The sequence below is a fragment of the Rhizobium terrae genome (assembly GCF_003425685.1).
Lineage (GTDB): Bacteria > Pseudomonadota > Alphaproteobacteria > Rhizobiales > Rhizobiaceae > Neorhizobium > Neorhizobium terrae.
On the sequence record NZ_QJKM01000012.1, the window covers coordinates 115,164 to 230,506 of the forward strand.

Genomic DNA, 115,343 nt, shown 5'->3' on the forward strand with positions numbered 1-115,343 from the left:
TGCTGAACGGCCGCTCGATCATCGGCCTCTATCCGGCGACCAGGGAAGAGACGAAGGCGGATTTCGCCAAATGGCGGCAGGCGAAGGGCCGGTAATCCGACCCTCTCAATGGCTTCGCCAATAAGCCGGGCCGGACTGCCCGCTCAAGCGGGCAGTAGCGTTATCGTCCGGACGGATGCGCCAGCGTCGATGCCGAAGTCGCTCATCCGATAGCCGGCCCCTGTTTAACCGACAGACCTTGATTTTACTCGATGTCATCCTGAGCTTTGTATGAGGATCCAAGCCATCGCAATTAAATCAATCCGTTGCAGATCCTCGACACAGCCTAAGTCCAAACCCGTCGTCCATTCTCGCTCAGAAATGAACGAGCTTCTTCGCCATCATCATATGCACACCCTTGCAGCCATTCACCGTCTGGGTGATGCGCAGGTCGCCGGCGAGGCTGCAGAGCGTATAGGCATCCTCGCGTGACAAACCGCCCTGTTCGCCGAGAAGCACGATCATGTCGCGCAGCGCCATCTCCGCGCACCGGTCGAGGTCCGGATCCATACCCATGGTGATGTAATGCGCCGGCGTTTCGGCGCGCGGATAGATGAAGCCGAGGTCATCGCGCACGATCATCTGGAACGTGCCGCGCAAAGCCGTCTCGATCGCCGTGATGCAGACCTCACCGTCTCCCTGGACGCCGTGGCCGTCGCCGCAGGAAAACAGCGCGCCCTCGTTGAAGATCGGCAGATAGAGTGTCGTGCCGGCGATGAGTTCCTTATTGTCGATGTTACCGGCATGCGCCCGCGGCATGATCGAGGTGATGCGGCCCCAGTTCGGCGGCGGCGCCAGACCCATGACGCCGAAAAACGGCGCGAGCGGCAATTCTAGACCCCACGGAAGGCGGGCAACGTTCTTTTGCTTGTCGAGCGGGATGTTCAGGAGCCGCGAGTTCTCGAAATCGTAAGGCAGCGTGCCGGCAAGCGGGCGAATGACATTATAGCCCCAGTCCTGGCGAAGCTCGACATCGAGGATCTTCACCTCCAGAACCTGGCCGGGCTTGGCACCGCGCACCGCCACGGGACCGGTGAGAATATGACCCTGCATGATCGGCCGGCATTTTTCGTGGATTTCGAGGTGCTCCGGCAGGATAGTGAAACCTTCCTTGGGAAGCACTTCCGGCGGGCCGGAGACGCTGTCGATCACCACCGTGTCGCCGCTATCGATTGTGATGACCGGCTCCCGGGCGGGATCGAAATAGCCCCAGGCGCAGTTTTCCGGGGATGCCGGCACAGTGTGTAACATCGCGTTTGCTCCATTCCTGCCCAACTGCCATAGGCAGACCAGTACGCTGAGAACCTAAAATCTTCCCCACGGGGCTAGGCCTTCCGTCACAAGAAATCAGCGAGTACGGCGCTTGGATTCGATCTGGCCTGTCAAACCAAAACGACTATCGTTCGCACCGTGCGAAGGTCAAGCAAGTATGCGTGGCCTTTGCGAGCAATCGAGCTCGGATCTAAAGAGCACTCTGAACGATAAGAACAGTTGGGCCGCCAGCCATGAGGGGGCGCACCGAGGAACCCGGTACCGTTTCAGGAGATGCAAGACGCATAATGGAAAGGCCATCGGAGGAAACATCTGGCAGCGACCGAATCCTACGACCACGCCAAAGGGGCGCTCCGGCCGGACGGAGAGAAGCTTTCCGGCCGGCCCTGGCCTTTTCACAAACGCAGCGTCAAGCGGTCTTGGTGGCGCGATGGAATCGCCAGCGAGCATAACCGCTCTTGACCGGATACCCCATGTTGACGCGCTTGTTGCGCGCGACGGTGAACGACAGCGTGGACAATCCGATCAGCGGCAGATCCCGCAGGACCTGAAGCTCGATCTTCTTGCAGAGATCGACATAGACCTTGTAGTCGGTGGCTCGCAACGCCTGGTCCAGCAGTTCGTCTATGCCCGGCATGGCGACGCCGTAGTGACTGTAGGCCCCGCCGCCCTTGCCGTCCGGCTTGACTTCCGACTTCGACGAAAGCTGCTGGAAATAGAGCTGGGTCGGGATCGGCGGATAGCTCGACGAATGCATGGCGAGCGTGTTCTTGTCGCTGCGGTTGTCCGCGTGATAGGCGGTATGATCGCCGATCTTCAGGTTCATGCGGAGCCCGACGGCGCGAAGCTGCTCCTGAACGATCAGCATGGTCGAGGAATAGTCCTCGCGCTGGCTGCAATTGCTGTCGAAATCGAAGCCGTTCGGGAAGCCCGCTTCCGCAAGCAGTGCCTTGGCCTTGGCCGGATCGTATTTGTACTGCAGTTCCGGCGGCAGTTCCTCGGTCTTGAAACCGGCCGGGAAAAAGGCCGGCTGCAGGCCGGCCATGAAACCACCCATCGGTTTCAGCGCTTCGGCGACCGCATGGCGATCGATCGCGTACATGACGGCCTGGCGGACCTTGAGTTTGTCGAAGGGCTTGCGCTTGAGGTTGATGTGCAGCGTGTTGAACGAACCCGGCTGCGTCATGTCGAATTGCAGGGTCGGGTCGCGCTGCAGCATGGAATCCACCCAGCCCGGCGCGCGCACGGCTTCAATCATGTCGACATTGCCGGAGAGAAGCGCCAGAGTGCGCGCGGTCGTGTCGGCGATGAAGACGCATTCGACATTGGCGATCTTGGCTTTGGCGCCCCAATAGCCCTCGTGGCGCTTCATCGCCTCGCCCCACTCGGGATCGAAACGGGTGAGTTCGTAAGGGCCGGTGCCGACGGCGTCGGTCATGAACTTTTCCGCGCCGATCTTGTCGAACGCCTTTTTCGAGACGATAGCCGTGTTGTTCGAAAAGATCGTCGTGCCGAGCAGGTTGACGTCCGGCGTCTTCAGCGTGATCTCCACCTCGTAAGGCCCCTTGGCGACGACATCCGCAACGTTGGACATGATCGTCTTGTTGGTGCCGTCGGCGATCGCGCGCTTGTACGAAAACACGACATCCTCGGACGTCATCTCGCCGTAACCCTTGTGGAACTGCACGCCCTGGCGGAGCTTAAAGTTCCAGGTCCTGGCGTCCGGCGAGGCCTTCCATTCGGTGGCGAGCGTCGGCACGTATTTGTCCGGCGTCGTCGCAAAGTCGCCGTCTTCCGGACGAACGAGCTGTTCGTACATCTGTTCTGTCGCCCAGTTGTCGGAGCCCTGGGTGGTGAAATTGGGATCGCTGGTGCGCGGTCCGCCGGCGGCGATGCCGATGCGAATGACATCGGTGCTCTGGGCAGCAGCAGTGCGGATGCCGACAGCGCTCATCGCCGTGGCAACGGCGGTCAACTCAAGGAATTCTCTTCTGTTCAAGCTCATCGTCTCCTCCCAAAGACAAGTTGGCTTCTCTAGCTTCGCCGTTTGTCCAATTCGGCGTCATGCACCGTCAGGCCGAGACCAGGACCGCTCGGCATCGTGAATTTTCCATTGGCTGGTTTCGGCGGGTTGCCGAAAGCGATATGCATGCGGGTCGAGGGATCGGCGAATTCGGCCGGTTTCGTCAGATGCATGATGGTGGCCAGCACATGCAGGTTCGCGGTATGCGCAATCGTCGGCTGCGTCTGGTGCGGCACGAGTTCGACCCCGTGCGCGTAACAGATCGCCGCGCATTGCATGAGACCTGTAATGCCTCCCATCTTGACGATATCAGGCTGAACCATGCGCACGCCCGCATTGATCATGTCGACGAGGGCTTGCGTCGTATAGGACTGTTCGGCGGCCGAGACCGTGATGTCGAGACGTTGCGCGACCTCTCCCATCGCGCGCACGTTGTAGTGCTGCACCGGCTCCTCGAACCAGACGAAGCCCAGATCTTCGAGCGCCCGGCCGACGCGGATGGCGCCGCCGACGGAATACTGGTTGTTGGCGTCGAAGGCGAGCGGAAAATCGTCGCCCACCAGCTTGCGCACGGCCTTGGCCTTGGCGATGTCGCCGGGAATGTCATAATCCTGCCGCGTACGATCGTCGTCCCAGCGGATCTTGATCGCCGCTGGCGTCTCCGATTTCCAGCGCGCCTCCACCACGCGCAGAACCTCATCGACATTGCGGCCCGCATTGCCGCCGATCGAGGAGTAGAACGGAATTTCGGTCCGCCATGCCCCGCCGAGTAGTTTGTAGATCGGCTGGTTGAAATATTTGCCCTTGATGTCCCAGAGGGCGATGTCGAGGGCGGCAAGCGCACCGGTGACGGCGCCTTCCGGTCCGAGTTTCACGTATTTGTGCAATAACTTATCATAAAGTACCGAATGATCGAGCGCATCGGCTCCGACAAGGGAGGCCGCAAAGTCGCGTACCACGCCGAGTGAATGCTCCCCACCCATCATCGGGGACGCCTCGCCATGGCCGACGATGCCGTCCTCCGTCGTGACGCGCACGAATGCCGTGCGCCGCCCCGGCGGCTCATTCGGCTCCCAGCTGACTTGAAAGGCTTCTACGGACTTGATGGTTGTCGGGCCTGCCACTGCCTATCCTCAATGAAAACGAAACAACACGGGCCGAGCGCCGGTTATTGTACGGGTGAAACCTCCCGCCGAGACGAGTTGCGATCCCCACGAATGCGGAATGTTTTATACCGAAGTCTCGTGCAGCCCTCCCAGACCGCATCGAGCAATATGACGGCCTTCACTGCCGCTCTCCCTTGCCTTCAGCATCGCGCAGTTTGCATCCGTATGCAAGCATGATCTTCCAATTGAACCTTATCTCCCGGAGGTTTTCGCTTCATAGGCGTAGATCTGCGTTCTCACGAAACGGGCGACGAGTTGGCCGTCCGCGAGCAGGAATTCCTCGCTCTCGACATAATATTTGCCCTTGCGCAGATAAGCGTCCGCGACGGCGCCGACAATGGACAGCCGCTGACCGGGCTTTACCTGCGCGAAATGCTGCGCATCGACAGCCGTCAGCACGACAGGAGAGGGAAATTGGAAGCTTCGATGCGTATCGCCCATGGCAAGCCGCATGAGGCAGCCTGAGTGAACAACGCCTTCTTCCCGATAGAACGGATCGCTTTCGCCAAACGCGCTCAAGGATGCCTGAAAATCCGCTTCCGTCAGAATCTGATCGGCGGTGGTCAGGGGCATTCCGCGACGAAGGCCTCCAGCTTCAACTGCCGGAGGCGTGTCAGGTCTCGGGATCACGCACCATGCCGTGACATCGGGCATGCTCGGCACTCCGTCCGGCATACCGATCCAGCCGATGGCGACCTCTTCTCCGTCTTCGTTGACTGCAGAGATCTTCGCCCGGCGCATGCGCGCGTCGCCTTCCAGCGCTCCGGCACGTATGACCAGACGATCGCCGTTATAGACCGGCTTACGGAACTGGGCACCCATGCCACCGTGAACCGTCCAGCCCGCACCCCAGGCATGAAGCGCTACGCGGCTGATATGCCCATAGATGAAGGCGCCGGGAATAAGCGCCGCCTTGTAGCCGCGCGCGCGGGCCACACTATCTTCATGGATCGAACCCTTGTAGCGCGGGTCGTCGTCGAGCCTGATATCGACTGCAAGTTCGCGTGGGAAAAGCGGTGAGGAGAAGGTTGCCGTCATCGTTCAGCCGTCCGGGAAAGGCATTGTGGTCATCGCATCGCCGGTCATCACGCGCTCGACCTCTTCGGCGGGCAATGCCAGAATATCCTGCAGCACGAAGCGATTATGACCGCCGAATTGAGGAGCTGGTCCTCGCTGACTTCCCGGTGTCCGGCTCAAATGAATCGGAAGACCCGGGTGCCTGTGACGGCCCGCATCCGGGTGTTCGAGTTCGGTGAAGAAGCCGCGGTGGGCGAGATAGGCGCTGGCGGCGACATCCGCCGCATTGGCGACCGGTGCCGCCGCCACGCCAGCTTCCTGAAGGAGATTCGCGACCTCGTGCTTGTCGCGCGCCCCGGTCCACTTGGAGAGAATTTCCGTCAGTTCCGCCTCGTTCCGCTTGCGGACATCGAGACTTGCAAAGCGGGGATCGGCTGCAAGCTCCGGCCTGCCGATCAGGCTGCAGAGCCTCGCCCACTGCGCATCGTTTTCCGCTGCGATCACCACCCATTGGTCTTCCCCGCGCGCCGGGAAAGCGTCGTGCGGCGACATGTGCGGCACGCGATTGCCGTGGGGGACCGGATCGGTCCCGGTCTCTGCCGCCAGAAGCAGTTCGGCACCGATGAACTGCATGGCCGCTTCCACCTGCGGCACCTCGACATATTGCCCCTCTCCGGTGCGGTCGCGGTGATGGAGCGCCGTCAGGATCGCAGCGGCGGCATTGAACCCGCCGATCGGATCGAGATAGGAAGGCCCGCTGTTTTCCGGCTGCCCATCCGGATAGGCCATCATGGTAGACATGCCTGTCGCCATTTCCATGGTCGGACCGAGAGCAGCATAACCCGACATCGGTCCATGACCGCCGAAGGCCGGCAATTCCGCGACGATGATATCAGGCTTGATCGCTGTCAGGCTTTCGTAGTCGAGGCCGAGTTTTGCGAGTGTACCGGGCCGGAAATTGCAGATCAACACGTCGGCCACCGCCACCAGCCGGCGCAGTGTCTTGCGCCCCTCCTCCGTCTTGAGATTGAGGATGCAGGAAAGCTTGTTGACGTTCTGCGAGTTGAACAGGAACGACCGGTCGAAGGGCCGCGAGCCCGGCTCTCCCTCCGGAAAATTGATCGGATTGGGCCTTTCCTTGTTCAGCCGCCAGGAGTTCACCCGATTGGGAGATTCCACATGGATCGACTGGGCACCGAAATAGGCGAGCACCCGCCCGGCCATGGGGCCGGCCCAGGCAGTGGTGATCTCGATCACCCGCAGCCCCTGGAGCGGCAAGCCATTCGACGAGCGCTCCGAAACGGGCCGCTCGGAAGCCTGCCATCGAATACTGCCGTTCGCCTCTGCGAGCGCCGGCGCGCCGGACCGCATGCTACGTGGCGTCCGGCTCATCCGGTAGGGCGGGCCTAGGATCAACCTGCCATCGGCGCTTTCCCAATAATTCCGTTCATTCAGATGTCCGTTCTTCCGCTGCTCGGATGGGCTATAGGCCTTGGCCGCAATCACCTGCGCCTCCTGCAGGCGATGGACGAGATCCTCGGCGGATTGCCCGGCCACCTTTTCCTGAATGATCGCGTAGAGTGCATCCCAATTCGCCCGGCGAACGACCGGTTCTGCAAACCGCGGATCTGCCTCGATGTGCAGCAGATCAAGGGCGGCACAAACCGCATGCCAGCGGTGATTGTAAATCCAGATGCAGACCCAGCCGTCGCGGCACCTCACCTGGCCTGCCGGGATCGTCTGATCCCGCCGGGTATGGATCGAGCCGTTATAGACATGCCGCATGACATAAGGAAAACACATCGCCGCAGCCGTTTCCGCCGCATCCACGGAGACGATCTGCCCAAGATGGGTCGAATGGCGCTCGTGCAGCGCAGCGAGGATGCCGATATAGGCGGCAAGCCCGGCCGCGAAAGAGGCACGGTCGCCGACGCCATAGAGCGGCTCGCGACCATAGACACCGTTATTGTTCATCATGCCGGACAAGGCCTGCAGCACGATTTCCGGCCCTCTCCAGCCCTTCAGTGGTCCATCCCGGCCGAACGCTGTAGTGGAGGCGACGATGCATCCCGGGTTGAGTTCCTCGACCGATTGTGGATCCAAGCTTTCCGGCAGGATAGCTATATCGGACATGGCCAGCAGCCGGTCGAGCTCCGCCTGTCCTTCCGGCTTTGTGCGATCGAGCACGACCGACCGCTTGCCGGTGTTGAGATGCCAGAAGCACAGCGAGAGGCTGGGATCGGAAACGGAAAACGGCGACATCCTTCGAATCGGCGAACCTTGAGGCGGCTCGACAAGTGCGACATCCGCACCGAAATCCGCGAGCAGGCGCGCGCAATATTGCCCCGCAAGGCTGTCGGAAAAATCAACGACCCTGAGGTCGTTCAATGCTGCGGGCATAGTGCCTCCACCCATTTTCCCAGCGGGTCTCCTCGCCCGGCAAATTAGCCTAACGTGCATTGCATACGGATGCAACATTGGTTTCCGCGCCAATTCGCAGTATTGAAGAAAGACCGACAACGCGCTAGGGAAGAGCCCGCGACGGTTGCGCGCCGACAGGGGACACGGATTGACCAGGAACGGTACGATCGACGAAAAGAGCAAGCGCAAACCGATGACGGCCCGCGAACTTGCCCGCATGATCGGCGTCAGTCAATCGGCTGTATCGCGCGCCTTCACAGCCGGAGCGAGCATTGCGCCCGATCTTCGGGAAAGGATCCTGCGCTTTGCCGAGGAAGTGGACTACCATCCCAACGCCATCGCCAGCATGCTGTCGAAGAGCCGGACGAATATCGTCGGCATCGTCATCTCCGACATGCAGAACCCTTTCTATCCGGCTCTCATCGAGAAGCTCTCCCGCGCGTTGCAACGCGTCGGCCTTCAGAGCCTTATGTTCAACATTGCCAAGGGCGCCAACCTGGAAGAGCAGCTTTCGGCACTGCGGCGCTACAACGTCGATGCCGTCATCGTCATTTCCGCGACGATCCTGTCAGGACCGATCCTGCGTTGGGCGACCGAGGATCGGGCCGCGATCCTCATCAATCGCGTGGCGGAGGATGCCGAACTCAATTGCGTGATTTGCGACAATGCCGAAGGCGCCCGGGCGATCGCCGATCATTTTCACGACATCGGCCGGCATCGGATAGCCTATGTTGCAGGCCTCGCCCATACGACGACCAATCGCGAACGGCAGAATGCCTTCATCACCCGCATCGCCGAACATGGCATGACGCTGTCCGCATTGATCGACGGGGGCGAATACAGCTATTACGCCGGCAGAAAAGCCGCTACCGAGATCCTTGCTCGCGGCGGCACCGATGCGATCTTCTTTGCGAACGACATCCTGGCCGTCGGCGGGATCGACGCTTTGCACGAGAACGGCATCAACGTGCCGGAGGATATCGCGGTCGCCGGTTTCGATGACATCGCCATCGCCGGTTGGCCACACTACGACCTGACGACATTCCGCCAGCCGGTCGAAACAATCGTCGATGTCGCGGTCGGTATGCTGGAGGATGGCTCCTGCGCACCGGGCAAGCCCCCGCATGTCCGCCGGCTTTCCGGGGAATTGATCATCCGAAGGTCGACACTGGTCCCCTCCTCAGCCACCTGACGACCGACGATCTCGATTTCCAATAAAATCTTGCGAGAGTCAGGCGCTACATAAAACTGTCACCGGTCCTTGTTATACGTAAAGTCATCCGAATGAATTTAAGATTCGTCCGAATGACTAACGATCCAGACCTTGCTACCCTTAAATCGCGTTCCGGCCAGTGGCAGGTCGTCGAGCGGGAAATCAGCCGCGCCATCACCTCCGGCTCGCTCGCCCCCGGAAACAAGCTGCCGACGGAAACGGAGCTGATGGACCGCTTCAATGTCGGCCGCCACAGCGTTCGTCGCGCCATTTCCGAGCTCGCGGCGGCCGGCAAGATCCGTGTCGAACAGGGCCGCGGCACGTTCGTCGAAGAACATTCGGTCATCACCTACAACATCGCCCGGCGCACCCGCTTCCGCAAAAATCTGCTCGAACAGGGACGCACGCCTTCAGGGCAGCCGATTTCCGAAGCCGAGATCGTCGCGCCGCCAACGGTTGCCGCGGCACTTAAACTGGAAGCCGGCGCCAAGGTTTATATGATCGCCCGCCGCAGTTTTGCCGACGACGTGCCGATCAGCCTCAGCCATTCCTATCATCCGGCCGAACGGTTTCCGAACATGCATCTGCGCCGGCGGGCGGGCGAGTCCGTGACGGTGATCTACGCTGCCTTCGGCATTCCCGATTATCTGCGCCAGAGCACGACGATCCTGACGCGGCGTCCCATCGGCGACGAAGCTCAGCTCCTGGCACAATCGCCGCACCAGCCGGTACTCGTCGTGCAAAAGACCGACGTCGACATGGAGGGTCGTCCGATCGCCTATTCCGAGACGGTCTGGGCCGGCGAACGCATACAGTTCACGATCGAGAACGAACTTGCCGAACCGCCTCCGGCATCGCCGGTGAAAGGACAGAACAATGAATGACATATCCCCGCCGGACGCGGCGGCCAGTCGCTTCGGTCATGCCCAGACGCTCGATATTCTTGCCGCATCCGAGCCCGGTGCTGCCAAGGCATTCGCCGAGACACTCATAGACGAACTCGGAGCGATCGAGGTTCTTGCGAGCCGCACCGGGATCGTTATGCTGCCTTATGTCGATACCGTGCAGAATACTGCTTTCCATCTTGGCGAAGTTCTGGTGTCGGAGGCTCATATCCGCCTGACCGGTAGGAACATCGAAGGTTATGGGGCGGTGGTCGGCCGCGACCTCGAACATTCGATGGCAATGGCCATCGTCGATGCCTGCATCACAGCCGGTATCGGTATCAAGGCCATCGAGGCTTTCTTGGCGAGCGAGCATCACCGCCAGCGAAAAATCGATGAAACACGGCTTCGCAAGGTCGAATCCACCCGCGTCCGCATGGAGACCTTCTGATGACGCATGCCTTGCTTCTTCCCACAGCAGAAGACACCCGTTCCAATGCGACGTTCGACGCTCTCATGTGGGCACTCGCCCGTCCCGGAGTTATCCAGCCTCTTCCCGATGCCTGCCTGCTGCTGCTCGCCGAAAGCTTGCTCGACCGCGAGTGCACATTCTTCTCTTCCGATGACGGTCTAGGCCGGCAGATTGCCGCGACAGGAGCGTATCCGGCTATGCTCGACGAGGCCGAATACGTCTTCACCTCGCTGGCGGATGGTCGCAATGTCGCCGCGCTGTCCACGCTGCTCGCCGGCAATCTCCTCTATCCCGATGCGTCCGCGACGATCTTCTCGCCTGCGATGATCGACGGCGCCGGCGGTACACGGCTCAGGCTTTCCGGCCCCGGCGTCAACGGCTCGATCGACCTTGTCATCGGCGACGTCGATCGTTCGTTCTGGTCACTCCGAGCCGAGGCAATCCGTTATCCGCTCGGCTGGGACGTTTATCTCTTGGATTGCGACCGGCTGGTCGGCATCCCCCGTTCGACGTTCATCGAGGTGCTCTGATGGCCTATGTGGCTACACGCGGCGGCGAACGCGCCATCGAACAATCCGAACGACTGTATCGCGAAGATCTCGGCCGGATCGACAAAACCCGTGTTGATGCTATCGCCAAGAGCATGCCCTATCTCCTCGACCGGGTAATGGGCGAGGCGTCGTTATACGCGCCGGAGCTTGCGGCTCTGGCGCTCGCCCAATCGGGCGGTGATCTCTACGAAGCAGTCCTGCTTCTTCGCGCCTACCGCACTACCCAGCCGCGCCTGGCCATTGCCGAGCCGGTGCGCCAGAAGGACCTGTTCACGGTGCGGCGCATTTCTGCCGCTTTCAAGGACATTCCGGGAGGCCAGATCCTCGGCCCGACGCTCGATTATTCGCACCGGCTGCTGAATATCGATGTGTTGAATGGAGCCGACTTCGTGCCCGAACCTGTCGAACAGGCTGCGGAACCGGCGCCGGCCACGCAGCCGTCGCTGGCGGACTGGCAGAAGGCACAAGGGTTGATCGCCGATTTCCAGTCCGAGCCCGTTCCGCTCGAGGAGATCCCCGACGTCACGCGCGAGCCGTTGCTCTTTCCGGCGAGCCGTGCCCATAAACTGCAGAGCCTTGCCCGTGCCGACACCGGCGGCACGCTGGCGCTCGGGTATTCGACCATGCGCGGCTACGGCAACGTTCACCCGACGGTCAACGAATTGCGGCTCGCCGAGGCGCCGGTCCGCATCCGCCATCCGCGCGGGACGATCTTCAGCGCCGGACGCGTTCGCATCAGCCAGGCAGAGATCATCTCCAAGGCCAAAGGCTTGCAACTCGGATTTTCCGCGACCTTCGGCTGGAATGAGGTGAAGGTCATCGCCGCCGCGTCCCTCGATCTCGCCTCGACCCAGGAAAAGCCGCATCCGGCTTCGAACGAGGAATTCGTGCTCTATCACACGGAACCGGTGGAGGCCTCGGGTTTCTGCATCCACTTCAAGCTGCCGCATTACGTGACCTTCCAGTCAAGCCTCGATGCGATCCGGAAGGTCAAGACGGACAAGCCCGCCAACAAGGCCGCGGTGCCGCAGGCCGATGCAGCCAGGCAGGCCGAACTCGAAAAGGCAATGTCGTGAAACTCGATCAACTGACAAAACCCTGGGCAGCCTTCAGCTACGGCTTCCTAGATGAATCCGCCAAGCGCGAAATGCGCCGCCGCATCCTCAAGGCGATCGCTATCCCCGGCTATCAGGTGCCCTATGCCAGCCGCGAAGTGCCGATCGCCCGCGGCTGGGGAACCGGTGGTCTGCAGGTGACGCTGACACTGCTGAAGCCCGCATCCGTGGTGAAGGTGATCGACCAGGGCGCCGACGATTCCGTCAATGCCAGCAGCATCCGCAAATTCCTACGCCGGGTGAGTTCGGCGAAGGAGACGCTGGACACGCTGAAGGCCGATATCATCCAGTCGCGCCATCGCATTCCGGAAGAGAAGCTTCGCGAGGACCAGATTCTGGTGCTTCAGGTTCCCAATCCGGAGCCGCTGCGCCCCGTCCAGCCGGACATGTCCGAGGCGCGCGTGATGCACGGCGACGCGGATTACGGCCAGCTCTGGCTGACGCTCTATGAACAGCTCGTCCGCTCCGGCCGCATTATGCAAGGCTCGTCCTATCCGAGCATGGTCAACGGCCGGCATGTCATGACGCCTTCACCGATCCCGCGCTGGGACGTACCGAAGATGCATATGGCAGCCAACCTGACGATCCTCTCGGCCGGCCGCGAAAAGCGTATCCATGCGGTGCCGCCCTATACGCGCGTCGAGCCGCTGGTGTTCGACGACGTGCCCTATCGCGTCGAGGATCATGCCGACAAGACCTGCTACCGCTCTGGTGCCATGGGCTTCTTCATGAACGAACTACCGCAGGACGACGGTTCGTCCAGTTTCGAGATTTCCGACAGCCAGTATGGCGTCAAGCATATCCAACGACGGGAAGGCGAAGCCGTGACGCTGGGCGAAACCTACTACCGCGAAGGCAGGCTTGAACGATGAATTCCTCTGTTTCCATGACTTCCGGACTGGAACGCCAGCCGCCGTGCCTGATGCTCGCAAGTCCGATCCTGACCATCAGGGGCGCCGAAAAGAGCTTTGGTGACGTCCGGGCACTGCGCGGCGTCGATGTGACCGTTTATCCGGGCGAAGTTCTCGGCATCGTCGGCGAATCCGGCTCCGGCAAGTCGACCCTGCTGCGGATGATGAATCTCGAGGAGATGTCGGATCGCGGCACCTACCACCTCGATCTGCCCGGTCGCGAAGACCTCGACCTTTTCACACTCGACCGCTTCTCGCGCCGCATGCTGCGCGCACATCACATCGGCATCGTCTACCAAAACCCGCATCTCGGGCTCCGAATGAACAATACCAGCAGCGGCAATGTCGCCGAACGGCTGCTGATGGCGGGCGAGCGGAACTTTGCGGTGCTGCGCGCCAAGGCGAAGGAATCCCTCGACGCGTCGGAATTTCCGACCGCCCGCATGGATGCCCGTCCTTCAGAGCTCTCCGGCGGTATGCAACAGCGCGTGCAGCTCGCCAAGGCGATTGCACTGGAACCCGCGCTGCTTCTCCTCGACGAGCCGACGACCGGTCTCGACGTCAGCGTTCAGGCGCTGGTGCTCGATACGCTGAAGCGGCTGCAGCGGGAACGACAAATCACCATGGTTATCGTGTCACACGATCTGGGTGTCATTCGCACGATGGCTGACCGTGTCATGGTGATGCGCAACGGGGAAGTCGTCGAGCAAGGTCTTGCCGATCAGATCTTCCAGGATCCGCAGCATGAATATACGCAACAGCTCGTCCACGCGAAACTCTGAGGAGAGACAGGCATCATGAACATGCACACGCCGTCCACCTCTGCCCCCCTGTCTCCAGTCGTGCTTTCGGTCGAGGGGCTCGCCAAGCACTTCGAGATGCACCATTTGAGGCGTACGCTGTTTGCCTTCGAAAACGTCGGTTTCGATCTGCACGAAGGCGAATTCATCTTGCTGAAGGGTGAAAACGGCGCTGGCAAATCCACCCTGCTGCGGACGCTCTATCGCTCGTACCTGCCGCGCGCCGGCCACGCTTTCTATCACACGAAGGAAGGCATCATCGATCTGGCGGTCGCCGCCGACGTCGATATCTCCCTTCTGCGGCGCCGGGAGATCGGCTTCGTCACGCAATTCCTGCAGGCCCGTCCACGCGTTGCCGCCGAGGAGCTGGTTGCCGAACCCCTGCGGCTTGCCGGAACGCCCTATGCCCGGGCGATCGAGGAAGCCCGGCGCTGGCTGGCCGCTTTCGACGTCAAGGCCGAGCTCTGGGCCGCCTATCCCTCGACCTTTTCCGGTGGAGAACAACAGAAGGTCAACCTGGCGCGCGCCCTCATCCTGCCTCAGCGGCTTCTCTTTCTCGACGAGCCGACCGCTTCGCTCGACAGACAAGCCCGGCATGCGCTCGTCGCCCGGCTTGCGGAGCTGAAGGCGGCAGGCGTAGCGATGATCGGCGTCTTCCACCATCCGGATGACGTCGCCGAACTCATCGATCGCGAAATAAGCCTTGGAATCAAGGCAATTGCCGACGGAGCATATAATGTGGCTGAGTGATTTTGAAATTGTCCTGCGCGACCGGGTCATCTCGAACGGCGCGCTCAGGATCGAGGACGGGCTGATCGCCGAAATCCGTGAGGGATCGGTGGCGTCGCCCGACATTTCCGGCGGCGGGCGGCTGCTCCTGCCGGGCTTCATCGACATGCATGGCGATATGGTCGAGCGCGAGGTGGAGCCCCGCCCCAACGTACGTTTTCCGTTGGAACTCGGCATTTTCGAACTGGACAAGAAGCTTGCGAGCAGCGGCATCACCACGGCTTATGCGGCCCTCTCTTTCCATGCCGCAAGCACCTATGGCCATCTGCGATCGGAGGAACATTCGCGCGCGATCATCGACACGATTACGACGCTGAGAAAAGGCGAGCTTCTGGTAGACCACCGGGTTCACGCGCGCTTCGAGGTCACCTTCACCAAGGCTCGTCTGGTCATCGAGGATCTTCTGCGGGCCGGCTCGCTCGATCTCATTTCACTGATGGACCATACGCCGGGGCAGGGTCAGTACCGTGACGTCGAGCGCCACATCGAGACGGTTGCCCGCAATCACAAGCTGACACCGGAACAGGCTGCAGAAGCCGTTCGTCAGCGCATCGAGAACCGGGCACAGAACATGGACGCGATGGACAATATCGCGGCGGTTTCCGCCGCCGCACATGCCCACGGCGTCACGCTCGCCTCACACGACGACGACACGATCGAAAAGGTCGCGGTGGTGCATGGGCTGCAGACCCGCATCAGCGAATTCCCGGTGACGATGGATGCGGCCAGGGAAGCGCAAAGGCTCGGCATCGCGACCGCGATGGGTGCGCCGAACGCACTGCGCGGCCTTTCCTATTCCGGCAATCTCTCCGCCCGCGAAGCCTACGAAAACGGCGTTCTCGATATGCTGGCCAGCGACTATCACCCCTCCGCCATGCTTCCCGCGATCCTGGCGCTCGCCGAAGTCGGCACCGGTGGCCTGCCTGCAGCCGCAGCGCTTGCGACTTCCAATCCCGCCGCCGCACTTGGCCTCACCGACCGCGGTGCGATCGAGACCGGTCTGCGGGCCGACCTCGTTATCGCCGAAAGGGGACGCATGCCTCGCGTGCGGGCGACATTCAGCAATGGGCGCCAGGTCTATTCGGATGGCGCGCTCTACCACCTCCGTCAGGCTGCATAGACAGAACAACCAGAGACCGGTCTCGCGCTGGTCTTTTTTTCCGATCCGAATGACCGCGGGACGCAGACATTCGGATATTTCGAATGTATTCGATGATAAAATTCCTATAAGTCTCTGCATTTGTTGACGAATTTCATAATAAAAATGTCATGAGGAATTGCTATACATAATTTGTAAGGTCGATCTTTAAGTATAACTTGGCTTCGTCTTGGACGTTGCCCGGCAGGCGGAGACTTTTCCCGTGCTCGAGCTTTACTCTCTGAAGAAGACTTTCGGCCAGACACGCGCCGTCGACGACGTAACGCTGTCGATCGAAACCGGGCAGATGGTCGGCATCATCGGCCGCAGCGGAGCCGGCAAATCCACCCTGCTGCGCCTGATCAACCGGCTCACCGATCCGACCTCCGGCAAGATCCTTTTCGATGGAAGGGACATCACCTCGCTCAAAGGCCGCGACCTGCGCCTCTGGCGAGCCTCCTGTGCCATGGTGTTCCAGCAGTTCAATCTGGTCGAGCGCATGGACGTGCTGACCAATGTGCTGATCGGCCGTATCGCGCATCACGGTTTTCTCTCCTCCATGGCGCGCCACTTCACCGATGAGGAAAAAGCGATGGCGATCCGCGCCCTGGACCGGCTCGACCTTGTGCCGCAGGCGCTGCAGCGTGCCGGCACCCTGTCCGGTGGTCAGCAGCAGCGCGTGGCGATCGCCAAGGCGCTCGTTCAGAATCCCAAGGTCATGCTCGCCGACGAACCGATCGCCTCGCTCGATCCGGCCAATGCGGCCCGCGTGATGGACGCGCTTCGCAAGATCAACCGCGAGGACGGGATTACCATTCTCGTCAATCTGCATACGCTCGATACTGCCCGCGCCTATTGCCAACGCATCATCGCCATGCGCGATGGACAGGTGCGCTTCGATGGGCTGCCTCAGGATCTCACCCAGGAACGCATCCACCAGATCTACGGCACCGCCGGGCTGGATGAAGACATCGACGAAACCGTGACGTCCACATCGGTCAGCCCCCGAAGATCAACGTCATCGAGGATCTACGAGCCGGTTTGAATTCCCGCCGGCGGCCGATCACAGCCGGCGGCTTTTATCAAAACAGGAGAGCTGAAATGAAAAACGTCCTCATGCTTGCGGCCGTAACGGCCTCGCTTTTCCTTTCAAACCAGGCTTTTGCCGAGGGCTGGAAAGACAAGTACAAGACCATCCGCGTTGGCATTACCTCCGCCGAAAACGAGAAGGACCGCCTCGCACGGCGTGTCGGCTTCACCGCCTATCTGGAAAAGGAACTGGGCGTGAAGATCGAAATCTTCACCGCTGGCAACTATGACGGCGTCATCCAGGCGCTCGCCGCCGATCAGATCGAATTCGCGTTCCTCGGCTCCTCGGCTTACGCCGCTGCCTATACCGAAACGAACGGTGGTGTCATGCCGCTGCTCGCCAGCCAGGAACAGGACGGCTCTACCGGTTATTATTCCGTCATCACGGTGCGTTGCGATTCCGGCTACAAGTCGGTCGACGACCTGAAGGGCAAGGTTCTGGCCTTTGCCGATCCGGACTCCACGTCCGGTTATGCCGTGCCCTATTTCAATCTGGTCAAGCAGGGTTACGATCCAAAGACCTTCTTCTCCGCCATTCCATTCTCCGGCTCGCATGAGACGGGCGTCATGGCCGTCCTCAATAAGCAGTTCGATGCAGCTGCAACCTATGTCAACAACGAAGTCAGCGGCATTCCGCAGCGCATGGAAGTCAAGGGCATGATCCCGAAGGGTGAGATCTGCCGCATCTGGAAATCGCCGGAAATCACCAACGGCCCGCTGACGATCCGCAAGAACCTTCCGGCCGACCTGATCAACGACGTCAAGACGGTCATCAAGGCGATGCCGGAAAAGGCGCCCGACGCCTTCAAAGAAATGAGCGGCGGCGCCAACTCGACCTCCAAAGGCTATGTCGAGGTCGACCACCAGCGTTACCAATGGATCATCGACATGCGCGAGTGGCTGAGCAAGCAGCGCCGTCAGGGCTGATTGCCTCCCGCCTTAACGACACGGAGCGCGGCAGACCGCGGCGCTCCAGTTGCCAAATCAGGGTCCGCCATGGTTTCTCTCTCGCCGTCAACGATGATCCAGCAGTTCGAGATCGACTATCGCCGGCGCCGCAACAAAGCGCTGCGGGTTCAGTTGATCTCCTTGGTGCTGTTTGCCGCCGCCGTCTTCATTTCGGCCTGGATCAACGGCTTTTTCGATACGACGGAAGTGAACCTGCCTTCCGGCGAGCGGATCACCACCTGGAAACTCTGGGCCTCGCTGCCGCGGCTGGGCGACTACATCTACAAAACCTTTCCCGTGCTCCGTCTCAATAACCTCGGCGCCGATCTAGCGGAATGGTTCTGGCGCTGGCGGGTCTGGCTCCAACTGCTCGGCGAAACGATCCTGATCGCCTATCTTGCGACATTCCTCGCCGTGATCGGCGCCTTCGCCTTGAGCTTTCCGGCCGCCCGCAATCTCAGCCCCAACGCTGTTCTGCTGGTCGTCAGCCGGCGTTATCTGGAAATTATCCGCACGGTTCCCGACATCGTCTGGGCGCTGATCTTCGTCTTCTGCTTCGGCGTCGGGCCGCTTGCCGGGGTGCTGGCAATCGCCATGCACGCCACCGGTTCGCTCGGCAAGCTCTATTCCGAAGTCAACGAGAACATCGACATGCGGCCGCTCGAAAGCGTCAAGGCGGCCGGAGGTTCCTGGTTCCAGCAGATGCGCTATGGCGTCGTGCCGCAGGTCATTCCGAACGTGATCAGCTACACGCTGTTGCGCTTCGAGATCAACGTCCGCTCGTCGTCAATCATCGGTTATGTCGGCGCCGGCGGGCTCGGCCAGGAAATCCGCACCGCCATGTCGCTGCAGGAATACAGGGATCTGTCGGCGCTATTCGTGATCATCCTCGTAACCGTGATCATCATCGATTTTCTGAGCGAGAAACTTCGCCACCGTATTATCGGCTTCGAAAGTCTGAGGGCCTAAAATGGATGCCTCCCCTTATGCAGATCTTCGGCAGCGCGTTCCGGGCGCCTTTTCGGCGCCGATCCACGTGCGGCTGGTTCGCTGGACCACCGTCCTCGCATTGTTGGCACCGGTAGTCGCGGGCCTCTATCTGTTCGGCTTCTCGCCGATGCGGCTGATCCAGGGCGCGACGCGGCTGGGCACCATCGTTTCCTTCATGTTTCCGCCCTACATCTGGACAACCTGGGCAGAATGGCGAGATATCCTTGAAGCGATGGGCGAGACGGTCGCCATGGCTTTCCTCGGAACCTTGCTCGGTGCCCTCGTCGCTTTCCCGCTGGCCTTTCTCGGCGCCAAGAACATCATGCCGTTCGGCTGGCTTCGGCTTTCGGCACGCCGCGGCTTCGATGCGCTACGCGCCGTCGAACAGATCGTGCTGGCACTCATCTTCATCCGCGCCTTCGGCCTCGGGCCACTTCCAGGCGTCTTCGCCATCGCGGTTTCGGAGATCGGCACATTCGCCAAGCTGTTTTCCGAGGCGATCGAGAATACATCGCGCAAGCCGGCCGATGGCGTGCTGGCGTCCGGCGGAAGCCGCACTCAGACGATCCGCTTCGCGATCATGCCGCAGGCCATGCCCGTCATCCTGTCGATCGTGCTCTACAATTTCGAGTCCAATACGCGTTCGGGTACGATCCTCGGCATCGTCGGTGCGGGCGGCATCGGCTTTTTCCTGGCAGACCGCATCGCCGCCTATCGCTGGCCGGAGGCCTGGACGATCATCTTCCTGATCGTCTTGGTCGTCTATTGCATCGATCTCTCGTCCGCATGGCTGCGCGGCAGGATCATCGGCAATTCGAGGTCTTAATGCCGGTCAGTTCGGGATGCCATGCATCAAGGTCACCGAAATACCGTTTGCCACAATCCGGGCCTTCAGCATCTCGACGTCCGGTGCTGCAGGCCGTTGCGTGAGAACATGGCGCGCAGCCAAGCCTTCCGCCTGGGCGAAGACGGCGATCGAAAGTACGGTCACTCCTAGTGGTATCTCTCCCGTCAATTGCGGCACGATGGTCTTTGCCGAAACCAGATTGGTGTTCGGAGCTGCGAAATGGCAGCGGCCCTGCCGCCTGACAGATGGGGAAAGATCGTAGACAGCCGAGATATCGTCATCCGTCACCGCAACCGCCGAGCCTTCGGCCTCCGTCATCACGCCATCGCCACGCGAGATGGCAAAGCCGCCCTCGATGGTAAAAAGCGGTCGCGGCGTTTCGATGCGGTGCAGACGAACATGATAGCCGCCATCCCAATAGAGGAAGGTATCGACGGACACGTCCGCGAACGGTTTCCAAAAACCGTAGAGCAGACCGCCGTCGGTCACCATCGCCTGTTCGTTATCCTCGCGCACGCGAAAATGCACGCCGTCGTCGCTGAAACCGATCATATTGTCGAGCACGGCATTCTTGAACCGCCATGGGTCGTTTTCGATGCTGAAGCCGTAGCGAGCGGAATAGGCAAATTTCGCATATTTTTCCGGCCCGAAGCGCACGAAAGTGTTGCTTGAACTCGTCTGCTGCCCGGAGGAAAGCGCGATTGCGTCGCCCAGCGGATTGGCGATCACGAAACCTGCATGGCGCTGGATCGCAGCTTCCGGACGCGGCGGGCAGGCCTCCTCCTCACTTGCCCAGAAGGGATGGTCTTCCGGCAGCATCAGTGGGAGGAAGGCTTTGAAAGCCCAGTAAGGCGATTGGGCAGAATTATATGGCTCCGACATGATGAGGTTGGGATAGCAGTAGCCCACCGGCAGGATGCCGTCGCGCGCCGCGAAGGGCTGCTTCGCCCACCAGCGCAGGTTCCGGAGATAGAACCCCTTCTGCTGTCCCCAGGCAATCGTCTTGTCGCCGGCCAGCGCCGTCGCGCCGAAGAAGCCGGCGATTGCGAAACGATAGGTCATCGAACGGCCGAAGCAGAGAGCCGCTCCGTCATCTGCGAACCATCGGCTCATGTCCCTGGCGATCAGGCTGGCCCGTTCGCGATAACCTTTGGTCCAGTCGCCGCCATCCAAGGCCGCCAGCACCAGACCGTAGAAATGCAGCGCGAATGGCACATAATGATCGGCGCGACGCGTATTGCCGTCGTGATACCAGCCATCGCCAAGATAGAAAGCATCGAGGTCGCGGATATAGGTATCGTCCAGGCTGCGATCGTAATCGACCCCCACATGGCGAAGCCCCATTCCGACCATCAGGCGGAAGAACTTCCAGTTATTGTCCGCGTGCTTGCGGCCATGTCCGGCGATCAGGTAGGTCGCGACATTGGCGCGCTGCTTGTCGCTGAGTGGCTCCCAGATCTTCTCCGGCACCAACCGCAGCGCAAAACCGATCGCCGCAAGCTCGACGAGCCGCTGGCTGACATCGAAGGTATCGCCCCAATATTCCGGGTGATCCGGATCGCAGCCATTGGCGAGGCCGCGAGCGACCGGCCCCCAGTCGATCCAGTTGGCGCCACCGACCTCAGCCGGCGCCAGCCCCCAGAGAAGCCGCGAATAACCTTCGAAATCGGCCGACGCCTGGTCGAAATGCGCCGCAGCAGAATCGAGCCGGATGCGTGCGCCACCCTTCGAGCGATACGTTTCGACCGGCAGGACAAGGTCCTTCAGGGCCTGTTCGACATCGGTGCGGGTCTTCAGGGGATTGCGGGCCCAGGGGCGAAAAAGGCTGTCGTCAAAGATTTCGTCGCTCATCGGCCAAGATTCCTCCTGAAAAAGATGCGGCGCGGGAGCCGCGTTCCCGCGCCGCCGTTTGCAAGTCGGGTCAGCCCTTCAGTATCCGCTTGGCATCGGAAACCAGCTGCTCGCCGGCCTCCTTCGGTGTGATCTGGCCAAAGGCCACCTTGTCGGCCAGCGGGCGGAACGAGCGCTCCTCGAATTCCGAAGCGCCGAGCGGCACCGGTGGCGGATATTTGCCGACCCGGCCTGCAATGGACTTGATATAGTCGACCGTCAGCTTGGAAACGTCGTCCAGCGACGGCTGCACCTGCGCCTGGATATCGATGTTGACCGGCACGCCACGCTCGACCTGCAATGTCTTGCCGGCTTCCGGTTCGTTGATGAAGTAGTCGATGAACTTGGCGGCCAGTTCCGGGTTCTTTGATGTGCTGGCGATCGCCCAGTGCAGGCCTGGACGATAGAACAGGCCAGACGGCGCCGAGGCGCTGAGGACCGGCAGCGAGGTGATCGCAAGCGGCGTCTTGCTGATTCCCTGGAAGGCGGTCAACTGATTGGAGAAGGCGATTGCCATCAACGCATTGCCGGTCGCCATCGCGTTGGAATCGACGAGAATCTTGTCCATCGCCTGGACTTCCGCGCTGCTGCAGCCGCCGGCCTTCGCAAGGTCATTCCAGTAGGCATACCAGGCGGTGGCATCGTCGGCCGTGAAGCCGGCGGCGCCGTCTGCCGTATAGAGCATCTTGCCACGCTGGGTGAGCCAGGACTGGAAGGTGAAAAGATATCGGCCGCAATTGCCGATCGCCCAGACGTTCTTCTTGCCGACCGACTTGGTGAGATCGACGCAGATCTTTGCGAAGTCCTCCCAGGTGGTCTTGTCCGATGGCGGCGTGATGCCGGCCTTCTTGAAAGCATCGGTGTCGTAGAACAGCGCAAACGCATTCAGCGACAATGGCATGCCGGCGACCTTGCCGTCCACCGTGCCGAGATCGAGTACACCCGGCGCCAGCTTGTTGGTGCGGATCGACTTGCCGAGATAGTCGTTCAGCGGCAGTGCGGTGCCACGGCGAGCGAAGTCGGCAAAGCGGCCGGGCTCGAGTTGAAAAATGTCCGGCGCATTGCCGCCGGCGATCATCGTCGTCAGCTTCGTCCAATAGTCGCTGCCGCCGACTTCGCCGTTGATCTTGACGCCGGCATTGGCGGTCTCGAACAGCTTGGCGACGCCGAGCGTACGCTCCGCCCGGTTCGGCGTACCCCACCAGTAGAGGCGCATCGTCTTCTCTTGCGCCATTGCCTGGAACGCCGGCGTCATCGAAAATGCAGCGCCTGCCCCAAGCAGCGCGCTGTTGGTCATGAATTTCCGTCTGTTGAGCATTGTCTCCTCCTCATCTGCTCATCATCGTCCGATTCAACCGCCGATCCGTCTCTCCTTGTCATCGAACAGATGACATCTGTCGGCGGAAATGCTGACTGCCATCCGGTCGCCGGCCGCGAGGCCGCGTTGGCCGTCGAGGGCAATCGTCAGGGATTGTCTGTCGTCGAGATGACCATAGGCGATCGTCTGACCGCCCAGCCGCTCGACATGCACGATGGTAAGACTGCCGAGCGATACGCCGGCCGTCTCGTCGGCGACGATATGTTCGGGCCTCAGACCCAAGGTGAGTTCGCTCTCCTGTTCCACGCGCTCCGACAGCGGCACCGTCACCTGCTTGCCGGCAAGATTGAGCACGACCTTGCCCGGGTGCGATGCCGCGGCCTCCACCTTCAGAAAATTCATCTTAGGCGAGCCGATAAAGCCGGCGACGAACCGGTTGAGCGGCTTGTTGTAGATGTCGAGCGGCGTCCCCTGCTGCTCGATCACGCCGGCGCGCAGCACCACGATCCGGTCGGCAAGCGTCATCGCTTCCACCTGGTCGTGGGTAACGTAGATCATCGTCGCGCCGATATCGGCATGCAGCTTGGCGATCTCGACACGCGTCTGCACGCGAAGCTCGGCATCGAGATTGGACAGCGGTTCGTCGAAGAGAAAGATCTTTGGGTTGCGAACGATGGCGCGGCCGATCGCAACGCGCTGGCGCTGGCCGCCGGAAAGCTGCTTCGGCTTGCGGTCGAGAAGATGGGAAATCTGCAGGATGTCAGCCGCCTTGCGGACGCGGGTATCGATCTCCGGCTTCGGCATCTTGACCGTCTCCAGCCCGAACGACATGTTCTTGTAGACGTTCATGTGCGGGTAGAGCGCATAGGACTGGAAGACCATGGCGATGCCGCGCTTGGCGGCGGCCACCTCGTTCATGCGCATGCCGCCGACCGCCAGTTCGCCGCTCGAAATCGGCTCCAGTCCCGCGATCATCCGAAGCAGCGTCGATTTCCCGCAGCCCGAGGGACCGACGAAGACGACGAATTCGCCTGCCGTGATGTCGAGATCGACCCCGCGGATAACATCGACTGCCCCAAAACTCTTGGTCACCTGTTTCAACGCCAGTGATGTCACATCCTAGGTCCTTTTGAACATCGTATGCTGTCAGCGCTTCATGCCGGTGGTCGCGATCCCTTCGATCAGAAGTCGCTGGAACAGGATGAAGAGAATGAAGACAGGCAGAACGGTGAGTGTCGACATCGCGAAAAGAGCCCCCCAATCGGACTGAGCCGTGGCGTCGACGAAGGTCCGCAAACCCAGCTGCGCGGTGTATTTCTGGATGTCGTTCAGATAGATGAGCGGTGCGAAAAAATCGTCCCAGGTCCAAATGAAGGAGAAGACCGCGGCCGTCGCCAGCACAGGCGTCGAAAGCGGCAGGATGACCTTCAGGAAGATCCGCAAAGGTCCGCAGCCGTCCATGACCGCCGCCTCGTCCAGCTCGCGCGGAATGCCGCGGAAGAACTGTACCATCAGGAAGATGAAGAAGGCGTCGATCGCCAGGAATTTGGGCACCACCAGCGGCAGGATGGTGTTCACCCAGCCGAGCTTCAGGAACAGCACATATTGCGGGACCAGCACTGCATGCTGCGGCATCATCAACGTGCCGAGCATCAGCGCGAACCAGAAATTCCGCCCCTTGAAGCGCAGCCGCGTAAAGGCATAGGCCGCCATGGAACAGGACAGCAGGTTGCCGATCACGACCAGCACCGAGACGACGAGCGAATTGAAGAACATCTGCCCGAAGCCGACGCTCAGTCCGTTCCAGCCACGGCGATAGGTGTCGAAATTCGGCGCCGACGGTATGAGCGAGGTCGAGGTGAAGATCTCGTCGTCCGGCTTGAACGAACTCGCGATCATCCACAAGAGCGGATAGAGCATCACGAAACTGATCGCGACCAGCAGGGCATAAAGGAAGGCACGCGCCAGCGGCGACCGATCGACGGTATCCCTTTCGCTGCGCGCCATCGCCGTGGTGAGAGCCGCGTCAGTCATCGTAGTGGACCCAATACCGCGCCGAAACGAAGGACATCGCGGTGAAGAAGGCGATGATCACCACCAGCACCCAGGCGAGCGCCGAGGCATAACCGAAGCGGAAGTTCGCGAACGCCTCCTGATAGAGGTAGAGCGTGTAGAACAGGGTGGAATCGATCGGACCGCCCGTCCCGTCGCTGATGATGAAAGCCGAGGTGAAAGCCTTGAACGCGTCGATGGTGATGATGACGGCGTTGAAAAAGATGACTGGGGTCAGAAGCGGCAAGGTGATCTTGAAGAACTGGCGCATTGGACCTGCGCCATCGAGGCTCGCCGCTTCATACATGTCCTTCGGGATCTGCCGGAGGCCGGCCAAAAAGATGATCATCGATGAGCCGAACTGCCACACCGCGAGCAGCACGAGCGTATAGATCGAGGTCGAGGGGTTGGAGATCCAGCTCGGGCCTTCATAGCCGAACAGAGCGTTGAGCGCCTGGTTGATCAGTCCGTCACCGCTGAAAAGCTGGCGCCAGAGCACGGCGATCGCAACGCTGCCGCCAACCAGCGACGGAAGATAGAAGATCGCCCGGAACAGAGAAAGGCCAGCAAGGCCCTTGTTGAGGGCGACGGCGACGGCAAGCGCGAAAAGAAGTTTGAGAGGTACCGACAATAGGACGAAGGTGAAGGTGACGTTCATCGCCGTCCGGAAACGCTCGTCGTCCGTTGCGATCCGCACGTAATTTTCCACGCCGATCCAGTTCGCTCCGCCGAGGCCCGAAAAATCCGTGAGCGACAGATAGAAGGAGGCAACCGCCGGCCCGAGCGTCAACACGAAGAAACCGATGAGCCACGGGGCAAGAAATCCGTAACCGGCCAGTTGATCGGCCGCACGTGACAAGGCCGGGCGTAAGGCTCGTGCATCAGGGCTCGTCATGGCCGTTGTCGACATATGCTCGCGCCTCCCGCAAAGCCTCCCGCCTCGAACCAGAGCGCAGCATGAACGTCGCGCGGGACTCCCACGGCTCCTCCGATGGCCCGAAACTAGATCGCGAAAAAACTAGCGTCAACAGAAATTTTCGTAGTTGACGAAATTATCTTCTCAATGCGAAAAAGACTTACCGTTCGATGGGATTGTCCATGTTGGCCGAAAGAAACACCTATTTCCGTACCGTCGCATCCGCGGGGTCGGATTTCACCCAGAAACGTCACCAGCAGGCGCTGGAGCGCTGCCTGGATCGTCTGCGCAGGACGATGCCGGTGATCGGCCTGCGCAATCCCAAGATCGGGCTTGCCGACAATACCTGGTCCTATTGTGGGCCTTACGACTGGGTCGTGAGCTTTCTGGCGGGACAATACTGGCTTGCCCTCGGCTTGACCGGCGATCCGGTTTTCCTCAATGCCGCAAGAGCGCGGCGCAACGTCTTCAGGGGCATATTACGCAATCGCGATGCGCAGGATCACGACCTCGGTTTCCAGTATTCGCTCGCCTGCGTCAGCGACTGGCTTTTGACCGGCGACCGCGAGCCGCGCGACATGGCGCTGGAGGCAGCCAATGTGCTGCTCAATCGCTATCACCCGGAGGGCCGCTATATCCAGGCGTGGAATCCGCGCTCCGTTCATGGCGCCTTCCGGCCGGAATTTGCCAACGGCCGGGTGATCGCCGATACGATGCAGAATCTCGCGCTGCTCTACTGGGCCTACAACGAGACCGCGCGCTGCGATTTCAAGGAAGCCGCCGATGGCCACGCGGAGACGACGATCGCCAATCTGGTCCGTCCCGATGGCACGAGCTTCCACACCTTCCTGTTCGACCCCGCAAGCGGCAAGCCGGTGCGGGGTGAAACCCATCAGGGTCATGCGGACAATTCCTGCTGGTCGCGCGGTCAGGCCTGGATGATCCACGGCTTTGCCCAATGCGCGGCGACGACCGGCAATAGGACACATCTCGACACGGCCCGGCGGCTTGCCGCAAAGGCTGAGGAACTGATGGGAGACGACCGGGTGCCGGTCTGGGATTATTCGGTTCCCGAACCGAAGACCGACCATCGGGACAGCTCTGCCGCCGCGATCATGGCGGCAGGTCTCTTCATTCTCGCCGACATCGACGAGGCAGAGGAAGCCGCTCGCTGGCACGACTTCGGCAACCGCCTGCTTGACGGCCTGCTCGATACCTGCGACCTGACCGGCGATCCAGATGCGCTCGGGCTGCTGGCGCACGGCGCGGCGCATGTGAAGGCCGGCTTTGCCGACACCATGCTGCCCTATGGCGACTACTATTTCATGGAAGCTCTCATGCGCTCCCTTGGGCATCGGCAGTTCTTCTGGTAGAGGCTGAGGCGTATTGATGGGGGCAGGATAGATCGCCTAAAGGACGGATCGCAAAGTGATTTCAGGCGGAAAAAGCCAGGACGTCTTTCATGGATGAGGGTCCGGACGACACGATCGCCCCCACGCTGAAGCATATCGCGGACGCTGCAGGCGTTTCCGTCGCTTCCGTCTCCAAGGTCTTGAACAATCGCGGCGGCGTCGGCGATGAAAGCCGCCGCCGCATTCTCGATGCCGCCGAGCGCTTCGGTTACCAGGGCCGTGCCGCTCGGACCCTGCAGCGAGCCGGCGTCGAAAGCACCGCTTTTGTCATTCCAGCCGAATTCTACTCGCGGTCGCAGTTCTACGAAGAAGTCATCCGCGGCGTGCTCGACGAGGCGGTCACCAACTCGTTGAGGATCGACGTCCGGTTGGTTCCTCTCAATCCGGCTATCCTGTCTTCCGAAATCGATGTCATCTTGCGCGACATGCAACCGGGCGCCCTGATTGCGCTGGGCGTCGACAACCCGGTCGTAATCGACCGTATCGCCGAGAGCGGCATTCCCGCGGTCATCATCAACGGCATGGATCGCAGCATGCGGCTTTCCTGCGTGCTTCCCGACAACTGGTCGGCGGGATGGCTCGCCACCCGCACCCTTCTCCAGGCAGGTCACCGCGAAATCGTCCATGTCGCCGTAGCCCATCGTCTCTCGATGCAGCGGCGCCTTGAAGGTTTTCGCATCGCGCTCCAAGAGGCGGGCATCCCGTTCGATGTCGACCGGCATCTTTTCGATCTCGAAGCACTTGGTTTCGGTGAGCACGATACCCAGCACGCCATGCGCGCCGCGTTGGACCAAGGCCGCTTTGCGAAGACGTCGGCGTTTTTCTGCGCAACCGATCTCGTCGCCGTCGGCGTGATGCAGGCACTGGCGGACCGGGATCTTTCGGTGCCGGACGATTATTCGATCATCGGCATGGACGATATCGCGATCGCCCGACACAGCCGCCCGCCGCTGAGCACCATCCGCATCGATCGCGCCGAACTCGGACGCGCCGGGGTGCAACTTCTCATGGAACGCATCTCCGATCCGGAAGCCAACGTTCGCCGCGTCAATCTCGGCGTAAGGCTCATCGAACGTTCCTCGATAGGAGCTCCCAAGCTTTAAAACCTTTCCCAGAAGAAAGGTAAGCGCTGGTCGACTGAACGGGTAGACGGGTCCGATCTATCGTTTAAAAAGCTTATCCACCTGATCGAACCACACATCGAATTATGCTGGGACCAATCCTTATGCTCTCTGATCTTCTGAACCTTGCGACGGATGCCCTTCTCATCGGGCGGGTCTGGAACCCGCAAGCCCAGGGGCCGAGCCTGGTGACCGTGCGGGACGGGTCGCTGGTCGACATCACCAGCCGGGATGCGCCGACGCTGAGCGCGCTCCTGGAACGCTCCGATGCGGCTGATTATGCGAAGAATGCACTAGGGTCATCGATCGGTGGCTTGGAAGACGTTGCGCAAAACAGCACCGGTCAACCTGATCAGGGCCGGCCCTATCTCCTTGCACCCGCGGATCTGCAGGTCATTAAGGCGTGCGGCGTTACATTCGCCCAATCGATGATCGAGCGCGTGATCGAGGAGAAGGCTGCCGGCAATCCGGACCGCGCCGCCGCGATCCGCGAACGCGTCGCATCCCTGATCGGTGGCAGCCTCAAGAACCTGAAGGCAGGCTCCGCGGATGCGGCCAGAGTCAAGCAGGCGCTGATCGAAGAGGGCATGTGGTCGCAATATCTGGAAGTCGGCATCGGTCCTGATGCGGAGGTTTTCACCAAATCCCCGGTTCTCTCCTCCGTCGGCTGGGGAGCGGACGTCGGCCTGCACCCTATTTCCACCTGGAACAATCCGGAGCCGGAAATCGTGCTCGCCGTCAGCAGCCGCGGCGAAATCAAGGGCGCGACGTTGGGCAACGACGTGAACCTGCGTGACGTCGAGGGGCGCTCGGCTCTTCTCCTCGGCAAGGCGAAGGACAACAACGCTTCATGCTCGATCGGCCCATTCATCCGCCTGTTCGACGGTAGATACAGCCTCGACGACGTCCGCAAGGCCGAGCTAGACCTGAAGGTTACCGGTGAAGACGGCTTTGTCCTGCACGGCAAGAGTTCGATGTCGCAGATCAGCCGCGATCCGCTCGATCTCGTCAAGCAGACCTGCGGCGCACATCATCAATATCCGGACGGCTTCATGCTGTTCCTGGGCACCTTGTTCGCGCCGACCGAAGACCGCGATACGCCAAACCAGGGTTTTACCCACAAGAACGGCGATATCGTCGAGATCTCCTCCGCCGGCCTCGGAACGCTGCGCAATACGGTGCGCCTTTCGACCGAATGCCCACCCTGGAATTTCGGCATTTCCGCGCTGATGCAAAATCTCGCAAAGCGCGACCTGCTTTAGAACCGAGCCAGCGTGCCTACCGATGTGTCCTCGGATAGGCATTGCGGCTCGGCGGCGCCCAGCCGTCGAGGATTTGCGGGTCGGCGCGCAGGATTTCCACCTTCAGCGGATAACAGGCGGCGGCATCGCTCGAATGGGTGGCGCTGCAATCGCCTCCCGGGCAGGCGGAAAGCGCGCCGAGAAGATCGATCTCGGCAAAGAACTCGATGAAATCGCCGGGACGCACCGGGCTCGCCTTCATGAAATACTGGTGTGTATCCTGCGTGAAGCCGGTGCACATGAAAACATTGAGCACATCATGGATATGCGGCTCGGCCTCCGTGACCGACAGGTGCTTTTCGGCGGCGAGCGCCCGCGTAAGGTTGGAATGGCAGCAGTGGTGGTAGTCGCCGCCCGAGAGCAGCCGGTTCGTATAGGGATCGCAGCGGGTGCCGATGACGTCGTGGACGCCGCTGCCGTCTCTGTCCCAGCCGTACCAGCCGAGCGTATCATGGGTGATTGTCGCCATCGGCCTCAGATAGGGCAGCGTGCTCCAGAGCCGATCGCCGGTCGTGACATGGGTCGCGTGAAGAGCCCGGGTCTTGCCGCTGAAGAAACGCTCGGAAAGGTCATCGGCATTCCAGAGATTGAGATCGCCCACCTGCGCCCCTTCGATGCTGACGATGCGGAAGAAATGCCCCTGTGGTACCCGGAAGGAGCGCGCATCGCGTGGCGGCACGATGACCTCGTCCACCTTCTCCAGCGTGCCCCTCGCGCGTTCCATCAGATCCATGTCGGCCACGGGAAGTGTTTCGACCGGGTAACATACCACCGCTGGCTTGCCGCGCCGCTCCTCGGCATCGAGAGGCGCAGCCACTGATGGCAGTCTCGACATTCCAGTTTCTCCACATTCGAACAGATGCGCATTGCCGAATCGAGACGCAGATTCGGTTCCAGCCCACCGACTATGGCCAAGCGCGGAGATGCGGACAATTCTCTACTTTCTTGCCCTGAGGCTAAGTCTGGCTTAGTCATAGCGGCATGAAGAAAGTGCCGCTTTCCTCCCTGCGCCCGTTTGAAGCAGCCGCCCGCCACGGAAGCTTCGTCAAGGCTGCAGCGGAGCTGAGACTGACTCCAGCCGGCATAAGTCAGCATGTGCGCGCGCTCGAGGCTTGGATGAATATCGCGCTTTTCGTGCGCCATCCCCGTGGCGTGGCGTTGACGGCGGCCGGACGTGAATTCAGTACGGCGGTCCGGCATGGATTGGGCCATATCGAAATGGCCGCTCATGAATTGTCGCTGGCTGTTCGCGACAGGCCGGTCAGCGTCGCCTGCATACCTTCCGTGGCTACGCGCTGGCTCATTCCACGCCTGCCCCGCTTCAAGGCGCTTCATCCGCAAATCCGAGTGAACATCCTCTATGCCCCGGATGCCGGCACGCCGGAAGCCGCCGGTGCCGACCTGCTTATCCGTCATGGCGTGCAGCCCGATGGGCCGGCGACACGACTGCTCGGCGCCGAAACCCGTCCTACCTGCTCGGCGGGTTTTCTTGCAACGCATGGGCCATTCGAAACACCCGAGTCGCTTCTTTCCGCCGAACTCCTGCATGACGAGACACGTGAGGCTTGGACACGCTGGTTTGCGATGACAGGCATTCATACGGGCTCCAGGGAAGGGCCTGTCTTCGGCGATTTCAATCTTATGGTCGGCTCGGTGATCGGCGGCCAGGGCATCGGGCTCTGTCCGACGTCGCTGATCGGCGAGGAAATCGCCACGGGTTCGCTGGTGACATTGGCCGAAACGCCCTCGGATACGGAAAAGGCCTACTGGCTGATCGAAGCCCGAGGCCTTTCGCAGGAAACCCGAATGCTGCGGGACTGGCTGCTGATGGAAGCAGGCTGATCGCGGGCATCTTGCAACGTCTGGCAGTCAGGCCCTCTTGATTCGAGACGGCGTGTCCTCTTCGCTGTCGATGCGCCAGGTGTTGCGGCCGGCGGCCTTCGCTCGATAAAGAGCACGGTCCGCCGCGTGCACCAACCCATCGCGATCGTGATCGGCCGCACCGGCCGCTGCAATCCCGATGCTGACGCCGATGCTGATCGGCAGCCCCTTGATCACAAAGGCGTCCTTGAATGCGGCGATGCAACGATCAGCGAGCCCCGTATCCAAGGCGCCCTCGGTCTTCATCAATATGGCAAATTCGTCACCGCCAAGCCGGGCCACCATATTGCCACCCGCTTCAGCCTTCAGTCTCTCGCCAACCAACTTCAGCAACTCGTCACCCGCCGCATGGCCGAACGTGTCGTTGACCGGCTTAAAGCCGTCGAGATCGAGGCAATAGACGACCGTGCGGCCGGGTTTGCCGGATTGCAGAGATTCGTCGAGGGATTTGTAGAACTGGATACGGTTCGGCAGGCCGGTCAGCACGTCGTGATGGGCAAGGCGGGTCGCCTCGGCCTCCGCCAGCACACGCTCGCTGACATCGGCAATGGTCAGCAGCAGCCGGTGTTCGCTGCGCTCATGCAGCAAGCGCACATAGATCATCACATGCCGTTCCCGGCCGTCGGCCATCTGCTGGCGCCAGACGGTGCGAGCCTCGCAATCACCGGTCAAGCCGGAAAGCCGTGCCGCGAACACCTCGCTCTCGCCCGGCGCATGCATGTCATGGGCTTTCTTCGACAGGAGATCCGACCGTCCGAAACCGTAGAAGTCCATTGCAGCATGGTTGGCTTCGAGGATAGCGAGGCTGTTGCCGTCGCAGAGCAGCATCGGCATCGGGTTTGCCTCGAACAACTGCCGGAGCCATTCCTCGCGCTGTTTCAATTCGGTGATGTCGATGCGGATGCCGATCGCGCCGCCATCCGGCGTCCGGCGGTCGTCATAACGCAGCCAGCGGCCATCCTGCAGCTGATGTTCCTCCTGAGCGACCGGCTGGCGGAACTTGGTCATCCGCTGCCTCAGCCACGCATCCTGATCACCCACGACCTCGCGAATGCTACCGCTCGCAAGACTGATCCTCAGGATGTCCTCGAAGGCTATGCCGGGCCTCAGGTGTTCGGCGATCTCGGCATAAAGTTCGGCGTATTTCCTGTTCCACAGGACATAACGGTCCTTGGAATCGAAAACGCAGACCGCCTGAGGCAGCATTTCAATAACGTAGCGCAGACGAAGGTTTGCTTCGCGCAGTGCAAGGCCTGCCGGTGCCTCCCGTTCCGCCGTCTCGATCCAGATCGCGCTCAACGACGCGTCGCCCGCTTGCCACGATGTGACACGGACATCGCAGGAACGGCTGCGACCGGAGCGGTCCGTCGTTTCATATCTCGAATGGGGGGCAGGATTGAGCGGCCATTCGGGGAAGAATTCGGCGATCGCACGGCCGGAGGAAACATCGTCCAGATCGAAGAATTCCCGCGCTGTCCCATTGGCGAAAACGATCAATCCGGCCGCGTCCAGGATGAACACGGGCAGCGGACAGTTTTCCAGCAATAGAATGACTTCCGCACCAAGCATGGTCTTCAAGATACCGCCCGTCGAAATCGGAATATCCTTTGTCATATCGATAGACACGATTGTGAAAGAAATTACTAATTTTACGGTGGAATATGAAAGGGCTGCTTTCACGCAGATCTCATCGAAAATCGAACTTCGGAACACTTAGCCGGCCATCAGCCGGGTTGAGCGATGCGTGGCCGAGGTCTAAAAAGAGCACGTAGTGCCAGCTGCCCCGCTCCGATTCCTGTCTGAAATCGTGTGACGACGGCACGGTATCACCCTTGCGGCCCCAACGCCGAAGGCCCAGGTCACGCCTATCTCTTTTCAACAGCCAGCAGGACATCAGGGATGACAGAGACGTCAGAATATACTCCGCCGAAAGTGTGGGTCTGGAACAAGGCGAATGGTGGCCAGTTCGCCAGCATCAACCGACCGATCGCCGGTCCGACGCATGACAAGGACCTGCCAGTCGGCAAGCACCCGCTGCAGCTTTATTCGCTTGCCACGCCGAATGGCCAGAAGGTGACGATCATGCTGGAAGAGCTGCTTGCACTCGGCCACAAAGGCGCCGAATACGACGCTTGGCTGATCAAGATCGGCGATGGCGACCAGTTCAGCTCCGGCTTCGTCGAAGTCAATCCCAACTCCAAGATTCCGGCCCTGATGGACCGCTCCGGTCCGAAGCCGGTCCGCGTTTTCGAATCCGGCTCGATCCTCTTCTATCTCGCCGAAAAATTCGGCGCCTTTCTACCGACCGATCCGGCGACCCGCGCGGAATGCATGTCCTGGCTCTTCTGGCAGATGGGCAGCGCACCTTATCTCGGCGGCGGCTTCGGTCATTTCTACGCCTATGCACCGACCAAGATCGAATATGCGATCGACCGGTTCGCCATGGAAACCAAGCGCCAGCTCGACGTTCTCGACCGCCGCCTGGCCGAAAGCCGGTATCTCTCGGGCAATGACTATACGATCGCCGACATGGCGGTCATGCCCTGGTACGGCGGGCTGGCGAAGGGCTGGCAATATGGCGCCGGTGAATTTCTCGCGGTCCACGAATACAAGAACGTACTGCGCTGGGCAGATGAGATCCTTGCGCGCCCGGCCGTCAAGCGCGGCCGGATGGTGAACCGCATCAGCGGCGATCCCTCCGAACAGTTGCATGAACGCCACGATGCCAACGATTTTGAGACGAAAACGCAGGACAAGCTGGCGGTTCAGAGCTGAGCACCGTTCCAGCGGCAATTCGAAGGAAGGGCCTCTTCAATCCGAATGAGGCCCTTTTTCTGCAATGGATCTCCGGTCGTCTTCAGCGGGCGGCGACCGACTGGTCGCGAGGGGAAGGCTCGCTCTCGTTTTCACCAGATGGCCTGCAGCGCCCCGACGAGCGGCGCTCGATGATGCGCGACGCGATATAGATGCGGCGGGCCGGCATGCCCGGCAGCCGCGGTTTTTCTATACGCTCGACCAGCAAACGCAGGCCGACAGCTCCGCATTCCTGGCCTTCCATCTTCACTGTCGTGAGGGGCGGTGAAATCTGGGTTGCCGCTGAGAAATCGCCGAACCCCACGACTGAGACCTCATCGGGAATGCGATAACCCCGGCCGAGCAGTTCGGAGACGACGGTCAGCGCCAACCCATCATGCGCGCAGAAGAAAGCCGTCGGGCGGATATTCTTTTCGCTCAACGCGCGATAAGCATCGGCAAAGCCGCCCTGCTCCTCGAACTGCATCGCATGCAGGGTGACGTCGCCATAACGTTCGGCAATTTCGCGCGCGCCATAGAAGCGTTCGCGGCGGCCGCGATAACCCGGCACGCCGTAGACATAGGCGATATTGCGATGCCCGAGATCAATCAGATATTGCATGACTGCCTGCCCGGACTCGTGATCGGTTCCGGAAACCTGATCGGCATCCTCCAGCGGATCGACCCAGCCGAAACGGACAAGCGGAATGCCGGTTGCAGCGGCGGTGGCGACGGCATCGCGGTCATGCGGCCCGACAAGCAGCAGGCCGGCGCAGGTGCGTGCCAGGTCCTCGAGCTGTCCCTTGCTGTGTGTCCATCGCATCCTGAGTCCTATACCCAGCCGGGTTGCTTCTGCCTGCACACCATTCTGGATCTGCATGTAGAGTTCACTGTTGACGGGGTCATGGTCGTGAAAGACCACGGCAATGTCGCTCGATCCGGATTGATTAAGCGGCTTAATGTAGCCGAGCCGCTGCGCTGCTTGACGGATACGCTCCCGCGTCTCCTCGCTGACGCCGCTCTTGCCGGAAAGCGAGCGAGACACGGCATATTTCGACAGTCCCACTTCGTGGGCGATTGCCTGTAAGGTAACCCGTCCCCTGCCCTTCATCACATTCCCCTTCTGCAGCCGGAGGCCCTGCTACACTGCTGCGCTGCAAAACGCAAATTTTCCAAAACACAGAAACATAACACTTTACCTAACAGTATTCCAATGCAACCCTTCTATTATCCAAGCTCGACATAAAAAAGATAAGCAGAGCGAGGATTTTGTGGAGGAGACATTCATGATCAAGCTGAAACGTCGTGCGTTTCTGGCCGGGACTTCGGCTGCCCTGATTTTGCCGGCTCTACCCGCTGTAGCCGCTGCGAACTACAAAGAAGCGGACATTCTCAAATCGAAAGTTTCGAGCGGCGGGTTGCCGCCGGTCAAGGATCGGCTGCCTGAAAACCCGCTCGTCATCAAGCCGGTGGAGAGCGTCGGCAAATACGGCGGAGACTGGAAAATGGCGCTGGTGGGCGGCGGGTCGCTCTCCATGCTGTTCCGCTATCAGGCTTACGAACCGCTGTTGCGCTATACTCCAGACTGGTCGGGCGTCACGCTGAACGTCGCAGAAGCCTTCGACGGCAACGCGGACTCCACCGTCTACACCATCCGCTTGCGCAAGGGCATGAAGTGGTCGGACGGACATCCCTACACCACGGCCGATGTCAAATTCTGGTACGATACCGTGTTGACCGACAAGCGCGTCGCGGTGACCAGCCAAGGTCACTGGAAGACGGCCGGTAAGCCTGCCAAATTGGACGTGGTCGACGAACAGACCTTCAAGGTGATCTTTGAGAAACCTAACGGTATGTTCCCATTGCAGGTCGCATGGTCGAACTGGGACCACACGACACGCTGCCCGAAACATTACCTCGAACAATTCCACATCGACTACAACCCCAAGGCGGACGAGCTTGCCAAGACGCGCGGCTTCCAGAGCTGGATTGCCTCCTTCCAGGCCGCTTCCGGATTCCAGGATGACAACGCCTTCTTCCTGAACTCCTCGAAGAAGCCCACCCTGAATGCCTGGTATTTCACGATCGCACCGGGTGAAAATACCGAGCGCGTCGTCGCCGAACGCAACCCTTATTACTGGAAGGTGGATACCGAGGGGAATCAGCTCCCCTACATGGACCGCATCGTCTATCAGATGGTGGCCGATCCGCAGGTGCTTCTGCTGAAATGCATGCAGGGCGAGATCGACCTGATGGACCAGTATATCGCAACGCCGAACAATAAGTCGGTGCTTTACGATGCGCGCAAACAGGGTGGCTACGATTTCTACACCTTGACCTCGACCGAGGCCAATGTGATGAATTTTATCTTCAACCTGAACCATGCCGACGAAACGAAACGCAAGCTCTTCCGCAATAAGGAATTTCGAGCAGCGATGTCCATGGCGCTCGACCGCCAGGCGCTGATCGACGCCGTTCTCGTGGGCCAAGGCGCACCGGCCCAATCGTCGATCAAGGAAGGTGATCCGCTCTACAACGAACAGCTCGCCAAGCAGTTCACGGAATACAGCGTCGACAAGGCCAATGCCATGCTCGACAAGCTGGTGCCCAAGCGAGACGCCCAGAACTTCCGCTTGGATGAGAAGGGGCGCCGTCTGACGATCATCTTCGAGATCGACCAGGCGCGCACCGTGTTCCTCGATCTATTCCAGCTGGTCATCCCGATGTTCCAGGCAGTAGGCATCGATGCGCAAATGCGCAGCATGGACCGCTCGCTCTGGGAAACGCGCGTTCGCCAGGGTCGCGACTTCGACGCCACCGCCCACCAGTTCGGTGCCAATGGCGGGGTCGCGGCAATGCTGGACCCGCGTTACTACGTACCGACGGACTCGAACGCGATGTATGCTCCGGCCTGGCAGCTCTGGTATCTCGATCCGAAAAACGCCAATGCCGAGGAGCCGCCACCGGAGACGAAGAAGCAGTTGGAGCTTTACGACAAGCTGAAATCGACCTCCGACCAGGCGAGCCAGCGCGAAATCATGAAGCAGATCCTGCAGGGCGCTGCAGACAACTTTTACGTCTTCGGTATCTCGCAACCGCCGGATGGCTACGGCATCGTCAAGAACAACATGAGGAACATCACTAAGACCATGCCGAACTCCTTCGGCTGGCCAACCCCCGCTCCCACCAGACCGGAGCAGTTCTACAAGGTGTAAAACCTGTAGGCATTTCAGAATGCTTTCCAGGCGCCGGCTTCGCCGGCCGGCGCCAAAGGTTTACTTTTTGCCGATGAATTGGATGAAATACCATGCTCGAGGCCACACGACAGAACGCCGACACCCTGCGGACCCCCGATTGGTACAAGACCGCAACTCGCTGGACGCAATTGACCTTCGTGGAGGACGATCCGGAGAAATACGATCCGGCCTTCTGGATCGACGTCTTCAAGCGCACCAAGTCGAACGCCGTCTGCCTCAGCGCCGGCGGCTACATCGCCTACTATCCGAGCAAGGTTCCTTATCATTACGTTTCCAAATATCTGGGCGGCAAGGACATATTCGGCGCACTCGTCGACGCGGCACGCAAGCTCGACATGCATGTCATGGCCCGTGTCGATCCGCACGCCATCCATGACGATGCGGCAAAAGCCCATCCGGAATGGGTGATGATCAATGCCGACGGCACGCCGCGCCGCCACTGGGCCTATCCGGATGTCTGGGTCACCAATGCCTATGGCGACTATAATACCGGCTTCATGCCGGACGTGGTGAAGGAGATCGTCCGCGAATACGATATCGATGCGATCTTTGCGAACCGCTGGCAGGGTCATGGCGTCGATTACAGCGAAGACAGCGCCCGCCGCTTCAAGGACATGTTCGGATATGCCCTGCCGAAAAAGGCGGACGCCGACGATCCGGCCTGGCAGGCCTGGCTGCAATGGCGCCGCCGGGTGCTGACCGACATGATCGCCCAATGGGACGATGCGATGAAAGCGATTCGCCCGAATTCGAGCTTCATTCCGAACATGAGCGGCGCCTCGCTGATGGAATTCGACCTCTCCGTCATCACCAAGCACTGCCCGTTCCTCGTCGTCGACCACCAGGGCCGCAAGGGCATGGAAGTCGGCTGGTCTGCCGGCCGTAACGGCAAGCGCATCCGTGCCACCTTCGCCGATCGCCCCGTCGTGCTGATCACCTCGATCGGGCCGGAAGAAGAATACCGCTGGAAGGACGCGGTGACCTCCGGCGAGGAAATGCAACTCTGGATCAACAACGGCACGACGCACGGTCTCTATGCCTGGTTCACCAAGTTCAACGGCGTAGTGCCGGACAAGCGCTGGGTGGAGCCCGTGGCCGAAGCCTTCGGCCTGCAGGCGGCAGTCGAGCCGGTCATCAACAACATGAAACCTACGGCGGAAATCGCGGTGATCGATCCTTCGACGACGCTGCGCCATTGGGCTCCCGAGGATCGGCACCGTGCCGAAAAGCACGATCTCGGCTTCTATCACGCGCTGGTCGAGGCCCGACTGCCTTTCGAGCTCCTCTCGGATCAGGTGCTGACCAAGGACAATCTCGACCGGTTCAAGGTCATTATCCTCGCCAACGCCTCCTGCCTTTCGGATGCGCAGAACGCAGCGATCCGCGCCTATGTGGAGCGAGGCGGCAGCGTCGTGGCGGCCTACGAGACTTCGTTGCGTGACGAAAACGGCAAGACGCGGCAGGAATTCGGCCTCGCCGAGACACTTGGCATCAAGTTCGTCTCCGGCCCGCGCGGTATCGTCAAGAACACCTATGTGGCGCTTTCGGGCGATCATCCGGTAAATCGGGGCTATGAAGGTGCGGCACGCATCATGGGCGGCACGCGGCTGCTCCATGTCAAAACCAGCGGCAAGGCGGAGACGCCCTTCCTTTACGTGCCGGATTTCCCGGATCTGCCTATGGAGGAAGTCTATCCGCGCAAGGCACCGGAAGGCGCGGCGGTCGTCGCCCGTGAAACCGGCAAAGGCGGGCGCACCGTCTATATCCCCTGGAATATCGGAGAGATCTTCTGGGAAGTGTTCGCCGTCGACCACGGGCGGCTGATTTCCAACGCGGTCCGCTGGGCGCTGGGGGGAACGCAGCGCGTGACGGTCGAGGGGCCGGGTGTCATCGATCTGGCGCTTCGCGAGAACGACGAAGGCATCGCTCTCAGCATGTTCAACCTGACGAACCCGATGATGATGAAGGGGCCGATCCGAGAAAATTACCCTCTGGCGGGCCAGACGGTTTCGGTGGACATTCCGGACGGCAAGTCGGTGGCGCGGGCCTGGCTGGTCGTTGCCGATCGCGCCGCAAACTTCAGTGTCAAGGATGGTCGGGCGACCGTGGAGGTACCGGGCATCGAGCGACTGGAGGTGCTGCACCTCAGTTGGAAATGAGGTGAAATGGGAAGTAGCGCCTTGGCCTGGAGGGGCGAGGCGAACTTGGAGATCGACGACAAGCGTCCACGAGTGATTTTGCGGCGCGGCGCTTTCAACGGGAGGAGAAACATCCGATGCTTGGCTATATCTTCAGGCGCGTGCTCTACATGGTCCCGACCCTATTCGGCATGTCGCTGATCTCGTTCATGATCATCCAGTTGCCACCCGGCGACTACCTCACCTCGATGATCGCGACGATGAGCGACAGCGGTCAAGCGGTCGACCCGGCGCAGATCGAGCGGCTGAAGCAGATCTACGGCTTCGATGATCCGTTCTATCTTCAATATCTGAAATGGATGTGGGGTATCCTCAGCCGCGGCGATTTCGGCTGGTCCTTCGAATGGAACCAGCCCGTCTCCGGCCTCATCTGGGCACGCATGGGCTCGACATTGGTCATCTCGCTTTTGAGCCTGCTGTTCGTCTGGATCGTCGCGCTGCCGATCGGCATCTATTCCGCCGTCCGCCGCCATTCGGCCGGTGACCACGTCTTCACCTTCTTCGGCTTCATCGGCCTTGCGGTGCCGAACTTCATCCTGGCGCTGGCGCTGATGTATGTCGCCTACAAATATCTCGGCCTGAGCGTCGGCGGCCTCAACTCGCCGGAATATGCCGAAGCGCCCTGGAGTTTCGCCAAGGTCATCGACTTCCTGGCGCATCTGTGGATCCCGATCATCATCATCGGTGCCTCGGGCACTGCCGCGCTGATCCGCATTCTGCGCGCCAACCTGACGGACGAGTTGCACAAGCCCTATGTCGTCACCGCCCGCGCCAAGGGCCTGCCGGAATACAAGGTGATCCTCAAATATCCGGTGCGCATCGCGCTCAATCCCTTCGTCTCGGCGATCGGCTGGGTGCTTCCGCATCTCGTCTCCGGTGTGACGATCACCGCCATCGTGTTGAACCTGCCGACCGCCGGCCCGCTGCTCTTCCGGGCGCTGGTCTCGCAGGACATGTATCTCGCCGGCAGTTTCATCCTGCTTCTCTCGGCGCTGACACTGGTCGGCATGCTCCTCTCCGATCTGCTGCTTGCGCTGCTCGATCCGCGCATCCGGTTCAATTGAGGAGGCCGGCATGAGTATTCATGAGACATTGGGACCGCATTCCAAACCGCCGCTGACCGTGGACGGACCCTCGATCAGCCCGCTGAAACAAGGCAAGACGGTTTCGACCGCAGCGATCGGCCCGTGGCGGCTGGTGGCCGGCAAGCTGGTCCGTCAGAAGGTGGCGATGGTCGCGGGGGCGATCATTCTCTTCCTCTATCTCGTCGGGCTCTTCGCCGAATTCCTGGCGCCTGCCCTGCCCGCGACCTCGAAGCCGCAGTACACCTATGCACCACCGCAAGGAATCAGCCTGTTCGTCACCAAACCGGACGGATCGACGGAATTCAACCTGCATGTGAAGGGCTACAAGGTGGAGATCGACAAGGCGGCGCTCAGGCGCACCTTCGTGGTCGACGACAACAAGGTCGTGCCGATCGGCTTCTTTGTCAAGGGGCCGGCCTATCAACTCTGGGGGCTGATCCCGATGGATCGCCACCTCATCGGCCCGATCAGCCCGAGCGATCCCATGTACCTGCTCGGCACCGACCGTCTCGGCCGCGACGTCTTCTCGCGATTGGTCTATGGAACGCGCGTTTCCATGTCGGTCGGCCTCGTCGGCGTCGCCATGTCGCTGATATTGGGCGTCGTCTTCGGTTCGATCTCCGGCTTTTACGGCGGCTGGGTCGATACGCTGATCCAGCGCATCATTGAAGTAATCAGCGCGATGCCGACCATACCGCTGTGGCTCGGCCTCGCGGCAGCGATCCCGCTCACCTGGTCACCGGTCAGCGTCTATTTCGTGATCACCATCATTGTTTCGTTCCTGGGATGGACGAGTTTAGCGCGCGAGGTACGTGGGCGGTTCCTGGCGCTTCGCAGCGAGGATTTCGTCACAGCCGCCAAGCTGGACGGATCGAGCGAAGCACGGCTGATCTTCCGCCACATCCTGCCGTCGCTGACGAGCCATATCCTTGCGGTCGTGACGCTTGCCGTGCCGACCATGATCGTCGCGGAAACCTCGCTCTCCTTCCTCGGCATCGGGCTGAAGCCGCCGGTCGTGAGCTGGGGCGTGCTGCTGCAGGATGCGCAGAACATCCGCACCGTCGCGACTGCTCCGTGGTTGCTGATCTGGCCTTCCTTGGCCGTAGTGGTTGCGGTGCTTTCCTTCAACTTCTTCGGCGACGGCCTGCGCGATGCGGCCGATCCCTATGACAATTGAGGACGGCGCGATGGCCACCCTTCCAGATGACGTCGTGCTCTCGGTCGAAGACCTCTGCGTCGATTTCCGCTTGCGCACCCATATCCTGCATGCGGTAGAAAAAGTGAGCTTCCAGCTGAAACGCGGCCAGACGCTCTGCCTCGTCGGCGAAAGCGGCTCCGGCAAAAGCGTCACGGCGCGTTCATTGCTGCAGATCGTCGACCGGCCCGGTCAGATCGTCGGCGGCCGCATTCTGCTCGGGGACGGCGAGACAGTAACCGATATCGCCGCGCTTCACCCGGACAGTCGCACGATGCGGGCCATCCGTGGCCGGCGCATCGGGCTGATCTTTCAAGAGCCGATGAGCTCGCTATCGCCCGTCCACACGATCGGTTCGCAGATCGTCGAGGCGATCCGCCTCCATTCGAACATGGACAAGAAGGTCGCCCGCGAGCGAATGATCGAGCTCCTGCGGCACGTCGAAATTCCAAATGCGGAAAAAATGGCCGACCGCTACACGTTCGAGTTCTCGGGCGGCATGCGCCAGCGCGCAATGATCGCCATGGCGTTGGCCGGCGACCCCGACATCCTGATCGCCGACGAACCGACGACGGCGCTCGACGTGACCACCCAGGCGGAAATCCTCGATCTCATTAAGCGCCTGCAGGTCGGGCGTGGCATGGCGATGCTGCTCATCACCCATGACATGGGCGTCGTCGCGGAAGTAGCCGACGAGGTGGCCGTCATGCGCTTCGGCCGCATCGTCGAGCATGGGCCTGTCGATGCGATCTACCATGCCGCCATGCATCCCTATACCCGCCAATTGCTTGCCTCGACCGTGAAACTCACCCACCACGCAGAGGCAAGGCAGCCGGTTTCGGCACTTTCGGCGGAAGCGCCGAAACCGGTCCTTTCCGTCCGCAATCTCGGCAAGACCTTCGGGCTTGCGGGCAACACCACGTTGCGCGCCGTCGACAATGCCAATTTCGATCTCTATCCGGGCGAAAACCTCGGGATCGTGGGCGAGAGCGGTTCCGGCAAGACGACGCTCGGACGGCTCATCCTGCGCACCGTCGAGCCGACCACCGGCACGGTTCTCTACCGACCGAAAGATGGGCAGGAGATCGATGTCACCAGCCTCGATAAGAAGGAGCTGCGGGGCTTCCATCGCGAAGTCCGCCTCGTCTTCCAGGATCCGTTCGCCTCGCTCAATCCGCGCATGACGGTCAAGGACGTGATCGGCGATCCACTGATCGTTAACGGGCTTGCCAAGGGCAAGGCGCTGGAGGATCGCGTCTCCGAACTGATGCGGCTGGTTGGCCTCGATCCCATGGGCATGGAGCGTTATCCGCATGCCTTTTCCGGCGGCCAGCGGCAGCGTATCGGCATCGCCCGGGCATTGGCGCTCGAGCCGCGCATCATCATCGCCGACGAGGCGACCTCGGCACTTGACGTCTCCATCCGCAGCCAGATCCTCGACCTGCTGCTCGACATCCGCCAGCGGCTGAACCTCAGCTTCATCTTCATCTCGCATGACATTTCCGTGGTGCGCTATTTCTGCGACCGTGTCGCCGTCATGCATCGCGGCAGGATCGTCGAACTCGGCGGCGCCGAGCAGATCTGCACCGCGCCGCAGGAGGCCTATACGAAGAGCCTGATCTCCGCTGTTCCGAACCCCGACCCCCGTGACAAGCGCATGCTGCACCGGCAGCGCTTTATCGCACCGGCCAATGCATGAGGACATGCCTATGCCGAGACTTCACCGCCAGCCCCTCTCCGGAGGATCGCGCTAGGACCCACGCTTTTTAGGACACCCGGACATAATCCCTGCCTGTTTCCCACAGGGTTTTGCCCTGAAGAGCGGAGCCATGCCCGGACATGATAGAGAAGGACCAGGAAATGCTCAGAAACGATCTTCAGTTCCCCTTCGGCGCCGTCTATTTCCGCAAGTCAAACCCACCGCAGGAGCATTGGGAGCGCGATTACCGGGTGGCCGGCGAAGATGGGCTCAACATCTTCCGCCACTGGTTCATGTGGGGGGCGATCGAAGTGGCGCCCGGCATCTACGATTGGGAGGAATATGATCGGCAGCTCGATCTTGCCGCCAAGAACGGCATCAAGACGGTGATTGCCGAACTGATCCATGCCGTGCCGGACTGGGCGGTGCGCAGATATGCCGATGCGCTGCAGGTCAATGCCGACGGCACCAGACTCGGCTCCTATATGGGTGTCTCGGCAGCGACCGGCGGCTTTTCCAACAATGGCGGCGGTGCTGGCGCGCTGACTTTGAATTGCCCCGAGGTGAAGGAAGCCGCCGGCAAATTCCTGACCGCACTTGCGACCCGCTACAAAGATCATCCCGCGATCTACGGCTACGACATCTGGAACGAGTGCAATTACTCTGCAGATGTCGATTACAGCAGCTACGCCAAGGCCGCCTTCCGCAAATGGCTGGAGAAGAAATACGGCAGCCTGAAAGTACTCGCCAAGGCCTGGCACCGCTATAGCTATGTGGAATGGGACGATATCGAGCCGCCGGTGCATATGGCACCCTATCCGGAATGCATCGACTGGCTGCAGTTCAAGCGCGACAATTTCTACGATCAGATGCAATGGCGGATCGATACGATCCGCGCCGTCGACAACAGGAACGTCATCGCAGCGCACGGCATTTCAGGATCGATCCCCAACATGGCGTCTAACGGCTGCGACGACTGGCTGGCGGCTTCGAAGGTCGAGGTCTACGGCTTCACCTGGATCCAGGCCCGCAAGGGCACCGAGCCGTGGAAGAGCTGGTACGGTGTCGACATCAACCGCGCCGCAGCCCGTGGAAAACCCTTCTGGCATGCGGAACGCCAGGGCGGTCCGCTCTGGCTGCAGCCACAGGTGATCGGCCGCGACAAGGAGGACGGCCGTGTCGCCGAGCCCGAGGACATTCGCATCTGGAGCATGACCTCGTTTGCCGGCGGCGCGCGCGGCATTTTGAACCTGCGCTGGCGTCCGTTGCTCGACGGGCCGCTTTTCGGTGCTTTCGGTGCTTATGGCATGGACGGCTCACGCACGCCGCGCTCCGAAATGCAGAGCACCATGGCGAAATGGGCGAACGATCCGGCCCAGGCACCGCTCTGGGAGGCCAAGCCGGTGCGCGGCGAAGTCGGCATTCTCGTCGTCCGCGAGACCCAGGAATGGGATTATCTCCTGAATTACGACCGCAAGGAAAAACCCTATCCAGAAGCCATGTGGGGCGCCTACCGCGCCTTCCTCGACAACGGCATGCAGCCGGACTGGGTGCATATCGACGATATCGACGCCTATGACTTTCTCTATTTTCCCTATCCGATCATGTTCACCGCCAAACAGGCGGACCGCCTCAAGGTCTGGGTGGAAAAGGGCGGCACGCTGATTACCGAAGCCTGCCCGGGTTATTTCGGCGACCGTGGCCATGTCGGTCAGGTGCAGCCGAACATGGGGCTGGATGCCGTCTTCGGCGCCCAAGAGGAAACGGTCGAGTTCATGCCGGATATCGGCGACCGCATCCATTTCAGGTACGGCAGCCTCGCCGTCGATGGCGGCGGCCTCCTGCAGTCCTACCGCACGACAGGCGGCAAGGCACTCGGCAATTTCGACGACGGCCGGCTGGCGGTGGTGGAAAATACGTTCGGCAAGGGCCGCACGCTGCTGATCGGCACCAACCCTTCGGTCGCCTACTACCGCACCAACGGCAAGGCGAATGTGAGTTTCTATGACGAACTCATCAAATGGAGCGGCCGGACGAAGCATGTGACACTGTCGAACCCCAGCTTGTTCGCCCGTATTCACAGGGGTGACAAGGGCAGCTATCTCTGGCTGGTCAATCCGACGCGAACGACGCAGATCACGGAGGTGAAACTGACCGACGGCACGGGCACAATCGGCTCCGGTGAGCCCGTCTGGCCGGTCGGCCATGCCACTGCCGGTAGCAAGGTCGAAGTTCCAGCACGCGACGTTCTGATCCTGCCTCTTGCTCGATAATCAGGCCCCATAACGGAGCGAAAGACTTCGATAATGGCTTCGGGCCGGAACCGGCTTTTCTCAACCGGTCGCTGCGGCGAGGAAAACCGCCAGCTGGGCGTCGAAAGCACGCTTGTATGCGGGCCGTGCTTCGCCGCGGGCGACATAGGCAGAGAGGTTTGGATATTCCTCCAATATACCCGATCCTTGTAACCTCAGCAGTACCGACACCATCAGCAGATCGGCGGCGCTGAACTCGCCGTCGAGCCAGTCACCATCGCCCAGCCGACCGGAGAGTTCGCCCAAACGTATACGGATGCGTTCGTCAACCATGGACAGGCGCTGCTCGTACCAAGTCTCCTTACCCTCCTGGTACCCGACGATTTCGCGATCGACGATCGGCGGCTCCATCGTTGTGAGCGCGGCAAACATCCATGTGATCGCGCGCGCCCGGGCATTCGCATTGTCCGGCAGCAGGCCTGCATGGTGCTCGGCGATGTGAAACACGATCGCCCCCGACTCGAACAGGGCGAGATCGCCTTCTTCATAGGTCGGAATCTGTCCGAAAGGTTGAAGCGCGAGATGTGCGGGTTCCTTCATCGCCTTAAACGAAAGAAGACGAACGCCATAAGGCTGGCCCACTTCTTCGAGCGCCCAGCGAACACGCATATCACGCGCCAGCCCTCTGCCGCGATCGGGGGACCGTTCAAAGGCGGTAATGGTAACAGTCATTGGTATCCTCCCTAGCTTGCCTGTCTTGAAGACGCCTGGCTAAACGAGATTCCGACACCCTATGCTCGGATTCCTGCGGCAGTTCAAATATCGCCAATATCGGTCAATGAAGCCTGGTCATGATCTGCGGCGGAGCTCACTCCCGTAGCGCCAGCTTCGCCGCATATTCGCCGGGAGGACACCCGATCCGCTGGCGGAATGCCGTGCTGAAGGCGCTTGCCGATTTATAGCCGATCGTTTCAGCTATTTTGTCGAACGTGCGGTCTCCGATTCCTCGCATGCCTTCGTTATCCGGTTGGCCCGGATGTGGAAGAATATGCCGCCTTCGCTGGTCGACGTCGGAATACGAGTACCGTGCCGGGACGAGCCGCCTGACCGTCCAGATCGCCTGGCGGGAGATGAGGGCGGAGACTCCTGCCGAAGGCTCTGCCTGAAAACCGCTGAGTGCGGTAAAAGCTGGCGGCTGGAAATTCCCGGCCGCTATTCCTTCACGGCTCCCGTCATCGACGAGACATAGTAGTCCACGAAGAACGAATATAGGATCACCACCGGCAGCGAGCCGAACAGGGCACCCGCCATCAGCGATCCCCATTCGAAGACATCGCCGCGCACCAGTTCCGTCAGCACACCGACCGGGATCGTCTTGTTCTCCGACGACTGGATGAAGGTGAGCGCGTAGATGAATTCGTTCCACGACAGCGTGAAGGCGAAGATGCCGGCCGAGATCAGACCCGGCACCGCGAGCGGCAGGATGATCTTGGTCAGGATCTGCCAGCGGTTGGCGCCATCCACCAGCGCACTTTCTTCCAGTTCGAACGGGATCGAGCGGAAATAACCCATCAGCAGCCAAGTGCAGAACGGAATGAGGAAGGTCGGATAGGTGAAGATCAGCGCCAGCCGCGAGTCGTAGATGCCGAGCTTGAAGACGATGAAGGCGAGCGGGATGAACAGGATCGACGGCGGTACGAGATAGGCGAGGAAGATCACGAGACCGATGGATCGCGAGCCGGTGAAACGGATGCGCTCGATCGCATAGGCGCCGAAGACGGAGGCGAGCAGCGACAAGAAGGTGGAGCAGACCGCCACCAGCATCGTGTTCCATAGCCAGCCCGGATAGGAGGTTTCGAGGAACAGGTACTTGATGTGCGCAAGCGTCGGCCCGACCACCCAGAACGGGCTGTAATTTTGGTAATCCGTCAGTTGGTCGTTCGGCTTCACGGCGGTGATTGCCATCCAGTAGAACGGGAAGAGCAGCACGAAGACGAAGACCGCCATCGGCAGGTAGAGCATCACGATCCGCCGGGGCAGACGGTTGAGATAGTTCATCCCCTCGGCATTGTCGGTCAGCACCTGATCGGCGGTGTTGGAATTGGTTGACATGAACTCTCTCCTCAATCCTGGCCGCCCTGCTGCCATTTGCGGCGTTGCAGGCCGAAGAAGCTGAACATGATCGCACCGAGCAGGAAGGGCACCATGGCGACCGCGATCGCCGCGCCCTCGCCGAGCTGCCCGCCGGGAATGCCGCGCTGGAAGGACAAGGTCGCCATCAGATGCGTGGCATTGACCGGGCCACCCTTGGTCAGCACGTAGATAAGCTGGAAGTCCGTGAAGGTGAACAGAACCGAGAAGGTCATCACCACGGCGATGATCGGCGTCAGCATCGGCAGCGTCACGTGACGGAAGCGTTGCCAGCTCGTGGCGCCGTCGAGCGAGGCGGCCTCCTGCAGCGAGGCCGGAATGGTCTGCAGGCCGGCGAGCAGCGAAATCGCTACGAAGGGAATGCCGCGCCAGACATTGGCGAGGATGACCGAGATGCGCGCATTGGTCGGATCGCCTAGGAAGTTGATAGGCCCATTGATCAGCCCGAGCTGCATCAGCGACCAGGAAATGATCGAGAACTGGGAATCGTATATCCACCAGAATGCGAGACCGGAGAGTACAGTCGGCACGACCCAGGGCAGGAGCACGATCGCCCTGAAGAAACTCTTGAACGGCAGATGCTGGTTCAAGAGCAGCGCCAACCAGAGGCCGAGCGCGAATTTCAGCACCGAGGCCACGAACGTGTAGAGGACGGTGTTGAAAACCGACAGCCAGAACACGCCATCGTCCATCAGGAACTCGTAGTTTTCGAGCCCGATGAAGATGCCGTCGCGGCCGATGCGGGTATCGGTAAAGCCGAGCCAGACGCCGAGCCCCAGCGGATAGGTGAGGAAGCAGACCAGGAACACCGCAGCCGGCAGCATGAACAGGAAACCGAGTACGTTGTTGTTCTGCAGGAGCGAAGAAATCGGACCGCGCGTATCCCCCGAATTCACCGTCGACATTGCTTATCTCCAAATTACCGTTTGTTTCTGAGGCTTGGGCCGACTGTGATTGCCCCCCGCCCTAACCCTCTCCCCGCAGACGGGGAGAGGGGACTTCGGAGTTCGCGGCTTACGTCCTTCTCCATGTTGACGGGAAGAAGGTGCCGGGAGGCGGATGAGGGGCAAACCGCCACGGCGGTGCCCCGCTCGAAAACCTGCGGCGCGCCAGACGATTCCGGCATGCCGCTCGTTTTGGAGCGCAGGAGCTAGACCCGATAATACCGGTTAGCCCGACGCTCGGCTTCCTTCATCGCGTCCTCCGGTGAACTCGCGCCGGTGACCGCTGCGGCATACATGTCCACCAGCACGTAGTCCGCCATGGTGGCCGCCGAGGCATAACCGAGCGGGCCGGCATAACCGTTCGGGCGCAGCGTCTCCGAAGCGCGGGCGTAAGGGGCGTGGATCGGGTCGGCAGTCCAGATCGGGTTCTTGGCGAACTCCTTGAGAGGTGGGCAGCAATAAGCACTGGAGCCCTGGATCCAGGCATTCATCTGGTCGGCTTCCATCATGAACTTGATGTAGGCCTTCGCCGCTTCCGGATATTTGGTATGCTTGAAGAGCAGCATCGAGCTCGTCTGGTGCAGTTCGACGCTCTTGCCGACCGGGCCGATCGGGAAGTTGGTCGAGCGGATATCCTTGGCGATATCGGCGAGCTTAGGATCGTTCTTGGCAGCATAATAGACCGAGACGCCGTTGGCGATCAGCGACACCTGGCCGGCCAGGAAGGCGCGGTTGTTGTTGATGTCCTGCCAGCTTTCCGTGCCGGGGATAAAGGTCGCATAGAGCTGCTTGGCATAATTGATCGAAGCCAGCGTTTCCGGGCTGTTGATCGTTACCTTGCCGCTTTCGTCAACCATCTTGCCGCCATGGCTCCACAGCAGCCAATGGGCGTAGTTGTTGCCATCGCCGACGGCCTTGCCGTGCGGGAAGCCGGCGGGCGTGCCCTTGGCCTTCATCGCCTTGCAAAGCTCCAGGAAACCGGCCGTATCCTTTGGAAACTCGCTGAAGCCGGCCGCCTTCATATGGCTATCGCGGTAAACGACGGCGTTGCCGATCGCTGCGAGCGGCATGGCGATGAACTTGTCGCCGCGCGAGGCATAACCCTTCACGCCGTCATACCAGCCGCCATATTTGCCGCCGAGATATCCGGCGAGGTCGGTCAGGTCCATCAGCTTGTCAGGGTATTGATGTGCGTCGTCGAACCAGCACATGACGAGGTCCGGGCCGGAGCCGACATTTGCCGCAACCGCTGCCTTGGGACGGATGTCCTCCCAGCTTTCCTTGTCGACACGGACCTGCACGCCGGTCGCATCGGTGAATTTTTTGGTATTGGCAAGCCAGGCGTCCTCGTCGCCCTTCACAAAGGGTGACCAGCGCAGCAGGCGAAGGCTCGCGCCGCTTTCCGGCTTATAGGCCGGCTCGGCCTGCGCAAACGAAGGGCGAATGCCGAGACTGGCAACGCCCGCTACGGTTGCTGATGCGGCCAGAAAGTCACGTCTCTTGATCATCATGATATTCCTCCTCTTAAAAAAGCGGGAGCGAACTCTCCGGCATTCACCTCCCGCTGGGCGAACGCGGCCTTGGCATCCGTTAAACGGAATGCATGCCGACCGGCGGATGGGCGGGGAAGCTCCTCCTCTCCCGCACCTTCCGCCGGGCAGCGTCAGTCGGTCAGTCTCCGGCCGGTTTCGGCGTCGAAGAGATGGACGTGCGGAGCGTCTATCGCGACCCGCAGCGTCTCGCCGGGGCGGGCATTGACGCGCTCGCGAAAGACGCAAGTGAGGTCGCTGCCGCCCAGCCTGAGTGTCAGATGCGTCTCGTAACCCGTCGGCTCCAGAACAACGATCTCGCCGGGCAGGCCATTGGCATCGAGCGAGATATATTCGGGACGCAGACCGTAGACGAGTTCGCGGCCCTTGGCAGCGGCCGGCGGGTTGACGACCGGCAAGGCCGTGCCGTCTGTCGTCAGGAAACGCGCGGGATTTTCCGGATCAAGCTTTCCCTTGATCATGTTCATGGCAGGTGAGCCGATGAAGCCACCCACAAACAGATTGGCCGGCTTGTCGTAAAGCTCCAGCGGCGTGCCGACCTGCTCGACGATGCCGTCATGCATGACGACGATCTTGTCGGCCATGGTCATCGCTTCGATCTGGTCGTGCGTGACATAGACCGTGGTCGTCTTCAGACGCTGATGCAGTTCCTTGATCTCGGCGCGCATGGCGACGCGCAGCTTTGCATCGAGGTTGGACAGCGGCTCGTCGAACAGAAAAACCTCCGGATCACGGACGATGGCGCGGCCCATGGCGACACGCTGGCGCTGGCCGCCGGAAAGCTGGCGCGGATAACGATCCAGCAGCTTATCGAGGCCGAGAATGCCGGCGGCATATTTCACCCGCTTTTCGGCTTCTGCCTTCGGCGCCTTGTTGAGCATCAGCGAAAAGCCCATGTTCTGCTGCACCGTCATATGCGGATAGAGCGCATAGTTCTGGAACACCATGGCGATGTCGCGATCCTTGGGCGGCAGCGTGTTGACCACCCGCCCGCCGATCTTGATCTCGCCGCTCGAAATGTTCTCGAGACCTGCCAGCATCCTGAGCAGAGTGGACTTGCCGCAGCCCGAGGGGCCGACCAGGATCACGAATTCCCCGTCGGCAATATCGATGTTCACGCCCTTGATGACCGGAAATGTCCCAAACGATTTCCGAACGTCCGCGAATTGAACGCCTGCCATACTCCCTCCTCCCAGATATCGAGCACTATACGTTATGTCTTTGTATTGTCGAATGTCTTGCGGCGGCGAACCGCCGGTTATCCGCGCCCGACGAAGGGCATCTTGGTGGCCATCACAGTCATTGTCAGCACGTTCGCATTGAGCGGCAGGCCCGCCATGTAGACGACCGCATCGGCGACATGCGCCGGGTCGATCGTCGCCTCGGCGGCAAGGGTTCCGTTCGCCTGCATCACGCCTTTGGAGATCGTCGTCGTCATGTCGCTCGCCGCATTGCCGATATCGATCTGGCCGCAGGCGATGTCGAAGTTACGCCCATCCAATGCCGTCGATTTCGTCAACCCGGTGATCGCGTGTTTGGTCGCCGTATAGGGCGCCGTGTTCGGCCGCGGCGTGGTGGCCGAGACGGAACCGTTGTTGATGATGCGGCCGCCTTGCGGATTCTGAGCCTTCATCAGCCGGAACGCCTGTTGGGTGCAGAGGAACGCGCCGGTGAGGTTGGCCGCGACGATCGCATTCCAGTCTTCGAAGGAAAGCTCCTCCATCGGCACATTGGGCACGTTGATGCCGGCATTGTTGACCAGAAGATCGAGCCGTCCGTATTTCGCCGAGACGGTATCGAACAGTACCTTGACCGAAGCCGGATCGCCGACATCAGCTGATACCGCGAGATATTCTGCACCAGTCTCCTTGCCAAGTTCCGCTGCTGCCTTTTCCAGCACATCGGTGCGACGGCCAGAAATGATCACCGTATAACCGGCAGCTCCGAGCGCTCTAGCAATAGCTCGGCCGACGCCCGTTCCGCCACCGGTAACGATGGCTATCTTCGAAGATGCCGCACTCATGCGATCCTCCCGCCGAGTTCGTCCTCGATATGCACCTGCAGGATCTGGTCGAAATTCGTTTCCGCCTTGAAGCCGAGCGCCGAAGCCCGGCTCGCATCGAACTGTGTGGGCCAACCGGCGACGATGCGTTCGATCACCGGATCGGCCTCGCGCTTGATCAGCGCCACCGCCTTGTCGCCTGCAACCCGGCGCAACGCCTCGATTTCCTCGCCGACCAGTGCCGAGAGGCCAGGCATGGTGAGGTTGCGGCGCGGCCCGATCTTCGCCGTATCGATCGTCGCCGCATGCACGAAGAAGCCGACGGCCGAACGGGGGCTGGCGAACCAGTGCCGCACGTTTTCACTCACTGGCAGCACAGCTTCCTTGCCGACCAGCGGCTCGCGCAGGATGTTGGAGAAGAAACCGGATGCGGCCTTGTTCGGCGCGCCGGGGCGCACGCAGATCGTAGGCAGGCGGATGCCGATACCATCGAAAATGCCGCGGCGGGAATAGTCGGCGAGCAGCAATTCAGCAATCGCCTTTTGGGTGCCGTAGCTGGTCAGAGGCGTCGCGAAGAATTCGTCCGGAATGACTTCCGGGAAGGGCGTCCCGAAGACCGCGATGGAGGAGGCGAAGACAACGCGCGGCACATAGGTGGATTTCAGGCTTTGCTGGCGGATGGCATCGAACAGCGCCCGCGTGCCGTCGAGATTGACGGAATATCCCTTGTCGAAATCGGCTTCCGCCTCGCCGGAAACGATGGCGGCGAGATGGAAGATCATGTCCGGGCGGGTCTCGATCAGCTTGTCGGCGACGCCGGCCTGGGCGAGGTCGATCGTCAGCGCCGTCGATACGGCTTGCAGCGCCTCCGGCACCGGTGGCTGGAACGCATCGATCAGCGTCAGGCGGGAAATCGCGCCACTAAGCACGCTCGGCTCGCGGGCAATCCTTTCCACCAGCTTGCGGCCGATCATGCCTGCCGCACCCAGAATCATTACATGCATTTCGGCTTCTCCTCCCACTTCCGCCGTATCATCTGTATCTGTCTCGATGCCACGAAATCCGATATTGCTCCGCTCGAATTTCCAGTATCCGTCACGCTGGGCGCGACCCCGTCCTCTCCTTAAAATCCTTCAGCCACTGCAGGCCCTCACCCGTGGAACCGACCGGCCGGTACTCGGCTCCTATAGGGCGGTCGTAGCCCAGTTCTTCCAGAAGATTGAGAATGTAGCGGTAATCGACCTCCCCGTGATCCGGCTCACGCCGGTCGGGCACCGACGCGATCTGGATGTGCCCGATCGAATTCAGATACGTTTGCAACCTGCGGGTCAAGTCACCTTGCATGATCTGCAGATGGTAGCAATCGAACATTAGTTTGATATTCGGCGCCCCGACCGCCTCGATGATTTCCAGCCCCTGTTCCGACGTCTGCAGGAAATAACCTGGCGCGTCGCGATGGTTCAGCGGTTCGATCAGGATGGTCACCCCAGCTTTTGCGGCGCGTTCGCAGGCATATTTGAGGTTGGCGATGAAGGTTACCCTTCCTGCTTCATCGGAAGCTTTGCCGGCCATGACATGAACATTTGGAGTGCCGATCGCGATTGCATAATCGATCGCCTGATCGATCGCCTGCCGTGCTTCGGCCTCGCGTCCCGGGACGGCGGCAAGCCCGTTATCGCCTGCCGCGACATTGCCGCGGGTCGTGTTGATACCGAGCATGGCAAACCCGGTTTCCTGCAGCGCCGACCGCACCGCCTCGACGGGAACGTCATAAGGATAGTGGCACTCGACCGCATCGAAACCGGCGGCCTTGGCAGCGCGGATTGCGTCGGGAAGCGGCAGTTCCTGCCAGAGGAACCCGAGATTGGCGGAGAATAGCGTCATCTCAGTCCCACTCCACATCATAGGCACGGACGATCTTGTCGATCTGCCCCGTATTCAGCAAGAGAGGATTGGCGCCGCGCGTCAGCATCGCCAGCTTTGCGGTCTCTTCCAGTTCCTCGATCGCATAGACCGCCGCTTCGAGATCTTTCCCGGCCACGACAGGCCCGTGGGCCGCGAGCATTACCGCACTGCGCTTCCCGGCCAAGCCCCGGATCGCGTCACCCATCGCCGGATCACCCGGCATGAAATAGGGTAAAAGCTTCACCTTGCCGAGCTTCATGATCGAATAGGCGGTCAACGGCGGCAGCATGTTGTCCGGATCGACTTCCGGCAAAAGCGACAGTGCCACGCAATGACTGCAATGCAGGTGCACCACGGCACCCGTCTTATCCGGCCGCGTTTCGTAAAAGGCGGAGTGCAGAGGCATTTCCTTGGTCGGCCTGTCGCCGCCGGCTTGCTTTCCATCTACCTCGAAGCAGGAAAGCCGCGCCGGATCGAGCCGTCCAAAGGAACTGCCCGTCGGCGTCACCAGAAGCCGCCCGTCGGAGAGGCGCGCGGAAATATTGCCCGACGAACCGGCTGTCAGACCGCGATCGTAGAGCGACTTCGCCATGACGCAGATCTCTTCCCTCAGCCGCGCTTCCTCGCTCATACGGCCTCCAGCAGTCTGAACGCATCTTCGAAGAAGGTCTCGGAACCGAAATTGCCGGATTTCAGCGCCAGCGCCACCCGCTCGCCTTCCACCTCCGCAAAGACCCATGGGACGCCAGGAGCAATTTCAGGGCCGATCGCAAGCCGGGTAATTCCGAGCGCCTGGGTGATCGCACCGGATGTCTCGCCGCCGGCAACCACGAAACGGCGGATGCCGCGCCGGAAGGCCTGTCTGGCAAGTTCGGCGAGCGCCTGTTCCACCACCTGGCTTGCCTTCTCGAGGCCCAGCGTCTCCTGCGCCTTGCGCACATCCTCAGGCTCGGCCGTGGCGAAGATCAGCTTCGGTTCTTCCGCTGAACGCTGCTGCAGCCACTCTTCCGCCGCCCCGCCCCCCTTCCCTGCCAGCGTAACCGGATCGAGCCGCAAGCTGGCGCTCCGGCCGGCATAATAGGTGACCTGCCTGCGGGTCATGGCCGAACAACTGCCGGAAAGTACAGCCTGACCACCCTTCGGTGCTTCCATTGTCGTCGTCTTAACAGGCGACGCAAGCAATCCCCGCTCGACATAAAGACGCGGCAATTGCCCTGCGATAGCACTGCCGCCCGTGACAAGCGGCATGTCGGCGGTCGCCGCGGCAATCGTCTTCAGATCCTCGTCCGACACCGCATCGGTGATGACATGCATGACGCTCTCTGACGCGAGAGCCTCCAGCCTGGCGCTCAGCGCCGCCGGCCCCTGCGCCACCACCAGCCGGTTAGCAAGGCCAACCCTGCCACGCACCTGAGGGCCAAGCAGCCGCATGAGGCTCGAATCGCGCATGGGCGTCAGCGGATGGTCTCTCATCGGGCTTTCCGACAGAAGCTGTTCGCCGACAAAGAGGTGGCCCATGAAAATGCTCCGGCCGTTTTCCGGAAAGGCGGGGCAATAGATGGTCTGCCGCGTCCCCAGTTCCTCCATCAGCATCTCGGCGACCGGCCCGATATTGCCTTCATTGGTACTGTCGAAGGTCGAGCAGTATTTCCAGAAGAAACGTGTCGCGCCGGCTTCTTTCAGCCACCGGAAGGCCTCCCGCGCCTGCTCCAGGGCGTCCTTTACGGGAATCGTCCTGCATTTCAGCGCGATGACTTCGAAAGCTGCTGCATCCGCCGTGTCCTCGGCCGGCACCCCGATCCGCAACGAAACCGGCAGTCCGCTGCGGGAAAGCAGCGCCGCGAGGTCTGTCGCGCCGGTAAAATCGTCCGCGATGCAGCCGAGGACGGTCGCCATCAGGCCTTCGCCTCCATGCCGGGTAGGATGGCACCGCTCTTCCTGGCCAGTACCTTTGCCACCGCCGCGTCGTCCTCCAGACCCAGGCCCGCTTCGGAAGCCTCCTTGAACAGTCCGAGCGCGGTTGCCGCAAGCGGTGTCACCACTCCACTCTTGCCTGCCTCCGACGTGACGATACCGAGGTCCTTGACGAAGATATTGACCGCCGAACGCGGCGTGTAATCGCCCGAGACGATATGTTCGCCGCGGTTTTCGAACATCCAGGACGACCCGGCCGAAACACGCAGCACATCGTAAAGCGTCTGCAAGTCAATGCCGGTCTTGGCGGCAAGCGTCATCGCCTCGGCCGTCGCCGCGATGTGCACGCCAGCCAGAAGCTGGTTGATCATCTTTACCTGCGATCCGATGCCGGGCCGGTCGCCCAGACGAAAGACCTTTGCGGAAACTGCATCCAGCGCCGCCTGCGCCTTTGCGAAGGCGGCATCCGAGGCAGAGCCCATGACGGTGATATCGCCCGAAAGCGCCTTCAGATGGCCGCCGGAAACCGGCGCATCGACGACCAGCATGCCCGCGGCTTCCAGCCGCTCGGCTATCGAGATGGTGGCACTCGGTGCCATGGTGGTGCAGAGCAGGAAAACAGTACCGGCACTGGCGGCATCCATCGCACCGTCTGCGCCGAAGAGAACCTCCTCGGCCTGACTGCTGTTGACGACAAAAACGAAGATCGCACCGGCTGCTTCTGCGGCCTTGGCCGGCGTGGTGCAGGCCCGGCCGCCCGCTTCCTCGAAGCGCTGCAGCACATCCGCCCGGACATCGCATCCAGCGACTGCAAAACCTGCCTTCAGAAGCGACAGGGCGGCACCCCATCCCATCGAGCCGAGGCCGATGACGGCTGCACTCCTTACGTCCTGCACGGCTTTTCCTCCCCAGGCGCCACACACCGCTGATACCGATGTTATCGATACCGGTATCGGTAACAAGCCTTATTTTTGTGATATATGTCAAGAGCCGGCAGTTTCACTTTATCCGCAATCGGCTTATGACTGTGTCGGCGCGAGCTTATATCGTTGCCTGATCGGGGATCGCTGGGGATGCGCAAATCCACTCTGGAAGAGGTCGCAGCGGCGGCCGGCGTCAGCAAGATGACCGCCTCGCGGGCACTGCGCGGCACATCGGACGTCTCCAAGGAAACGCGCGAAAAGGTGCTGCAAGCGGCCGAGCGGCTGAACTATGTCGGCAACCGCCTGGCACTATCCTTATCCTCCCAGCGCACCAATCTCGTCGCCGTCGTCGTGCCCAGCATGTCGAACATCGTATTTCCCGAGGTGCTCGCCGGTATTTCCGCCGGGCTGGAAGGCTCCGGCATGCAGGCTGTGTTCGGGATCTCCGATTACGACGCGGCCAAAGAACGCGAGATCATTCGCGATATGCTCTCCTGGCAGCCCTCGGCGATCATCGTCACCGGCCTCGACCAGCCCGAAGACACCGTGCGGATGCTGAAAAACGCTACCATTCCGATCATCCAGATCATGGATCTCGATGGCGAGCCGGTCGATTTCAACGTCGGGCTTTCGCATGGCAAGGCAGGCGAGGATATGGCGCGGGCGTTGATTGCCGCCGGCCGTCGGCGTTTCGGCTATGTCGGCAGCGCACTCGAACTGGATCTGAGGGCAGGCAAGCGAAAGGCCGGCTTTGAGCGGGTCCTCGGAAAGAGCGGTTTGGCTTTCATGCAATCCCAGATCGACGACGCCTTTTCCTCGGTCGCACTCGGCAAGCAACTGACAAGGGCCGCGCTCGCGGCCATGCCGGATCTCGACTGCCTCTATTATTCGAACGACGACATGGCGACCGGGGGGCTATTTGCCTGCATGGAACTCGGAGTCGCGGTTCCCGGCAAGATTCTGATCGCCGGCTTCAATGGGCTCGATCTTGCCAATGCCCTCCCCGTCAGGATCGCGACCTCGCGATCACCGCGGCACCTCATAGGGGAAGTGGCTGCAAAACTGGCGCGCGATGTTGTCGCAGACGGAAAAACGATCGACCGGAAGAGAATCGCGTTTACGCCCGAGATCATCGGAATAGGTCCCTTCGAAAACTCCACCGGATAGCGCTCCTCGACCTTCGCAATCAAAACGAGAGTCCAGACAATGCCCGCCAATATGATGTGGCGCATAATGCTCACTGCATACCGTTGACATTTCTTTATAGGAAACTATAAATGGGTTAACTGGTAAGACCAGTTGACCAGTGGGCGTATGGAGGAGACAGACGCCCCGGGAGGGATTTTTGATGTTTTCGGTCGTGGAGCCGCGCCGCCTTTACCGGCAGGCCGCGGAGCAGATGCGTGCGCTTATCGAACGCGGCGAATTCGCCATCGGCGATCGCCTGCCGGCCGAACGCGACCTTGCGGAGATGCTTGGCGTTTCCCGCCCGACTGTCCGCGAAGCCTTGATCGTGCTGGAAGTCGAAGGTTTTGTGACCATCCGCATGGGGTCCGGTGTCTATGTTTCCCGTCGCAATGTCCAACGCATTTCGTTACCGGCATCGGAGAATGTTGAAGGACCGTTCGAGCTGTTGCGGGCCCGATCGCTTGTCGAATGCGCCATCGTCGAGGAAGCGGCGCGGCTGGCCCGGCCTGACCACATTGCCGCGCTCGACAAGAACCTGGCCGCCATGGCCACGGCGCTGGACGATAGGCCGGAAGCCCTCAGCCTCGACCGCGCCTTTCACACCACTGTCGCCGGGATCGTTGCGAACGCAACTCTTGAGCGCTTCGTCGGCGAACTGCACGACCTCAGGCTCACGCCCTATTTCGAGAAGCTCGCCGGCTATTTCGAGAACCGGCACACTTGGCATAGTGCGCTCGAAGAGCATCGGGCTATCCGAGACGCGGTCGCCGCCGGTAATCCGACGGGTGCGCGCAATGCCATGCGCGTCCATCTGGAACTGGCGCAGCGACGACTTTCCGAAAGCTTCGGAGAAGAGGCCGAGAAGCTTTCGTTCGATGAGCGAAAGCCTGCGGTCGTGCCGTGAAACCCGGCATTGTTGGACTTCAACTGGGAGGATGAAGATATGAAACTCAAGTTCACTGCAATTCTCGGCGCAACCGCCGCCATCCTGGCATCGGCTTTCGCCGCACAGGCGCAGACGGCGTTGAAATGGGCGCATGTCTACGAAACATCCGAGCCTTTCCACACCGAGTCGGTCTGGGCGGCGCAGGAAATCGGCAAACGCACCAACGGCCGCTACAAGATCGACGTATTCCCGGCCTCGCAGCTCGGCAAGGAAGCGGATATCAACCAGGGTCTCAAGCTCGGCACGGTCGATATGATCATTTCCGGGTCCAGCTTCGCGGCCCGTGAATATCCGCCGATCGGCGTCACCTATTTTCCCTATATCTTCCGCAGTCCGAGCCATCTGATCGCCTACACCAAGAGCGACGTCTTCAAGCGTCTTGCCAAGGGTTATGAAGATGCCTCCGGCAACCACATCACGGCGGTCACCTATTACGGCACGCGCCACACGACGGCCAACAAGCCGATCGCCAAATGCGCCGACATGAAGGGTCTGAAGATTCGCGTCCCGGACGTTCCGGCATATCTTGCCATGCCGCGCGCCTGCGGCGCCAACACGACGCCGATCGCTTTCGCGGAAGTCTATCTGGCACTGCAGAACGGTACCGTCGAAGCCCAGGAAAACCCGCTGACGACGATCGAGGCGAAGAAGTTCTACGAGGTCCAGAAGAATATCATTCTTTCCGGCCATATCGTCGACCACCTGAACACGGTCATTTCCAAGAGCCTGTGGTCGAAGCTATCGGACGAAGACAAGAAGATTTTCTCCGAAGTGATGGCGGAAGCTGCCGAACGCGGCACCAAGATCATCGAGCAGCGCGAGAACGAACTGGTCGCCAAGTTCAAGGGCATGGGCCTTTCCGTCGCCGAGGTCGACAAAGCCGATTTCGAAAAGACCGTAATGGAAAAGGTGAAGATGGAAGACTTCGGCTACAAGAAAGCCGACTGGGAAGCCATCCGCGCCATCAAGTGACCTGAAGCGATACTTGCCGGTCTCCTTCACGGGAGGCCGGCCATCGTTGCCCAACCTTGCCCGCATTTTGCCGGAAGGCCGATCATGTCGAAAGAAATCCATACGCAGATCACGCCGGAGGAAATCGCCCATTCCTTCGAAGATACGGCGCCGACCGCGCACGTGGCCGATTATGCCATCGAGGACTGGCTGACCCTCATCATCTTCTGGGTGATGACGGGCTGCGTCTTCCTGCAGTTCTTCACGCGCTACGTCATGAACGATTCCTATGCCTGGACCGAGGAGATCGCCATCAACTGCCTGATCGGCGTAGTCTTCCTGGGCTCGGTCATGTGCGTGCGCATTTCCCGGCACATCCAGGTCGACGTGCTCTATCACTATCTCCCGGCCGGTCTGGCCCGCGCACTGTCCACCTTCGTCGATCTCGTTCGCGTCGCCTTCTTCACCTATGCCTGCTGGCTGATGTGGCGTTACGTGGAGATCGTCGCCCATGAGCGCATGGTGACGGTCGATCTGCCGCGCAACATCGTCTTCTACAGCGTGATGCTGGCCTTTGGCCTCATGCTCATCCGTTCCATCCAGGTCTTCGTCGGCAATCTGCGCCGCGGTTACTCCGTTCTCGAGCGGCCTGAAATGTTCCAGAAAATCGAGGACTGATCGCGATGTTGCTGCTTGTCGGTTCGTTTCTTGTCCTGATGCTCGTCGGCGTGCCGGTCGCCGTCTCCATGGCGGTCGCCTCGGTACTTTACCTTGTCCTCTACGGCGTCGCGCCCGATATCATCGCCGCCCAGCGGATGATCGCCGGCGTCGAGAGTTTTCCATTGCTGGCGGTTCCCTTCTTCATTCTGGCCGGCAACCTGATGAATTCCGCCGGCGTCACCGGCCGCATCTATTCCTTCGCCGTCGCCTTGGTCGGCTGGATGAAAGGCGGCCTTGCGCAGGTCAACATCATAGGCTCGGTGATCTTTTCCGGAATGTCCGGCACGGCGCTCGCCGATGCTGCCGGCATCGGCACGATCGAGATCAAGGCGATGAAGGACCATGGCTATCCGGTGGAGGCTGCCGTCGGCGTCACCGCTGCCTCCGCCACGCTTGGACCGATTTTCCCGCCGTCGCTCCCCTTCGTCATCTACGGCATGATGGCGAACGTCTCGATCGGCGCGCTGTTCATGGCAGGCATCCTGCCGGGAGTGGTCATGACGCTCCTCATGATGGTGACCGTCGCCATCTTCGCCTATGTCAAGGGCTGGGGCTCCGACACGCCGTTCAAGATGAAGCAACTGATGTCCGCCTCGCTTGAGATTGTCGTCGTCTTCGCGGTGCCGCTGCTGATCTGGTTGCTGATGGAAGCCGGCCTTTCCATGAACCTCGCCGCCGGCATCGCGCTCGTCGTGCTGCTCGCGCTCGACTGGTACTTCAACTTCTCGGCCGTGATGGCGCTGATGACGCCGGTCATCCTGATCGGCGGAATGACCATGGGCTGGTTCACGCCCACCGAAGCGGCGGTCGCCGCCGTGCTCTGGTCGCTCTTCCTCGGCCTCGTACGTTATCGCACAATGACCATGTCGACGCTGGCGCGCGCAACCTTTGATACGATCGAGACGACCGCTTCGGTTCTCTTCATTGTCACCGCTGCCTCGATCTTCGCCTGGCTGCTGACGGTGAGCCAGGCGGCACAGCTTCTGTCGGATGCTATCCTGTCGATCACCGACAACAAATGGGTGTTCCTGATCCTCGTGAACCTGCTGATGCTCTTTGTCGGCTGCTTCCTGGACACGATCGCCGCCATCACCATCCTCGTGCCGATCCTGCTGCCGATCGTCGCCAAGTTCGGCATCGATCCGGTGCATTTCGGGCTGATCATGACGCTGAACCTGATGATCGGGCTCTTGCATCCGCCGCTCGGCATGGTGCTCTTCGTGCTCTCGCGCGTCGCCAGGCTCTCGGTCGAACGCACTACGATGGCGATCCTGCCCTGGCTGGTGCCGCTGTTCATCGCGCTGATCCTGATCACCTTCATTCCGGCGGTCACGCTATGGCTGCCGACGGAACTCGGCCTCATCCGGCCGAAGTGAGGATTGATCGGTGCAAACGCGCTTGGCGAGGCTTTACGGCCAAAAGGATCTGAAGGTCGAAGAGGGGACGGTCGCGGCCCCTCGCGAAGGCGAAGTCCTGCTGAAGATGGCCGCCGCCGGCATCTGCGGCTCGGACCTCCATTATTATCAGGATGGCGGCTTCGGCCCTATCCGGGTGCGCGAGCCGATCATACCCGGCCATGAGGCGGCGGGGCATGTCGAGATGCTCGGCCCCGGAGTATCAGGACTGGCCATCGGCCAGCTGGTAGCCGTCAATCCGAGCCGGCCCTGCGGCAAATGCCGCTTCTGCCGGGAAGGGCTGGCCATCCACTGCCTCGACATGCAGTTCATGGGCAGCGCGATGCGGCTTCCGCATGCGCAAGGCATGTTCCGCGATTACCTCGTCGTGCCTGCCACCCAGTGCCTGCCGGCCGGCGATACCGTTGGGGCGGGCGAAGCAGCTTGCTCGGAACCGCTCGCCGTCTGCCTGCACGCTATCGCAAGGGCAGGTGATCTGGGCGGCAAACGGATGTTGGTCACCGGAGCAGGCCCGATCGGTGTGCTGGTCGTCGCCGCTGCTCGTCATGCCGGCGCCGCGGAGATCGTCGTCACCGATCTCACCGATGCCGCACTGGAACGTGCCACGGCCATGGGCGCCAGCCGCACGATCAACATGGCGAAGGATGCCGGGGCCTTCGCCGTATTCGAAGCTGAGAAGGGCCAGTTCGATATCGCCTTCGAATGCTCCGCGGCGGCGCCCGCAATCCGCAACGCCATCGCGGCGGTGAGGCCGCGCGGCATGATCGTGCAGGTGGGCGTCAGCGGTGACATAACCGTGCCGCTCAACGCCCTGGTCGGCAAGGAACTCCATTGGATCGGCTCGCAACGGTTCGACCGGGAGTTCGCAGAAGCCGTCAGACTGATCTCGTCGCGGGCCATCGACGTGCGGCCGATCATCTCTCACACATTCCCGATCACCGAAGCGGCTGAAGCTTTCGAACGCGCCGGCGATCGCGCCATCGCCTGCAAGGTTCAGCTGACGTTCCTGACCTGAGATTTCCCGGAAGGACATATCGATGAGACATACATGGCGCTGGTTTGGCCCAATCGACAAGGTGAGCGTGCAAGATGCCGCCCAGGCGGGCGCCCATGGCATCGTCAGCGCACTGCATCACATCCCGACCGGCGAAGTCTGGCCGGTCGCGGAAATCGCCAAGCGGCATCAGGAGATCAAGGTGGGCGGGCTCGTCTGGGACGTAGTCGAGAGCGTACCGGTTTCCGAAAGCATCAAGACCCAGACCGGCGATTGGCGCGCCCATACCGCCAACTGGCAGGAGACACTCCGCCGGCTTTCGGGCTCGGGCATCCGCACCGTCTGCTATAATTTCATGCCGGTTCTGGACTGGACGCGGACCGACCTCCGCTGGACGGCCCGTCATGGCGCAAAGGCGATGCGCTTCGACCTGACTGATTTCGTCGCTTTCGACCTGCATCTCCTGAAGCGGCCAGGCGCGACTGAGGATTATGACGAGCAGATCCGCGACAAGGCTGCCAAACGCTTTGCCGATATGAACGAGGAACGGCGGACGGCGCTGTCGAAGAATATCGGCGCGGGGCTGCCCGGCTCGGCCGATGGTTACACGCTGCCGCAATTGCTCGAACTGCTGAAGACTTATTCCGGCATCAGTCGCGAGCGGCTGCAGCAGAACCTCGTCGATTTTCTTTCGGAGGTGACGCCGGTGGCGGAGAAGGTCGGCATCAACATCTGTGCCCATCCCGACGATCCGCCATGGCCACTGCTCGGCCTGCCGCGCATCCTCTCTACCGAAGAGGATTATTTGCACATGCTGAACCAGGTCGACAGCCCAGCAAACGGTGTCACCTTCTGCACCGGTTCGCTCGGCGCCCGCGCCGCAAACGATCTGCCGGCCATGGCCCGCCGCCTTGCACCCCGCATCCACTTCATCCATCTGCGCAACGTCCGTCGCGAGGAGGAAGGCACACCCTGTTCCTTTTTCGAGGACGAACACTTGGAAGGCGACACCGACATGGTGGCGGTTATTGCGGAACTACTGGCCGAGGAGCGCCGCCGCCAAGCGGAAGGCCGTGCCGACCACCAGATTCCCATGCGGCCGGACCATGGACAGGAAATCCTCGATGATCTGAAACGTAGCGCCCAGCCCGGTTATCCGGCTATCGGCCGCCTCAAGGGGCTTGCCGAGCTGCGCGGCATCGAGCGCGCGCTGTCTCATAAGACATTCGGCATCGGCGCCGGCCAGTAGGCCGGAAGAGGAAAAGCGACTTGCCTACCTGAAGCAGGAAATGACCCACCGGTAGCTCGCCTTGCGAGCCGACCAACCCTATGAAGAGGCCCGATCAGACTTTGAACAGGCTCTTGAATTGAGACGGCTGGCAGCGGAGATATTGCGGTGCCGGGCTCACCTGGGCGCCGAGTTCCGCAGCGGCATGCCACGGCCAGCGCGGATCATAGAGTATGGTGCGAGCGATAGCGACAATGTCCGCGTCACCCGTAGAGACGATCGCTTCGGCCTGCGTCGGCTCGGTGATCAAGCCGACGGCTACGACCGGCATCTTCATTGCGGCCTTGACGGCACGCGCGAGCGGTACTTGGTAGCTCGGGCCGAGCGGGACCTTCTGTCCCATGTGCAGTCCGCCGCTCGACACGTGGATCGCATCGCAGCCCCTCTCATCCAGCATCTGCGCGAACGCGACTGTCTGGTCGACGTCCCATCCGCCTTCAACCCAATCGGTTCCCGATACGCGCACCGTTACCGGCTTTTCGGACGGAAAAGCCTGACGCACCGCGTCGAACACTTCCAGCGGGAAGCGTAGGCGGTTTTCCAGGGAGCCGCCGTATTCGTCGGTGCGCCGGTTGGAAAGCGGCGACAGAAACTGGTGCAGCAGATAACCATGCGCCGCATGGATCTGGATCGCATCGAGCCCGATGCGGGCCGACCGCACGGCGGAAGCGGCGAAAGCATCGCGGATCCGCTTCAAACCGTCCTTGTCGAGCGCGGTCGGCGCGACGTATTTCGGGTTGAACGGGATCGCCGAAGCGGAAACGGTCTGCCAGCCGTTCCGGTGATCCGGCGCGATCTGGCCGCCGCCGAGCCAGGGCTTGTCGGTCGAGGCCTTGCGGCCTGCATGGGCGAGCTGCACGGAGATCGGCATATCCGACCATTTGCGGATGCTTTCAAGCACGCGTGCCATCGCCTTCTCGCTGGCCTCGTCATAAAGCCCGACATCGGCATAGGTGATACGGCCGTCCGGCGTGACACCGGTCGCCTCGATCGTCAGCAGAGCGGCACCGGAAAGGGCAAGCTGGCCGAGATGGATGAGGTGCCAGTCGGTCATGCAGCCGTCCTCGGCCGAGTACTGGCACATGGGCGCGATGACGATACGGTTCTGGAGATCGAGATTGCGAACACTGATGGGCGTGAAGAGGGCGGGCTGGGCCATGGCGGATTCCTTGTGAAGCGACCTGTGGCGCGCCAGATGGGAGGATGGGTACGCTGGGATCGGTTTTCCGCTTTGTGGCAAATCACGTCCCGCGCTTCAAGTCACGCTGAGGAGAGCTCCCTACCAAACGACCGGATGCGTCTGGCCGGTCAGCACGTTGACGAAACCTTGCGGCGCGCGCTCGGACGGCGCGACGAGCACCCAGCGCCAAGGCGAACAGGTCAATGTCGCAAAAGACAGCCGCTCCGGAAAGCCGGGCCACCAGCGCGGCGAAAAGGTCGGCTCGTACATCCAGTCGATCGTCTCGCCTGCCCTGTAGAGCGCCTGCATTTCAGCATCCAACTCTTCCGCCGGCCGCGCCGTCATCAGGCCGCCCACCTCGTAGTGGACGCGGGCGAGCACCTTGCCGCCCGACACCAAAACCCAACCGCCCTGCTGCGCCCTCAGTTCGTTGGCGACTATAGCCATCGCCTCGTCCGAGGAGCCGACGACCCAGATGTTGTGCTTATCATGGCCGAGCGTCGAGCCCAGCGCGGTATCCGGCGTACGTGGCCCGGTGCCGAGCCAGAACATTTTCGAAACTTTCGCCGCGCCCGAGAAGCGATCGACGATCGAGAACTTCGTGACGTTGCGGTCGTGGTCACGCTGCACGGCCCCATCCTTGACCGGCAGTTCCATGGTGACGAAATCGTCCGACCAATGGAAGGGACGGAGCAGAGCAGCATTGACGGTAGCGCGGCCGGCCGGCGCCTCGATACGGAAATCGGCGGCGGTGACCTCTCGGTCGATCGTCACCGTCTGCGTCGCCCAATCCGGCCAATCGATCCTCGGCAAATGACCGGTGAAGCGCTTGCCTTTCGAAACCGGTCGGCCGTCGGCCCAGACTTTGGATATCGACAGCTTCTCGACATCGTCCAGCAGCACAATATCGGCAAAGCGGCCTGGCGCGATCGAACCCACCCACGGCGTCAGCCGCATATGCCGCGCCGGGTTGAGCGTGACGCACTGAATGGCGATTTCCGGCGCAAGGCCGTTTTCGATGGCAAGGCGGACATTATAGTCCGTTGCACCCATCTTCAGCGTGTCGGAGGCGCTGCGGTCGTCGGTGACAAGGGCGATCTGCGACCAGTCGGCCAAATTCTTCTCGACCAGACCACGGATGACTTCCGGCAGCGAATGCGGCCGCAGTTCGATGAACAGGCCGTGCTGCAGCTTTTGCCAGATCTCCTCCAAGAACCAGCCTTCGTGATCGGACGCCAGGCCGGCGGCGGCAAAGGCGTTGATCGACGGCAGGTCGCGCAGGCCGGCGCCATGGCCTTCCACCACGCCACGCTGTTCAAAGGTCGCGCCGATCATACCCCAGAGGCGGTCGTAGGAGGGATTGGAAGGATCGGTAATCGAGGGCCAGTCCATGACCTCGTCGAGGCCGGCGACCATCAGGCTTTCGGACAGGAACCGTTTCTGCTCGTCATAGTCGAAATGGCCGCCGCCCCATTCATAGGCCGTCGGCGGGACGGCCGAGCCCGGCAGCGGAAAGATCTTCATCGGCGAGCCGGCATGGCGGGCTGTCAGCCAGAACTCGAGATTCTTCGCGCCATTGACGTTGGAGAATTCGTGGCTCGCCTCGCAAACCCAGGTGACGCCGCACGGCATGACCAGCGCCGCCTCGAATTCCGGCGTCAGATGCGAGCTTTCGATATGTTTGTGCGCTTCGCCGAAACCCGGGACGGCGGCAAGGGCCGGCTCGTGAACACGCTCGACCACTTCGCCCTGATAACCGCCGGCCGGGCCGACATAGGCGATGCGGCGGCCCTTAATGACGATTTCCTGGTCTTCGAGCCAGGTGCGGCTGTGGACATCCAGCAGCCTGCCGACCCTGAGCAGCCGATCGGCCGGGCGTTTTCCCAGCGCCGTCAGAACGAGATCCTGGCGGATGCGCACTTCGTTGCCGGCATTGATCAGAAGGTCGTCTGGCAGGATGTCGGGCAAGATTGCCATGGTATGCTTTCGGATGTCTCGGATGGCCGGAACCTAGAGGCCGGCGCACCGTCTGTAAAGCAACCGCATCTCCTGTTCAAAATCGCGAATGCCCAATTATTGAGCTTGCGGGCGAATGGTTCAAAAAATAGTATCCCCTTAATTCCGGGGGGACGCCCGGAGCAGGATCAACGCCGCTCTTTCACAAAGGACAAGGCTCATGAAGGCCGCTCGCTTCATCCAAATGGCAACTGTCATCTCTCTCGCAACCCTCGGCGGCGCGGCGACGGCCAGCGCCCAGTCGAAGACCTTCACCATATCCTGGTGGGGGTACAACGGCGAGAAGATGAACGCCAACATCATCGAGCCGTTCAAGAAAATCTGCGATTGCAACATCGTCTTCGAGACCGGCAACAATGCCGACCGCCTCAACAAGCTGAAGCTGCGGGACGGCAAGGGCGTCGATGTCATTTACCTCTCCGACAGCTTCTCGCAGCAGGGCATCGAACAGGGAATGTTCAAGGAGATCGACCAGTCGAAGATCCCGAATCTCAAGGAAATTTACGAGCTTGGCCGCGCGCCGCAGGGCAAGTACGGCCCGGCGTACACGATCGGCCGTGTCGGCCTCGTTTATGACAGCGCCAAGGTCAACCCGCCGATCACTTCGTGGAACGACCTGTGGCGCCCGGACCTGAAGAGCGCCGTCTCGCTGCCGGGTATCACCACCACGGCGGGCCCGATGGCGGTCATCCAGGCCGGCAAGCATGCCGGCGTCGATCCCTATGCGGATACGGAAAAGACCTTCAAGGCCGTCGAGGCGCTGAAGTCGAACGTCGTCAAGAACTACAATACCGGTTCCGAACTGGTGAACCTGATATCGACCGGCGAAGTGCGCGTCGCTATGGCACAGGATTTCACGCTCGCTTCGATGCAGGCGGCCGTCAAGACCATGACCTGGGCCAAGCTCAAGGAAGGCGATATCGCTACGGTCAACACCATCAACATTTCCAAGGGCTCCGAAAACGTCGACCTCGCCTACAAGTTCATCGATTTCATCCTGTCGAAGGACGTGCAGCAGAAGGAAGCCGAGCAGGGCGTCGATGCGCCGATCAATACCAAGGTGCAGCTCACGCCTGACCAGGCGAAGATCTGGACCTATGGCGCCGAACAGGTTGGAAGCCTGAGCCTCATCAGCTACTCGAAGATGAATGCTGCAAAGACCGAATGGATTGATCAGTGGAATGAGGTATTTGGGAAGTAAGCATATTTAAAGGGACCGTGACGGTGCTACAAACTTAACCCTCCCCCTTGTGGGGAGGGCGGCTGGCAGACGGGAGGGTTTTCACTCGGAGTGAAGTCCCCCAACCCCTCCCTACAGGGGGGAGGGGCTTAACTTGCCGCACCGCGAATGCCTTCGAAAGAAAAAATCCAATGACCAAACTCGCCAAATGGGGCCTGCCGCTACCTGCGACGATCGCCGTCGTCGTGTTGCTGATCATCCCCGTGGCCCTCACCATCGCCACGACGTTCGGCGAGGCGAAGGGGGCGTTTTCCACGTATGCGGCCTTCTTCAACAGCGGTTTCCGGCGTGCGGTGCTCTTTCGCACACTAGAGGTCGCATTGATCACGACGGCGCTCTCGCTCGTCATCGGTTTCGTCACCGCCTATGTGATCGCCCAGATGCCGGGGCGGCTGAAGAGCATCATGATCATCGCGGCAGTCTTTCCGCTGCTCACCGGTGTCGTCGTCCGCTCCTTCGCCTGGCTAATCATTCTCGGCAAGAACGGTATTGTCAACGATACGCTGATGTCGATCGGCCTGATCACAGAGCCGCTCTCCATGCTCTATACAGAAGGTTCAGTCATCGTCGCCATGGTCTATCTCTTCGTGCCGCTGATGATCCTGACGCTGACCGGGGTGCTTGAAGGCATCCCGCGCGATCTGACCGAGGCCTCCGCCTCGCTTGGCGCAAAACCGATCCCGACCTTCCTGCAGGTGATTCTGCCGCTCGCCACGCCCGGCCTCATTGTCGGCGCGGTTCTGGTCTTCACCGGCAGTTTCACCTCCTACGCTACGCCGCAACTGCTTGGCGGCGAAAAGCAGATGATGATGGGCACATTCCTCTATCAGCGCGCCATGGTGACCTTCGACTGGGTCGGCGCCTCCACCGTTGCGGCGATCATGGTGGTCATCACCATCGCCATCGTCTCCATCATGAGCCGGATCGCCCGTCGGCTGAATCCGATGGCGGTGTGACATGCCGACACGCGTTCATCCTCTCCTCGGCGCGTTTGCCGCCCTCGTCTTCCTCTTCTTGCTCGCGCCCCTCGTCATCATCGTCGGCGCGTCGCTCAGCGATACGACCTACCTCACCTTCCCGCCGCAGGGTTTAAGCCTGCGGTGGTTCGCCAACATCTTCCAGATCGAGGCCTTCCGCCGCACCGCGATCACCAGTCTGCAGGTCGCTTTCCTCGGGACCGCGCTGTCGCTCTTGATCGGCGTTCCGGCTGCCTATGCGCTGAACCGCTACCGGGTGGAGCTGCCGCGCTGGCTTTCGACCCTCTTCGTACTGCCGATCCTGGTGCCGGAAATCGTCTTCGGTTTCTCACTCCTGAAATCGATCACCATCGGTTCCGGCCTTCCGGTCTTCCCCAGTCTCATCCTCGGTCATGCGCTGCTGGTGCTGCCCTATTCGGTGCGCGTCGTCGGCGCGAGCCTCGCCTCCTTCGATTTCTCGATCGAGGAGGCCGCAATGAGCCTCGGCTGCCCGCCGCTCAGGACCTTCCTGACCGTGGTACTTCCGAACATTCAGGCCGGCGTCATCGCCGCCTTCATCCTCGCTTTCATCACATCGATCAACGACGTGTCGGTTTCGGTCTTCCTGACGGGACCAGGCATTTCCACTCTGCCTATCCAGATTCTGGCCCATATGGAACAGTTCTTCGACCCGACGATCGCCTCCGTTTCCGTGCTCCTGATGCTGGTTACCGTCGGCGTCATGGCCATCATCGAGGCAACGCTCGGCCTCACATTTCTTACCAAATAGGCTTGGCCAAGTAGGTTTACCGTGACTGCATCCCTGACCATCGAAAACCTCTCGGCCCACTACGGCACCACCCAGGTGCTGAAGGATTTGTCGCTGTCGGTTGCCGCCGGCGAACTCGTCTCGCTGCTTGGCTCCAGCGGCTGCGGCAAGACGACCACGTTGCGTATTGTCGCGGGCTTTCTACAACCGACCAGCGGCAAGGTGCGGCTCGGCGACCGCAATCTCACCACGCTGCCCGCCCATGCCCGCGATATCGGCCTCGTCTTCCAGAACTATGCACTTTTCCCGCATCTGACGGTGCTGGATAACGTCGCTTTCGGTCTCAAGCAACGGGGCGTCGCCAAGCCGGACCGCATAAAACGGGCCATGGCCATGCTGGAGCGCGTCGGCCTCGCTCCCTTCGCCGATCGCCTGCCGGTAGCCCTTTCAGGCGGCCAAAAGCAGCGCGTCGCGCTTGCCCGCGCACTCGTCATCGAACCGCCGCTCCTGATGTTCGACGAGCCGCTTTCGAACCTCGATGCGAAGCTCCGGATCGACATGCGCGTCGAAATCCGCCAATTGCAGCGTGCCAACGGCACGACGTCGCTCTATGTCACCCACGATCAGGAGGAGGCATTTTCGATCTCGGACCGCGTCGCGATCATGAATGCCGGCCGCATCCTGCAGCTCGATACGCCGGAAGTGCTCTACCGCAAACCAGCCAACGCCTTCGTCGCCCGTTTCGTCGGTTTCGAAAATCTGATCCGCATGAAGGTGATCGGCAGAGATGGTGCCACGGTGATCGCCGAAGCCGCCGGCGGCACCAGGCTGCATCTGTCGCAGGACGCGTTCGGATCGATCAAGGATGATTTCGTCCTTGCCACGCGGGCGGATGGCCTTGTTGTTCGTCGCGATGGCGAGGGCATTCCGGCGACACTCGGCACCCGCACCTATCTCGGCCGCGCCTACCAGTATAAATGCCAGGCGGCAGCGGGCGAGATTACCGCCAATGGCCCCCTTTTCGATCCTCCGGAAGCCGGTGCCCAGGCGGTATTGACGCCGGTTTCGGAACAGTGCTGCATCCTTGATCCGGAAGATTGACGGCCGATCAACGAGATTCGCCGACCTGCCCGCGCAATGTGCCATAGATGTTGCCTGCGGCAATGACCATCGGTGCACTCAAAGCCAACGCTATCCCGACAAAATCTGCGTCTAATTCCGCCAATTCGGATAGGGAAATGACGATGGCGCTCGCTACGCCAGTACGACGGCGAAACTGCCGCGGGTTGCCATCATGACTCGCGGAAAGCCCGCATCATTTGATCGTAAAGAGGTTTTATCAGGTAGGAGGCAACGCTTCTTTCGCCGGTCTGGATGAAGGCTTCGACGGGCATGCCCGGCACGAGAGCGACATTGCCGAGACGCGCGACCTCGGGGCGGGCAATGGCGATGCGCACGCTGTAATAGCTCGCCCCGGTCCGGCTGTCGGTCGATATATCGGCCGATATGCTGCCGACCGTTCCCTTGATTTCGGGTGTGGTTCGCTGGCTGAACGCGGAAAACCGCAATGCCGCGTCCTGGCCCAAATGCACCTGGTCGATATCCTGCGGCCTCACCCTTGCCTCGACGGCAAGCACGTCATCAACAGGCACAATGTGCATCAGTGCATCTCCCGGCGCCACCACGCCGCCGATGGTATGAACGGTCAGTTCGTGAACGTATCCATCCTGCGGCGCGCGGATGTCGATGCGCTTCAGTTGATCCTCCTCAGCGATCTGGCGTTCCTCGAGCTCGCCGATCTTGGCGTCGATCTCACGGATCTCGCCGGCCACCTCGCTTGCCAGATCCTGGTCGATCTGGATGATCTGCAACTGGATCTCGCTGATCTTTACGCGCGTCGCGGAGATCGAGGACGATAATTGCGCATGCTCGCCGCGAGCTCGCACGATATCGCGCTCAAGATTGTTGATCCGGTTGAATTCCACGAGCTTCAGCTCCCAGAGCCGGCGCACGCTTTCTACCTCCCTTCCGATGAGGACGCCTTCCTCGTCCTTGGCGGCGCGCTGGGCGACAACGCCGTTGATCTGTTCTTCCAGCTGACTGATCCGCTCTTGCAGCTGGCTTCTCTGTCCGTGGCGGGCTGTCTTGCGGATCTCGAACAGTCGCGTTTCGGCGCTGATGATCTGCTTCACAGTCTCGTCATTGTCGCGACGGGTCAGTTCGGTCGGAAACTCGATCCGTTCGCTGCCGTCGCGTTCAGCCTGCAGGCGCGCCTTGCGCCCCCGCATCTGGTCGAGACCTTTGGTGACGATCGCCAGATTGGCGCGGATGACCGTATCATCGAGCCTGACCAGCAGATCTCCCGTTTTCACCAGCGTGTCGTTTCGCACAAGGATCTGGTTGACGACGCCACCGGTCGGATGCTGAACCTTCTTCACATGACTGGCGGAGACGAGCGTGCCGGGCGAAATCAGGGCGCCGGCAATATCGGTCGCCGCGGCCCATCCGCCCACGCCGCAATTGAGCAGCACGATCATCGCAGCCCCTGCCATGATGTGCCGCCTGATCGATTTGCGGACCCAGGCGGAATTATTCTGGTTGGCGTTCTGCATCTTGTTGCACCCAGACTAGAAACAGTTTCAGGGAGACGTCAATCCGGCGGATCGACGCCATAGCTGGACTTCGCGATCAAACCTCGAAGCGGAAATCATTCATCGTCAGATTGGCCACAGTGACGTGGCTGAGCGTCAGCGTCGATCCGTCATGCAGCGTCAGAACCGCACCGAGATCCGTGTCCGAAAGGTGGTGGGCGAGCGCTGCGAAATCGGTAAATTCGTTCTTGGCCACATCGATCACGTCAAGGGCGCCGTTGGCCTTGAAATCCGTCACGGTGTCACGGCCGAAGCCGGCGCGGAAGAGGAAGCGATCAGCACCGGCACCGCCGGTGAGTTCGTCGCGCCCCTTGTCGCCGACCAGGATGTCGCTACCTTCGCCGCCGGACAGGATATCATCGCCCTCGCCGCCGAGCAGCCGGTCATTTCCGGTCCCGCCGGCAAGCACATCCGGGCCTCCGCGACCGAAGACGTAGTCATCGCCGTCGGTCCCGGCGATCACATCCCTGGCTTCGGTGCCGAGCAGGACCTTCATATCGTTGTCGGCGGGCGGCGGCGCCGGATGGTCCTTCTCTTCAGAGGCTGATCCGCCCGTTTCCCTGAGGCCTCCGAATGGAGGAGACCGAACCGCACCATGAACGGTGCCCGCGGGGACGTGGCCGGCAGGTATGCCGTCGGTATCTTCCAGGGATAATCCGCCATTACCGATTTCGCGCGGACGATGGAGCCCGCTCGAACCGAGCCGGGAAAAGTCTGCGGACGGCGTGTAGCTGTCATCCGTCGGTTCGACAGCCAGATGTTCAGGCTTGCCTGCCGTGGCAAGCCGCGTGTCGGGGAGGCTTTTCGAACCGCCGGCGGGCCGGGTCTTCTGAGCCTCTTGGTCGCCCCCGAGTGCCGGCTCGGGTTGATCCTCCTCTGAATTCAGGCCCGTCATCGCCGCGGCGACGCCAACCAGTCCGGTCTCCAGCATGACGAGAACCGCGGTTCCGATCATGGTGTCGCGGCGCATAGCGCGAACAAGGCCATCTGCGTGGCGCTGGGCTGGGGTTTTCATGATGCTACCGCCGATGTGGGGACGACTTTGAGACCCGATGCCGATTGCAGGACTTTCGCCAACACTTCGTCCTTGGGACCGAAGGCCTGCTGCCGCCCGCCTGCCATCGCCAGGACGAAATCGACGCCTGCAAGGGCGCTGGGCCGGTGTGCGATGACGATGACGATGCCTTGCCGCTGGCGCACGGCCAACATGGCTTTCGTCAACGCCGCCTCGCCTTCGGCATCGAGATTGGAATTGGGCTCGTCCAACACGACGAGGAAGGGATCGCCGAACAATGCGCGCGCAAGGGCCAGGCGCTGCCTCTGGCCGGAGGACAGGTTTTCTCCCTGTTCACCGATCTGCGTATCGTAGCCCTGCGGCAATCCGAGCACGAGATCGTGAATAGAGGCTGCCTTGGCCGCAGCGATGATCTGGTCCGGGGTGGCGGCAGAATCGAACCTGCTGATATTCTCCGCGACCGTACCCTCAAGCAGCTCGACATTTTGCGGCAGATAGCCGATATGCGTCCCCAGCGCTTCGGCAGACCACTGGTTGAGCGGCGCGCCATCGATGGTGATTGTGCCGCGTTGCGGCGTCCATATGCCCACGAGAAGGCGTGCAAGCGAAGACTTGCCCGAGGCGCTCGGCCCGATGACGCCAAGCCCGCTTCCAGGTTTGAGCACGAAACTGATGTCCTGGACCACGATCTTCTGGGCCTCTGGCGGGGCGGCTGCGATATTCTGCACAGCGACTTCGAACTGAGGTTTTGGGAGCTGCATGGGCTCTCTTTGTTCCGGCAGCAGGACCAGCAGTTTGTCCAGCCGTTCCTTCGCCTGGCGCGCGGCGGAAAAGCCTTTCCAGTTCGAGATCGCCAGATCGATTGGCGCGAGCGCCCTGGCCGAAAGGATGGAGCCGGCCAAAATGACTCCGGATGTCGCTTCCTGGCCGATCACCAGATAGGCGCCGACGGCGAGGACACCGGATTGCAGCAGCATGCGGAACACCCGGCCCATGCCGCCGAAGCCCCCCGATGTATCGCTGGTCGACTGCTGCGCCTGCAGATGCCGGTCGCTGACCTCCTGCCAGCGCTGCCGCACCCGGCCGGCCATTCCCATGGCAACCAGAGCTTCGGCATTGCGGCGGCTCATTTCCAGCATGCGGTTGCGGGCGACGCTCTGACGGGCGGTTTCCTGGGTCGGCAATCTGGAAATGAGTTCGGTTAGAATAGTCAGGAAAATCAGGAAGACCACGCCGAAAAGCACCGCCAGACCGAGCAGCTGGTGGAATATGAAGCAGATGCCCAGATAGAAGGGCAGCCATGGCATGTCGAAAAAGGCAGTCGGACCCGAGCCCGACAAAAAGGCGCGAATGGTATCGAGATCCCGCAGGGGCTGACTGCTTTCTCCGACGCGAGGCGCTCTGAGCTGCAGGCCGATGACGGCATCGAAAACGCGCGAACGGAGTGCCTGATCAAGGCTGGCGCCGATCCGGCCCAAGAGCCTGGTCCGCATCAGTTCCAGTGCACCCTGAAAGAAATAGAGGATCGCCACAAGCACAAACAGCCCGGCCAGCGTCGGAAGACTGCCACTCGGGATGACGCGGTCATAGACCTCCATCATGAAAAGCGAGCCCGACAAGGCAAGCACGTTGATGAAACCGCTGAAGATTCCGATTCCGACAAAGGCGCCGCGGCAAGCACTCAGTGTCGCGGCAATCTCAGAGGTCGATGTGTTTTTACGCATGGGACAATCGGTGCTCTTGGAACGGCGGTGCAAATCGCATTTCGGAAATACCAGCCCCGCGACTATCGCCGCGGGGCTGGCTGTCTCTGTTACGCCGCGAAGTGGAAGTGGTCGGCGGTGAGATGAGCCTTGTCGACATCGGTGATCGTCAATGTCGAACCATCGTCGAGCGTCAGTTCGGTGCCGAGGGCCGTATCGTGCAGCGATTCGGAAAGCTCGGAGAAGTCGGCAAAGTCGGTGGTCGAAAGCTCGATCACGTCGCCGGTGCCGAAGTCCATCACCGTGTCATGGTCGAAACCGGAGCGGAACACGAAAGTGTCTGCGCCAGCGCCGCCGGTCAATCGGTCGTTGCCCTTGTCGCCGATCAGGTAATCGTTGCCCGCATCGCCGAACAGGGTGTCGTTTCCGTCCCCACCGTTCAAGACGTCGTTGCCGACGCCGCCGAAAATGTAGTCGTTGCCTTCGCCACCGTCGATGACGTCAGCTCCTGCCTGACCGAAAGTGTAGTCGTTGCCGCCATAGGCCGCGATGGCATCATCGCCATCGGTGCCGATGATCACGTTGGAGGTTTCCGTGCCGATGATCACGTTCTGCGGGCGGCCTTCACCATTGACGGTCAGCGTGAAGCTGCCGCTGTCGGTGACTGTGCCGTCGCTGACGGTATAGGACAGGGTGACCGTCGCGGTCTCGCCGTCGTTGAGGCCCTCGAACAGGGTGCCCGGCGTGAAGGTCAGCTTGCCATCGACGATGGCGAACGCAGCCTTCGCGGCGTCTGCGGAGAGATCGAAGCCGGCCACGCCCTCAACGGCAAAACCTGTCAGCGACAGCGGATTGCCGTCGATATCCTGGTCGTTGCCGATGAGATCGAAGATCTTGGTTTCCTTCTCCAGGACGAAGCCCGTGTCGTCCACGGCCACCGGTCCGTCGTTGACGGCAGCGATCGCCAGGCTGACCACTTGCTCGACCATGCCGCCATGTCCGTCGGAGACGACAACCGTGAAGCTGTCGGCGCCGTTGTAATTGGCAGCCGGATTGTAGTTCCACTTTCCGGTCGTCGCATCGAGCGAGACCGCGCCATGGGCCGGGCCAAAGCCGGTCTTGACGGCGTAGGTCAGCTGATCGCCGTCCGCGTCGGACGCCATGATCTGGCCGAGGATCTGCGTATCCTCGTTACCCGTGGCAGGCACAGGCGCCGTCACGATCGGGCCACGGTTGACGGCCGCAGCACCGATCGCGGAACCGACAAGCGTGGTGCCATCGGCAAACGAGATGACCTCGATGCCGCCACCGGCGAGCTGCCCCCTGAGGGTGACAGTCTCGGCGCCGAACTGCAGCTCTATGTCGGAGCCATGGCGGTGGATGACCACATCGCCCCGGGCTGCGTCATCGAGGAACAAGCGGTCCTGATCTCCGGTCTGGCCCGTGCCTTCGACGATCGTGTCGGAGCCAGAACCAGCGCTGTAGATGTAGGAGTCGGAACCGTTGCCGCCGGTGAGAACGTCATTACCTTCGCTGCCGTCGATCAGGTCGGCACCATCGCCGCCCTTGATCTCGTCATTGCCTTCGTTGCCGATCAGCGTGTCGTCGCCGGCGCCGCCGTCGATCTTGTCGTCGCCGAGGCCGCCGAGGATCGCATCTGCACCGGCATCACCGAACAGCTTGTCGTTGCCGCCAAGGCCCTGGATAACGTCGTCGCCGGCTGCGGCGATGATGATCTCGGCTTTTTCAGTACCGATCAGCACGTCGTTGCCTCCCGTGCCGACAATCTCCGGGTCTGTCGGAGGAACGACCGGACCGGTCTCCAGCGAAACCACCCTGACATTGTCATAGGACACGCCGCCATTGGCGCTCCAGTTGTAAAGGGCGAAGCTGCCGCTGTTGTGGCTGTGATCCTCGACCTTGTTTTCGAAGAGTGCCTCACCATCGAGGGTGACGTCGATGACGTGATCCTTGATGTCGACGCGCAACTGCATTGCCTTGTTGATCGCATAGCGACCACCGGTGCGTGCCAGGATGGATTCGATGCCATCGACGATACGCGTCAGCTGGAACAGGCCGTTTTCGCTGTCGAGCTCGACCTTGTAGTAGTTCTTCGGATCCTGATAGTAGAACATCAGGCCCATCACGTCGTTGCCGCCGCCGATGAGATCAACCTCGACGGAGTAATCCTTCCAGAACTGCACGTCCTCGCCCATGTAGAGCGCGTAGGCGCCCTTGCGCAGGATGTAGTCGCCGTCGCCGAGTGGGCTCCAGCCGCGATCCCACAGGTTGCCGCTGGTGGCGTTTCCGCCGTTGGTCAGCTGCTGCGAACGAACGTCGGCATTCTGGACGAGCTTGCCGTTTTCCAGGTGCCAGTTGGCGGCAACGCCGTTCTCGCCTTCGTTGAACAGACGCCAGCGTGCCAGCGAACTGAAGTCGTCCGTCATCAGCAGCTGATCCTGCCTGACGAGATCGACCTTGACGAGATCGGTCGCAACCTTGCCGGCGCTATCGGTGATCTCGAGGGTTACGTCCTTGGTGGCGACAGGCAGATTGAACGTGGCATCCTTGCCTGTTGCGACTTCGACGCCGTTCACCAGCCAGCGATAGCTGATGATGTCTTCGGTTCCGAAGGAAGCTCCGGCATGCAGGGTCACCTGAACGACACCATCGCCGTCCATGTCGAAGGCGCGGGCTTCGGCTTCGCCATGTGCGGTCAACGTGACCTTGTTTACCGTGACATTGTCGAAAGTGGCGGTGTCCTGGGTCTTGCTGATGATGCCGACAGTGCCCTTCGCCAGCGGGTTCGGGTCCGTTACCGGGCCGTTGAACACATCCTTGTCATTGAGCATGACACGGATTTCACCGTTGGTAACGACCACCCGCAAGTCGACTTCGTCGCCCATGATGATGCCGTGGGCCACAGTGGCAAGCACGGTCTCGACACCACCCTGCACCTTGACCAGCGTACGGGCATTGCCGTTGACGTCAAAGGTGACGCGGTAGTAGTTCTTCTGATCCTGGTAATGGAAGACCGCACCGATCTGGCCGGAATTGTCGTTGGTGCTGAGCGTGACATCGTAGACGTATTCGCTCCACTGTTTGGCGCCGCTTTCATTCCAGACAAGGATGTTGGTACCGCTGTTGGTGAGATCCTTCAGCACGCCTTCGCCGTCCACTTCGCCGGACTTCACCGTACCGACGACCTTGAGAGTCGTCGAGACGACGACGTCAGGTACGGACAGCTTGGCCGGTCCCCATGTTGCGGCAAGCTTGCCACCAGTGAAGTCGAACTGCGACGCACCCGCAATCGGAGCCGAAGAGATGCCGTCGGCATCAGCCTTGCCGAAGCCGGCGATCTCGGCAGCGGTCAGGGCGCGGTCGCTGAACAGAACGCTGTTGACCTGACCGCGCGACGTGTCCGAACCGTCGTCGGAGAATAGCAGGACGCCCTTCGCCGGATCGATGTCGAAGCGTCCGCCACGATAGGTGTCGGTCTGCTGACCGACAAGCACGCCATCGATATACTTCTTGATGACGTAGCTGGTGTCTGCCTGCTTCTCGAACGAGAAGGCTACGCGCTGCCACTCGCCATATTTGAAGTTGCCGTGATAGCGTTCCGAGATGCCGAGGCCGCCGGTGCCGTTGCCATGGTTCTCCAGATAAAATTCGGCGTCGTCGGTATTGGCCGGGTTAGTCTGGAAGAAGGCGAACCAGTCGGTTTCATTCGGAATCAGCACGTCCATGACGAACGTGTAGCTCGAGATCGGGCCTGCGGACGGCGTTCCTGCCGGCTGCAGTTCCATCTTGAGATATTGCTGGGCCGTATATTTCGGGAAGCTGAGGATTTCAGCATCGCCGCCGCTCATTGCCGGAACATTGAAATCGGCAGGCGTTCCAAACTGGGCGAGCTTCACATCCGTCGGCGCCGACCAGCCATTCGAGTTGCCGTCGTTGAAATTGTCGACGAGCAGCGTGCTGACACCTTTGACTGTGACCCGTACCTGGTCCACGCTGACATGGCCGCCGGCTTCGCTAACCTCGAGCGTCAGGACGTGCGAACCGCTGGTCAGATCCAGGGTCGGCTTTGCGCCGGTGGCTAGAACCTTTCCGTCTGCATCTTTCCAGGTGTAGGTGGCGTCGGTGCCGGTGGGGATGATGGAGGAAGAAGCATCGAGCGTGACGCTGGCAAGGTCATCCTCTCCGGCGTCGACCAACAGGTCGTGGCCGGCCTTTGCGAAGGCATGAACGACCGGAGCGGACATGTCCACGTCATGGAACTCTTCTTGGTGGCCGCGGTAGTAGCCGGTGAGGCCGTTGCGGTCCAGATCTTCCTTGACGCGATAGCCGTCGAGATAATCGTCGAAATTGGTGAAATAGGTCTCGGTATAAACGGCGTTGTTGTCCGGATCGATGGTCAGCAGGCGAATGGCGCCGTTGCCGCCGTTGCTGCCCAGCGCTTCGTTGCCGTTACCGGTGATCTCGCGGGAGATACCGTTCTGATAGTTGACAAGCATCTGGAAGACAGGTTGGCCGCCGGCACCGTAGTCTACCTGGGTCTCGGCACCGTCGATGAAGTTGTGGCCGGAGAATACGAAGCTGATGTTCGGGTACTTGCTGACCAAGGCATCCCACATCTGGTCGCCATCGGAGGCGCCTTCAACGGAATTGCCGACGCCATAGGCCGGTCCGGCATTTTCGCCGGTGAGCTGCGGAGTGACCGGGCCGACACGTCCGTCGCCGGCCATATAGCCGTGCGTGGTGATCATCACGCGGTAGTCGAGATGATCCTCGATGACCTCGCCGGCCCAGCGCAGCACGTCATCGCGCGGGCCGAATTCGAGCGAGAGCGACAGCCATTTGGTGCCATCCGGTGCGGTGAACGTCGCAAAGTTGTTGGCGAAGCTGTTCGGCTCCTTGTCGTAGACGCCGCCGAAGCCCGGCAGTTTCGACTGTTCCTCGACCGTGAAATATTTGCTGAGATTGTCGACGGAGCGATCCGCGGCACTGCCGCCGGTGCTGAGGTCGTGGTTGCCGGGCAGGATCGAATAAGCAATCTTTCCGTCGAGCTTGCGGAGCGCCTCCTCCGCAACCGCCCATTCGTTGGTATAGTTGTGCTGCGTGACGTCGCCGACATGGGTGACAAATTGAATGTTAAGGCTGTCCTTGTTGTCGACCAGCCATTGCGTCATGTCGCCGAACATATGGCTGATGTTCGCGTGATCGGTATAGTCCTGCGTGTCGGGCAGTACAGCGATCGTATAGGCGTTTTCACCGGCGACGCGCACACGGAAATCGTCGCTGACGGTCGAACCGTCCGGAGCGGTGGCGATGATGCGGATGTCGGAATGGCCGAGGTCACCGGAGGTGAGCGTCAGGATGCCATTGGAATCGACGGTTGTTGCAACTACGTCATCGTGGGTGCCTTTTACGGAAAAGGTGTAACCGGCACCGAATTTTTCGGTTAGATTGATCGACTGGGCGGCAGAGCCTTTCTTCATAAGCAAAGCGTTCACGGGCGTAACGCCGCCGGCAGCCAGAGTGGCATCAGACATAATAAGCCTCCTGTTGAACAGATAAAATCCGTTCAAACTGTTGATTTCTAGATGAATTTTAGGCCCGCACCTTCAGTGCGGGCACTGCGTGTCGGATCGTCTTCGTAAGACGAAATGCAAAGCATCAACACTGGGCGGCCCGTGAGGTCAGGCCCGCGCTCGCTCTTCCGCCTGCGTCTTCGCCGGAAAACCGCATGAAATCGGCAGGACCAGACGAGCAATTGGGACGGCGGATATCAGCGTTGCTGAATGGCTCAGCGAAGATTTGTGGATTGGCCCACAGGCCCCCCGTTCCAATGCACGGCATTCATCGGTAAGGCTGTGGCGGCAAGAAAAGAAACGTGCAATGTCATGGTAGGGGACCTTTTACGGCACGGACACATCGGCAATTTGGCTTACATAAAATGCTGGACTTTCTGGACTAGTCCAGCGGCTTGAAGCTAGAAGTTTTCCGTGACGGCTTAATGACAAGGTAACCATTGTGAAAAAATTACCCGAGCAAGAGGGTGGCGAAAGCGCGAACACAAACGAGGGGATGCGCAAAGGCGGAATGGGGCGTGTAAAATCAATAAAATCGGTGCTCCAGGACAGGATCAGGGGCGGCATCTACGAAATGGGTCAACGGCTTCCTTCCGAGCGGCAATTGTGCCTCGAGTTCGAGACGTCGCGTGTCACGCTGCACGAGATCCTGATCCAACTCGAGACGGAAGGCCTCATCTACCGCGAGGAACGGCGCGGCTGGTTCGTGTCGCCGACGCGCTTCGTCTACAATCCGCAATCGCGCGGGCATTTCACGCTATCAGCGACGCAGCAGGGGCGCACGCCAAGCACAGTGGTCATCGATACGCGCATCGTGACTGCGCCACCGCGCGTCTGCGCATTGCTCGACATCCCTGAGGGTCAGCAGCTTGCTTGCATCCGCAGGGTGCGCTCGATCAATGGACGAGCGATTCTCTACGTCGAACACTATTTTTCCCCGGATGTTTTCCCCGGTTTGTTCGAGCGCGACCTTTCGGTATCACTGACCGAGCTTTACCGGGACGTCTACGGCTTCGACTACGGGCGGATGACGTACCAGATTATTCCCACGGCCGTGAGCGGCGACATAGCGGGCCTGCTTCGTGTTTCGAGCGGCAGCCCGGCATTGCTGGTGACCCGGGTCAATCACGCACGTGATGAAAGCGTCCGTGACTGCGACCTCGAATACTGGCGGCACGACGCCGTCCTGATTGAGGTTGACGTGGCAAATTCGTCGCCGCTGCCCTCAGACGAATAACAGATCATCTGGCGCGCATCTGGATGGTCGGAGCCACTGCAAGCGGCACGGACGGAAAGTATGATCTGATAGAGATGCGAACAGTGAGAAGTCGAGCAACAGACTGTTGCCGATCAGGCCAACAATCTGGTCGGCCTTCGTCTATCGCCGACCATCGTTGGGAAGGCGAGACAAACATCGCCTAAAATCACGAGACTGAGTGACATAGTTGCAAAGCCTCGCCTACTGATGCGACATCCCCTTGAGCACAAGGAAGCAATCGAAGCTGGACGATCCCCAAGCCGGACAGCGCCAGATTCCTAGCTGTCATAGTATTATTGACGACACAGCGGGGCATCTGAGCTACCGCTTCCGTCTTCTCGCCATTCACCAAAGTCCACGTCGGACGGCCGTGTGGCGTATGCATGATGAGGTCATGAAGCTTCAAGTCATCGACTGTGCGGATTGCCCGAGCGCGCTCCAGATATCCAGGCGACGCATAAAGACCATACCGAAGCTCACCCAGCTTGCGGGCCGAAAGCTCTGAATCCTGGGAGTGGCCCGATGCGTATCGCGACATCGACACCTTCATGAACGATATCGATAAGTCGGTTGGTGTATTCTACTTCGACGGTCACTTTCGGCCTCAGACGCAAAAAATCGGCGATCCAGCCATCGACGCGGGTCGTTCCGAATTCTGGGCCCGCTGTCACCTTGAGCCGTCCCTTCGACTCTTGGGTTCGCTGGGCTACCAAGGCTTCGGCTGCTTCGGCGGCTAGTATCGATGAGGCGCGTTCGAGATAGTCGCGTCCGACCTCAGCCACGCTGAGGTGCCGCGTCGATCGGTTCAAAAGACGGGCTCCCAGCTTTTCTTCCATTCGTCGGACGATGCGGCTGACCCTAGCCTTGTCCGTCTCCAGCCACTCAGCTGCCGCGGTGAAAGATCCTTCCGTCACGACAGCGACGAAAGTCTGCATCTCGAGAAAGTCTATTGTTGTTGCCATAAACAACGGTCTGTCACTTTTGAGTAGGACTTTCAATCAGACCGCAACTGTCGCTGTTCGTCGGCACAGGTATACGAAACCGAGCTAGCTCGCGGAGCCGTACTGGAACCTAAGCTCCACCTCTTTCTATCACATTGCAACCGCACCTAATCGGAAGCGGTGAAGAAACGACTCGTCTTCAATATGAAGCGAGGCCCGGCGGAGAGCCGGGCGCCCTTTTTTAAAAAAACCGGCTTTGAAACCGTGATGTTATGGGGAAAGTTCTTCCAGCGTCCGGCCTTTGGTTTCCACCGCGAACAATGCGGTGATGAGCGCACCGAGCAGCAGAAGCGCAGCGAATACCGCGAATACGTACTGGATGCCCATCGACGAGAGCAGGAACCCCGTCACGATCGGACCTGCCGAGGATCCCAGACGAAGCCACGCGCTTCCACTGCCCGTCCCGATGGCCCGAAGGCGTGTCGGGTAGATCTCCGCGGAATAGAGATACAGCGAGAACGTGACTGTCTGGACGATGGCATAGGCAAGGCCGGCCAGCACCAGGACCTGCACAGCAGACGTCGCGCCGAGCCAAGCCAGTATCGCAAGCGGGATGGGAGCGATCAGCAATGCCCCTGTATACCAGCGCTTGCGGCCGACTTTGTCGATGAGCAGAGCGCAGATCACCGCTGCGATAACGCCGCCGACCGATGTTACGAACCCATAGAATATGCTGGTTTCGAGCGGAAGGTTGAAGGTCTGGCGATAAAGGGTGGGCAGCCAGGTGATCGTACCATTGGCGACCAGATAGGCACAGAACCACATGGCCCATATGGAAAGCGTGCGCTTGAGATAGATGCCTTGGAAAAGTTCGCGCCAGTCGGTCGATTTCCGGGCGGGAGCGGCAACGAATTTGGGCTCCGGAAGTTCTCTCCCCGCAGCACGAGCGCTGTTCTCCAGCTTGGTGACGATGCGATTGGCCTCCTCGTAACGCCCGTTGGCAACGAGCCAACGGGGTGACTCGGTGAGGAACCAACGCAGCGGGATCATCAGCACGGCCGGGATCAGGCCGACAACGAACATGGCCTTCCAGCCGTAGAGCGGCACCATGAAGTAACCGATCAGGCCGGCTCCGACGAGGCCGAGCAGGAACATGACCTCATAGAGAAGGAAGAAGCGCCCGCGACCTTTCGAGGCGATCAACTCGTTGATGTAGGCGCTGGCGACCGGAACTTCACCGCCGGTGCCGATACCCTGGACGAAGCGAAACGCCATCATCGTTGCCGCACCGGCTGCAAAGAGGCAGGCGACGTCCATGCTGACGAAGAGCAGGATGGTAAAGAGAAGAACCTTGAGTCGGCCAATCTTCTCAGCAAGCCAGCCGAACAATACAGCGCCGATCAGCTGCCCCAGATACCCCATCGACAGGATCATGCCTGTCTGGCCGGGTGTCAGGCCCCATTCGCGCACGAGTACCGGCATAGCATAGGCGATAGCAATGACGGTGTAGCCATCGAAGAATGTCGCGGCGCCGACGATGTTGCGGGCCCAGAACACTTCTCGGGTGATGGGCAGCCGCTCCAGTCGCGCGCTTATGTCTGCTTGCGGATCGATGACGGGCGTAGCGTCCGCCGTCATTCGCTGTTCCATGTTCATTTCATCCTCCCTCTGCCCGGCCCCTGGCTCTCCCGACCTGGCATGAACCTACGCGTTGAACATCTCGCTTCGGATCCACCGCATCCTGCAGGTGGCGGTCCGAAGGCGCGGCTCCTTCATGGGCGGAGGTGGCGGTTCAGCGTATCACATCTGGTGCCTTTGCAGAGCATCATTCCCTGATGCATCCGCAATCTCCCCCCACGAATACGCCTCCGCCGACCGGCGGCGGAGGCGCCTTTTTCCTTTATTCGGCAGCCAGAAGCTGCTCGACACGGCCGATGCCCGCGGCATCGAAGGCGGCGAAGATTTCGGCCTCGGCCTTTTCACCGAGGTTTTTCAGCGGCTCGCGGATCGTGGCGTGATCGAGAACGCCACGATGAACGAGGCCGAGCTTGAGGGCGACGGTGCCTTCCATATGCGAGCCGCGATGGTAGACGGCGCGGGTGACCGGCAGCAGGCGTTCGAAGATCTTGCGGGCTTCCGGATAATCCTGCGCCTTGCCGGCCTTGATGAGATCGATCAGCAGCTCTGGCGCGATATTGCCGTACCCGACGAGCAGGCCGTCGACGTCGAACATGGTCGGCAGCAGCCATTCGTCGTGGCAGCTGAGGATCTGCAGGTTCGGGTTTGCCTTCTTCAGCTCCGGGATTTCGACATACCAGCGCTTCATGTTGCGAACGCCGTTTTTGGTGGCGACAACGCCGTCCTGTGTCGCAATGGCGAGCTGCGTGTCGAGATCGTAGGAAGCCTTGGTGGCATCCGGATACTGGAAGAGGATGCACTGCAGACCGGATTCCTGCCAGATTGCCTTGTAGCGATCCTGCGGAGCCCCCTTCTGGAAACCGAAGCGCAACCACCCGTGGTTCGGATAGACAAGCGCACCGGTTGCGCCGGCTGCCTTGCACTTCTTGGCCTCTTCGGCGGCAACCTTCGTGCCCTCACCGGTGATGCCAGCGATGATCGGGATCGCGCCGTTGACTGCCTCCACATAGGTGCGAATGAGCTTGAGGCGTTCCTCTTCAGTCAGGAAGGTGCCCTCACCGGCATGGCCGAGAATGACAAGGCTCTTTACGCCATCCATCGAGGCCAGCCATTTGGCAACGCGCGCGTTGGCCGCGTAATCGACTTCGCCGTCACGGCTGAATGCGGTGACCGGTGCCGGGCTCAGGCCTCTGAGGTCCATCGGGTTCATAGGTAGTCTCCTCCTTGCCGTCGCTGTCTGCTTTCGCGACAGTGATGGGATCGTTAATGGGAACGTTCCCAATATCGGTTCCGATTTTGCTGGAGTCAATAGAATTTTTCAGGCATCATGAACCCTCTAAGCACATCAGAACTCGCAGGATAAAAATCCGTAATGGATTCAATAGTTGAAGACAGCCCTCGTCAGACGCGCATAACCATTCTCGACGTCGCGGCCGCGGCCGGCGTCTCTAAATCGACCGTGTCGCGGATTTTGGACGAACGCCTGCCGCGCTCAGACAGCGAAACAGCGAGGCGCGTAAGAAAGATCGCCGAGGATCTCGGCTACGTCAGGGATGTTTCTGCGGCCAGTCTCCGACGCGGCAACACCATGACAGTCGGGGTTATCGTGCCCAGGCTCACGGACACCGTTATGGCGATGCTCTACGAATCCCTTGCAAAAGCCTGCAGTAGGACGGGGCGATTTGCCATCGTCGCAACCACGGACGACAAGCCGAAAGCGGATCGGTTGGCTGCGGAGTCGCTTCTGAAGCGCGGCGTCGATGGTCTCATTCTATCGACGGCGCGCGACGACGATGACTTTCCCGATGTGCTGGCGGCAAGGGGTGTGCCGACGGTTCTGGCACTTAGAACCGACGGCCACAGCCTCTCGTCGGTTGGCGACGACCGGCTTGGCGGATATCTCGCCACGCGGCACCTGCTTGATCTTGGCCATCGCAGGATCGGCGTCATCGCAGGACCTTCCTATGCCTCGAGCGCGCGTACCCGTGTGGAAGGCTATCGTCAGGCTATGGCGGAAGCGGGATTGGCGATCGACACATCCCTCATCGTACCATCGACTTTCGGCATCGAATCCGGCGCGGAAGCCGCCGAGGAGATCATGCGGCTGCCGCAGGCGCCGACCGCGATCTTCGCGGTAAACGACAACACGGCCATCGGCGCACTGTCGGGCTTGATGCGCATGGGCCTGTCGGTGCCGGGCGACGTCTCGCTGGTCGGCTACAACGACATCCCCATTGTCAGCCATCTCTCCACTCCCTTGACCACTTTGCGGGTGGCCTTCGAGCAGATCGCCGCGAATGCGCTTGATTTGCTCGGAAGCGACACGTTATCGCCGGATGATCGCATCCGGGTTTCGGCTCCGACGCTCATTCCGCGGAAGTCGACCCGGTCTGTTGATGCTCTAAGATATGAGACGTTCATTGATCGGTCGAAATGACCGGCTGCCATCAATCCAAACGCCCCCGAGCGAAGCCGCTCCCATAAGACGAGCAAGGGTTGCAATCTCATGCAGCCGGCGATCATGCCGCCGCGCCGAGTGGAAAGCGAATGTCATAGCAGAGGCAGCAACATCAAATCTGCCGGCTGTCTTTGGTTGATAAAAGCCTCGTACAATTTTGCGTAGTTCTTGTTCCGTCCCCCAGGACGGCCGCCTGCATCTTGCACGGGCAACGTTGACGCAAATCAAAGCCCGGACTCAGCCTTTATGTCAGCAAAACATGGTCCACAATCCATCAACCGGCATCGCGCAAGCGCGCTGCGAGGCTAAAGACCATGAATCACGTCTCGGAAACCATCTGTTTGGCGATAGGCACCTTCCTTGCATTGCTCGGAGCAGCCTATGCCCACGATAGTTTGTTCGCCGCCCACATGTGGGTCCTATTCTTCGTGCTGCTCATCAGCACTACCGTCATGCTCCGCAGGGTCTCCTTTGCCCCGAACGGCGCTGTGGGAAAAGCATCACCACAATCGGAATATTTCGACGAGGTGGTCAAATACGGCACCATCGCCACCGTTTTCTGGGGCGTCGTCGGTTTCCTGGTCGGCCTGGTGATTGCATTGCAGCTGGCATTCCCGGGGCTCAATATCGAGCCCTGGTTCAACTTCGGCCGCATGCGGCCTCTGCACACGTCGGCCGTCATCTTCGCCTTCGGCGGCAATGCACTGATCGCGACATCCTTTTATGTCGTGCAGCGTACGTCGCGTGCACGCCTCTTCGGCGGCGACCTCGCCTGGTTCGTCTTCTGGGGCTACCAGCTATTCATTGTTATGGCTGCAACCGGTTATCTTCTCGGTATCACGCAGAGCCGCGAATATGCCGAGCCCGAATGGTATGTCGACCTCTGGCTGACGGTCGTCTGGGTCGCCTACCTGGCGGTTTTCCTCGGAACGATCCTGAAACGCAAGGAGCCGCATATCTATGTGGCGAACTGGTTCTATCTGGGCTTCATCGTCACGATCGCCATGCTGCACGTGGTCAACAACCTGGCGGTTCCGGCCTCCTTCCTCGGCGTCAAGAGCTATTCGGCCTTCTCGGGCGTGCAGGATGCCCTGACCCAGTGGTGGTATGGCCACAACGCCGTCGGTTTCTTCCTGACGGCCGGCTTCCTGGGCATGATGTACTACTTCATTCCGAAGCAGGTTAACCGCCCGGTCTATTCGTACCGCCTGTCGATCATCCACTTCTGGGCTCTGATCTTCATGTATATCTGGGCCGGCCCGCATCATCTGCATTACACAGCCCTGCCCGATTGGGCCCAGACGCTGGGCATGGTCTTCTCGGTCATGCTCTGGATGCCCTCCTGGGGCGGCATGATCAACGGCCTGATGACGCTCTCGGGCGCCTGGGACAAGATCCGTACCGACCCGATCGTCCGCATGATGGTCATGGCCGTCGCCTTCTACGGCATGGCGACCTTCGAAGGCCCGATGATGTCGGTCAAGGCGGTCAACTCGCTCAGCCACTATACGGACTGGACGATCGGTCACGTGCACTCGGGTGCGCTCGGCTGGAACGGCCTCATCACCTTCGGAGCGGTCTACTATATGGTGCCGAAACTCTGGAAGCGGGAACGCCTCTATAGCGTCCGGATGGTCAACTGGCACTTCTGGCTCGCCACCCTCGGCATCGTCGTCTATGCGGCGGTCATGTGGGTTGCCGGTGTGCAGCAGGGCCTGATGTGGCGCGAATACGACAACCAGGGCTTCCTCGTCTATTCCTTCGCGGAAACCGTCGCGGCCATGTTCCCCTACTACGTGCTGCGCGCGGTCGGGGGCGGTATGTACCTCGCCGGCGCGCTCATCATGGCCTTCAACATCACCATGACCATCCTCGGCTATCAGCGCAAGGAAGCCTCCATCGGCGGCTCGCTTACTACCCCTGCCCTGCAAGCGGCCGAGTAAGGAGGCTCAGACATGTCCATACTTGACAAACACCATATCATCGAACGCAATGCCACGCTTCTGCTGGTCGGTTCGCTGCTCGTCGTCTCGATCGGCGGCATCGTGGAAATCGCGCCGCTTTTCTATCTCCAGAACACCATCGAGAAGGTGGAAGGAATGCGGCCCTACTCGCCGCTCGAGCTCGCCGGGCGCAACATCTATCTTCGCGAAGGCTGCTACGTCTGCCACAGCCAGATGATCCGCCCCTTCCGCGACGAGGTGGAGCGTTACGGCCACTACAGCCTGGCGGCGGAGTCGATGTACGATCATCCTTTCCAGTGGGGATCGAAGCGTACAGGCCCCGACCTTGCCCGCGTCGGCGATCGCTATTCGAACGAATGGCACGTGCAGCATCTCGTCGAACCGCGCGACGTGGTTCCCGAATCCGTAATGCCCAGCTACGCCTTCCTCAAGGAGACGCCACTCAAGGTCACCGACGTCTCGATGGAACTCAAGGCCAATCGCACCGTCGGCGTGCCTTATACGGACGAGATGATCGAGAACGCCAAGGCCGACCTTTCGGCACAGGCCGACCCGAATGCCGATACGTCGGCACTCGTTGCTCGCTATCCCAAAGCCAAGGTCGGGGATTTCGACGGCAATCCGGGCACTCTGACCGAGATGGATGCGCTGGTCGCCTACCTCCAGATGCTCGGCACGCTGGTCGATTTCTCGACCTACGACGATGCCGCCGGCTACCGCTGAGGAGAAGAGAGATGGAACTCTACACGGCCATGCGCCACTTCGCCGACAGTTGGGGTCTGCTTGCCATGACCCTCTTCTTCATCGGCGTTCTCGTCTTCACCCTGCGCCCGGGCGCAAAAGCCGCGGCCGACGAGGCTGCGCAGATCCCTCTGAAGGAGGACTAACATGGCGGACAAACATATCGATGACCTGAGCGGCGTCGAAACCACCGGCCACGAATGGGACGGCATTCGCGAGCTCAACAATCCCATGCCCCGCTGGTGGGTCTACACCTTCTATGCGACCATTCTCTGGGCGATCGTCTACTGCATTCTCTATCCGGCCTGGCCGCTGGTGACCGGCGCTACCCGCGGCGTTCTCGGTTTCTCGAGCCGCGCGGAGCTTGCCGCCGACATCAATGCGGCGCGGGCCGCGCAGGGAGCCGTGCTTGAGAAAATCTCCAACACGTCCCTCGGCGACATCCTTGCCGATCCGCAACTTTCCCAGTTCGCGACGGCGGGCGGCGCGGCCGCGTTCCGCGTCAACTGCACGCCGTGCCACGGGACGGGCGCGAGCGGCGGCCAGGGTTATCCCAACCTAAACGACGACGAATGGCTCTGGGGCGGCGATATCGACGCAATCTATCAGACCGTTGCACATGGGGTTCGCGACAGCGTCGATCCGGAAACCCGTGTTTCCGAAATGCCGGCGTTCAGCGAAATCCTCAAGCCGGAGGAAGTCAATCAGGTAGCCGCCTACGTCGTCAGCCTGACGGGCACGCCGCGCCAGCCCGGCCTTGTGGAAGCCGGCAAGCAGGTCTTTGCGGATAACTGTGCCGCCTGCCATGGTGAAAAAGCCGAAGGCAAGCGTGACATGGGTGCTCCCAATCTTGCCGACGCTATCTGGCTGAAGGTGCAGAGCGAAGCCGAGGTCGCCAATCAGATCCGCTCGCCGAAACACGGCGTCATGCCCGCCTGGGCAGGTCGTCTCGGCGATACGACGGTGAAGCAGCTCGCCGTCTACATCCACTCTCTCGGCGGCGGGGAGTGATCACTCCCTGCCGTGGGATACAGCAGCTCAATGCCGATCGGGGCGCAAATGCTCCGGTCGTTTCACTTTTTCAGGTTCCGCACGGGCAATTGCTTGGCACAGGTCATGCTAGCCGATCGCATGGCTGGAGCCCTCAAGGCCCTGGCTGACTTTTTTTCTAGCCAAACTGGTATGGCGCTCACGCTTCCGCGAAGCGCGCCGGCCACCACAATTGACCCATGTCAAGGATGGGCGCGTGACGAGGTGAGACAAATAGGGGACAAAGGATTGTTTCCATGAACCTCTATACCGCCCCTGGGGTCGGCCCCGATGAATCGTCCGTTGAACGCATCGACGTCAAGCCGGTGCATTCGCCGGGCAAACCCCGAGAACCGCTCTATGAGAAGCGGAAGAAGATCTTCCCGAAACGCGCGGAAGGGCAATTCCGTCGCTTCAAGTGGCTGGTGATGCTCATCACCCTCGGCATCTATTATCTCACTCCCTGGATCCGCTGGGATCGCGGCCCTTTCGCTCCCGATCAGGCGGTGCTGGTGGATCTTGCCGGCCGTCGCTTCTACTTCTTCTTCATCGAAATCTGGCCCCAGGAATTCTTCTTCGTCGCGGGACTTCTGGTCATGGCGGGCTTCGGCCTTTTCCTCCTGACATCCGCTGTCGGTCGGGCCTGGTGCGGTTATACCTGTCCTCAGACGGTATGGGTCGATCTCTTCCTCGCCGTCGAAGGTTTCGTGGAGGGCGACCGGAATGCGCGCATCAAGCTCGACGCGGCTCCGTGGTCCTTCAACAAGATCTGGAAGCGCGTTGCCAAGCATGCCATCTGGATTGCGATCGCGATCGCCACCGGCGGCGCATGGATCTTCTATTTCGCCGACGCGCCGTCGCTTGCCTTCGATTTCGTCACGGGTCAGGCCGCACCGGTCGCCTATTCGACCGTCGCAATCCTGACAGGCACCACCTATGTCCTCGGCGGGCTGATGCGGGAACAGGTGTGTATCTACATGTGCCCCTGGCCGCGCATCCAAGCCGCCATGCTGGACGAGAATTCGCTCGTCGTAACCTATAACGACTGGCGCGGCGAACCGCGCAGCCGGCATGCCAAAAAGGCCGCCGCTGCAGGGCAACCCGTCGGCGATTGCGTGGATTGCAATGCCTGCGTCGCCGTCTGTCCCATGGGCATCGACATCCGCGACGGCCAGCAGCTCGCCTGCATTACCTGTGCACTCTGCATCGACGCCTGCGACGGGGTCATGGACAAGATCGGCAAGCCGCGCGGCCTCATCGCCTATGCCACCCTCAACGAATACGAAGCGAACATGGCGCTTGCAACGAACGGCGGCACCACCGCCATCGAACCGGCGCGGGTGCGCAAGCCGGACGGCTGGTTCATCGATGCGGTCCGCCATTTCAACTGGCGCATCATCTTCCGTGCACGGACGATGTTCTACTTCGGCGTCTGGGCTGCCGTCGGCCTCGGTCTCGTCTATGCGTTGCTTTCGCGCGACCGGCTGGAGATCAACGTCCTGCATGACCGCAATCCACAGTTCGTCCTGGAATCGGACGGCTCGATCCGCAACGGCTATACGATCAGGCTGCTCAACATGATTCCGGAACCGCGCACGATCCTGGTTTCGATGGACGGGCTTCCGGAGGCGACGATGAAGATCACCGGCGTCACCGATGTGCCCGGCCGCCTGTTTGCGGTTCAGGTGGAACCTGACAAGGCGTTGGCGCTCAAGGTCTTCGTGACCCTTCCGAAGGGCACTCCCTCCACCGGAGCAGACGATTTCCGTTTTATCGCAGAAGATCGGTCCAGCCACGAAAAAGATGCCCACAAGGCGGTCTTCAACACCCCGGAAGCCAAGACAGGAGACAGACGATGAATACGACCTCAGCCAAATCCTTCGTCTTCACCGGCTGGCATATGGCGGCCGTCATGGTGCTCTTTTTCGGCACCATCATCTCGGTCAATATCTACATGGCCTACAATGCCGTGACGAGCTGGAGCGGGCTGGTGGCGGACAATACCTATATTGCGAGCCAGCAGTTCAACAGCAAGGCAGCAGAAGCACGGGCGCTGACTGCGACCGGCGTCACCGGTAAGCTGACTGCGATCGGCTCGACTGTCCGCTACGAGATCAGCCATCCCAAGGACGGGCCGGTGACGGCCGATTCCCTCGTCCTGACATTCAAGCGGCCGGTTGGCGAACATCAGGATTTCGAACTTGACCTGAAGCCAGCCGGCAAGGGAGTTTTTTCCGCCACCCATGAATTGCTGCCCGGTCATTGGATCGTCGATGCGAGCGCCATGCGGGACGGCCACCGTGTACTGCACCAGGTCGAACGCATCGCTATCATCGGGGGACGGGAATGAGTTGCTGCGCGCCCGGGGCCGACGGTTCGTTCGATCACCCCCTACCCTCTTCGGAGGAACTGATGCTCTCGAGCCGGATTGTCGGCCCGGGACTTCGGCAAACGGATCTCAGCGTGCCGCAGGTTCACTGCGGCACCTGCATCACCACCATCGAAAAAGCGCTGAAGACGTTGCCCTTCGTCGATCGCGCCAGGGTCAATCTCTCCACGAAGCGCGTATCGATCGTCTGGAAGGAAAGGACGGGCACTGATCCTGCCGATCCCGCCGCCTTGGCGAAAGCGATCGTCAATGCAACGGGTTACGATGCGCACTTGTTCGTGAACGCCGAGGACATGGGTGAGAACCTGCAGCGGGAACTGATCCGGGCCGTCGCGCTTTGCGGCTTCGCCGCAGCCAATATCATGCTGCTCTCGGTTTCGGTATGGTCCGGGGCGGAGGCTGCCACCCGTGATCTCTTTCACTGGATCTCCGCGCTGATTGCAGCCCCCGCGCTGATCTATGGCGGCCGGTTCTTCTATCAGTCCGCATGGCACGCGCTTCGCCGCGGCCGTACCAACATGGACGTACCGATCGCACTCGCCATCACGCTTTCTTACGGGGTCTCGCTCTGGGAGACGATGCATCACGGGGAGCACGCCTGGTTTGACGCGACGGTCTCGCTGCTCTTCTTCCTGCTGATCGGCCGCACCCTGGACCACATCATGCGGGATCGCGCACGATCGGCGATTACCGGACTGGCCCGGCTTTCACCGCGCGGGGCAATGGTGATCGGCGAAGACGGCTCGCACGAATACCGCGCCGTGGAAGACATCCTGCCGGGCAACCAGGTGGCGATCGCTATGGGTGAGCGCGTACCGGTCGACGGGATCGTCGAAAGCGGTGCAAGCGACATCGATGTGTCCATCGTCAACGGGGAAAGCGCGCCGAGATCGGTCAAGGCCGGCGATGCAGTTCAGGCAGGCACCGTGAGCCTAACCGGCTCCCTGATACTGAGGGCGACAGCCGCCGCAAAGGATTCCTTCCTCTCCGAGGTCATTTCGCTGATGGAGGCCGCCGAAGGAGGAAGAGCACGTTATCGCCGCATTGCCGACCGCGCCGCTCAATATTATTCGCCTGCGGTCCATCTTCTGGCTCTGACATCCTTCCTTTACTGGGGCCTTGCGGGCGGGGACTGGAAACGGGCCATGCTGATCGCCATCGCCGTGCTGATCATCACCTGCCCCTGCGCGCTTGGCCTTGCGGTTCCGGTCGTGCAGGTGGTTGCCGCCGGGCGACTGTTCAGGAACGGCATCATGGTCAAGGACGGTTCGGCCATGGAACGACTGGCCGAGGTCGATACCGTGCTGTTCGACAAGACCGGTACATTGACCCTCGGCAGGCCGACATTGATCGATGTCGGAAAGGCGACGCCGTGCCATCTTGCCGTTGCGGCCGGTCTTGCGGCCCATTCGCGCCATCCTTTGTCCAAGGCGCTCTACGGCATCGCTTCCGGCCCCATCCCGGTTTTCGACGGGGTGGAGGAGTTGCCGGGCAAAGGCCTGCAGGGCCGGACCGCAAAGGGCATGTACAGGCTGGGAAACCGGCGTTTTGCCTGTGGCGAAAACAATGACGAGGCAGCCGATCCCTCCACTCTCGAAGTCGTATTGTCACGCGATGGGCAGGAGCTCGCGACATTCCGGTTCGAGGATCAGATTCGTCCGGGCGCCGGCCTTGCTGTCGGCAAACTCTCGGCCAAGGGCTTTTCGACCGGCATCCTGTCCGGCGACCGCAGGGGTACGGTTCGCGTTCTCGCGCAGCGTCTCGGCGTCGACCGATGGCAGGCGGAGCTTTCGCCACGGGAGAAGGCCGAATTTTGTGAGACGCTTGCGAAGGAAGGCCGCAAGGCGGTGATGGTGGGCGACGGCATCAACGATGCGCCGGCGCTGGCTGCCGCGCATGTTTCGATTGCGCCGGCGACCGCAGCCGATATCGGCCGGCAGGCCGCCGATTTCGTTTTCATGCACGAGAACCTCGAATCGGTGCCGCTGGCGATCGACGTCTCACGACGCGCCGGACGGCTGATCCGCGAGAACTTCGCTCTCGCGATCGGTTACAACATCATTGCCGTGCCGATTGCACTGGCGGGGCACGCGACACCCCTCATCGCAGCCATTGCGATGTCCACGTCGTCGATCATCGTGGTCGCCAATGCGCTTCGGCTCAATCGGCTCGCAGCGACGGAGCATCTCGCCACGGCTCCGGCAGGATCTACTCAGATGCCGTCCCGGAAGGCGCATTTCGCATGAACATGCTGATCTATCTCATCCCGATCGCACTTTTCCTCAGTGGATTGGGCCTTTTTGCCTTCCTGTGGTCCTTGAAGAACGGACAGTACGAAGATCTCGACGGCGCCGCCTGGCGCGCGCTGCAGGAAGACCCGCCGGAGTAGCCGAGCCGCCGGCCTTGGGAATCATCCGGTGTCGGTGATGATCGTCAGATGCATCCGGGGCGCATCTCCTGGCGAGGCCATTGATGCGGAAAGGCGCGGAATCTCTCCCGCCCCTTAATCCTGCCACGGCGCGCAAGGCGCAATCCGGCACTCAACCGGATTTCGTTGAGCCTAGGTGTTTTAGTCCAAGAGTTCCCGAAGCCGCTTCGCGAGTTCTCGCGCGGTATAAGGTTTCTTGAGCCAGCTTCCCGACTGCGCAAGCTCGCGCCCGGCAATCGCCGGCTCGGCATACCCCGAGGTGAAAAGCACCTTGATTTCCGGTCGCAGGGTACGCACTTCGACTGCCAGTTCGTCCCCCGTCATCCCGCCGGGCATGACGATATCGGTAAACAGGAGCGCGATGTCATCATTGCGGGCGAGCTGATTCAGCGCCTCCGCGCCCGTCGATGCTTCCACGACCGTATAGCCGAAACCGGTCAAGCGCGAGACGGTGACCCGGCGCACCCTGGCATCATCCTCGACCACGAGAATCTTCTCCGTGCCCGCCGGAATGTCCGGCGCCTTCTGGATGCCCGTACTCTCCGGTTCGACACCAGAAACGAGCTTGCTGACTGCGGGCAGGAAAATCCTGACGCTCGTGCCCTGTCCGGGCTCGCTGTATATATGAACGTTGCCGCCGGACTGTTTGGCGAAACCGTAGACCATGCTGAGCCCAAGGCCCGTTCCCGAACCAAGACCCTTGGTGGTGAAGAAAGGCTCGAAGGCCTTCTCCTTGACGTCGGAGGTCATGCCTGTTCCGGTATCCGTCACAGAGATCAAGACATAGTCTCCGGTGCGGGCGTGCGGATACATCTGAGCGTAGTCGACATCCAGGCGGACTCGGGAAATCTCGATCGTCAGTTTGCCACCGCGCGGCATCGCGTCACGCGCATTGAGAGCGAGGTTCAAAAGCGCGTTCTGCAGCTGGGAGCCATCGACCAGGGCTTCATTGGAAGCCCCATTGACGATGGTCCTGAATTCGATCGTCTCACCGAGCGTGCGACGCAGCAGGTCTGAAAATCCGGACACGAGATTTCCGACATCCACCAGTTTGGGATTGAGCGGCTGGCGGCGTCCAAAAGCCAGCAACTGACCTGTGAGCTTGGCGCCATCCTCGGCGGCATCCTGCGCCTCGCGCAGCAGGATGCGCAATCTCTCATCCGCAAGCCTGTCCTCGATCATTTCCAGATTACCGCTGATGACGGTCAGGAGATTGTTGAAATCATGCGCGAGGCCGCCGGTGAGCTGACCGATCGCTTCCATCTTCTGCGATTGCCTGAGCTCTTCCTCGATCTTGTGACGACTGGTCAGGTCACGGATAAAGCCAGTGAAGATGCGTTTGCCGTCCGTCACGGCTTCGCCGACTGCAAGCTCCATGGGGAACACCGATCTGTCTTTGCGTTGTCCTGTGACGACACGCCCGTAACCGATGATGCGGCGCTCGCCTGTGTGCAAGTAGCGGGAGATATAGCTGTCGTGCGCCTCGCGGTCCGGTGACGGCATCAGGATCTTGACGTTTCGTCCGAAGACCTCGTCCTCCGTATAACCGAACAATCGCTCCGCTGCCGCACTGAAGGATGTGATCGTTCCGGCCTCGTCGATAACCACCATCGCCTCGGGGACGGTGTCCAGGATCGAGCGCAGATGCGCTTCCCGTTCGGCCAGATTATTCTGCACCCTTTTCATCTCCGTGATGTCATTGTTGGTCTGGATGATGACCGTCGAGCCACCTCCGGACGGGTTGACGGCCACCCATCGCGTTGCCACGAACACCGCCCGGCCGTTCTTGTGCCGATGAACGACTTCACCTTCCCAGGAATGATGCATCCGGACGTGCCGGCGAATCTCGCCGATCGGCTGCGGAAACTGCGTTGCAAGGAGCTCGTGAGCCACCTTGCCGACCGCTTCCGCTCTGGTCCAGCCATAGAGCTGCTCGCAACCGCTCGTCCATCGGCCGATGATTCCATCTTCTCCATGGACAATAAGGTTTGCGTCATTGAGCACATTCGTGACTGCGTCGAGAAGGTGTTCGGTTGCTTCGTTGCGCGTCGTGCCGTTCATTCCGGTCCCGTGGGTAAAAATCGTCAGTGGCGCCGACGATCCCCCTGGACTGCAAGATCACGCCGCGCTTCCTGGTATTCATCGCCGTCTCCGGCGAGTTGTGCAAGCGCTCCAGGTTTTTCAACCTTGATGAGATGCCGTGCCGCAGGGTTTGCGACGCTTACGACACCCTTGCCGATAAGTTTGGTGATGGAGCGGGAAACCGTTTCGATCGTCAGCCCCAGATAGTCTGCCATGTCCTGCCTGGTCATCGGCAGTTCGATGACCGCTGCACGGCCACCTTCAGTCGTCGTCCGCTGCAGATGCTTGTGGAGAAAGGTGCAGAGCCGTTCCTCGGCGCTCTTGCACGACAGCAGCACCATCTGATCCTGGGCCGCGGCCATCTCGTCGCACACTTTCGAAAACACCTTCGGGCGGAGTTCGTCGGATTCGGCGACGGCACAGTCGAAAGCCTTACGGGTCAGCCTGCGGATTTTTGCCGGAGCGATAGCCTCGGCGCTGTAAAGATATCTTTCCTTCAGCGAGACACCGACGATATCGCCGGCATAGAGAAAACCGGTGATCACACGCCGGCCGTCGGAGATGATCCGGAAAATCCGGAGCGTGCCTTCCATTACCTCGAAGACATGTTTGGCCTCGTCGCCTTCGAAGAACAGGGGCTGACCGGGCATGAAATGTTCAACCGGCTGCTTGGTAAAAAGCGCATGCAGGCATTCCGCCTCCTGGAAAGGAGTGGCTTTCGCAATCTGATGGGCATTTGCATAGCTGGTGAGAAACACTGGCCTCGCCTCCGTTCGTCGATAGAGGCAATTCACCAGTGCGCAGTAACATCCGAATGCCGAGCGTGTGAAAAATGGTGCGATTTTGTAACAGTCTGTAACAGCGGCGACGGCGGGGCTGCAACGAGGAGAAACAAACCCGTCAGGCGACGAGATGCCTGTCTTCCGGACGAAGATTGGCCAGCACTCTCGCCTGGATATCGGCCGCATCGCCGCCGTTCAGCGGTACAGGCCCTTGTGGCGGCCCATCCTTCGGCGGCCTGGCAACGGCGATCGGCAACAGTTCAAGCTTTTCACAAGCGCCGTCATTGACGAGGGTCAAGCGGATCGCGGCGCTGCGCCAGACATCGACGCCCTTCTCGTCATAGGTTGCCGACCGTCGAGTGTGGAACACAAAGTTGCCGAGCCCGGGAATGATCGCCCTTCCTCGGTGGAAGGAGACGGGCTGCATGACGGGGGCGCCGGTGCCGAGGATCAGGTCCGCGCCATCATCGATCAGGCCGCGGCAGAGATCAAGCAGCCAGTCAGGCGAGGCCTTCCAGTTTGAGTCCCAGTGATGGCCGTGGATCGCCACCGCCGCCAGATGACCTGCAGCCTTGGCGGCAGTGATGCCGGTGATCAATCGCGCCCTGTCCTTTTCATCTGCTGTCCAACGAGCGCCGATTTCGCCACCTATCGCAACCGAGGTGCCGAAGACTTCGAGTTCCGGGCGCTCTCCGAGGTCATATCCGACTGCTGCACGAGCTGCGGCGCGCTTGTCGTCGCCAAGCGAACCAACGATCCTTTTAAGGGTCTCGAACTCCGCCGACGGCACGGTGACCATCCGCCTCATGCGAAGCGGCGCAATGCCGCCTCGGTCGGACGAGGCATAGTTGATGTCCGGCTGCGGACCGAGGTCGACGGAGAAAATCGCCAGCGATTTGTCCTGTCCGGGAATGATCACCGGGACGGCGGCTTCATCGATATTTGCGCCGCTCCCGGCAATTTTCAGTCCCGATGCCTCTGCTGCAATCCGTGTCGAGGCTATGCCAGGCGGGCCGAGGTCGAAGGCATGGTTGTTGGCATGCGTTACGGCGTTGAAGCCGAGCTGCCGCACCGACGCAAGTGCTTCGGTCGAGGCGAGATGGAGCGTCTTCGTCTTAGTCGGCCAGGCGCCCACTGTCTTCACCGTCGCCTCCAGGTTTCCGAAGGTGACGTCCGCCTTCAGGAAATTCATGACTTCGCGCTGCTCCTCACCTGAGAGATCGAGCGGGCCGTGGATGAGGATCTGTCCGGTGACGGCGACGGTGAGCGGCATTGTCGGATCCCGAGGTCATTTTCCGAAAGGCTTCAGCGCCACCATCGCCTCCCGGCCGACGATCGGCAAGCGGATGGCCGAAGGCCGTATGGCATCGCAGAACACCGTATTGCGGGCGACCTGTGTCGCCCGGCCCCGGCCCTCTGGCGCATAGGTGTTCGGGTTGACGTCGTACTTAGGGAAGTTCGACGAGGAAATGTCCAGCCGGATGCGGTGCCCCCTGGCAAAGAGGTTGGCGGTCGCGAAAGGCTCGATCGTCACCTTCAATACCTCGCCCGCCACGATCGGCTCCGGCTTCTCGAAGGATTTCCGGTAGCGGCAACGAATGATACCGTCGGTGATATTGAGCGCATAACCGGTCGGATAGTCCTTGCTCGGCGGGTAGACGTCGATGAGCTTTGCCGTGAAATCGGTGTCCGGAGCATCCGAAGAAACGTACAGCTCAACAGTGATGGGGCCGACAACGGCGATGTCTTCGACCAGAACCTCGGTCTCGAAAGAGAGTACGTCGGCACGGGCCGAAAGCGGCAGACCGAGGTGTTTCGAACCGTAAAACTGTTCGCCCTCGCGCTGGTCGAAACCGCCGCCTTCGAAGATCGGCTGGCCACTGGTCAGCGAACCGCCGATGGTCGGCACCGGGTTCTTCGGATCGAAATCGTAGACGAAGGGAGCGGCGTCGGCCTTGGGCTTGTCCGTGGAAAGCGAGCCGTTCTGGTGGATGTAAAAATTGCGGAATTCGGTGCCCGGCAGCGGCCAGTCCGTGGCCTCGATCCAGCGGCCGCCATGATCCAGCAGGCCTTGAGGAGTGCGGCTGCCGGAACCACCGCCCATGACGAAGGCGCGTACTGTGGGCTCACCGGAAACACCGTTTTCCTTACCCTTCAACCAACGATCGAACCAGTTGCGGCGGAAGGCGAGCCAGCTCTCGACGACATTGCCGCCAAGCGGCGCTGTCGGCCCGAAAGAGGTATCCCCGGCGAGTGTTGTATTGCGATTGCCGTGCAGCCACGGTCCCATGATGAGCTGCAGCGGCCGGCTCTTCTTGCCGGAAAGGCCGCGGTAGTTGTCGAGGGTCGACTTTACGTAGGCGTCGTACCAGCTCGACATCAGCACGACAGGCACTTCCGGAAAGGTTTCGTAGAAGCCCTCCATATAGAGCCCGACGCGGCGCCAGCTTTCGTCGAACGTGCCGCTGCGCCATTGTTCCAGCAGGTAGCTCTCGTATTCCGGCATCCAGCGCACCGGCGAGTTGCCTTCGCTCCAGGGCATGACGTTGAACCAGGCGCGGACGTCCTCGGCCTCGATCGCCGCGCGGGCCAGTTCATCGCCCTCGCCGATCGCCTGGTTATAGGCCCAGGTCGCCTGCTTCAGTTCGAATGCGCCGCCCTGGCGGATGCCGCATTGGTAGGCGTTCGAAAACCCGCCCGAATCCATGACCATGCAGGCCAGCCCCGGCGGGTTGAGGCAAGCGAGCGCCGCCTGCGTATGCGCCGCATAGGAAAGGCCCATCGTGCCGAACCGGCCGTTGGACCAGTCCTGTTCCACCAGCCAGCGGGCGGTATCGTAGCCGTCGGCGGCTTCGGAAATGTATTTGCTGAATTCGCCTTCGGAATTGTGGCGGCCGCGGCAATCCTGATAGATCACCACATATCCCGCCCGGACGAAATAGGTTGCCACCTCATGGCGCCTCATCGGCTCCGCCATGCCCACTTCGATCTCGGAGCGCGAGCGCTCCGCCTTGCCGTAGGGCGTGCGCTCCATGATCGCCGGCAATCTGCCTTCGACCACCTGGCTGTCCTTGGCAGGACGGTAGACATCTGTCGCGAGCCTTATGCCGTCGCGCATCGTCACTGTCACATCGCGTTCGACGACCACGTCGTCGGTTATCACCTCGAAGCGCGATGGCGTCAGGGTATCCATGTCCATATCCTCGAAAATATTGGGGGAACCAGTTTGATGACAAACCTCCGCCCCGTATTCCACGTCATCCTCGGGCTTGTCCCGAGGATGACGGCAAAGAGGGTGCCACCTCTGTGGACAGCCCGCCCTCTCCTTTGCAGCTTACTTGGCGGTGCCGGCCAGCACCGGCGTCGTGTCTTCCGTCATGTTGGCGACATAGGTCAGGTTCGCCTTGCCGGCCCAATGAACCTTCTGCCAATAGAGCGGAATGACCGGCACGTCGGCGAAGACCATGTTGGTCGCCTTCTGCAGCAGTTCGATGCGTTTCTTGGCATCGAACTCGGCGGTCGCGGTCTGCATAGCCTGATCGAAGGCGGGGTTCGAATATTTGGTTCGGTTGAACGAGCCGGCGCCGGCATCCTTGTTGACGCTCATCAGCAGATTGCGGAGACCGGTCGCGGACGTCGGAGTCGAATTGCCGAGCGAGAAGATGAAGGCAGAGAATTCGCCAGCCGAGGCGCCCTTGGTGTAAACGTTGTAAGGCTGGGCGACGACGCCGTTCACCTTCAGGCCACCGCGGGCAAACATCTGGCCGAGCGCCTGGGCGACCTCGGCGTCGCCGGGGAAGCGATCGTTGGAGGTGTGGATGGTAATGCCGAAGCCGTCCTTGTAGCCGGCCTCGGCGAGGAGCTTCTTAGCATCGTCCGCATTGAACGCGACGGCCTTGATCGACGGATCGTTGCCGGCAACGCCGTTCGGCACGAGCTGGCCGGCAGCTTCCGCCGAACCGTCGAGAATGCGGTCGATGATGAGCTGGCGGTTGATGAGTTCGGAGAGCGCGGTACGGACCTTGACGTCTTTCAGCGGGTTCTTTTCGAGCGGCTTGCCATCCTTGTCGGTGACGAAGGGGCTCTTGTCACGGGCGCTGTCGAGCGCGAGGTAGATCAGGCGCGATGACGCGGTCGAGAAGACCTTGAGGCCGGAAATGCCCTGAATGGTCTTCACGTCGCCCGGCGGCACGGCGTCGATGAGGTCGACGGCGCCAGAGCGTAGCGCTGCAACACGGGAAGCATCGTTCGAGATGAACTTGATCGTGACGTTGTCGAAATCCTGCTTCTTACCCCAGAAAGCGTCATTGCGGGCAAGCTGCAGATTGTCACCCGGCGTCCAGGACTTGAACTTGTAGGCACCCGTGCCGATCGCCGCCTTGCCGCTGTTGAAGTCCTCGATCTTGGCACCCTCGGCAACCTTCTTTTCGACGATATAGACGAAGCCGATCTGCTCCATGAAGTCCGGTGTCGGCTTCTTGGTCTTGAACTCGATCGTCAGGTTGTCGATCACCTTCATGCTGTCGATCGCCGCCACGTTGCCGGAGAACGGTGCAGGGCTGTTCGGAATGTCTTTGGCGCGGGTGAGCGAGAAAATCACGTCCTCGGCCGTCAGCGGGTTGCCGTCATGGAATTTGACGCCGTTGCGGAGCTTCACCTGCCAGGTCAGCGGGTCGGTATTGGCCCAGGACACGGCAAGCGCCGGCTCCATGTTGATCGCCGCATCCGTTTGCACCAGACGGTCGAACACCGACTGGGCGATATTCTGGTTATTGCCGGTGCGAGAGAACTGCGGGTCGATCGCGGACGGTTCGGTGGCACTGCCGATCGTAAGGTCGGCGGCCTGCGCCGCGCCCATCGTGAACACCGTGGCGGCGACGCCTGCCAACAGGAATTTCATCGATTTCATAGATCTGTTCCCTTCCTTTTTAGATGGCCGGTTCGGCCGTTGCATTCGTGGTTTCATTTGCGGCAAGATCATTCCGGTGGCAGGCGCTGACATGACCCGCGGCATTTTCCTTCAGGACCGGCCGCTCGATACGGCAGCGGTCGAAAGCCTTCGGACAGCGAGGATGGAAATGGCATCCCGTTGGCGGATGGAGCGGTGACGGAATCTCACCCTTGATCGGTGTAAATGTACGACGACGGTCGGCGACCGTCGGCAGTTCGCGGATGAGCGCCTGCGTATAGGGATGTTTCGGGTTGCCGAAGAGTTCGTCCGGCGTAGCGCTTTCCACGACACGACCGAGATACATGACGACGACCCGGTCGCAGATATGCTTCACCACGCCAAGATCGTGGCTGATGAAGAGATAGGTGAGGCCGAATTCCCGCTTCAGGTCCATAAACAGGTTGAGGATCTGCGCCTGGATCGAGACGTCGAGTGCCGCGACGGATTCGTCGCAGACGAGCAGTTTCGGCTTCACCGCCAGCGCCCGGGCGATGCCGATGCGCTGCCGCTGGCCGCCGGAGAACTGATGCGGGTAGCGGTCGAGATAGGACGCATCGAGACCGACCCGCTCAGCAAGCGACGCGACATAGTCCCGCATTTGCCGACCTTTGGCGATGCCGTGCACCTTGGGCGCTTCGCCGATCAGATCGATCACCCGTTTGCGCGGATTGAGCGTCGACATCGGATCCTGAAAGATCATCTGGGCGGACAGGCGCATATTGCGCTTTTCTGCACCCTGCAGGGAGATCAGCGGTTTGCCTTGCCAGCGCACTTCGCCGCCGCTTGCTGGCATGATGCCGGCCATGACGCGCCCGAGCGTCGACTTTCCGCAGCCGGATTCACCGACGAGGCCGACGACCTCACCCGGATAGACGGCAAGGTTGACCTCATCGACCGCGTGCACGGTCTTCTCTTCAAGACCAGCGCCAAACAGGTTGGCAATCTTTTCCGCATAGTCAAGCTTGCGCGAGAAGCGGCGGCTGACATCGACGGCCTCGATAAGGGGCATACTCATGCGGCCCTCCCGACATGTGGATGGAAGCAGCGGAATTCGCGACCGGCGGCGATCTCCAGCATGGGTTCGGTGGCGCAGATTTCGGTTGCGCGGGCGCAGCGGTCGCGGAAGGCGCAACCCGAAGGACGCGACAGGGGCGACGGGGCAAAACCGGGGATCGGCCGCAGCGGTTCGCCGCGCGGCACGGCGGCTGGGACAGCACTCAGGAGGCCGGACGTATAGGGATGACGCGGCTCAGTGAGCACACCGTCCACTTGTCCCGCTTCGACGACCCTTCCTGCGTACATCACCATGATACGGTCCGCAAGGGCGGCCACCACACCGAGATCATGACTGATCCAGATCAGCGCCATGCCGAACTCCCCGGCAAGCCGCTTGATCTCGAACAGGATTTGCGACTGGATCGTCACGTCTAGCGCCGTCGTCGGTTCATCGGCGATGATCAGGTCCGGTCGGTGCAGGAGGGCGATGGCAATTGCCACGCGCTGGCGCATGCCGCCGGAAAACTGGTGCGGATAGGAATCCAGCCGCTCCTCCGGCGAAGGAATGCCGACAAGGCCGAGCGCATCACGCGAGCGCTGCCGTGCCTCGGCCCGGGAAACGCTGTCGTGCGCCTGCACCGTCTCGATCATCTGCGTGCCGACCGAAAGAACCGGGTTCAGCGTCATCATCGGATCCTGGAAGATCATCGCGATGCGCTTGCCCCGGATCGTCCGCATGGCGGCCGGCGGCATCTTCAAGAGGTCGTCGCCGTTGAACAGGATCTGGCCGGCGACCACCCGGCCGGGCGGATCGACGAGCCCGAGGATCGAGAAGCCAGTGATCGACTTGCCGGAGCCGGATTCGCCGACCAGCCCGACGATCTCGCGCTCTCCGACCGTGAAGCTCACGTCGTCGACGGCCTTCAGGATCCCGCGGCGGGTCATGAAATGGGTGGAAAGGTTTTTGACTTCGAGGACGGGTGTCATCGCGCTTACCTTTCGCCCAAACGGGGGTTGAGCACTTCGCGGAGGCGATCGCCGACGATGTTGATCGAAAAGACCAGCAGGAGCAGCAGCACGCCCGGATAGACGCTGATCCAGTATTCGCCCGACATCAGCAGCTGGTAGCCGTTGGCGATCAGAAGCCCGAGCGACGGCTCGGTGATCGGCAGGCCGATGCCGAGGAAAGACAGCGTCGCCTCCGCCGAGATGGCGTTTGCCACCTGCAGCATGCCGATGACGATCAGCGGCGGCAGGCAGTTCGGCAGGATATGGCCGATCAGGATGCGCGGCGTGCCGATGCCGAGCGTCACTGCCGCCTCGACATAGTCCTTGTTCTTCTCGACGAGGGCCGCACTGCGGACAGCGCGGGCGAACGTCGCCCATTGCACCAGGATCAGCGCGAAGATCACCTTCCAGAGCCCCTGGCCCAGCAGCGCCAGAAGCATCAGCGCCACGAGAATGGTCGGGAAGCCGAGCATGAGGTCGACGACGCGCATGATCAGCGCATCGATACGACCGCCGAAATGGGCGGCAATCAAGCCGAGTAATGTGCCGATCACCAGCGCCACGAGGCCGGAAAACACGCCGACGCCGAGGCTGGTGCGCAGGCCGTAGATCATCGCCGAGAACATGTCGCGGCCTTGGCCATCCGTTCCGAGCCAATAGACGAGGCCATCCATGCTTTCCGATCCCGGCGGCAGCTTGGAATCGAGGATATCCAGCACGGCAAGGTCGTAAGGGTTCTGCGGCGTCAGATACGGACCAACAACCGCGGCAAACAGCAGGATGACGCAGACCACGGCAGCGACCACCGCCTTCGGGCTGCGGCTGATGCCGGTGAGCAGCCGGCCGACCAGCATATCTCCGCGGAAAAGGGCGGCGGCGCTCATGATGCCTCTCCCAGCCGAACGCGCGGATCGACCAGCGAATAGAGCACGTCGACCACGAAATTGATGAAGATGAACAGACTGACGATGACCAGCAGATAGGCGACCACGACCGGCCGGTCGAGCCGCATGATCGAATCGATCAGCAGCTTGCCGATCCCCGGCCAGGCGAAGATCGTCTCGGTCACGACCGCAAAGGCCAGCATGCTGCCGAGTTCCAGTCCGATCACGGTGATCAGCGGGATCAGGATGTTCTTGAACACATGCACGAAGACGATGCGGCGCTCGGAAAGCCCCTTGGCGCGGGCAAATTTCACGAAATCGAGCGGCATGGTTTCACGCACACCGGTACGCGTCAGGCGGATCACCAGCGACAGCTTGAAAAGCGAGAGATTGATCGCCGGCAGGATGAGATGCGTCAGGCCATCCAGCGTGAAGAGGCTCGAATGAATTCCGAGAAATTCACCCATCTGGCCGCGTCCCGTCGACGGCAGCCAGCCGAGCCAGACGGAAAAGATCATGATCAGCATCATGCCCTGCCAGAAGCTCGGCAGCGAAAAACCAAAGATCGAGCCCGTCATGATGACCTCGTCGGTCGCAGAGTTCGGTTTCAGACCGGAAAGCAGGCCGAGCGGAATGCCGATGACGAGCGCGATGAACAGGCCGACCAGCGTCAGCTCCAGGGTCGCCGGCAGGCGTTCGAAGATCAGGCTGATGGACGGACGATTGAAAACGAAGGAACGGCCGAGATCGCCGTGCAGCGCGTTCCAGACGAAGGTGAAGAACTGTTCCCAGAGCGGCTTGTCGAGGCCGAGCGAGGCGATCACCTGGGCACGCTCCGCAGGGCTCGCATCCGGAGCGATCAGCATTTCAGCCGGATCGCCGATCGCGTAGATGCCGATGAAGACGATGACCGCGGTCACGGCGAGGACGGCGATGCTCTGCATGAAGCGGCGGATGACGAAGACCGTCATAACGTGCGCTCCGGCTTACCCTTTGCCCCGCAGGGACAGAGAAGTTCCATGAAAGAAGGTTCCCTTATTTATTGTTGATGCCGACGATAACCGGGCGTGGAAGATGCACAATATTATGAGTGAAACGCATGAGCCTATGCGTTTCACGCGCGGATAATCGCATTCGCTTGTGTTCAGCGGCCTGTTGCCCCTAGGATCGCCTCATGAACTTCAAGCAGCTCGAAATCTTCAAAACGATCATGGATACCGGTTCGACTATGGCGGCGGCGGCCCAGCTCGGCCTGTCGCAGTCGGCGATCAGCCGTCAGCTCGCCTCGCTGGAGGAAGAGATCGGCCGGGAACTTTTTTTGCGGGATAAAGGCCGCCTAATACCAAGGCCCGAGGCGCATCTCCTTGTCGACGAAGTAGATGACGTTGCACAGAGCATTTCGCGCTTGCGCGTCAAAATCGGCGACGTGCGCTCCGGCGCCTTCGGCGAGGCGCTGATCCGGGTCGCCTTTCCGCACAGCTTGTCGACCACCATGCTGCCGCCCATCATCGCACGGTTTAAAGCGGATCATCCGCGCGTGACGGTGGAAATTTTGAGCGGTCCCTATGATGCGATCGAGCGAATGGTACGCGGTCGCGTGGCCGATCTGGGTTTCGTGCGGCTTCCCCCGGAAGAGCATTCCTTCGATACCCGCCCGCTTTTTTCCAGCGGCACGACCTGCGTCATGCCGGCCGGGCATCCGCTTGCGGCAAAGCGGGCAATCGACGTCAACGATCTTGCCCGCAACGATCTGATCCTCCTTGGCCGGCAGCGCATCAACCGAAACGAACTGGAACATGAGCTGCGGCGCATGGTGCCGAGCTATCGATGCAGCCTTGAAGTCCATTCGGTCGAAACTGCCTGCGCCTGCGCCGCGCAAGGACTCGGTATCGCGATCGTGCCGACGCTGATCGCCGAATTCTTCCTCAGCGAGGCGATCGTCATGCGGCCCTTCCTGCCGGACAAGATCGCCGACTACGGGATCATTACCATGCCAGGCGCGCCACTATCCTGGACGGCCGAGGCATTCATCAACATTATCAAGACGCCGCCGGTCGATACCGTGCCCTGAACGGGGCACCGGAATTCGGAAAAATCGACAGGCCCAACCGAAGCCGGATAGTGCTCGGACGCAACGTGTCGCTGCGTCCAAGCAAGTGTCGTGATCAAACCAGATCGAAACGATCGGCGTTCATGACCTTCGTCCATGCCGCGACGAAGTCCTTCACGAACTTCTCCTTGGCATCGGACTGGCCATAGACTTCAGCGATGGCGCGAAGTTGCGAATGCGAGCCGAAAATCAGGTCGACGCGGGTACCGGTCCATTTGGCGGCGCCGGTTTTGCGGTCGGTGCCCTGGTAAACGCCCTTCTTGTCGGCAACCGGAGCCCAGACCGTGCCCATGTCGAGCAGGTTGACGAAGAAGTCATTCGTCAACGTTTCAGGCTTGTCCGTAAAGACGCCATGTTCCGGCTGACCGGCCTTCAGTACACGCAGGCCGCCGATGAGCACCGTCATTTCGGGCGCAGTCAGCGTCAGAAGCTGAGCGCGGTCCACCAAAGCCTCCTCAGCCTGCATGAACTGCATCTTGCCGCTGTTGACATAATTGCGGAAACCATCGGCCCGCGGCTCGAGCGGCGCGAACGACGCCGCATCCGTCTGTTCCTGCGAGGCATCCATGCGGCCCGGCGTGAACGGCACGGTGATGTCCTGGCCTGCAGCCTTTGCTGCCTTCTCGACGCCGGCAGCGCCGGCAAGAACGATCAAATCGGCCAGCGAAATCTTCTTGCCACCGCTCTGGGCAGCGTTGAAGTCCTTCTGGATACCCTCAAGAATGCCGAGAACCTTGGCGAGCTGCGCCGGCTGGTTGGCCTCCCAGTCCTTCTGCGGAGCAAGACGGATACGCGCACCGTTGGCACCGCCGCGCTTGTCGGAACCGCGGAAAGTCGATGCCGAAGCCCAGGCCGTCGAGACCAGTTCCTGCACCGAAAGCCCGGTGGCCAGCACCCTGGCTTTGAGATCGGCGATGTCATTCTCATCGACCAACGGGTGATCGACGGTCGGAATCACATCCTGCCAGATCAGGTCTTCGGCAGGCACTTCCGGACCGAGGTAGCGGACCTTCGGTCCCATGTCGCGGTGGGTCAGCTTGAACCAGGCGCGGGCGAAGGCGTCTGCGAACTGGTCCGGATTTTCGAGAAAGCGGCGCGAGATTTTCTCATAGACCGGATCGAAACGCAGCGACAGATCGGTGGTCAACATGGTCGGAACATGCTTCTTTGAAGCGTCGTAGGCATCCGGAATGGAAGCCTCGGCGTTCTTCGCCTTCCACTGCTTGGCGCCGGCCGGGCTCGCGGTCAGTTCCCATTCGTAGGCGAAGAGGTTTTCGAAGAAGTAATTGCTCCACTTCGTCGGTGTCTGCGTCCAGGTAACTTCCGGACCGCCGGTGATGGCATCCTTGCCAACGCCCGTGCCGAATTTGCTCTTCCAGCCGAGGCCCTGGTCTTCGATCTCGCCGCCTTCCGGTTCTGCGCCGATGAAGGAAGGGTCGCCGGCGCCATGAGTCTTGCCGAAAGTATGGCCGCCGGCGATCAGCGCCACGGTCTCTTCGTCATTCATCGCCATGCGGGCGAAAGTCTCGCGGATGTCGCGCGCAGCGGCGACCGGATCGGGATTGCCGTTCGGACCTTCCGGATTGACGTAGATGAGGCCCATCTGGACGGCACCGAGCGGCTCGGCCAATTGGCGTTCTCCACTATAGCGCTCATCTCCGAGCCAGGTGCCTTCCGGACCCCAGAAGAGCTCTTCCGGTTCCCACACGTCGGCACGGCCGCCGGCAAAACCGAACGTCTTGAAGCCCATGGATTCCAGGGCGACATTGCCGGTAAGGATCATCAAGTCGGCCCAGGAAATCCGGTTGCCGTATCTCTGCTTGATCGGCCAGAGAAGGCGACGGGCCTTGTCGAGGTTGGCATTGTCCGGCCAGCTGTTGAGCGGGGCGAAACGCTGCTGCCCCTGGCCTGCACCGCCGCGACCGTCGGTAATGCGGTATGTGCCGGCACTGTGCCAGGCCATGCGGATGAAGAGGCCACCATAGTGTCCGAAGTCGGCCGGCCACCACTCCTGCGAATCCGTCATCAGGGCATGAAGATCCTTCTTCAGCGCGTCGAGATCGAGTTTCTTGAATTCCTCGGCATAATCGAACGCCTTGCCCATCGGATCGGCAAGACCGGAATTGTTGTGAAGGATCTGGACGTTCAGCTGGTTGGGCCACCATTCGCGGTTGGTTCTGCCGCGAGGCGTATGGGCGACCGGACACTTGCCGGCGTTTTCGCTAGATTTCGCATCCATGACTTTTCTCCTTGATTGCTACAATTATCTGCCTTGCAAAGGGAGCATCATCCCCCAAACCGCGTGGTTCGGTTGCGCTTTTTCATATCGTGACCCCACCGTTCAGCCAGGGTCAGATCGACGCTTCCTCCCGTACATCCTCCATATCGGAAGCAGGCCATAAATTTAAGTTGGATTTACTGATCGCTGCGATAAGCTAGGATTATGAAAAATCTGACCCTGAAACAACTGCGTTATTTCGAAGCTTTAGCGCGCGACGGCCGCTTCCGGCGCGCCGCGGATGCCTGTGCGATTTCCCAGCCGGCCTTGTCGATGCAGATCAAGGAGCTTGAACGGGAACTGGGTAGCGACCTCTTCGAGCGGAATGCCCGCGAGGTGAAATTGACCGCCTTCGGTCAGACTTTCGCGCTCAGGGTCCGCGACATTCTGAGAGCCGTCGATGAACTAGGTGACTTGGCGCGCGCCTCGCGAGAGCCATTTCTGACGCGCTTACGCATCGGGATCATCCCGACGGTCGCGCCTTATCTCCTGCCCGTGATCATAAACGACCTGAACAGAACATTCGACGGCATTCAGATTGACGTACGCGAGACGCTAACGGCGAAACTGGTTCAGGAACTGGCGCAAGGCGAGCTGGATGTGGCTATCGTCGCCTTGCCCGTCTCGGAACCATCCCTGACCGAGTTAAAACTGTTCGAAGAGGAATTCGTATTGGTACGACGGCAGGAGGATGAAAACAAACCGGTACCCGAGCCTGAAGCCTTGCGCGAAATGCGTCTGCTTCTGCTCGAGGAAGGTCACTGTTTCCGCGACCAGGCCCTGTCGTTCTGCAAGATAGGCGCGACCCGTCCGCGGGAAATCATGGAGGGTAGCTCCCTCTCCACCTTGGTGCAGATGGTGAGCGCCGGCATCGGCATAACCCTGATCCCGGAAATGGCGATACCGGTGGAAACACGCTCTGCGCATGTTTCCATCTCTCGATTCGAGGCACCCCGGCCCTCACGCGCCATCGGAATGATCTGGCGCAACTCCACGCCTCTGGTCAATCAATTCCTGCGGATCTCCGAGGCGGTCCGCCAGTCGGCCGATACCATGCGCGGCCAGTTTGCCGCTCCATGACAAACATCCGCTTCCCGACTACACCTTGGCTGCACCTAGCAATACCCTGCAACATCGGGCGCCAAGCCTCACGAGAATATTTCAATTCTCACAGAGTGCACCATTGCCCCGGACAAGCGTCTGCGCTCAATGCAGACCGGGTCGCGCGAAATCGCCAGCCGGAGGCTCGTTTGCAGGCAATGCCACTCCGGCCTTCGTCATATCCTGGATGAGCGACGTCAGGGCCAGCTCGAGGCAGTAGGTCGAGAAATCCAGCTTCATGGACTGGGCACGTTGGCAGGCGTAGGAGACCATGCGCCCGAGAGCCAGTATATCGGCCGCATCATGATCGGTTTCGGTCTTGTTTTTACTCATGCGATCCCCGCAGTGTTCCAAACGCAAATCTTCTGCGTCAAGGTTTACTGCATCACATGAAGCGTCACAGCATCGTCACGCCGATGTCAAACAAGCCCAACTAGGCCTTTTCATCGGTTTCGACCGAGCTTTCACCCAATGATTTCAAAAGTGCAACTATACGACGGCGCGTGAGAGGGTCTTTGATCTTAAAAAATGCTTGGTTCAAAGCGAATCCTTCATTGGAGCTGACAAAGGAACGCAGCGTATTGCCTTCATCCTCCCCGTGCATCGGAACGGGCAAAGTATCCCCGGCGAGGCTGTTGAAGAAGAATGCCACCTCGACACCGAGGATACTGGCGATCGCCTGCAGGCGGGAAGCGCCAACCCGATTGGTTCCCTTCTCGTATTTCTGGACCTGCTGAAAGGTGATGCCGAGCCGTTCCCCAAGCGTTGTCTGGCTAAGGCGCAAAGACTTTCTACGTAAGCGTATCTGGGATCCGACATGGACGTCGATCGAATTCGGCATTTTTGTGTGCATATAAAGGTCCCCTGGGCCGTGCTCAAAAAAGCGGCGCTTCTGAGTTACTATATGTGCCTTTGGAATATTAGCGCAATACAATTTATCGAGGCCAAACGAGTGCAAGCGCTAGATCTGTCCTGCTACGGTTTCTCTGCGATTAATAACTTTTGACAGGCAGCGGAGAGCGCCGTTTCTGCTGGCAAAATAACTCCAGCCCGGAACCGGCATGATTTCGAAATCAAGTCCTTCCCAGATCTCCCTATTCATTCGGTCGAATTTGTCCAGCTCTTCGACGTCTCCAAATTGCGGAAGCCATACCAGCGGCTTGTTATGGCCTGAGCGTATCGTGTTCTCCAGCATGAGATTGTTGTAGAGGCGTGGAAGCCGTTTTCCGCTGTCGGGGGCGACGACGTAGGGCACCGGGTTTCGCAGCACCTCGAAACCCTGACGGCGCAACGAAACCGCGGACGCATTGAGTTGCCGTCGTGCATTTTCAATCAGCGGATTCGATCGGCTGTCGGCTGAACAGGGCTCGCCCAAAAGCAGCAATGGGCGCCCATTCCGCTGAAGCCCTGTGACGGAAACGAACTGATCCACATGAAAGCCGAATTGATGCCCTCCACGGGCGAGATATTCGATTTCTTCCGACACGAGCTGCCGGTCGTCGGCAGATCCTCGGATCGATGCGGCTTGGCTGAGGTTGTTGGCCGTCAGGTTCTCGGAGAGATCGCCGGGATGATACCCGAATACGCGGATCGGGCGCTCATCCAGCGCTTCCAATCGCTCAAGGGTCCACATAAGCGGACCGGTAGCCGCTCCAAGGCCGCCGGACAGGATGCTGGAATGACCCAGTAGCCGGAAATCCGGTCCGACCAACTGGTTACCACCCGGCAAATGGAACGGGAGGCTTCCGATAGACGTCCTAAGAAAAGCTGCAAACTGCCTCCCTAGCCCGCAGTCTTCCGGCGCGAGGATTTCGACAGCGGTATCACCGTCTCTGACCCTCTTTCGGACCAGAAACGCATCCTGAACCCATGGGGTCGAAACCACCTCGGAAGCCTTCGAGCCTGGAACAAGAATAACCGTGCATTTCAGATCGAGCGCGTCGATCCACGACCGACCTTTCGTCAGAGACGCCTGATCCATCAGCAGGATCGCCTCAACATTTGCCGGCAACGCGGCCAACAGGTTTCCGATCGGTACCAATGGCCGAAACCAGTCACCCGCCTGCGCCTTTTCAAAGAATGCAGCAGGAATCGCCAGTGCGATCTGGCTGACAAGACCGCCGCAATCCGAAACAAGGTGCATGTCCGCCGCCTGACCCATCGAACGCTCTTATCTTCTTTGCCGTGCCGCCATATTCTCGAAGAACAGGGTGGTCTGGTACGTCCAGTGGCGCG

The 115,343-nt window shown here is 60.8% G+C and carries 96 protein-coding genes (2 of these 96 cut by a window edge); 48 read left to right on the top strand and 48 right to left on the bottom strand.

All coding sequences use genetic code 11. The annotated features are described in order from the left end of the window. Positions 1–95, top strand: partial view of a ribonuclease activity regulator RraA gene (locus tag DMO26_RS22350; protein WP_117194367.1) — the 3' portion only. The gene continues 631 nt to the left of window position 1, outside the view; only the last 95 of its 726 coding nucleotides appear in the window; the start codon falls outside the window, past its left edge; its stop codon occupies positions 93–95. A 259-nt stretch (positions 96–354) separates the two neighbouring features. Here DMO26_RS22350 and DMO26_RS22355 read toward each other — a convergent pair whose 3' ends face one another. From DMO26_RS22355 to DMO26_RS22375, 5 genes are all read right to left on the bottom strand, one after another. Further along, complete coding sequence (locus DMO26_RS22355) at positions 355–1,290, bottom strand: acetamidase/formamidase family protein (protein WP_117194368.1); 936 nt, start codon at positions 1,288–1,290, stop codon at positions 355–357. Between the two features lie 430 nt (positions 1,291–1,720). Further along, positions 1,721–3,316 carry an ABC transporter substrate-binding protein gene (locus tag DMO26_RS22360; protein ID WP_117194369.1) on the bottom strand — a complete coding sequence of 532 codons (1,596 nt, stop codon included), beginning with the start codon at positions 3,314–3,316 and terminating at the stop codon, positions 1,721–1,723. A 29-nt stretch (positions 3,317–3,345) separates the two neighbouring features. Beyond that, positions 3,346–4,458 (bottom strand): mandelate racemase/muconate lactonizing enzyme family protein, encoded by a 1,113-nt coding sequence (locus DMO26_RS22365; RefSeq protein WP_117194370.1) that lies wholly within the window; start codon positions 4,456–4,458, stop codon positions 3,346–3,348. A 234-nt stretch (positions 4,459–4,692) separates the two neighbouring features. Further along, the gene (locus DMO26_RS22370; RefSeq protein WP_117194371.1) at positions 4,693–5,538 is read right to left on the bottom strand and encodes a hotdog family protein; all 846 of its coding nucleotides are present in this window, start codon (positions 5,536–5,538) and stop codon (positions 4,693–4,695) included. 3 nt (positions 5,539–5,541) lie between these two features. Then, complete coding sequence (locus DMO26_RS22375; protein ID WP_162895026.1) at positions 5,542–7,917, bottom strand: CaiB/BaiF CoA transferase family protein; 2,376 nt, start codon at positions 7,915–7,917, stop codon at positions 5,542–5,544. 169 nt (positions 7,918–8,086) lie between these two features. Here DMO26_RS22375 and DMO26_RS22380 point away from each other — a divergent pair, with 169 nt between their 5' ends. From DMO26_RS22380 to phnE (DMO26_RS22440), 13 genes are all read left to right on the top strand, one after another. After that, the gene (locus tag DMO26_RS22380; RefSeq protein WP_162895027.1) at positions 8,087–9,130 is read left to right on the top strand and encodes a LacI family DNA-binding transcriptional regulator; all 1,044 of its coding nucleotides are present in this window, start codon (positions 8,087–8,089) and stop codon (positions 9,128–9,130) included. Positions 9,131–9,243: 113 nt separating this feature from the next. Beyond that, positions 9,244–10,035 (top strand): phosphonate metabolism transcriptional regulator PhnF, encoded by a 792-nt coding sequence (gene phnF / locus DMO26_RS22385; RefSeq protein WP_117194374.1) that lies wholly within the window; start codon positions 9,244–9,246, stop codon positions 10,033–10,035. Then, on the top strand, positions 10,028–10,486 hold the full coding sequence (locus DMO26_RS22390; protein WP_117194375.1) for a phosphonate C-P lyase system protein PhnG: 459 nt from the start codon (positions 10,028–10,030) through the stop codon (positions 10,484–10,486). Before phnF ends, DMO26_RS22390 begins: the two co-directional genes overlap by 8 nt. Beyond that, positions 10,486–11,037 carry a phosphonate C-P lyase system protein PhnH gene (locus tag DMO26_RS22395; RefSeq protein ID WP_117194376.1) on the top strand — a complete coding sequence of 184 codons (552 nt, stop codon included), beginning with the start codon at positions 10,486–10,488 and terminating at the stop codon, positions 11,035–11,037. The genes DMO26_RS22390 and DMO26_RS22395 overlap by 1 nt, the downstream gene beginning before the upstream one ends. After that, the gene (locus tag DMO26_RS22400) at positions 11,037–12,134 is read left to right on the top strand and encodes a carbon-phosphorus lyase complex subunit PhnI (RefSeq protein ID WP_117194377.1); all 1,098 of its coding nucleotides are present in this window, start codon (positions 11,037–11,039) and stop codon (positions 12,132–12,134) included. Before DMO26_RS22395 ends, DMO26_RS22400 begins: the two co-directional genes overlap by 1 nt. After that, positions 12,131–13,045 carry an alpha-D-ribose 1-methylphosphonate 5-phosphate C-P-lyase PhnJ gene (locus tag DMO26_RS22405; protein ID WP_117194378.1) on the top strand — a complete coding sequence of 305 codons (915 nt, stop codon included), beginning with the start codon at positions 12,131–12,133 and terminating at the stop codon, positions 13,043–13,045. Before DMO26_RS22400 ends, DMO26_RS22405 begins: the two co-directional genes overlap by 4 nt. Further along, positions 13,042–13,866: an ATP-binding cassette domain-containing protein gene (locus DMO26_RS22410; RefSeq protein ID WP_205421253.1), complete on the top strand. Its 825-nt coding sequence runs from the start codon at positions 13,042–13,044 to the stop codon at positions 13,864–13,866. Before DMO26_RS22405 ends, DMO26_RS22410 begins: the two co-directional genes overlap by 4 nt. 15 nt (positions 13,867–13,881) lie before the next feature. Further along, the gene (locus DMO26_RS22415; RefSeq protein WP_117194379.1) at positions 13,882–14,634 is read left to right on the top strand and encodes a phosphonate C-P lyase system protein PhnL; all 753 of its coding nucleotides are present in this window, start codon (positions 13,882–13,884) and stop codon (positions 14,632–14,634) included. Then, complete coding sequence (locus DMO26_RS22420; RefSeq protein WP_117194380.1) at positions 14,621–15,793, top strand: alpha-D-ribose 1-methylphosphonate 5-triphosphate diphosphatase; 1,173 nt, start codon at positions 14,621–14,623, stop codon at positions 15,791–15,793. The genes DMO26_RS22415 and DMO26_RS22420 overlap by 14 nt, the downstream gene beginning before the upstream one ends. A 241-nt stretch (positions 15,794–16,034) precedes the next feature. After that, positions 16,035–16,856, top strand: a complete 822-nt coding sequence (gene phnC / locus DMO26_RS22425) for a phosphonate ABC transporter ATP-binding protein (protein ID WP_117194381.1) — start codon at positions 16,035–16,037, stop codon at positions 16,854–16,856. Between the two features lie 56 nt (positions 16,857–16,912). Further along, positions 16,913–17,827 (top strand): phosphonate ABC transporter substrate-binding protein, encoded by a 915-nt coding sequence (gene phnD / locus DMO26_RS22430; protein ID WP_117194382.1) that lies wholly within the window; start codon positions 16,913–16,915, stop codon positions 17,825–17,827. Positions 17,828–17,896: 69 nt separating this feature from the next. Further along, the gene (phnE, locus tag DMO26_RS22435; protein WP_117194383.1) at positions 17,897–18,817 is read left to right on the top strand and encodes a phosphonate ABC transporter, permease protein PhnE; all 921 of its coding nucleotides are present in this window, start codon (positions 17,897–17,899) and stop codon (positions 18,815–18,817) included. Position 18,818: 1 nt separating this feature from the next. Continuing rightward, on the top strand, positions 18,819–19,664 hold the full coding sequence (gene phnE, locus DMO26_RS22440) for a phosphonate ABC transporter, permease protein PhnE (RefSeq protein ID WP_117194384.1): 846 nt from the start codon (positions 18,819–18,821) through the stop codon (positions 19,662–19,664). Positions 19,665–19,670: 6 nt separating this feature from the next. On the opposite strand, the gene DMO26_RS22445 is transcribed toward phnE (DMO26_RS22440), so the two are convergent. From DMO26_RS22445 to DMO26_RS22465, 5 genes are all read right to left on the bottom strand, one after another. Continuing rightward, complete coding sequence (locus DMO26_RS22445; protein WP_117194385.1) at positions 19,671–21,536, bottom strand: DUF2264 domain-containing protein; 1,866 nt, start codon at positions 21,534–21,536, stop codon at positions 19,671–19,673. A gap of 70 nt (positions 21,537–21,606) precedes the next feature. Beyond that, the gene (locus DMO26_RS22450) at positions 21,607–22,893 is read right to left on the bottom strand and encodes an ABC transporter substrate-binding protein (RefSeq protein ID WP_117194386.1); all 1,287 of its coding nucleotides are present in this window, start codon (positions 22,891–22,893) and stop codon (positions 21,607–21,609) included. Between the two features lie 33 nt (positions 22,894–22,926). After that, the gene (locus DMO26_RS22455) at positions 22,927–24,009 is read right to left on the bottom strand and encodes an ABC transporter ATP-binding protein (RefSeq protein WP_117194387.1); all 1,083 of its coding nucleotides are present in this window, start codon (positions 24,007–24,009) and stop codon (positions 22,927–22,929) included. Positions 24,010–24,039: 30 nt separating this feature from the next. Beyond that, positions 24,040–24,927: a carbohydrate ABC transporter permease gene (locus DMO26_RS22460; protein WP_117194388.1), complete on the bottom strand. Its 888-nt coding sequence runs from the start codon at positions 24,925–24,927 to the stop codon at positions 24,040–24,042. Then, entirely contained in the window at positions 24,920–25,855 is a 936-nt protein-coding gene (locus tag DMO26_RS22465) for a carbohydrate ABC transporter permease (RefSeq protein WP_117194389.1), read from the bottom strand. The genes DMO26_RS22460 and DMO26_RS22465 overlap by 8 nt, the downstream gene beginning before the upstream one ends. Positions 25,856–26,043: 188 nt before the next feature. On the opposite strand from DMO26_RS22465, the gene DMO26_RS22470 reads away from it, so the two are divergent. From DMO26_RS22470 to DMO26_RS22480, 3 genes are all read left to right on the top strand, one after another. Beyond that, positions 26,044–27,234 carry a glycoside hydrolase family protein gene (locus tag DMO26_RS22470; RefSeq protein WP_162895028.1) on the top strand — a complete coding sequence of 397 codons (1,191 nt, stop codon included), beginning with the start codon at positions 26,044–26,046 and terminating at the stop codon, positions 27,232–27,234. Between the two features lie 89 nt (positions 27,235–27,323). After that, a complete protein-coding gene (locus DMO26_RS22475) occupies positions 27,324–28,376 on the top strand; it encodes a LacI family DNA-binding transcriptional regulator (protein ID WP_117194391.1) in 1,053 nt (350 codons plus the stop codon). Between the two features lie 122 nt (positions 28,377–28,498). Further along, positions 28,499–29,656 carry a fumarylacetoacetate hydrolase family protein gene (locus DMO26_RS22480; RefSeq protein WP_117194392.1) on the top strand — a complete coding sequence of 386 codons (1,158 nt, stop codon included), beginning with the start codon at positions 28,499–28,501 and terminating at the stop codon, positions 29,654–29,656. A gap of 16 nt (positions 29,657–29,672) precedes the next feature. Here the strand turns inward: DMO26_RS22480 and DMO26_RS22485 are convergent, their stop codons facing one another. Continuing rightward, positions 29,673–30,530 (bottom strand): urea carboxylase-associated family protein, encoded by an 858-nt coding sequence (locus DMO26_RS22485; protein ID WP_117194393.1) that lies wholly within the window; start codon positions 30,528–30,530, stop codon positions 29,673–29,675. Between the two features lie 146 nt (positions 30,531–30,676). On the opposite strand from DMO26_RS22485, the gene DMO26_RS22490 reads away from it, so the two are divergent. After that, entirely contained in the window at positions 30,677–31,537 is an 861-nt protein-coding gene (locus DMO26_RS22490; RefSeq protein ID WP_117194394.1) for a LysR substrate-binding domain-containing protein, read from the top strand. A 27-nt stretch (positions 31,538–31,564) separates the two neighbouring features. Here the strand turns inward: DMO26_RS22490 and DMO26_RS22495 are convergent, their stop codons facing one another. Further along, positions 31,565–33,145 carry a diguanylate cyclase domain-containing protein gene (locus tag DMO26_RS22495; RefSeq protein ID WP_117194486.1) on the bottom strand — a complete coding sequence of 527 codons (1,581 nt, stop codon included), beginning with the start codon at positions 33,143–33,145 and terminating at the stop codon, positions 31,565–31,567. Positions 33,146–33,475: 330 nt separating this feature from the next. Here DMO26_RS22495 and yghU point away from each other — a divergent pair, with 330 nt between their 5' ends. Beyond that, positions 33,476–34,351, top strand: coding sequence for a glutathione-dependent disulfide-bond oxidoreductase (gene yghU, locus DMO26_RS22500; RefSeq protein ID WP_117194395.1), 876 nt, complete (start codon positions 33,476–33,478; stop codon positions 34,349–34,351). Positions 34,352–34,433: 82 nt separating this feature from the next. Here the strand turns inward: yghU and DMO26_RS22505 are convergent, their stop codons facing one another. Further along, positions 34,434–35,480 (bottom strand): LacI family DNA-binding transcriptional regulator, encoded by a 1,047-nt coding sequence (locus DMO26_RS22505; RefSeq protein ID WP_117194396.1) that lies wholly within the window; start codon positions 35,478–35,480, stop codon positions 34,434–34,436. Positions 35,481–35,655: 175 nt separating this feature from the next. Here DMO26_RS22505 and DMO26_RS22510 point away from each other — a divergent pair, with 175 nt between their 5' ends. From DMO26_RS22510 to DMO26_RS22535, 6 genes are all read left to right on the top strand, one after another. Beyond that, positions 35,656–37,584, top strand: coding sequence for an ABC transporter substrate-binding protein (locus DMO26_RS22510; protein WP_117194397.1), 1,929 nt, complete (start codon positions 35,656–35,658; stop codon positions 37,582–37,584). A 92-nt stretch (positions 37,585–37,676) separates the two neighbouring features. Continuing rightward, on the top strand, positions 37,677–39,785 hold the full coding sequence (locus DMO26_RS22515) for a family 10 glycosylhydrolase (RefSeq protein ID WP_117194398.1): 2,109 nt from the start codon (positions 37,677–37,679) through the stop codon (positions 39,783–39,785). 116 nt (positions 39,786–39,901) lie between these two features. After that, positions 39,902–40,888, top strand: a complete 987-nt coding sequence (locus DMO26_RS22520; protein ID WP_117194399.1) for an ABC transporter permease — start codon at positions 39,902–39,904, stop codon at positions 40,886–40,888. 10 nt (positions 40,889–40,898) lie between these two features. Next, positions 40,899–42,086, top strand: coding sequence for an ABC transporter permease (locus DMO26_RS22525; RefSeq protein WP_117194400.1), 1,188 nt, complete (start codon positions 40,899–40,901; stop codon positions 42,084–42,086). A gap of 10 nt (positions 42,087–42,096) precedes the next feature. Further along, entirely contained in the window at positions 42,097–43,803 is a 1,707-nt protein-coding gene (locus tag DMO26_RS22530; RefSeq protein ID WP_117194401.1) for an ABC transporter ATP-binding protein, read from the top strand. A 161-nt stretch (positions 43,804–43,964) separates the two neighbouring features. Continuing rightward, positions 43,965–46,076, top strand: a complete 2,112-nt coding sequence (locus tag DMO26_RS22535; protein WP_117194487.1) for a beta-galactosidase — start codon at positions 43,965–43,967, stop codon at positions 46,074–46,076. Between the two features lie 60 nt (positions 46,077–46,136). On the opposite strand, the gene DMO26_RS22540 is transcribed toward DMO26_RS22535, so the two are convergent. The 11 genes from DMO26_RS22540 to ltnD all read right to left on the bottom strand — a co-directional run bounded on the left by DMO26_RS22540 (position 46,137) and on the right by ltnD (position 57,417). Next, complete coding sequence (locus DMO26_RS22540; protein WP_117194402.1) at positions 46,137–46,787, bottom strand: glutathione S-transferase family protein; 651 nt, start codon at positions 46,785–46,787, stop codon at positions 46,137–46,139. 480 nt (positions 46,788–47,267) lie between these two features. Next, a complete protein-coding gene (locus DMO26_RS22550; protein WP_117194404.1) occupies positions 47,268–48,167 on the bottom strand; it encodes a carbohydrate ABC transporter permease in 900 nt (299 codons plus the stop codon). A gap of 11 nt (positions 48,168–48,178) precedes the next feature. Beyond that, entirely contained in the window at positions 48,179–49,111 is a 933-nt protein-coding gene (locus DMO26_RS22555; protein WP_117194405.1) for a carbohydrate ABC transporter permease, read from the bottom strand. Positions 49,112–49,356: 245 nt separating this feature from the next. After that, entirely contained in the window at positions 49,357–50,661 is a 1,305-nt protein-coding gene (locus DMO26_RS22560) for an ABC transporter substrate-binding protein (protein ID WP_117194406.1), read from the bottom strand. Positions 50,662–50,813: 152 nt separating this feature from the next. Then, entirely contained in the window at positions 50,814–51,881 is a 1,068-nt protein-coding gene (locus DMO26_RS22565) for an ABC transporter ATP-binding protein (protein ID WP_117194407.1), read from the bottom strand. Positions 51,882–51,958: 77 nt separating this feature from the next. Then, positions 51,959–52,723 (bottom strand): SDR family oxidoreductase, encoded by a 765-nt coding sequence (locus tag DMO26_RS22570; RefSeq protein WP_117194408.1) that lies wholly within the window; start codon positions 52,721–52,723, stop codon positions 51,959–51,961. Further along, positions 52,720–53,706: a D-erythronate dehydrogenase gene (gene denD / locus DMO26_RS22575; RefSeq protein WP_117194409.1), complete on the bottom strand. Its 987-nt coding sequence runs from the start codon at positions 53,704–53,706 to the stop codon at positions 52,720–52,722. The genes DMO26_RS22570 and denD overlap by 4 nt, the downstream gene beginning before the upstream one ends. A gap of 91 nt (positions 53,707–53,797) precedes the next feature. After that, positions 53,798–54,586, bottom strand: a complete 789-nt coding sequence (locus DMO26_RS22580) for a hydroxypyruvate isomerase family protein (RefSeq protein ID WP_117194410.1) — start codon at positions 54,584–54,586, stop codon at positions 53,798–53,800. 1 nt (position 54,587) lies between these two features. Then, positions 54,588–55,238, bottom strand: coding sequence for a 3-oxo-tetronate 4-phosphate decarboxylase (otnC, locus tag DMO26_RS22585; RefSeq protein WP_117194411.1), 651 nt, complete (start codon positions 55,236–55,238; stop codon positions 54,588–54,590). Then, positions 55,235–56,503, bottom strand: a complete 1,269-nt coding sequence (otnK, locus tag DMO26_RS22590; RefSeq protein ID WP_117194412.1) for a 3-oxo-tetronate kinase — start codon at positions 56,501–56,503, stop codon at positions 55,235–55,237. Before otnK ends, otnC begins: the two co-directional genes overlap by 4 nt. After that, positions 56,503–57,417 carry an L-threonate dehydrogenase gene (ltnD, locus tag DMO26_RS22595; protein ID WP_117194413.1) on the bottom strand — a complete coding sequence of 305 codons (915 nt, stop codon included), beginning with the start codon at positions 57,415–57,417 and terminating at the stop codon, positions 56,503–56,505. The genes otnK and ltnD overlap by 1 nt, the downstream gene beginning before the upstream one ends. A gap of 177 nt (positions 57,418–57,594) precedes the next feature. Here ltnD and DMO26_RS22600 point away from each other — a divergent pair, with 177 nt between their 5' ends. From DMO26_RS22600 to uxuA, 7 genes are all read left to right on the top strand, one after another. Further along, positions 57,595–58,611 (top strand): LacI family DNA-binding transcriptional regulator, encoded by a 1,017-nt coding sequence (locus DMO26_RS22600; RefSeq protein WP_117194414.1) that lies wholly within the window; start codon positions 57,595–57,597, stop codon positions 58,609–58,611. Between the two features lie 181 nt (positions 58,612–58,792). Beyond that, on the top strand, positions 58,793–59,536 hold the full coding sequence (locus tag DMO26_RS22605) for a FadR/GntR family transcriptional regulator (protein ID WP_117194415.1): 744 nt from the start codon (positions 58,793–58,795) through the stop codon (positions 59,534–59,536). A 39-nt stretch (positions 59,537–59,575) separates the two neighbouring features. Further along, positions 59,576–60,550, top strand: a complete 975-nt coding sequence (locus tag DMO26_RS22610) for a sialic acid TRAP transporter substrate-binding protein SiaP (RefSeq protein WP_117194416.1) — start codon at positions 59,576–59,578, stop codon at positions 60,548–60,550. Between the two features lie 84 nt (positions 60,551–60,634). Next, entirely contained in the window at positions 60,635–61,207 is a 573-nt protein-coding gene (locus DMO26_RS22615; protein WP_117194417.1) for a TRAP transporter small permease, read from the top strand. A gap of 5 nt (positions 61,208–61,212) precedes the next feature. Beyond that, complete coding sequence (locus tag DMO26_RS22620; protein WP_117194418.1) at positions 61,213–62,625, top strand: TRAP transporter large permease; 1,413 nt, start codon at positions 61,213–61,215, stop codon at positions 62,623–62,625. Between the two features lie 10 nt (positions 62,626–62,635). After that, entirely contained in the window at positions 62,636–63,679 is a 1,044-nt protein-coding gene (locus DMO26_RS22625) for an L-idonate 5-dehydrogenase (protein ID WP_117194419.1), read from the top strand. Positions 63,680–63,701: 22 nt separating this feature from the next. Continuing rightward, a complete protein-coding gene (uxuA, locus tag DMO26_RS22630; RefSeq protein ID WP_117194420.1) occupies positions 63,702–64,907 on the top strand; it encodes a mannonate dehydratase in 1,206 nt (401 codons plus the stop codon). A 94-nt stretch (positions 64,908–65,001) separates the two neighbouring features. Here the strand turns inward: uxuA and DMO26_RS22635 are convergent, their stop codons facing one another. Both DMO26_RS22635 and DMO26_RS22640 read right to left on the bottom strand, forming a co-directional pair. Continuing rightward, a complete protein-coding gene (locus tag DMO26_RS22635) occupies positions 65,002–66,105 on the bottom strand; it encodes an NADH:flavin oxidoreductase/NADH oxidase (RefSeq protein WP_117194421.1) in 1,104 nt (367 codons plus the stop codon). A 120-nt stretch (positions 66,106–66,225) separates the two neighbouring features. Beyond that, on the bottom strand, positions 66,226–68,103 hold the full coding sequence (locus DMO26_RS22640; RefSeq protein ID WP_117194422.1) for an adenine deaminase: 1,878 nt from the start codon (positions 68,101–68,103) through the stop codon (positions 66,226–66,228). Positions 68,104–68,302: 199 nt separating this feature from the next. Here DMO26_RS22640 and DMO26_RS22645 point away from each other — a divergent pair, with 199 nt between their 5' ends. The 4 genes from DMO26_RS22645 to DMO26_RS22660 all read left to right on the top strand — a co-directional run bounded on the left by DMO26_RS22645 (position 68,303) and on the right by DMO26_RS22660 (position 72,208). Beyond that, positions 68,303–69,343: an ABC transporter substrate-binding protein gene (locus DMO26_RS22645; RefSeq protein WP_117194423.1), complete on the top strand. Its 1,041-nt coding sequence runs from the start codon at positions 68,303–68,305 to the stop codon at positions 69,341–69,343. A 170-nt stretch (positions 69,344–69,513) separates the two neighbouring features. Beyond that, entirely contained in the window at positions 69,514–70,338 is an 825-nt protein-coding gene (locus DMO26_RS22650) for an ABC transporter permease (protein ID WP_117194424.1), read from the top strand. A gap of 1 nt (position 70,339) precedes the next feature. After that, positions 70,340–71,128: an ABC transporter permease gene (locus DMO26_RS22655; RefSeq protein ID WP_117194425.1), complete on the top strand. Its 789-nt coding sequence runs from the start codon at positions 70,340–70,342 to the stop codon at positions 71,126–71,128. Between the two features lie 21 nt (positions 71,129–71,149). Further along, positions 71,150–72,208, top strand: coding sequence for an ABC transporter ATP-binding protein (locus DMO26_RS22660; RefSeq protein WP_117194426.1), 1,059 nt, complete (start codon positions 71,150–71,152; stop codon positions 72,206–72,208). A 191-nt stretch (positions 72,209–72,399) separates the two neighbouring features. Here the strand turns inward: DMO26_RS22660 and DMO26_RS22665 are convergent, their stop codons facing one another. From DMO26_RS22665 to DMO26_RS34815, 4 genes are all read right to left on the bottom strand, one after another. After that, entirely contained in the window at positions 72,400–73,719 is a 1,320-nt protein-coding gene (locus tag DMO26_RS22665; protein ID WP_117194427.1) for an HlyD family type I secretion periplasmic adaptor subunit, read from the bottom strand. Between the two features lie 76 nt (positions 73,720–73,795). Beyond that, positions 73,796–74,773 carry a calcium-binding protein gene (locus DMO26_RS22670; protein WP_117194428.1) on the bottom strand — a complete coding sequence of 326 codons (978 nt, stop codon included), beginning with the start codon at positions 74,771–74,773 and terminating at the stop codon, positions 73,796–73,798. Further along, positions 74,770–76,497, bottom strand: coding sequence for a type I secretion system permease/ATPase (locus DMO26_RS22675; RefSeq protein WP_117194488.1), 1,728 nt, complete (start codon positions 76,495–76,497; stop codon positions 74,770–74,772). The genes DMO26_RS22670 and DMO26_RS22675 overlap by 4 nt, the downstream gene beginning before the upstream one ends. Positions 76,498–76,586: 89 nt before the next feature. Beyond that, positions 76,587–82,031, bottom strand: coding sequence for an Ig-like domain-containing protein (locus DMO26_RS34815; RefSeq protein ID WP_117194429.1), 5,445 nt, complete (start codon positions 82,029–82,031; stop codon positions 76,587–76,589). 481 nt (positions 82,032–82,512) lie between these two features. Between DMO26_RS34815 and DMO26_RS22685 the strand changes: the two genes are divergently transcribed. Then, the gene (locus DMO26_RS22685; RefSeq protein WP_205421254.1) at positions 82,513–83,307 is read left to right on the top strand and encodes a UTRA domain-containing protein; all 795 of its coding nucleotides are present in this window, start codon (positions 82,513–82,515) and stop codon (positions 83,305–83,307) included. 187 nt (positions 83,308–83,494) lie between these two features. Here DMO26_RS22685 and DMO26_RS34820 read toward each other — a convergent pair whose 3' ends face one another. The 4 genes from DMO26_RS34820 to DMO26_RS22700 all read right to left on the bottom strand — a co-directional run bounded on the left by DMO26_RS34820 (position 83,495) and on the right by DMO26_RS22700 (position 87,117). After that, positions 83,495–83,878 (bottom strand): LysR substrate-binding domain-containing protein, encoded by a 384-nt coding sequence (locus DMO26_RS34820; protein ID WP_319025409.1) that lies wholly within the window; start codon positions 83,876–83,878, stop codon positions 83,495–83,497. Further along, entirely contained in the window at positions 83,805–84,290 is a 486-nt protein-coding gene (locus DMO26_RS34825; protein ID WP_264319369.1) for a LysR family transcriptional regulator, read from the bottom strand. Before DMO26_RS34825 ends, DMO26_RS34820 begins: the two co-directional genes overlap by 74 nt. 249 nt (positions 84,291–84,539) lie before the next feature. Then, positions 84,540–85,925, bottom strand: a complete 1,386-nt coding sequence (locus DMO26_RS22695) for an MFS transporter (protein WP_117194431.1) — start codon at positions 85,923–85,925, stop codon at positions 84,540–84,542. Positions 85,926–86,169: 244 nt separating this feature from the next. Then, positions 86,170–87,117, bottom strand: a complete 948-nt coding sequence (locus DMO26_RS22700) for a dihydrodipicolinate synthase family protein (RefSeq protein WP_162895029.1) — start codon at positions 87,115–87,117, stop codon at positions 86,170–86,172. Between the two features lie 162 nt (positions 87,118–87,279). Here DMO26_RS22700 and DMO26_RS22705 point away from each other — a divergent pair, with 162 nt between their 5' ends. The 9 genes from DMO26_RS22705 to ccoS all read left to right on the top strand — a co-directional run bounded on the left by DMO26_RS22705 (position 87,280) and on the right by ccoS (position 96,877). Next, positions 87,280–88,344 carry a LacI family DNA-binding transcriptional regulator gene (locus DMO26_RS22705; protein ID WP_117194432.1) on the top strand — a complete coding sequence of 355 codons (1,065 nt, stop codon included), beginning with the start codon at positions 87,280–87,282 and terminating at the stop codon, positions 88,342–88,344. Between the two features lie 335 nt (positions 88,345–88,679). Then, a complete protein-coding gene (gene ccoN, locus DMO26_RS22710; protein WP_117194433.1) occupies positions 88,680–90,308 on the top strand; it encodes a cytochrome-c oxidase, cbb3-type subunit I in 1,629 nt (542 codons plus the stop codon). 12 nt (positions 90,309–90,320) lie between these two features. Then, positions 90,321–91,052 carry a cytochrome-c oxidase, cbb3-type subunit II gene (gene ccoO, locus DMO26_RS22715; RefSeq protein WP_117194434.1) on the top strand — a complete coding sequence of 244 codons (732 nt, stop codon included), beginning with the start codon at positions 90,321–90,323 and terminating at the stop codon, positions 91,050–91,052. Between the two features lie 11 nt (positions 91,053–91,063). Beyond that, positions 91,064–91,216 (top strand): cbb3-type cytochrome c oxidase subunit 3, encoded by a 153-nt coding sequence (locus tag DMO26_RS22720; protein ID WP_117194435.1) that lies wholly within the window; start codon positions 91,064–91,066, stop codon positions 91,214–91,216. 1 nt (position 91,217) lies between these two features. Beyond that, positions 91,218–92,081, top strand: a complete 864-nt coding sequence (gene ccoP, locus DMO26_RS22725) for a cytochrome-c oxidase, cbb3-type subunit III (RefSeq protein WP_117194436.1) — start codon at positions 91,218–91,220, stop codon at positions 92,079–92,081. 275 nt (positions 92,082–92,356) lie between these two features. Beyond that, positions 92,357–93,958, top strand: a complete 1,602-nt coding sequence (gene ccoG, locus DMO26_RS22735) for a cytochrome c oxidase accessory protein CcoG (protein ID WP_117194438.1) — start codon at positions 92,357–92,359, stop codon at positions 93,956–93,958. Further along, the gene (locus DMO26_RS22740) at positions 93,955–94,449 is read left to right on the top strand and encodes a FixH family protein (RefSeq protein ID WP_117194439.1); all 495 of its coding nucleotides are present in this window, start codon (positions 93,955–93,957) and stop codon (positions 94,447–94,449) included. Before ccoG ends, DMO26_RS22740 begins: the two co-directional genes overlap by 4 nt. Beyond that, complete coding sequence (locus tag DMO26_RS22745) at positions 94,446–96,734, top strand: cation-translocating P-type ATPase (RefSeq protein ID WP_117194440.1); 2,289 nt, start codon at positions 94,446–94,448, stop codon at positions 96,732–96,734. Before DMO26_RS22740 ends, DMO26_RS22745 begins: the two co-directional genes overlap by 4 nt. Continuing rightward, a complete protein-coding gene (gene ccoS / locus DMO26_RS22750) occupies positions 96,731–96,877 on the top strand; it encodes a cbb3-type cytochrome oxidase assembly protein CcoS (RefSeq protein ID WP_117194441.1) in 147 nt (48 codons plus the stop codon). The genes DMO26_RS22745 and ccoS overlap by 4 nt, the downstream gene beginning before the upstream one ends. 180 nt (positions 96,878–97,057) lie before the next feature. Here ccoS and DMO26_RS22755 read toward each other — a convergent pair whose 3' ends face one another. From DMO26_RS22755 to DMO26_RS22795, 9 genes are all read right to left on the bottom strand, one after another. Continuing rightward, entirely contained in the window at positions 97,058–98,977 is a 1,920-nt protein-coding gene (locus DMO26_RS22755) for a hybrid sensor histidine kinase/response regulator (RefSeq protein ID WP_117194442.1), read from the bottom strand. Between the two features lie 23 nt (positions 98,978–99,000). Beyond that, positions 99,001–99,756 (bottom strand): helix-turn-helix domain-containing protein, encoded by a 756-nt coding sequence (locus DMO26_RS22760; RefSeq protein ID WP_226951388.1) that lies wholly within the window; start codon positions 99,754–99,756, stop codon positions 99,001–99,003. Between the two features lie 142 nt (positions 99,757–99,898). Beyond that, positions 99,899–101,053, bottom strand: a complete 1,155-nt coding sequence (locus tag DMO26_RS22765; RefSeq protein WP_117194443.1) for a CapA family protein — start codon at positions 101,051–101,053, stop codon at positions 99,899–99,901. 15 nt (positions 101,054–101,068) lie between these two features. After that, positions 101,069–102,973: a CocE/NonD family hydrolase gene (locus tag DMO26_RS22770; protein WP_117194491.1), complete on the bottom strand. Its 1,905-nt coding sequence runs from the start codon at positions 102,971–102,973 to the stop codon at positions 101,069–101,071. 141 nt (positions 102,974–103,114) lie between these two features. Then, positions 103,115–104,689 (bottom strand): ABC transporter substrate-binding protein, encoded by a 1,575-nt coding sequence (locus DMO26_RS22775; RefSeq protein ID WP_117194444.1) that lies wholly within the window; start codon positions 104,687–104,689, stop codon positions 103,115–103,117. Between the two features lie 19 nt (positions 104,690–104,708). After that, positions 104,709–105,746 (bottom strand): ABC transporter ATP-binding protein, encoded by a 1,038-nt coding sequence (locus DMO26_RS22780; RefSeq protein WP_117194445.1) that lies wholly within the window; start codon positions 105,744–105,746, stop codon positions 104,709–104,711. Then, positions 105,743–106,714: an ABC transporter ATP-binding protein gene (locus DMO26_RS22785; RefSeq protein WP_117194446.1), complete on the bottom strand. Its 972-nt coding sequence runs from the start codon at positions 106,712–106,714 to the stop codon at positions 105,743–105,745. Before DMO26_RS22785 ends, DMO26_RS22780 begins: the two co-directional genes overlap by 4 nt. A 5-nt stretch (positions 106,715–106,719) precedes the next feature. Then, entirely contained in the window at positions 106,720–107,619 is a 900-nt protein-coding gene (locus DMO26_RS22790; protein ID WP_117194447.1) for an ABC transporter permease, read from the bottom strand. Then, entirely contained in the window at positions 107,616–108,590 is a 975-nt protein-coding gene (locus tag DMO26_RS22795) for an ABC transporter permease (RefSeq protein WP_117194448.1), read from the bottom strand. Before DMO26_RS22795 ends, DMO26_RS22790 begins: the two co-directional genes overlap by 4 nt. A gap of 203 nt (positions 108,591–108,793) precedes the next feature. Between DMO26_RS22795 and DMO26_RS22800 the strand changes: the two genes are divergently transcribed. Beyond that, positions 108,794–109,690 carry a LysR family transcriptional regulator gene (locus tag DMO26_RS22800; RefSeq protein WP_117194449.1) on the top strand — a complete coding sequence of 299 codons (897 nt, stop codon included), beginning with the start codon at positions 108,794–108,796 and terminating at the stop codon, positions 109,688–109,690. A 94-nt stretch (positions 109,691–109,784) separates the two neighbouring features. Here the strand turns inward: DMO26_RS22800 and katG are convergent, their stop codons facing one another. After that, positions 109,785–111,968 carry a catalase/peroxidase HPI gene (katG, locus tag DMO26_RS22805; protein ID WP_117194450.1) on the bottom strand — a complete coding sequence of 728 codons (2,184 nt, stop codon included), beginning with the start codon at positions 111,966–111,968 and terminating at the stop codon, positions 109,785–109,787. Positions 111,969–112,172: 204 nt separating this feature from the next. On the opposite strand from katG, the gene DMO26_RS22810 reads away from it, so the two are divergent. Next, positions 112,173–113,087, top strand: coding sequence for a hydrogen peroxide-inducible genes activator (locus tag DMO26_RS22810; protein WP_117194451.1), 915 nt, complete (start codon positions 112,173–112,175; stop codon positions 113,085–113,087). Between the two features lie 126 nt (positions 113,088–113,213). Here the strand turns inward: DMO26_RS22810 and DMO26_RS22815 are convergent, their stop codons facing one another. From DMO26_RS22815 to DMO26_RS22830, 4 genes are all read right to left on the bottom strand, one after another. Then, positions 113,214–113,441, bottom strand: a complete 228-nt coding sequence (locus DMO26_RS22815; RefSeq protein WP_117194452.1) for a hypothetical protein — start codon at positions 113,439–113,441, stop codon at positions 113,214–113,216. 100 nt (positions 113,442–113,541) lie between these two features. Beyond that, the gene (locus DMO26_RS22820; protein WP_117194453.1) at positions 113,542–113,961 is read right to left on the bottom strand and encodes a helix-turn-helix domain-containing protein; all 420 of its coding nucleotides are present in this window, start codon (positions 113,959–113,961) and stop codon (positions 113,542–113,544) included. A gap of 108 nt (positions 113,962–114,069) precedes the next feature. Beyond that, entirely contained in the window at positions 114,070–115,269 is a 1,200-nt protein-coding gene (locus DMO26_RS22825) for a hypothetical protein (RefSeq protein ID WP_117194454.1), read from the bottom strand. A 9-nt stretch (positions 115,270–115,278) separates the two neighbouring features. Next, on the bottom strand, positions 115,279–115,343 hold the 3' end of the coding sequence (locus DMO26_RS22830; protein ID WP_117194455.1) for a TfuA-like protein. It continues 634 nt past the right edge of the window; the window shows 65 of its 699 coding nt (coding positions 635–699); the start codon falls outside the window, past its right edge; it ends in the stop codon at positions 115,279–115,281.

Excerpts from the sequence above, each read along its gene's own strand:
- DMO26_RS22550 (WP_117194404.1), bottom strand. The coding sequence starts at position 48,167 with ATGTCAACCAATTCCAACACCGCCGATCAGGTGCTGACCGACAATGCC.
- yghU (WP_117194395.1), top strand. The coding sequence starts at position 33,476 with ATGACAGAGACGTCAGAATATACTCCGCCGAAAGTGTGGGTCTGGAAC.
- DMO26_RS22700 (WP_162895029.1), bottom strand. The coding sequence starts at position 87,117 with ATGAACCCGATGGACCTCAGAGGCCTGAGCCCGGCACCGGTCACCGCA.
- DMO26_RS34825 (WP_264319369.1), bottom strand. The coding sequence starts at position 84,290 with ATGGCAACAACAATAGACTTTCTCGAGATGCAGACTTTCGTCGCTGTC.
- DMO26_RS22485 (WP_117194393.1), bottom strand. The coding sequence starts at position 30,530 with ATGTCGAGACTGCCATCAGTGGCTGCGCCTCTCGATGCCGAGGAGCGG.
- DMO26_RS22370 (WP_117194371.1), bottom strand. The coding sequence starts at position 5,538 with ATGACGGCAACCTTCTCCTCACCGCTTTTCCCACGCGAACTTGCAGTC.
- DMO26_RS22695 (WP_117194431.1), bottom strand. The coding sequence starts at position 85,925 with ATGAACATGGAACAGCGAATGACGGCGGACGCTACGCCCGTCATCGAT.
- DMO26_RS22670 (WP_117194428.1), bottom strand. The coding sequence starts at position 74,773 with ATGAAAACCCCAGCCCAGCGCCACGCAGATGGCCTTGTTCGCGCTATG.
- otnC (WP_117194411.1), bottom strand. The coding sequence starts at position 55,238 with ATGAGCGAGGAAGCGCGGCTGAGGGAAGAGATCTGCGTCATGGCGAAG.
- DMO26_RS22810 (WP_117194451.1), top strand. The coding sequence starts at position 112,173 with ATGAAAAATCTGACCCTGAAACAACTGCGTTATTTCGAAGCTTTAGCG.
- DMO26_RS22815 (WP_117194452.1), bottom strand. The coding sequence starts at position 113,441 with ATGAGTAAAAACAAGACCGAAACCGATCATGATGCGGCCGATATACTG.
- otnK (WP_117194412.1), bottom strand. The coding sequence starts at position 56,503 with ATGGCGACCGTCCTCGGCTGCATCGCGGACGATTTTACCGGCGCGACA.
- DMO26_RS22650 (WP_117194424.1), top strand. The coding sequence starts at position 69,514 with ATGACCAAACTCGCCAAATGGGGCCTGCCGCTACCTGCGACGATCGCC.
- ccoN (WP_117194433.1), top strand. The coding sequence starts at position 88,680 with ATGAATCACGTCTCGGAAACCATCTGTTTGGCGATAGGCACCTTCCTT.
- DMO26_RS22540 (WP_117194402.1), bottom strand. The coding sequence starts at position 46,787 with ATGACTGTTACCATTACCGCCTTTGAACGGTCCCCCGATCGCGGCAGA.
- DMO26_RS22360 (WP_117194369.1), bottom strand. The coding sequence starts at position 3,316 with ATGAGCTTGAACAGAAGAGAATTCCTTGAGTTGACCGCCGTTGCCACG.
- DMO26_RS22605 (WP_117194415.1), top strand. The coding sequence starts at position 58,793 with ATGTTTTCGGTCGTGGAGCCGCGCCGCCTTTACCGGCAGGCCGCGGAG.
- DMO26_RS22470 (WP_162895028.1), top strand. The coding sequence starts at position 26,044 with ATGTTGGCCGAAAGAAACACCTATTTCCGTACCGTCGCATCCGCGGGG.
- DMO26_RS22620 (WP_117194418.1), top strand. The coding sequence starts at position 61,213 with ATGTTGCTGCTTGTCGGTTCGTTTCTTGTCCTGATGCTCGTCGGCGTG.
- DMO26_RS22460 (WP_117194388.1), bottom strand. The coding sequence starts at position 24,927 with ATGACTGACGCGGCTCTCACCACGGCGATGGCGCGCAGCGAAAGGGAT.
- DMO26_RS22655 (WP_117194425.1), top strand. The coding sequence starts at position 70,340 with ATGCCGACACGCGTTCATCCTCTCCTCGGCGCGTTTGCCGCCCTCGTC.
- DMO26_RS22600 (WP_117194414.1), top strand. The coding sequence starts at position 57,595 with ATGCGCAAATCCACTCTGGAAGAGGTCGCAGCGGCGGCCGGCGTCAGC.
- ccoS (WP_117194441.1), top strand. The coding sequence starts at position 96,731 with ATGAACATGCTGATCTATCTCATCCCGATCGCACTTTTCCTCAGTGGA.
- DMO26_RS22820 (WP_117194453.1), bottom strand. The coding sequence starts at position 113,961 with ATGCACACAAAAATGCCGAATTCGATCGACGTCCATGTCGGATCCCAG.
- DMO26_RS22415 (WP_117194379.1), top strand. The coding sequence starts at position 13,882 with ATGAACATGCACACGCCGTCCACCTCTGCCCCCCTGTCTCCAGTCGTG.
- DMO26_RS22535 (WP_117194487.1), top strand. The coding sequence starts at position 43,965 with ATGCTCAGAAACGATCTTCAGTTCCCCTTCGGCGCCGTCTATTTCCGC.
- DMO26_RS22520 (WP_117194399.1), top strand. The coding sequence starts at position 39,902 with ATGCTTGGCTATATCTTCAGGCGCGTGCTCTACATGGTCCCGACCCTA.
- DMO26_RS22530 (WP_117194401.1), top strand. The coding sequence starts at position 42,097 with ATGGCCACCCTTCCAGATGACGTCGTGCTCTCGGTCGAAGACCTCTGC.
- DMO26_RS22375 (WP_162895026.1), bottom strand. The coding sequence starts at position 7,917 with ATGCCCGCAGCATTGAACGACCTCAGGGTCGTTGATTTTTCCGACAGC.
- DMO26_RS22740 (WP_117194439.1), top strand. The coding sequence starts at position 93,955 with ATGAATACGACCTCAGCCAAATCCTTCGTCTTCACCGGCTGGCATATG.
- DMO26_RS22580 (WP_117194410.1), bottom strand. The coding sequence starts at position 54,586 with ATGACGCTATTCTCCGCCAATCTCGGGTTCCTCTGGCAGGAACTGCCG.
- DMO26_RS22555 (WP_117194405.1), bottom strand. The coding sequence starts at position 49,111 with ATGTCGACGGTGAATTCGGGGGATACGCGCGGTCCGATTTCTTCGCTC.
- DMO26_RS34820 (WP_319025409.1), bottom strand. The coding sequence starts at position 83,878 with ATGAAGGTGTCGATGTCGCGATACGCATCGGGCCACTCCCAGGATTCA.
- DMO26_RS22775 (WP_117194444.1), bottom strand. The coding sequence starts at position 104,689 with ATGAAATCGATGAAATTCCTGTTGGCAGGCGTCGCCGCCACGGTGTTC.
- DMO26_RS22755 (WP_117194442.1), bottom strand. The coding sequence starts at position 98,977 with ATGAACGGCACGACGCGCAACGAAGCAACCGAACACCTTCTCGACGCA.
- uxuA (WP_117194420.1), top strand. The coding sequence starts at position 63,702 with ATGAGACATACATGGCGCTGGTTTGGCCCAATCGACAAGGTGAGCGTG.
- DMO26_RS22445 (WP_117194385.1), bottom strand. The coding sequence starts at position 21,536 with ATGAGCGACGAAATCTTTGACGACAGCCTTTTTCGCCCCTGGGCCCGC.
- DMO26_RS22390 (WP_117194375.1), top strand. The coding sequence starts at position 10,028 with ATGAATGACATATCCCCGCCGGACGCGGCGGCCAGTCGCTTCGGTCAT.
- DMO26_RS22400 (WP_117194377.1), top strand. The coding sequence starts at position 11,037 with ATGGCCTATGTGGCTACACGCGGCGGCGAACGCGCCATCGAACAATCC.
- DMO26_RS22745 (WP_117194440.1), top strand. The coding sequence starts at position 94,446 with ATGAGTTGCTGCGCGCCCGGGGCCGACGGTTCGTTCGATCACCCCCTA.
- DMO26_RS22395 (WP_117194376.1), top strand. The coding sequence starts at position 10,486 with ATGACGCATGCCTTGCTTCTTCCCACAGCAGAAGACACCCGTTCCAAT.
- DMO26_RS22795 (WP_117194448.1), bottom strand. The coding sequence starts at position 108,590 with ATGACGGTCTTCGTCATCCGCCGCTTCATGCAGAGCATCGCCGTCCTC.
- DMO26_RS22490 (WP_117194394.1), top strand. The coding sequence starts at position 30,677 with ATGAAGAAAGTGCCGCTTTCCTCCCTGCGCCCGTTTGAAGCAGCCGCC.
- DMO26_RS22825 (WP_117194454.1), bottom strand. The coding sequence starts at position 115,269 with ATGGGTCAGGCGGCGGACATGCACCTTGTTTCGGATTGCGGCGGTCTT.
- ccoP (WP_117194436.1), top strand. The coding sequence starts at position 91,218 with ATGGCGGACAAACATATCGATGACCTGAGCGGCGTCGAAACCACCGGC.
- DMO26_RS22780 (WP_117194445.1), bottom strand. The coding sequence starts at position 105,746 with ATGAGTATGCCCCTTATCGAGGCCGTCGATGTCAGCCGCCGCTTCTCG.
- DMO26_RS22790 (WP_117194447.1), bottom strand. The coding sequence starts at position 107,619 with ATGAGCGCCGCCGCCCTTTTCCGCGGAGATATGCTGGTCGGCCGGCTG.
- DMO26_RS22515 (WP_117194398.1), top strand. The coding sequence starts at position 37,677 with ATGCTCGAGGCCACACGACAGAACGCCGACACCCTGCGGACCCCCGAT.
- DMO26_RS22420 (WP_117194380.1), top strand. The coding sequence starts at position 14,621 with ATGTGGCTGAGTGATTTTGAAATTGTCCTGCGCGACCGGGTCATCTCG.
- DMO26_RS22465 (WP_117194389.1), bottom strand. The coding sequence starts at position 25,855 with ATGTCGACAACGGCCATGACGAGCCCTGATGCACGAGCCTTACGCCCG.
- DMO26_RS22800 (WP_117194449.1), top strand. The coding sequence starts at position 108,794 with ATGAACTTCAAGCAGCTCGAAATCTTCAAAACGATCATGGATACCGGT.
- DMO26_RS22450 (WP_117194386.1), bottom strand. The coding sequence starts at position 22,893 with ATGCTCAACAGACGGAAATTCATGACCAACAGCGCGCTGCTTGGGGCA.
- DMO26_RS22475 (WP_117194391.1), top strand. The coding sequence starts at position 27,324 with ATGGATGAGGGTCCGGACGACACGATCGCCCCCACGCTGAAGCATATC.
- DMO26_RS22645 (WP_117194423.1), top strand. The coding sequence starts at position 68,303 with ATGAAGGCCGCTCGCTTCATCCAAATGGCAACTGTCATCTCTCTCGCA.
- DMO26_RS22785 (WP_117194446.1), bottom strand. The coding sequence starts at position 106,714 with ATGACACCCGTCCTCGAAGTCAAAAACCTTTCCACCCATTTCATGACC.
- DMO26_RS22355 (WP_117194368.1), bottom strand. The coding sequence starts at position 1,290 with ATGTTACACACTGTGCCGGCATCCCCGGAAAACTGCGCCTGGGGCTAT.
- DMO26_RS22505 (WP_117194396.1), bottom strand. The coding sequence starts at position 35,480 with ATGAAGGGCAGGGGACGGGTTACCTTACAGGCAATCGCCCACGAAGTG.
- DMO26_RS22565 (WP_117194407.1), bottom strand. The coding sequence starts at position 51,881 with ATGGCAGGCGTTCAATTCGCGGACGTTCGGAAATCGTTTGGGACATTT.
- ccoO (WP_117194434.1), top strand. The coding sequence starts at position 90,321 with ATGTCCATACTTGACAAACACCATATCATCGAACGCAATGCCACGCTT.
- DMO26_RS22410 (WP_205421253.1), top strand. The coding sequence starts at position 13,042 with ATGAATTCCTCTGTTTCCATGACTTCCGGACTGGAACGCCAGCCGCCG.
- DMO26_RS22570 (WP_117194408.1), bottom strand. The coding sequence starts at position 52,723 with ATGAGTGCGGCATCTTCGAAGATAGCCATCGTTACCGGTGGCGGAACG.
- DMO26_RS22640 (WP_117194422.1), bottom strand. The coding sequence starts at position 68,103 with ATGGCAATCTTGCCCGACATCCTGCCAGACGACCTTCTGATCAATGCC.
- ccoG (WP_117194438.1), top strand. The coding sequence starts at position 92,357 with ATGAACCTCTATACCGCCCCTGGGGTCGGCCCCGATGAATCGTCCGTT.
- DMO26_RS22765 (WP_117194443.1), bottom strand. The coding sequence starts at position 101,053 with ATGCCGCTCACCGTCGCCGTCACCGGACAGATCCTCATCCACGGCCCG.
- DMO26_RS22480 (WP_117194392.1), top strand. The coding sequence starts at position 28,499 with ATGCTCTCTGATCTTCTGAACCTTGCGACGGATGCCCTTCTCATCGGG.
- DMO26_RS22635 (WP_117194421.1), bottom strand. The coding sequence starts at position 66,105 with ATGGCCCAGCCCGCCCTCTTCACGCCCATCAGTGTTCGCAATCTCGAT.
- phnE (WP_117194383.1), top strand. The coding sequence starts at position 17,897 with ATGGTTTCTCTCTCGCCGTCAACGATGATCCAGCAGTTCGAGATCGAC.
- phnD (WP_117194382.1), top strand. The coding sequence starts at position 16,913 with ATGAAAAACGTCCTCATGCTTGCGGCCGTAACGGCCTCGCTTTTCCTT.
- DMO26_RS22510 (WP_117194397.1), top strand. The coding sequence starts at position 35,656 with ATGATCAAGCTGAAACGTCGTGCGTTTCTGGCCGGGACTTCGGCTGCC.
- katG (WP_117194450.1), bottom strand. The coding sequence starts at position 111,968 with ATGGATGCGAAATCTAGCGAAAACGCCGGCAAGTGTCCGGTCGCCCAT.
- phnF (WP_117194374.1), top strand. The coding sequence starts at position 9,244 with ATGACTAACGATCCAGACCTTGCTACCCTTAAATCGCGTTCCGGCCAG.
- DMO26_RS22720 (WP_117194435.1), top strand. The coding sequence starts at position 91,064 with ATGGAACTCTACACGGCCATGCGCCACTTCGCCGACAGTTGGGGTCTG.
- DMO26_RS22665 (WP_117194427.1), bottom strand. The coding sequence starts at position 73,719 with ATGCAGAACGCCAACCAGAATAATTCCGCCTGGGTCCGCAAATCGATC.
- phnE (WP_117194384.1), top strand. The coding sequence starts at position 18,819 with ATGGATGCCTCCCCTTATGCAGATCTTCGGCAGCGCGTTCCGGGCGCC.
- denD (WP_117194409.1), bottom strand. The coding sequence starts at position 53,706 with ATGCATGTAATGATTCTGGGTGCGGCAGGCATGATCGGCCGCAAGCTG.
- DMO26_RS22615 (WP_117194417.1), top strand. The coding sequence starts at position 60,635 with ATGTCGAAAGAAATCCATACGCAGATCACGCCGGAGGAAATCGCCCAT.
- DMO26_RS22675 (WP_117194488.1), bottom strand. The coding sequence starts at position 76,497 with ATGCGTAAAAACACATCGACCTCTGAGATTGCCGCGACACTGAGTGCT.
- DMO26_RS22610 (WP_117194416.1), top strand. The coding sequence starts at position 59,576 with ATGAAACTCAAGTTCACTGCAATTCTCGGCGCAACCGCCGCCATCCTG.
- DMO26_RS22495 (WP_117194486.1), bottom strand. The coding sequence starts at position 33,145 with ATGCTTGGTGCGGAAGTCATTCTATTGCTGGAAAACTGTCCGCTGCCC.
- DMO26_RS22525 (WP_117194400.1), top strand. The coding sequence starts at position 40,899 with ATGAGTATTCATGAGACATTGGGACCGCATTCCAAACCGCCGCTGACC.
- DMO26_RS34815 (WP_117194429.1), bottom strand. The coding sequence starts at position 82,031 with ATGTCTGATGCCACTCTGGCTGCCGGCGGCGTTACGCCCGTGAACGCT.
- DMO26_RS22770 (WP_117194491.1), bottom strand. The coding sequence starts at position 102,973 with ATGGATACCCTGACGCCATCGCGCTTCGAGGTGATAACCGACGACGTG.
- DMO26_RS22705 (WP_117194432.1), top strand. The coding sequence starts at position 87,280 with ATGGATTCAATAGTTGAAGACAGCCCTCGTCAGACGCGCATAACCATT.
- DMO26_RS22560 (WP_117194406.1), bottom strand. The coding sequence starts at position 50,661 with ATGATGATCAAGAGACGTGACTTTCTGGCCGCATCAGCAACCGTAGCG.